This window comes from Frankia sp. KB5, from assembly GCF_002099325.1.
GTDB lineage: Bacteria > Actinomycetota > Actinomycetes > Frankiales > Frankiaceae > Frankia > Frankia casuarinae.
This window is the reverse complement of record NZ_MRUJ01000018.1, coordinates 1-115,343: the sequence shown is the minus strand read 5'-3', so window position 1 is coordinate 115,343 and position 115,343 is coordinate 1. Positions and strand designations below refer to the sequence as shown.

General features: G+C 70.7%; 89 protein-coding genes (1 of these 89 running past the window's edge). 44 read left to right on the top strand and 45 right to left on the bottom strand.

Annotation, left to right across the window (positions count from 1 at the left end; genetic code table 11):
• The 3 genes from KBI5_RS02055 to KBI5_RS02045 all read right to left on the bottom strand — a co-directional run.
• Nucleotides 1–468: the 5' portion of a transcriptional regulator gene (locus KBI5_RS02055; RefSeq protein WP_085014154.1), read on the bottom strand. It extends 36 nt beyond the left edge of the window; only the first 468 of its 504 coding nucleotides appear in the window; the start codon lies at nt 466–468; its stop codon lies off the left edge, out of view.
• Nucleotides 469–969: 501 nt separating this feature from the next.
• Nucleotides 970–2,307, bottom strand: coding sequence for a chromosome partitioning protein (locus KBI5_RS02050; protein ID WP_011435226.1), 1,338 nt, complete (start codon nt 2,305–2,307; stop codon nt 970–972).
• A complete protein-coding gene (locus KBI5_RS02045; protein ID WP_011435225.1) occupies nt 2,304–3,077 on the bottom strand; it encodes an SAF domain-containing protein in 774 nt (257 codons plus the stop codon). Before KBI5_RS02045 ends, KBI5_RS02050 begins: the two co-directional genes overlap by 4 nt.
• A gap of 308 nt (nt 3,078–3,385) precedes the next feature.
• On the opposite strand from KBI5_RS02045, the gene KBI5_RS02040 reads away from it, so the two are divergent.
• Nucleotides 3,386–3,622, top strand: coding sequence for a helix-turn-helix domain-containing protein (locus tag KBI5_RS02040; protein ID WP_011435224.1), 237 nt, complete (start codon nt 3,386–3,388; stop codon nt 3,620–3,622).
• A 20-nt stretch (nt 3,623–3,642) separates the two neighbouring features.
• Here KBI5_RS02040 and KBI5_RS02035 read toward each other — a convergent pair whose 3' ends face one another.
• Nucleotides 3,643–4,212 (bottom strand): hypothetical protein, encoded by a 570-nt coding sequence (locus KBI5_RS02035; RefSeq protein WP_011435223.1) that lies wholly within the window; start codon nt 4,210–4,212, stop codon nt 3,643–3,645.
• Between the two features lie 158 nt (nt 4,213–4,370).
• Here KBI5_RS02035 and KBI5_RS02030 point away from each other — a divergent pair, with 158 nt between their 5' ends.
• Nucleotides 4,371–5,687, top strand: coding sequence for a LysM domain-containing protein (locus KBI5_RS02030; protein ID WP_085014153.1), 1,317 nt, complete (start codon nt 4,371–4,373; stop codon nt 5,685–5,687).
• 81 nt (nt 5,688–5,768) lie between these two features.
• Entirely contained in the window at nt 5,769–6,482 is a 714-nt protein-coding gene (locus KBI5_RS02025; RefSeq protein ID WP_308726848.1) for an Rv3235 family protein, read from the top strand.
• 25 nt (nt 6,483–6,507) lie between these two features.
• On the opposite strand, the gene secA is transcribed toward KBI5_RS02025, so the two are convergent.
• Entirely contained in the window at nt 6,508–9,492 is a 2,985-nt protein-coding gene (gene secA, locus KBI5_RS02020; protein WP_085014152.1) for a preprotein translocase subunit SecA, read from the bottom strand.
• Nucleotides 9,493–9,793: 301 nt separating this feature from the next.
• Between secA and KBI5_RS02015 the strand changes: the two genes are divergently transcribed.
• Nucleotides 9,794–10,351 carry a GNAT family N-acetyltransferase gene (locus KBI5_RS02015; protein ID WP_198537458.1) on the top strand — a complete coding sequence of 186 codons (558 nt, stop codon included), beginning with the start codon at nt 9,794–9,796 and terminating at the stop codon, nt 10,349–10,351.
• A gap of 19 nt (nt 10,352–10,370) precedes the next feature.
• Here KBI5_RS02015 and KBI5_RS02010 read toward each other — a convergent pair whose 3' ends face one another.
• The 3 genes from KBI5_RS02010 to KBI5_RS02000 all read right to left on the bottom strand — a co-directional run bounded on the left by KBI5_RS02010 (nt 10,371) and on the right by KBI5_RS02000 (nt 13,184).
• Nucleotides 10,371–11,084 carry a response regulator transcription factor gene (locus KBI5_RS02010; protein WP_085014150.1) on the bottom strand — a complete coding sequence of 238 codons (714 nt, stop codon included), beginning with the start codon at nt 11,082–11,084 and terminating at the stop codon, nt 10,371–10,373.
• 128 nt (nt 11,085–11,212) lie between these two features.
• Nucleotides 11,213–12,016, bottom strand: a complete 804-nt coding sequence (raiA, locus tag KBI5_RS02005) for a ribosome-associated translation inhibitor RaiA (protein ID WP_085014149.1) — start codon at nt 12,014–12,016, stop codon at nt 11,213–11,215.
• A 331-nt stretch (nt 12,017–12,347) separates the two neighbouring features.
• Entirely contained in the window at nt 12,348–13,184 is an 837-nt protein-coding gene (locus KBI5_RS02000) for a ComF family protein (protein WP_085014148.1), read from the bottom strand.
• A 342-nt stretch (nt 13,185–13,526) separates the two neighbouring features.
• On the opposite strand from KBI5_RS02000, the gene KBI5_RS01995 reads away from it, so the two are divergent.
• From KBI5_RS01995 to KBI5_RS01970, 6 genes are all read left to right on the top strand, one after another.
• Complete coding sequence (locus tag KBI5_RS01995; RefSeq protein WP_241882603.1) at nt 13,527–14,444, top strand: hypothetical protein; 918 nt, start codon at nt 13,527–13,529, stop codon at nt 14,442–14,444.
• Complete coding sequence (locus KBI5_RS01990; RefSeq protein ID WP_043590248.1) at nt 14,441–15,250, top strand: DUF4129 domain-containing protein; 810 nt, start codon at nt 14,441–14,443, stop codon at nt 15,248–15,250. Before KBI5_RS01995 ends, KBI5_RS01990 begins: the two co-directional genes overlap by 4 nt.
• A complete protein-coding gene (locus tag KBI5_RS01985) occupies nt 15,247–16,809 on the top strand; it encodes a DUF4350 domain-containing protein (RefSeq protein WP_023839912.1) in 1,563 nt (520 codons plus the stop codon). The genes KBI5_RS01990 and KBI5_RS01985 overlap by 4 nt, the downstream gene beginning before the upstream one ends.
• Nucleotides 16,810–16,931: 122 nt before the next feature.
• Nucleotides 16,932–17,861: a MoxR family ATPase gene (locus tag KBI5_RS01980; RefSeq protein ID WP_217494699.1), complete on the top strand. Its 930-nt coding sequence runs from the start codon at nt 16,932–16,934 to the stop codon at nt 17,859–17,861.
• Nucleotides 17,862–17,870: 9 nt separating this feature from the next.
• Entirely contained in the window at nt 17,871–19,166 is a 1,296-nt protein-coding gene (locus KBI5_RS01975) for a DUF58 domain-containing protein (RefSeq protein WP_085014146.1), read from the top strand.
• A gap of 311 nt (nt 19,167–19,477) precedes the next feature.
• On the top strand, nt 19,478–20,353 hold the full coding sequence (locus tag KBI5_RS01970; RefSeq protein WP_085014145.1) for an ABC transporter substrate-binding protein: 876 nt from the start codon (nt 19,478–19,480) through the stop codon (nt 20,351–20,353).
• Between the two features lie 30 nt (nt 20,354–20,383).
• On the opposite strand, the gene KBI5_RS01965 is transcribed toward KBI5_RS01970, so the two are convergent.
• Nucleotides 20,384–21,394 carry a stage II sporulation protein M gene (locus KBI5_RS01965; protein WP_085014144.1) on the bottom strand — a complete coding sequence of 337 codons (1,011 nt, stop codon included), beginning with the start codon at nt 21,392–21,394 and terminating at the stop codon, nt 20,384–20,386.
• A 167-nt stretch (nt 21,395–21,561) separates the two neighbouring features.
• Between KBI5_RS01965 and KBI5_RS01960 the strand changes: the two genes are divergently transcribed.
• Both KBI5_RS01960 and KBI5_RS01955 read left to right on the top strand, forming a co-directional pair.
• On the top strand, nt 21,562–22,569 hold the full coding sequence (locus KBI5_RS01960; RefSeq protein ID WP_085014143.1) for an RDD family protein: 1,008 nt from the start codon (nt 21,562–21,564) through the stop codon (nt 22,567–22,569).
• A 736-nt stretch (nt 22,570–23,305) separates the two neighbouring features.
• On the top strand, nt 23,306–25,549 hold the full coding sequence (locus KBI5_RS01955) for a transglycosylase domain-containing protein (protein ID WP_241882606.1): 2,244 nt from the start codon (nt 23,306–23,308) through the stop codon (nt 25,547–25,549).
• Nucleotides 25,550–25,585: 36 nt separating this feature from the next.
• Here KBI5_RS01955 and KBI5_RS01950 read toward each other — a convergent pair whose 3' ends face one another.
• From KBI5_RS01950 to KBI5_RS01935, 4 genes are all read right to left on the bottom strand, one after another.
• Nucleotides 25,586–26,734, bottom strand: coding sequence for an SIS domain-containing protein (locus KBI5_RS01950; RefSeq protein WP_011435206.1), 1,149 nt, complete (start codon nt 26,732–26,734; stop codon nt 25,586–25,588).
• 15 nt (nt 26,735–26,749) lie between these two features.
• Nucleotides 26,750–26,947 carry a Trm112 family protein gene (locus KBI5_RS01945; RefSeq protein ID WP_011435205.1) on the bottom strand — a complete coding sequence of 66 codons (198 nt, stop codon included), beginning with the start codon at nt 26,945–26,947 and terminating at the stop codon, nt 26,750–26,752.
• Nucleotides 26,947–28,305: a phosphomannomutase/phosphoglucomutase gene (locus KBI5_RS01940; protein ID WP_085014142.1), complete on the bottom strand. Its 1,359-nt coding sequence runs from the start codon at nt 28,303–28,305 to the stop codon at nt 26,947–26,949. The genes KBI5_RS01945 and KBI5_RS01940 overlap by 1 nt, the downstream gene beginning before the upstream one ends.
• A gap of 232 nt (nt 28,306–28,537) precedes the next feature.
• Nucleotides 28,538–28,903, bottom strand: a complete 366-nt coding sequence (locus tag KBI5_RS01935) for a DUF3499 domain-containing protein (protein ID WP_035908204.1) — start codon at nt 28,901–28,903, stop codon at nt 28,538–28,540.
• 401 nt (nt 28,904–29,304) lie between these two features.
• On the opposite strand from KBI5_RS01935, the gene KBI5_RS28570 reads away from it, so the two are divergent.
• Nucleotides 29,305–29,697, top strand: a complete 393-nt coding sequence (locus KBI5_RS28570) for a metallopeptidase family protein (RefSeq protein ID WP_035940918.1) — start codon at nt 29,305–29,307, stop codon at nt 29,695–29,697.
• Nucleotides 29,698–29,767: 70 nt separating this feature from the next.
• A complete protein-coding gene (locus KBI5_RS01925) occupies nt 29,768–31,069 on the top strand; it encodes a type I phosphomannose isomerase catalytic subunit (RefSeq protein ID WP_085014141.1) in 1,302 nt (433 codons plus the stop codon).
• Between the two features lie 139 nt (nt 31,070–31,208).
• On the opposite strand, the gene KBI5_RS27500 is transcribed toward KBI5_RS01925, so the two are convergent.
• From KBI5_RS27500 to KBI5_RS01905, 4 genes are all read right to left on the bottom strand, one after another.
• Nucleotides 31,209–36,329: a DUF5719 family protein gene (locus KBI5_RS27500; protein ID WP_241882602.1), complete on the bottom strand. Its 5,121-nt coding sequence runs from the start codon at nt 36,327–36,329 to the stop codon at nt 31,209–31,211.
• 27 nt (nt 36,330–36,356) lie between these two features.
• The gene (locus KBI5_RS28345; RefSeq protein ID WP_023839905.1) at nt 36,357–36,971 is read right to left on the bottom strand and encodes a WhiB family transcriptional regulator; all 615 of its coding nucleotides are present in this window, start codon (nt 36,969–36,971) and stop codon (nt 36,357–36,359) included.
• Between the two features lie 448 nt (nt 36,972–37,419).
• Nucleotides 37,420–40,104: a bifunctional FO biosynthesis protein CofGH gene (locus KBI5_RS01910; RefSeq protein ID WP_085014140.1), complete on the bottom strand. Its 2,685-nt coding sequence runs from the start codon at nt 40,102–40,104 to the stop codon at nt 37,420–37,422.
• A gap of 135 nt (nt 40,105–40,239) precedes the next feature.
• Nucleotides 40,240–40,536, bottom strand: a complete 297-nt coding sequence (locus KBI5_RS01905) for a hypothetical protein (protein ID WP_011435197.1) — start codon at nt 40,534–40,536, stop codon at nt 40,240–40,242.
• Between the two features lie 278 nt (nt 40,537–40,814).
• On the opposite strand from KBI5_RS01905, the gene KBI5_RS01900 reads away from it, so the two are divergent.
• The 4 genes from KBI5_RS01900 to KBI5_RS01885 all read left to right on the top strand — a co-directional run bounded on the left by KBI5_RS01900 (nt 40,815) and on the right by KBI5_RS01885 (nt 44,881).
• Nucleotides 40,815–41,411 carry a TetR/AcrR family transcriptional regulator gene (locus KBI5_RS01900; RefSeq protein WP_085014139.1) on the top strand — a complete coding sequence of 199 codons (597 nt, stop codon included), beginning with the start codon at nt 40,815–40,817 and terminating at the stop codon, nt 41,409–41,411.
• Between the two features lie 162 nt (nt 41,412–41,573).
• The gene (cofD, locus tag KBI5_RS01895) at nt 41,574–42,593 is read left to right on the top strand and encodes a 2-phospho-L-lactate transferase (RefSeq protein WP_023839904.1); all 1,020 of its coding nucleotides are present in this window, start codon (nt 41,574–41,576) and stop codon (nt 42,591–42,593) included.
• Nucleotides 42,586–43,914 carry a coenzyme F420-0:L-glutamate ligase gene (locus KBI5_RS01890; RefSeq protein ID WP_085014138.1) on the top strand — a complete coding sequence of 443 codons (1,329 nt, stop codon included), beginning with the start codon at nt 42,586–42,588 and terminating at the stop codon, nt 43,912–43,914. Before cofD ends, KBI5_RS01890 begins: the two co-directional genes overlap by 8 nt.
• A gap of 160 nt (nt 43,915–44,074) precedes the next feature.
• Entirely contained in the window at nt 44,075–44,881 is an 807-nt protein-coding gene (locus tag KBI5_RS01885; RefSeq protein ID WP_085014169.1) for a DUF3105 domain-containing protein, read from the top strand.
• Nucleotides 44,882–44,979: 98 nt separating this feature from the next.
• Here the strand turns inward: KBI5_RS01885 and KBI5_RS01880 are convergent, their stop codons facing one another.
• The 10 genes from KBI5_RS01880 to KBI5_RS01835 form a co-directional block, all read right to left on the bottom strand.
• Nucleotides 44,980–45,864 carry an alkaline phosphatase family protein gene (locus KBI5_RS01880; protein ID WP_085014137.1) on the bottom strand — a complete coding sequence of 295 codons (885 nt, stop codon included), beginning with the start codon at nt 45,862–45,864 and terminating at the stop codon, nt 44,980–44,982.
• Nucleotides 45,865–46,228: 364 nt separating this feature from the next.
• On the bottom strand, nt 46,229–47,485 hold the full coding sequence (gene dnaN / locus KBI5_RS01875; protein WP_035730754.1) for a DNA polymerase III subunit beta: 1,257 nt from the start codon (nt 47,483–47,485) through the stop codon (nt 46,229–46,231).
• A 175-nt stretch (nt 47,486–47,660) separates the two neighbouring features.
• A complete protein-coding gene (locus KBI5_RS01870; RefSeq protein ID WP_085014136.1) occupies nt 47,661–48,734 on the bottom strand; it encodes an NDP-sugar synthase in 1,074 nt (357 codons plus the stop codon).
• 205 nt (nt 48,735–48,939) lie between these two features.
• On the bottom strand, nt 48,940–49,860 hold the full coding sequence (locus KBI5_RS01865; protein ID WP_198537456.1) for a glycosyltransferase family 2 protein: 921 nt from the start codon (nt 49,858–49,860) through the stop codon (nt 48,940–48,942).
• Nucleotides 49,861–49,996: 136 nt separating this feature from the next.
• A complete protein-coding gene (locus KBI5_RS01860; RefSeq protein WP_011435188.1) occupies nt 49,997–51,127 on the bottom strand; it encodes a glycosyltransferase family 1 protein in 1,131 nt (376 codons plus the stop codon).
• Between the two features lie 82 nt (nt 51,128–51,209).
• On the bottom strand, nt 51,210–52,625 hold the full coding sequence (locus tag KBI5_RS01855; RefSeq protein WP_011435187.1) for a glycosyltransferase family 1 protein: 1,416 nt from the start codon (nt 52,623–52,625) through the stop codon (nt 51,210–51,212).
• 105 nt (nt 52,626–52,730) lie between these two features.
• Nucleotides 52,731–53,006, bottom strand: coding sequence for a hypothetical protein (locus KBI5_RS01850; RefSeq protein ID WP_011435186.1), 276 nt, complete (start codon nt 53,004–53,006; stop codon nt 52,731–52,733).
• Nucleotides 53,007–53,009: 3 nt separating this feature from the next.
• On the bottom strand, nt 53,010–53,723 hold the full coding sequence (locus KBI5_RS01845; protein ID WP_085014135.1) for a class I SAM-dependent methyltransferase: 714 nt from the start codon (nt 53,721–53,723) through the stop codon (nt 53,010–53,012).
• Between the two features lie 151 nt (nt 53,724–53,874).
• Nucleotides 53,875–55,068, bottom strand: coding sequence for a glycosyltransferase (locus KBI5_RS01840; protein ID WP_085014134.1), 1,194 nt, complete (start codon nt 55,066–55,068; stop codon nt 53,875–53,877).
• Between the two features lie 5 nt (nt 55,069–55,073).
• Nucleotides 55,074–56,006, bottom strand: a complete 933-nt coding sequence (locus tag KBI5_RS01835; protein WP_116289822.1) for a glycosyltransferase family 2 protein — start codon at nt 56,004–56,006, stop codon at nt 55,074–55,076.
• 263 nt (nt 56,007–56,269) lie between these two features.
• Here KBI5_RS01835 and KBI5_RS01830 point away from each other — a divergent pair, with 263 nt between their 5' ends.
• The 3 genes from KBI5_RS01830 (at nt 56,270) to KBI5_RS01820 (ending at nt 62,234) form a co-directional block, all read left to right on the top strand.
• Nucleotides 56,270–56,944, top strand: coding sequence for a DapH/DapD/GlmU-related protein (locus KBI5_RS01830; RefSeq protein ID WP_198537454.1), 675 nt, complete (start codon nt 56,270–56,272; stop codon nt 56,942–56,944).
• 511 nt (nt 56,945–57,455) lie between these two features.
• On the top strand, nt 57,456–59,534 hold the full coding sequence (locus tag KBI5_RS01825; protein ID WP_241882601.1) for a DUF2142 domain-containing protein: 2,079 nt from the start codon (nt 57,456–57,458) through the stop codon (nt 59,532–59,534).
• A 366-nt stretch (nt 59,535–59,900) separates the two neighbouring features.
• Complete coding sequence (locus tag KBI5_RS01820; RefSeq protein ID WP_277870075.1) at nt 59,901–62,234, top strand: serine/threonine-protein kinase; 2,334 nt, start codon at nt 59,901–59,903, stop codon at nt 62,232–62,234.
• Here KBI5_RS01820 and KBI5_RS01815 read toward each other — a convergent pair.
• Both KBI5_RS01815 and KBI5_RS01810 read right to left on the bottom strand, forming a co-directional pair.
• Entirely contained in the window at nt 62,216–63,646 is a 1,431-nt protein-coding gene (locus tag KBI5_RS01815; RefSeq protein WP_085014130.1) for a class I SAM-dependent methyltransferase, read from the bottom strand. The two genes, KBI5_RS01820 and KBI5_RS01815, sit on opposite strands and share 19 nt — an antisense overlap.
• Complete coding sequence (locus KBI5_RS01810; protein WP_085014129.1) at nt 63,643–66,231, bottom strand: haloacid dehalogenase; 2,589 nt, start codon at nt 66,229–66,231, stop codon at nt 63,643–63,645. Before KBI5_RS01810 ends, KBI5_RS01815 begins: the two co-directional genes overlap by 4 nt.
• A gap of 514 nt (nt 66,232–66,745) precedes the next feature.
• On the opposite strand from KBI5_RS01810, the gene KBI5_RS01805 reads away from it, so the two are divergent.
• The 5 genes from KBI5_RS01805 (at nt 66,746) to KBI5_RS01785 (ending at nt 73,354) form a co-directional block, all read left to right on the top strand.
• Nucleotides 66,746–67,702, top strand: a complete 957-nt coding sequence (locus KBI5_RS01805) for an ABC transporter permease (RefSeq protein WP_085014128.1) — start codon at nt 66,746–66,748, stop codon at nt 67,700–67,702.
• Nucleotides 67,703–67,821: 119 nt separating this feature from the next.
• A complete protein-coding gene (locus KBI5_RS01800) occupies nt 67,822–69,084 on the top strand; it encodes an ABC transporter ATP-binding protein (RefSeq protein WP_011435176.1) in 1,263 nt (420 codons plus the stop codon).
• Entirely contained in the window at nt 69,081–70,499 is a 1,419-nt protein-coding gene (locus KBI5_RS01795) for a glycosyltransferase family 2 protein (protein WP_085014127.1), read from the top strand. The genes KBI5_RS01800 and KBI5_RS01795 overlap by 4 nt, the downstream gene beginning before the upstream one ends.
• Complete coding sequence (locus tag KBI5_RS01790; RefSeq protein ID WP_085014126.1) at nt 70,496–72,082, top strand: glycosyltransferase; 1,587 nt, start codon at nt 70,496–70,498, stop codon at nt 72,080–72,082. Before KBI5_RS01795 ends, KBI5_RS01790 begins: the two co-directional genes overlap by 4 nt.
• Before the next feature lie 45 nt (nt 72,083–72,127).
• The gene (locus tag KBI5_RS01785) at nt 72,128–73,354 is read left to right on the top strand and encodes a glycosyltransferase family 1 protein (RefSeq protein ID WP_011435173.1); all 1,227 of its coding nucleotides are present in this window, start codon (nt 72,128–72,130) and stop codon (nt 73,352–73,354) included.
• 1,821 nt (nt 73,355–75,175) lie between these two features.
• On the opposite strand, the gene KBI5_RS01780 is transcribed toward KBI5_RS01785, so the two are convergent.
• From KBI5_RS01780 to rfbD, 4 genes are all read right to left on the bottom strand, one after another.
• Complete coding sequence (locus KBI5_RS01780) at nt 75,176–76,588, bottom strand: hypothetical protein (protein WP_011435171.1); 1,413 nt, start codon at nt 76,586–76,588, stop codon at nt 75,176–75,178.
• Nucleotides 76,589–76,686: 98 nt separating this feature from the next.
• The gene (locus KBI5_RS01775) at nt 76,687–78,372 is read right to left on the bottom strand and encodes an MDR family MFS transporter (RefSeq protein ID WP_085014125.1); all 1,686 of its coding nucleotides are present in this window, start codon (nt 78,370–78,372) and stop codon (nt 76,687–76,689) included.
• Between the two features lie 49 nt (nt 78,373–78,421).
• Nucleotides 78,422–79,282: a TetR family transcriptional regulator gene (locus KBI5_RS01770; RefSeq protein WP_085014124.1), complete on the bottom strand. Its 861-nt coding sequence runs from the start codon at nt 79,280–79,282 to the stop codon at nt 78,422–78,424.
• A 297-nt stretch (nt 79,283–79,579) separates the two neighbouring features.
• Complete coding sequence (rfbD, locus tag KBI5_RS01765) at nt 79,580–80,476, bottom strand: dTDP-4-dehydrorhamnose reductase (protein WP_085014166.1); 897 nt, start codon at nt 80,474–80,476, stop codon at nt 79,580–79,582.
• 290 nt (nt 80,477–80,766) lie between these two features.
• Here rfbD and KBI5_RS01760 point away from each other — a divergent pair, with 290 nt between their 5' ends.
• Complete coding sequence (locus KBI5_RS01760) at nt 80,767–82,590, top strand: phospholipid carrier-dependent glycosyltransferase (protein ID WP_085014165.1); 1,824 nt, start codon at nt 80,767–80,769, stop codon at nt 82,588–82,590.
• Here the strand turns inward: KBI5_RS01760 and KBI5_RS01755 are convergent.
• Nucleotides 82,574–83,650: a glucose-1-phosphate thymidylyltransferase gene (locus KBI5_RS01755; RefSeq protein ID WP_011435166.1), complete on the bottom strand. Its 1,077-nt coding sequence runs from the start codon at nt 83,648–83,650 to the stop codon at nt 82,574–82,576. The two genes, KBI5_RS01760 and KBI5_RS01755, sit on opposite strands and share 17 nt — an antisense overlap.
• A gap of 284 nt (nt 83,651–83,934) precedes the next feature.
• On the opposite strand from KBI5_RS01755, the gene KBI5_RS01750 reads away from it, so the two are divergent.
• The 4 genes from KBI5_RS01750 to KBI5_RS01735 all read left to right on the top strand — a co-directional run bounded on the left by KBI5_RS01750 (nt 83,935) and on the right by KBI5_RS01735 (nt 89,836).
• The gene (locus tag KBI5_RS01750; RefSeq protein ID WP_085014123.1) at nt 83,935–85,584 is read left to right on the top strand and encodes an LCP family protein; all 1,650 of its coding nucleotides are present in this window, start codon (nt 83,935–83,937) and stop codon (nt 85,582–85,584) included.
• A gap of 275 nt (nt 85,585–85,859) precedes the next feature.
• Entirely contained in the window at nt 85,860–87,440 is a 1,581-nt protein-coding gene (locus KBI5_RS01745; protein WP_085014164.1) for an LCP family protein, read from the top strand.
• Nucleotides 87,437–88,342 (top strand): TIGR03089 family protein, encoded by a 906-nt coding sequence (locus tag KBI5_RS01740; protein ID WP_011435163.1) that lies wholly within the window; start codon nt 87,437–87,439, stop codon nt 88,340–88,342. Before KBI5_RS01745 ends, KBI5_RS01740 begins: the two co-directional genes overlap by 4 nt.
• Before the next feature lie 159 nt (nt 88,343–88,501).
• Nucleotides 88,502–89,836 carry a UDP-glucose/GDP-mannose dehydrogenase family protein gene (locus KBI5_RS01735; protein ID WP_011435162.1) on the top strand — a complete coding sequence of 445 codons (1,335 nt, stop codon included), beginning with the start codon at nt 88,502–88,504 and terminating at the stop codon, nt 89,834–89,836.
• A 78-nt stretch (nt 89,837–89,914) separates the two neighbouring features.
• On the opposite strand, the gene KBI5_RS01730 is transcribed toward KBI5_RS01735, so the two are convergent.
• On the bottom strand, nt 89,915–90,532 hold the full coding sequence (locus tag KBI5_RS01730; RefSeq protein WP_085014163.1) for a carbonic anhydrase: 618 nt from the start codon (nt 90,530–90,532) through the stop codon (nt 89,915–89,917).
• Nucleotides 90,533–90,931: 399 nt separating this feature from the next.
• On the opposite strand from KBI5_RS01730, the gene KBI5_RS01725 reads away from it, so the two are divergent.
• Together KBI5_RS01725 and KBI5_RS01720 are read left to right on the top strand one after the other, a co-directional pair.
• Nucleotides 90,932–91,441, top strand: a complete 510-nt coding sequence (locus KBI5_RS01725; RefSeq protein ID WP_241882604.1) for a GtrA family protein — start codon at nt 90,932–90,934, stop codon at nt 91,439–91,441.
• A gap of 358 nt (nt 91,442–91,799) precedes the next feature.
• Nucleotides 91,800–92,396 carry a TetR/AcrR family transcriptional regulator gene (locus KBI5_RS01720; RefSeq protein ID WP_085014122.1) on the top strand — a complete coding sequence of 199 codons (597 nt, stop codon included), beginning with the start codon at nt 91,800–91,802 and terminating at the stop codon, nt 92,394–92,396.
• 216 nt (nt 92,397–92,612) lie between these two features.
• Here KBI5_RS01720 and KBI5_RS27495 read toward each other — a convergent pair whose 3' ends face one another.
• Nucleotides 92,613–92,975, bottom strand: coding sequence for a hypothetical protein (locus KBI5_RS27495; RefSeq protein ID WP_133056951.1), 363 nt, complete (start codon nt 92,973–92,975; stop codon nt 92,613–92,615).
• Nucleotides 92,976–93,398: 423 nt separating this feature from the next.
• Between KBI5_RS27495 and KBI5_RS27485 the strand changes: the two genes are divergently transcribed.
• The 3 genes from KBI5_RS27485 (at nt 93,399) to KBI5_RS01705 (ending at nt 96,722) form a co-directional block, all read left to right on the top strand.
• Nucleotides 93,399–93,839, top strand: a complete 441-nt coding sequence (locus tag KBI5_RS27485; protein WP_051868615.1) for a hypothetical protein — start codon at nt 93,399–93,401, stop codon at nt 93,837–93,839.
• An 874-nt stretch (nt 93,840–94,713) separates the two neighbouring features.
• Nucleotides 94,714–95,979, top strand: a complete 1,266-nt coding sequence (locus KBI5_RS01710) for a hypothetical protein (RefSeq protein WP_023839887.1) — start codon at nt 94,714–94,716, stop codon at nt 95,977–95,979.
• A gap of 29 nt (nt 95,980–96,008) precedes the next feature.
• Nucleotides 96,009–96,722, top strand: a complete 714-nt coding sequence (locus tag KBI5_RS01705; RefSeq protein WP_011435156.1) for a hypothetical protein — start codon at nt 96,009–96,011, stop codon at nt 96,720–96,722.
• Between the two features lie 38 nt (nt 96,723–96,760).
• On the opposite strand, the gene KBI5_RS01700 is transcribed toward KBI5_RS01705, so the two are convergent.
• Both KBI5_RS01700 and KBI5_RS01695 read right to left on the bottom strand, forming a co-directional pair.
• The gene (locus tag KBI5_RS01700) at nt 96,761–97,270 is read right to left on the bottom strand and encodes a PH domain-containing protein (RefSeq protein WP_011435155.1); all 510 of its coding nucleotides are present in this window, start codon (nt 97,268–97,270) and stop codon (nt 96,761–96,763) included.
• A 49-nt stretch (nt 97,271–97,319) separates the two neighbouring features.
• On the bottom strand, nt 97,320–98,252 hold the full coding sequence (locus tag KBI5_RS01695; RefSeq protein WP_011435154.1) for a biotin--[acetyl-CoA-carboxylase] ligase: 933 nt from the start codon (nt 98,250–98,252) through the stop codon (nt 97,320–97,322).
• A 201-nt stretch (nt 98,253–98,453) separates the two neighbouring features.
• Here KBI5_RS01695 and KBI5_RS01690 point away from each other — a divergent pair, with 201 nt between their 5' ends.
• The 4 genes from KBI5_RS01690 to KBI5_RS01675 all read left to right on the top strand — a co-directional run bounded on the left by KBI5_RS01690 (nt 98,454) and on the right by KBI5_RS01675 (nt 102,782).
• A complete protein-coding gene (locus tag KBI5_RS01690) occupies nt 98,454–100,049 on the top strand; it encodes an acyl-CoA carboxylase subunit beta (RefSeq protein ID WP_085014121.1) in 1,596 nt (531 codons plus the stop codon).
• A gap of 125 nt (nt 100,050–100,174) precedes the next feature.
• On the top strand, nt 100,175–100,426 hold the full coding sequence (locus KBI5_RS01685; RefSeq protein WP_011435152.1) for an acyl-CoA carboxylase subunit epsilon: 252 nt from the start codon (nt 100,175–100,177) through the stop codon (nt 100,424–100,426).
• Nucleotides 100,427–100,542: 116 nt separating this feature from the next.
• Entirely contained in the window at nt 100,543–102,300 is a 1,758-nt protein-coding gene (locus tag KBI5_RS01680) for a biotin carboxylase N-terminal domain-containing protein (RefSeq protein ID WP_085014160.1), read from the top strand.
• A gap of 71 nt (nt 102,301–102,371) precedes the next feature.
• A complete protein-coding gene (locus KBI5_RS01675; protein WP_085014120.1) occupies nt 102,372–102,782 on the top strand; it encodes a DUF5313 family protein in 411 nt (136 codons plus the stop codon).
• A 190-nt stretch (nt 102,783–102,972) separates the two neighbouring features.
• Here the strand turns inward: KBI5_RS01675 and KBI5_RS01670 are convergent, their stop codons facing one another.
• On the bottom strand, nt 102,973–104,454 hold the full coding sequence (locus KBI5_RS01670) for an NAD(P)H-quinone dehydrogenase (RefSeq protein WP_085014119.1): 1,482 nt from the start codon (nt 104,452–104,454) through the stop codon (nt 102,973–102,975).
• A gap of 193 nt (nt 104,455–104,647) precedes the next feature.
• Here KBI5_RS01670 and KBI5_RS01665 point away from each other — a divergent pair, with 193 nt between their 5' ends.
• Complete coding sequence (locus tag KBI5_RS01665) at nt 104,648–105,088, top strand: gamma-glutamylcyclotransferase (RefSeq protein ID WP_011435148.1); 441 nt, start codon at nt 104,648–104,650, stop codon at nt 105,086–105,088.
• Between the two features lie 106 nt (nt 105,089–105,194).
• Here KBI5_RS01665 and KBI5_RS01660 read toward each other — a convergent pair whose 3' ends face one another.
• The 4 genes from KBI5_RS01660 to KBI5_RS01645 form a co-directional block, all read right to left on the bottom strand.
• Entirely contained in the window at nt 105,195–106,412 is a 1,218-nt protein-coding gene (locus KBI5_RS01660; protein ID WP_023839885.1) for an amidohydrolase, read from the bottom strand.
• Nucleotides 106,413–106,487: 75 nt separating this feature from the next.
• Nucleotides 106,488–107,636, bottom strand: a complete 1,149-nt coding sequence (locus tag KBI5_RS01655; protein ID WP_085014118.1) for a glutamate--cysteine ligase — start codon at nt 107,634–107,636, stop codon at nt 106,488–106,490.
• A gap of 221 nt (nt 107,637–107,857) precedes the next feature.
• Nucleotides 107,858–109,714, bottom strand: coding sequence for an aspartate--tRNA ligase (aspS, locus tag KBI5_RS01650; protein ID WP_051623742.1), 1,857 nt, complete (start codon nt 109,712–109,714; stop codon nt 107,858–107,860).
• A 199-nt stretch (nt 109,715–109,913) separates the two neighbouring features.
• On the bottom strand, nt 109,914–110,300 hold the full coding sequence (locus tag KBI5_RS01645) for a hypothetical protein (protein ID WP_023839883.1): 387 nt from the start codon (nt 110,298–110,300) through the stop codon (nt 109,914–109,916).
• Nucleotides 110,301–110,339: 39 nt separating this feature from the next.
• On the opposite strand from KBI5_RS01645, the gene KBI5_RS01640 reads away from it, so the two are divergent.
• Together KBI5_RS01640 and KBI5_RS01635 are read left to right on the top strand one after the other, a co-directional pair.
• Nucleotides 110,340–111,152: a purine-nucleoside phosphorylase gene (locus KBI5_RS01640; RefSeq protein WP_023839882.1), complete on the top strand. Its 813-nt coding sequence runs from the start codon at nt 110,340–110,342 to the stop codon at nt 111,150–111,152.
• A gap of 18 nt (nt 111,153–111,170) precedes the next feature.
• Nucleotides 111,171–113,219, top strand: coding sequence for a phospho-sugar mutase (locus KBI5_RS01635; protein ID WP_085014117.1), 2,049 nt, complete (start codon nt 111,171–111,173; stop codon nt 113,217–113,219).
• On the opposite strand, the gene upp is transcribed toward KBI5_RS01635, so the two are convergent.
• The gene (gene upp / locus KBI5_RS01630; RefSeq protein WP_011435142.1) at nt 113,165–113,803 is read right to left on the bottom strand and encodes a uracil phosphoribosyltransferase; all 639 of its coding nucleotides are present in this window, start codon (nt 113,801–113,803) and stop codon (nt 113,165–113,167) included. The two genes, KBI5_RS01635 and upp, sit on opposite strands and share 55 nt — an antisense overlap.
• 37 nt (nt 113,804–113,840) lie before the next feature.
• Between upp and deoC the strand changes: the two genes are divergently transcribed.
• Nucleotides 113,841–114,623, top strand: coding sequence for a deoxyribose-phosphate aldolase (gene deoC / locus KBI5_RS01625; RefSeq protein WP_085014116.1), 783 nt, complete (start codon nt 113,841–113,843; stop codon nt 114,621–114,623).
• A 102-nt stretch (nt 114,624–114,725) separates the two neighbouring features.
• On the opposite strand, the gene KBI5_RS01620 is transcribed toward deoC, so the two are convergent.
• A complete protein-coding gene (locus tag KBI5_RS01620) occupies nt 114,726–115,340 on the bottom strand; it encodes a DNA-3-methyladenine glycosylase I (protein WP_085014159.1) in 615 nt (204 codons plus the stop codon).
• Nucleotides 115,341–115,343: the final 3 nt, after the last annotated feature.

Below are 115,343 nucleotides of genomic sequence, written 5' to 3'. Positions count from 1 at the left end.
ACTGGTCTCCAGCACTCCCCAGGTCCGCAGCCGCTCGGCGAACTCCTGGGGGGTCGTGTCGTGGAGCAGGGCGAGCGCACGCACGTCGCCATCCCGGATGGACAGCACGCGGCCGGCGTAGTCGTCCCGTTGGCGCTGGATCTGGGCGACCCACCGACGAACGAGAGCAGAGGAGTCCGGCGGAGCCTCGCTCAGCTTCTCCAGGTTGAGCACCGTACGTGGGCGACGCTCCCGCGGCGGCAGCTGATCCTCGTTGGGCAACAGCGCCGAGACCGGGACTCCGTAGAATCCCGCGAGTTCGGAGAGCTGATGCACGCTGATCATGCGGTCACCGCGCTCATAGGAACCAACGGCAGCGGTCTTCCACCGCCCCCGCGACTTCTGCTCCACTCCCTGCAGCGACAGACCCTGCTGTATCCGAATCGCCCGCAACCGGGCGCCCACGGCCTTCGCGTACTCTCGGCTCACCCGACACACCCCCAGCCGTCTCGAACGAGCATCACGTACCTCTCGTCGCGCCCATAGGAGATCAAGGTACGACTCGTGTGGCGCTGGCGAGGCATGCTCCCACTAACGTAACGTTGCCGAAAGAGACCGCTCACAGATACATATACGATGCTACGTTGCGCGACTTTCTTGTGCGACTTCTCTCRCATCTCAGACTCTATGAATTAAGAAAGTTACTCTATGTAGTAAATCTTATAAGATCGAAAGCTATCAGCAAGATCCCTCTCACGACTTGACCGAAGTCCCTCCACATAGCGATGCCCCTAAATTGCTCGCCGTAACCGCTCCCACTACGCCGGGATGATGGTGCGAATACTTTATGTCACGGTTACGCCAAGGGCGTAACCGTGAGTTGCCGACACCGCGCGAGCGATCAGCCGAACGGCAGCAGGCCCAGCRGCAGGCCCAGCAGGGGATGCGGCTCTGGCTCGTACGTCGGGACGGCCCACCCGCCCACCAAGATCACCGGGCCTGGCGCCGCAGGCTCCCCCGCCGACGGCGGGGAGCCGCCGGGCGGCCAAGCAGCCGGCCAGCCAGCTCCCTGATCGCCAGCCGGGCCGGGGAGGTCGGAGCGATGTCACGCAGGAGCTGTCCGGCCACCTGGGCGGCGTCCAGCCCGGCGAGGTCGTAGGGCACCAGGGCCACCGGCTCGGTCCCGGTGTGGCGCAGAATCGCCCGACTGACCTCGCGGGCCGGGTCCGCGCCCACAACCGAGGCGCGCAGCCGGTTCACCACGACAAGCGGGTCGACGGCGGGGACGGTCTCCCGCAGGTCGGACAGTCCCCGCACGAACCGGACCAGACCGACCGGTTCGGCGGACGCCACCGCCAGCACGACGTCGGCCGCGCCCAGCACGGCTAGCGTCGCTCCGTTACGCCGGGGCGCGGAGGTGTCGAACGACAGTTCCTCGTCCGTCTCCAGGCAGAACCCGCAGTCCACGACGACGAAGGACGCCAGACGCCGGGCCATCGACAGCACGGTCTCAACGGATGCCGGGCGTAGCTCGGGCCACCGCGAGGGGCGGGAGATGCCGGGCAGCACTCGCAGGCCGCCGCCCAGATCCCGGCACAGTACGGCGAGCCGGGGCACGTCCAGCAGCCCCTGGTTGGCCGACCGGGCCGCCGCGGCCAGACCGGGGGCCTCCTCGAGCAGGCCGACGAGCTGCCCGACCGCGCCGCCGTAGGAGTCGGCGTCCACCAGCAGGGTGGAGGTCCCCAGCCCGGCGAGTTCGGCGGCCAGGCACAGCGCGATCGTGGTGCGTCCCGGCGCGCCGGCCGGACCCCATACCGCAATCACCCGGCCCACCCGGCCGTCGCCCGGTTCGATCGGCCCCACACCGTCGGTGACGTCGATGGCCGGGGCGAGCGGCCCGAACCCGACGAGTGGTTCGCTGTACGAACCGGACGCCCAGGTCGCCGGCGCGGCCGCGTTCGTCGCCAGCGCCCGGGATGCCTCGACGACCGCTCCCGCGATGACCTCCGCGGTGGCGTCCGAGGGGATGACCGCGGCCACGCCGAGTTGCCGCAGCCGCCGGTCGCCGTCCTCGTCGCCGGGGGCGGTCAGCCCGACCACCGCGATGCCCGCCATGGCCAGGCGGGTCAGCGCATCCCGGTCGAGCCGGCGCAGGTCCGCGGACAGCAGGGCGGCCCGGGCCGCGCCGGTGGTCGCCGCGGCCAGCAGGTCCGGCAGGTCGACGCAGCGGCGCACCACCGTAACCCCGAGGTCGCGACGATCGAAGGCCGAGACCAGGCCGGCCTCGACCATCGCATCGGTGACAGCGGTGAGGATCGGCAGGCTCACCGGCCGTACCCCGGCACAGTGGTCGGTCCCGTCGAGCCGACCTCACCGCGGGAGTCGCGCTCAAGCTTCACGACGTCGACCCGCTCGCTCTGCGAGGCCGCGACGGCCTGGATGGCGTTGTCCACCGGCACGCGCAGCGTCAGCGAACGGTCCCCGCTGGTCAGCTTCTCGAGGCTGACGAACTCGACGTCGTGCAGGACCAGCGCCTCGGCCCCCGCACCCGCGGGCGCGGCCGGTGTGCTCCGGCCGGCCTGCTGATCGCCCCCGGTAGTGCTCGGCGCTGCGGCGCCGCTCTGGAACACGAAGACGTCCACATGGTCACCCGGTCCGAGGGTCGGCAGCCGCCCGGCCTTCACAATGATCGGCACCAGCCGCGTCGGCTGGGTGTTCTGGCCGGCGAAGTCGGGTCCGCTCACCAGCTCGCCGGTGTCCACCGGCCGCGCCAGGGTGGCGCCGATCAGGTCGTCGAGACGGCTTCCCGGGTAGTAATGACCCGAGGTCCTCTCGTCGAGCCTGGCCGATACCGTGGCGAGATCCCCGGCAACGATGATGTGCCCGGCCGGCAGGTCCACCTTGGCGACCACCCACTGGCGGGTCGCGTCCGCGCTGGCGAACAGCCGCGCCCCGACGACCACCGAGACGAGCACGAGCAACACCCCGACGAGCAGCCGGGAGTCGCGCCACCGTCGGCGGGTCAACCGACGGGCCGGGGGTGATGTCGGTGGCGGGGACGCCTCCGGGCGGGCCGGTGCCGCGGCGAGCTCGGTCACCGGGAGACCTCCCTCTTCTCCTAGCCGGACCATTGGTACATGTTCGCACCTTCCGGTCGCAGAGCGTACGCGGTCGTCGGCCCTGAGCCCAGCCAAACCAGCGAGGAATCGGCTGCGGACCGAACGGGATCCGTCGACATCTGGGCCATGCAGGCGCGGGTGGCGGACCAGTCCAGTACCTGCGAGCACGGGCTTTTGGYGGTATCCGCGTGCACTTATCCACAAGCACACGCATCCGGACGCGATGAGCGGTGGTATCTCTGATACACACATGAGGAGAGACATCCGCCCTCAGAAGGAGGACTTTGATGAACGACCGCTTCCTTCAACTCAGCGATGTGGCGGACATCCTCAACATCTCCTCCAGTCAGACCTACGCGCTTGTCCGCTCGGGCGAGCTCCCCGCCATCAAGATCGGGGGGAGGGGCCAGTGGCGGGTGGAGCGCACCGAGCTGGAGGCGTACATCCAGCGCGCCTATGAACAGACCCGGGCCTTCGTCGCAGCCAATCCGATGAGCCGTAACGAGGCTCCGCCCGAGGACTAGGCACAGTAGGCGCGGCGAGGTCAGTGGATCCGACGAACGTAGGCGATCGCGTCGAGGGGGATGGTCCAGCCGGAGCGGATCTGGCCGCGCCGGGCGAACTCGCCGACGGCGTGTTCGGCCACCTCCAGGAAGTCCGAGCCGACCCGCACCGGCGTCCCGTGCAGGGTCACCCCGTCCACCAGCATGAGCGTGCACGCCGAGCGGTCCCGGACGAGCCCGCGCAGGACGTACCGCAGATCCAGCTTGGCCGCCAGCGGACCCTCATGACCCGGCTGGGCCGAGACCACCGGCAGGTTCTCCACGGCCAGCAGCGACCGCACCGGTACCAGAACCTCCGTCGCGCCGGGCTCGGTGATGAGCAACCAGTCCATCCCGAGGGCCGCCAGGGTGCCGTGCAGGATCTCGGGAGCGCGCTGACCACCCACCACCCGGCAACGTGTCGGGTGTCCGACGACGGGTCGCATCCGATCGATCAACCGCAGGTAGGCAGCCTCCCGCCGGCTGCGGTCCGCGAGCTCGGCGGAGAGCTCGGCGGCCTCGTTCGCCTCCCACTGCAGCTCCAGGTCGGCGAACAGATCCTCCCATCGCATCGATACCCCTTCCCATAAAGGTAGATTTCGCCCACTTCCCCCAGTTGCCCCTCACTCCCTACACAAGCAGGGTTGACAGCGAGATTTCAGGGGTTTACACAAGCAAACATAGGCAAACGAACGAGTTCGACAGCATCCGGCGGACAGGAGCACCCACAATGATCGCGAGGGCGGCTCGACAGACGCTGGCGCGGTTCGCCGGCGCGACCGCGGCCGCAATCACGGCGATCATATTGATCGTTTTCGGCCCCCGGCTGGCCGACCTGCCGGAGAGCGTCGAGGCCGCCCCGGAATGGTTCGCCGCCGCGCCCGAGCAGGCGCTGGCCACGATCATCGGGGGCGTCGCCTGGGTGTGCCTGCTCTGGCTGTGCCTGGGGGTTCTGCTCGGCGCGCTGTCGGCTATCCCCGGCGGAGTCGGCCGGCTCAGCGCGGCGCTGGCCCGCCGGATCGTTCCCCGCACGATCCGGCGGATGCTCGAGATCAGCCTCGGAGTGACACTCGTCACCGGGGTGGCGCCGATCATCGCCGCGGTCCCGGCCTCCGCGGCCACCGGACCTGCGGGGACCGGTGTCAGTGCGGGCGCCACCGCCGCACTGCCCGATCTGGACCGGCCCACCACCGTCGGCCATCCCCCGAACCCGATAGCCGGCTTCCCCGACCTCGATCGCCCCCCGGCCGGCACCCCCGCCGGTCACGCCCCCGCGACACCCCCCGTCTCCTCCACCGGCCCCGTCTCCCCTGCCGGCCCCGTCTCCCCTGCCGGCTCCACGTCCTCTCCCGAACCCGGTGCCGGTGCCGTCCCGGCGACCAGCCCCACCCCAACGATCTCGGTTCCCGGTCTCGGTGAGGCGATCCCCGTCGTGGACCTGCACGAGACCACCTCGGCGGCCGGCTCGCCAACGCCGCCCCCAGCCCCGGTTTCCGCCGCCGGCGGAAACCCGGTGCACACCGCCCCTGACCCCGGCGCCCTCACTCGGCTCACCACGGCTCGCACGACCACAGCCGGCTGGCCGGACCTGGACCGACCCGCCACCACCTCCCCGAGCAGCCCGGCCGCGCCCGGCGCGGCCATCACTCCGACACCGTTCAACCCGACATCGTTCAACCCGACATCGTCCGGACCGACATCGTCCAACCCGACATCGTCCAACCCGACATCGTCCGGACCGGCGGCTCCGATCGCATCGGTACCGGCCCGGGATCCGATCGTGCCGCCGGCCCCTCGTGGAACGGGCAGGCCCATGAGCCTCCCGGGTACCGACCGGACCTCTCCCGGCGTCGAGGCGGCGGAAATCGTCGTCCTCCGCGGCGACAGTCTCTGGTCCATCGCGGCCCGTCATCTCGGCCCGAACGCGACGCAGGAGCAGATCGCGGCCGAGTGGCCACGGTGGTGGGCCGCCAACTCCGACCTGATCGGCCACGACCCGAATCTGATCTTCCCCGGCCAACGCCTGAAACCACCCCCCGGGCCCTGACCCCGCCCACCACTTCCGGAGCCTGCCGTGACCGCCACCTACGCCCTGACCCTGCCCCGGCGTCCAGTTCCGGCCCCCGGAATGCGCCGCCTTCCCATCACCCCCCACGAACCGCCCTATGACGACGAGGCCGGCTCCTCGTCGGCCGGCGCCCCGACCGGCTCGTCGACAAGGCCGCCCCGACCCCGGGTGCGGCCGGCCGGACGCACCACCGCCGATCGTCCAGGCCGGCCCGTGACCGCCCCGGGAGGCGGCGGACGCCGCCGTGGCGGCCCGTCGGGACCCGGCGGGCCGCCACGCGGCCGTGGCGGTGCGGACGGCCAGACCGAGCCCGGTGGCACGACGGTCGATCGGACTCCTCGGCACCTCGCCATGCCCGAGCGCACGGTCACGGGCACAGGCATGGGATCAGCGGCGTCACACGCGGTGCCGGGTCTCGATCCGGTAGCCGGTCCGCGGCCGGGACACCCCGCCGGGAGCCGGACGAACCCACCGCCCCGGGAAACGGCGGTGGTCATCGTCAGAGCGATCGTCGAGACGCTCGGCGGGGTGCGCCCGGCCTCGCATCTCGCCGGATGGACGACGCCCCGCCTGCAGAACGATCTCGAACGCATCGTCGCCCAGACCACGGATCGCAGGCGGGGTCAGGTCCGCAGCGTACGGGTCAGCGAACCGCGCCCCGGAGTCGCCGAGGTCTCGGCGGTCATCAGCCGAGGTGCCCGGGTGGCCGCACTCGCGCTGCGCATGGAGTCGTCCAGCGGACGCTGGCGGGTGACGACCCTGCAGGTGGGTTAGTGCGGCCACCGGTCCCGGAGATGGRTCACTCGGTGTTGCGGCGCGCCGGGTCGCCGTGRCAGCGCTTGTACTTGCGGCCCGACCCACACGGGCAGGGCGCATTGCGAGCGGGACGCGTGCCCGCACCGGGCTGCGCCGTGCCGGCCTCGCCGCGGGCGGCGCTGAGCGCACCGTCTCCAGCCGGGCGGCCCAGTCCCGACCTGCCATCCACCGTCGTGACCGGCCCGGATCCACCGTCGACCGACGGCGCGGTGTAGCGCAGGCCACCGGTCGRCCGCCGCGGCTCGAGCCCCTTGACGAAGACCGGCAGCGGTGCGGACGGAACCGGTGAAGGGGGTGGCGGAGTCTGACGGGCCGCCGCGGGGCGAACGAGCTGCGCGTCCGCGACGGGACCGGCGCCGTCCGGAATCGTCGGCACCGCCGGAGCGGGCAGGGTCGCGGCTGCGGCCGGCGGTGCGGGAGCAGCGGACACGGCCGGCTCGACGCCCACCGACGTGGCGGCCTCCTCCTGCCCCGCAACCTGGACCTCGACGTTGAACAGCAGCCGGACGGACTCCTCCTTGATGCCCTCCATCATCGTCTGGAACATGTCGAAACCCTCACGCTGGTACTCGACCAGCGGGTCCCGCTGTCCCATCGCCCGCAGCCCGATGCCCTCCTGCAGGTAGTCCATCTCGTAGAGGTGCTCGCGCCACTTGCGGTCCAAGACCGCGAGGACGACCCGTCGCTCCAGCTCCCGCATGATCGGTTCGCTGTCGGGGCCGTCGCCGAGGTCGAGTTCCCGCCGGTCGTACGCCTCCTGCGCGTCGACCTGGATGTCCTCGAGCAGGTGATCGGCAGTGAGCCCGTCTCGATCATCGACATCGGGTGCCACCACACCGACCGGGTAGAGCTGCCCGAGCGCCGTCCAGAGCGTGTCGAGATCCCACTCCTCCGGGTACCCGTCGGCGGTGGCGCCGCGCACGTATCCCTCGACGGTGTCGTCAACGAAGTGACGCACCTGCTCGTGGAGATCGGCACCGCCGAGAACCTTGCGGCGCTCCTCATAGATCACGGTGCGCTGCTTGTTCATGACCTCGTCGTACTTGAGGACGTTCTTGYGGATCTCGAAGTTCTGCCCCTCGACCTGGGTCTGGGCCGACCGGATCGCCCGAGTCACGATCTTCGATTCGATCGGGACGTCCTCGGGGATGTTCAGCCGATCCATGATGCCCTCGACCGCGGCCGCGTTGAACAACCGCATGAGATCGTCACCGAGGGAGAGGTAGAAGCGCGACTCACCGCGGTCGCCCTGCCGGCCGGCCCGGCCACGCAGCTGGTTGTCGATGCGCCGGGACTCGTGCCGCTCGGTGCCTAGCACGTACAGGCCGCCGGCGTCGACGACCTCCTCGTGCTCGGCCTTCACCGACTGCCTGGCCTTCTCCAGGGCCTCCTGCCAGGCCGCCTCATAGTCCTCGGGGGTCTCGATCGGCGAGAGGCCGCGCTGGCGCAGCTCGGCCTGGGCAATGAACTCCGGGTTACCGCCGAGCATGATGTCCGTACCACGACCGGCCATGTTCGTCGCCACCGTGACGGCGCCCTTGCGGCCCGCCTCGGCGATGATGGCCGCCTCCCGCTCGTGGTGCTTGGCGTTGAGCACCTCGTGCGGCACACCACGCTTGCGAAGCTGCTTCGAGAGGTACTCGGACTTCTCGACGCTGGTGGTGCCGACCAGGACCGGTTGGCCCTTCTCGTGCCGCTCGGCGATGTCCTCCACCACCGCGTCGAACTTCGCGATCTCGGTCTTGTAGACGACGTCCGGCTGGTCGAGCCGGACCATCGGCTTGTTCGTCGGGATGGGGACGACCCCGAGCGAGTAGATCTGGTGGAACTCGGCCGCCTCGGTCATGGCGGTACCGGTCATGCCGGAGAGCTTGTCGTAGAGCCGGAAGTAGTTCTGCAGCGTGATCGTCGCGAGGGTCTGGTTCTCCTGCTTGATCTCGACCTTTTCCTTGGCCTCGATCGCCTGGTGCATTCCCTCGCTGTAGCGACGACCGTGGAGCACGCGGCCGGTGAACTCGTCGACGATGAGAACCTCACCGTCGGTAACGATGTAGTCCTTGTCCCGCTTGTAGAGCTCCTTGGCCTTCAGCGAATTGTTCAGGTAGCCCACGAGCGGGGTATTCACCGATTCGTAGAGGTTCTCGATGCCGAGCTGGTCCTCGACCTTCTCAACCCCGGACTCGGTGATGGCCACCGTCCGCTTGCCCTCTTCGACCTCGTAATCGACATCGCGTTCGAGCAGCGGGGCGATCCGGGCAAACTCCGTGTACCACCTGGTCGGATGATCCGCTGGACCGCTGATGATCAACGGCGTGCGGGCCTCGTCGATGAGGATGGAGTCCACCTCGTCGACGACCGCGAAGTTGTGGCCACGCTGGACGAGCTCCTCCGAACTCCAGGCCATGTTGTCACGGAGGTAGTCGAACCCGAACTCGTTGTTGGTGCCGTAGGTGATGTCGCAGGCGTACTGGGCCCGCCGGACCGGCGGCGGCATCTGCGGATGGATCACCCCCACGGTGAGGCCGAGGAAACGATGGACCCGGCCCATGTTCTCGGCGTCGCGCTGGGCGAGGTAGTCGTTGACGGTGATGACGTGCACACCCTTACCGGCCAGCGCGTTGAGGTAGGTCGGCAGGGTCGAGACCAGCGTCTTGCCCTCACCGGTCTTCATCTCGGCGATGTTGCCGAGATGAAGGGCCGCGCCCCCCATGATCTGCACATCGAAATGYCGCTGGCCCAGCGTGCGCCGCGCCGCCTCGCGCACGGCGGCGAAGGCCTCGGGCAGCAGGTCGTCGAGGGTCTCCTTCCCGTCCGCGAGCCGCTGGCGGAACTCGTCGGTCATGCCTCGCAGTTCACCGTCGGACAGGYCGGTGAAGTCGTCCTCGATCAGGTTCACCTGCTCGGCGATCGCCTTGAGCTTGCGCAGGATCCGGCCCTCGCCGGCACGCAAGATCTTGTCTAGTACCACGGGCGAAACTCCTCCGGCAGGCGCGTCGGCGAGGTCACCGACCCCACGATGCTAGCCCTTCGACAGCCGCCTACAACATCCATCCGCGCGCGGTTCCTCCGGCTGGGACCGGTGAGGAGCGGGCGACGGGAAGGGGTGCCGGCGAGCGAGGCCAGGGGTCGTACGGACGGGAACGACCAGAACGGGATGACAACACGGCGTGCATGGTCCGCCCATGCCACGCCGCACTGTCCAACGACCGGGAGCGCGGATGGGTGCCCTGGATYGGCGGCAACGGTGGCGGCCGGTGCAAGGTTGGAGCATGGCACCTCTCGAACCGGCGGAGATCACGGCGGGCCGTCTGCATCTGCGCCCCTGGCACCCCCGGGACGCCGACGCCGTACACCTGGCCTGCCAGGACCCGGAGATAAGCCGGTGGACGAGAGTCCCGACGCCGTATCTGTACCAACACGCGGTGGACTTTGTCTCACGCCAGTCGCCGCAGAGCTGGGCCAGCGGGACCGGGGCGCTGTTCGCGGTGGTGGATGCCACGACCGAGCAACTCCTTGCCTCGGTCGGACTGACGGATCTCTCCGGCGACGGCGACGCGAAGATTGGTTACTGGTGCGCGGYGCCGGCGCGCGGGCGGGCAGTGACCTCCCAGGCCGTTGCCGCGCTGACCCGCTGGGGTTTCGGAGCTCTGGGGCTGGCCCGGATCGAGTGGCGGGCCGCGGTGGGYAACCTCGCGTCTCGCCGCGTGGCCGAGAAGGCCGGCTTCACCGTGGAGGGCACCCTGCGCCGGGCCCTGCTGCTGGGCGACGGTAACCGGAGGGACTGCTGGGTGGGATCGCTCCTACCGGACGATCCCGCGCCGCGGTGACGCCCCCCCCGACCGGGCCTCAGGTGATCTCGAGCAGCTTCTCCCGGACCGCGTACACGACCGCCTCCATCCTGGAGTGCAGCTGGAGCTTCTCCAGGATGTTGCGGATGTGGTTCTTGACCGTGTTCTCACTGATGTAGAGCTGCTTGGCGATGTCACGGTTGTTCATGCCCTTGGCGACGAGCCGCAGCACCTCCATCTCCCGGTCGGTCAGCCGGGGGGTAGGGAGCTGCGGACGGTCATCCTTGTTCTTAATCATGGCTGCGAACTCGCTGAGCAGCTTCGACGCCATGGACGGGCTGATGAGGCTCTGCCCCCCGTACACGGCGCGGATGTCCGCGGCGACCTCGTCGATAGAGATCTCCTTCAGCAGGTAGCCCATGGCCCCCGCCTTAATCGCGTCATAGAGGTCGGCCTCCTCGTCGCTGATGGTCAGCATGACGATCTTGGCGCTCGGGACAGCCTCCTTGATGGCGCTCGTGGCGTCGATCCCGCCACGGCGCRGCATCCGCACATCCATGAGCACGATGTCCGGCGCCATCTCCTTAGCCATGGTCACCGCCTCGGCACCGTCCGCGGCCTCCCCGACGACCTCGATGTCAACCTCCTGCCCCAGCACCATCTCCAGCCCACGCCGGAACAGCGCATGGTCGTCAACGATCAGCACCCGGATGGGGTTCGCCTCCGATGGCGTCGGCAGCATCTCCTCAGAGCGCTGCTCCTCCACCGTCATCTGACCTCCCTGGACCACTGCCCGCGGCGCACCGCCCCGCGTGCCTCCACGCGGGGCGGTGCGCCGTGTACTCCGACACCCGAGGCAAATGGTCGCACGTCGGCCGGCGGACGCGGCCTTCAGATCGTCTAAACGGCGGCGGCCGAGCTCACGAAGGCGCCTCGGGTTGGCGACGGCCGCTCGTCCCGCTGATCGGCGCCCGCCGGCCCCGACCTGCCGGCCGCCGCCGAACCGGACAACCGGATGACACCGTAGTCGTAACCGACCCGCCGGTAGACGACGCTGGGGAGGCCAAGATCGACGTCGAGGAAGAGATAGAAATCATGCCCCACCAGTTCCATGTTGGACAGGGCCTCCTCCAGCGACATCGGCTCCGCCTCGTGGGTCTTCTCCCGGACGATCAGCGGAGCCTGCTCGCTCTGCTCGCCCGCACCGATCCTGGCGGTGGATTCGTCGGCCGGGGCGGCGACGACCGGCCTGGATCCGCCGCTGCCGCTCCTTCCGGCGGCACCGGCCTCCTCGGCACCGGTCGGTAGGGCAGCCGCCGGCTTCGTGCCCTCCAACGGCATGAGACTGCCGAGCGGAACCGAGGTGATCCCGGTCGGCTTGGCTCCAGCGTGGTTGGCGTGGTGGCGGACCCGCCGGTCGGYGGCCCGGCGCAGCCGCTCGGCCAGTTTGCCGGCGGCCAGGTCGAGGGCGGCGTAGCAGTCGGCCGCGGCGGCCTCGGCCCGGATCACCGGACCCCGTGAGTACACGGTCAGCTCGACCCGGTCGCAGACGTCGGACAGCCGGGGGTTGCGTTCCTTCGACAGCTCGACATCCACCCGGATGATGTTGGAATTCAGCCGTTCCAACTTGGCGAGCTTGGCCTGGACATGATTGCGGAACCGTTCCGGAACCGCGGTGTGCCTGCCCTTGACCACGATGTCCACGCGATCCACCTCCTGTTCGCCTGTCCGACGCCCACGGCCCTCGCCAAGGCTGCCGACCGTGCGCCGGTGTCTCGGAACTTCCGGAGGGAACCGTCTCCGCGGGGCCGAGACGATCCCCCGGGCGCCCTATCTACGGTTGTCGCACCTTCCCAACGTTCTGCGGCTGGCTGCCCGCATTCGGCTCCCTTCCCTTCAGCGGCGGCGCTACTCCGTCCGCCGGCCCGGTATCCGCACGACGAGTGCACTGCGACCGACAAGCGGTCACTCCCGCTCCGTCGGGCCACTCGGCCGTTGCGCCGACTGCCTGGTCAGGCRGTGCGTACTGGTAGTTTCACCCCGACGGCCCCGTCATTGCGAGCAAGCGGTCCCGTCCGCGCGTCGGGCCCGAAGCGGCCACCACCGCGACGGCGCTCGCCCGCAGGGCGCCGGCTCGTAGGGCCCGTACCGCCTCACCCGCCGTGGCTCCCGTCGTCAGTACGTCGTCGACCACGACGATGCGCGGGTCCGCGGGAGGTCCGTCCGAGAGATCGTCGGCGGCCCGCACCAGCCGGGCCGTGCGGGCAGGACCGACCAGGCCGAAGGCGCCCGTGAGGTTGACGAACCGTGCCGCCGCCCCCAGCCCGGCCTGGTCCGCCGTGTGCCGCACCGGCCGCAGCACGGGAGCGATTCCGACCCGGTGCCCGCGTCGGCGCAGGACCGCGGCCGCCACGGAACACAGCAGCTCGAGGTGGTCGAAACCACGCCGACGCCGCGCGGCGCGGTTCGAAGGCACCGGGACCAGCACCACACCGCGCCCGCGAGGACAGCGACCGGGATGCACGTCGGTGGCACCCACCGCGCCCGACGACACCGCCCGCGCTACCGCGCGGGCGAGCGCACCGCCCAGCGGACCGGCCAGGTCGCGCCGGCCACGCTCCTTGTAGGCGAGAAGGAGCGCCCGGACCCGGTCGGCGTAGCGGGCGGCGGCCAGGCACGGCGGCAGCCCTCGCCGCCACGGGGTGGCCAGGGAGCCCGCGGCGGCGAGGAACACGGGACCACGAAGCTCGGCGACACACGCCGGGCACRCCGACGCCCCCCAGTCGCCGCATCCGGCGCAGGCAAGCGGCATGATCAGATCAGCGAGAATCGCAAGATTCCTGGTGAGCAGGGACAACGTGGCTCGAGGCATGACAGGAAGGATCAGCCGCGGGCCGCGGGCCGACCAGCCCCGAGTGGTGATCTGTGGATACCGCCCCCGRCAGTCGCGAAGCGGCTGTGGACAATCCCGGGCGACGCGGTCGGCCACCGGCCCCGCAGCCGAGGTGGGGCCGGTCTGGCCGGCACGTCCCGGCCGGCACATCCCGGCCAGACCGCGTAATTCCGCCGGCATCGCCAGCATCCATCCTGGCCGAGAGCACAGAATCCTCACAGTGGCCGCGGCATGCCCACCACAAGCACGGCATCCTTACCTCGACACATCGAACCTCGACACCGAACCTCGACACCGACCGCGACGAGTGGAGACACACCGATGGCCGACGGACCCGGTTGGGCCTCGCCCGGCACCCCGCCGCCCGGCGCCCCGCAGGGCCCGTGGGGACAGTGGCGGTGGGGCCCGGCCGTCCCGAAACCGGGCATCATCCCGCTGCGCCCCCTCGCTCTGGGCGAGATCCTGGACGGCACGTTCGCCACGATCCGCACGAATCCCGGCGCGACCGTCGGGGTGACGGTGGCGGCCGCGGCGGTGGTGGAGACGGTGTCCACCACCGTCGCGATCAGCGGCGAGGACGCGTCGCCGGGCGCCAGGGCCGCCATCACCGTCGCGATGCTCGGTCTCGATCTCATCCTCGGGCTCTTTCTTTCCGGGGTGCTCAGCGTCGTGGTGAGCGAGGCGATCCTGGGAAGCCGAATCACCACAATCGACGCGGTCCGACGGGTCGCGCCGCGGCTGCCCGGCCTGCTCGGCCTCACGGTCATCGTGGCGCTGTCGGTGGTACTGGGGCTGATCGCGCTGCTGGTCGGGGCGATCGTCGTCGGGGTCTACCTGGCGCTGGCCACGCCCGCGTACGTCCTCGAGGGCGGCACCGTGCGCGACGCGCTGCGACGGTCGATCGCGATCGTGCGTGGATCATGGTGGCGGACGTTCGGTATTCTGCTGCTCGCCATGCTGGTGGCGGGGTTCCTCGGTGCGATCTTCGCCATCGCCRCCAGCATCGTGATGGCCTCCTCCGAGTCGGTGTTCGGCGACCCGATCAGGGGTGATCTCACCGTCACCGGCTACATCGTCCAGGCGATCGGCAGTCTGCTCGCCACCGCGATCTCCACGCCGATCGTCTCCGGAGCCGTCGTCCTGCTCTACGTCGACCTCAGGATCAGACGCGAGGGTCTGGACGTGACCCTCGCCGAGGCGGCCCGCGCCCGCACCGCCGGCCTGCGGCCCTCCGGATGACGCTCGGCGGTCCTGTCACTCGGGACGGAGCTCGGGAGGAGGCTCGGCGGGAACTTTCCAGGCACCTCTACAGTAGTTCCGAACCCAGCTGGTGGAGCCGGGCGGTCCGGTGGATCGACGACAGGATCGGGGATCTGGTCCACTGGCTGCTCCCCGGCGGAGACGGCCTCGGCGGAGGGTCGGGTGGTCTCGGGGTCCTCGCGCTCGTCCTCGTACTCGTCGTCGTGGCGGTGGCGCTGCGGTGGTGGCTCGGCCCGGTGCGCCGCAGCGCGCGTACCAGGCGGGAGGATAACGACCTGTCCAGTTCGTCAACCGCGGCGCAGCTGCGTGCCGAGGCTGACGGCCACGCCGCCGGCGGAGCCTATGCGGAGGCGGTTCGGTCCCGGCTACGGGCCATCGTGCGGATGCTGGAGGAGAAGGGCGTGCTCGATCCGCGCCCCGGCCGTACGGCCGGTGAACTCGTCGAGGAGGTGGCGAGAATCGCGCCGTCCCCCGACGGCGGGCAACCCCGGGGCGGAACGGACCGGCCGGGCGCGACGACGGGCGCGGCGGGCGATGGACCCGGCACGGCGTTCGAGCCGGCCGCGGCGCTCGCCGCGGCGGTCGAGGTCTTCAGCGAGATCTGGTACGGCGGGCGCCCGGGGTCCGCGGCCGGCTACCGGGTCCTGGTCGAGGCCGACCGCGCCCTGATCCAGCTGCGTCGCGGCGCAGACGGCGCAGACGGCGCAGACGGCACAGACGGCACAGACGGCACCGGCGGCACCGGCGGCACCGGCGGCACCGGCACCCTCGCGGTCCCGGCATGACCATCCCCGGCGCCCCGGCGATCACCGGCGACCATCTCGGTGGCGGCGGGACGGCCGGCGGCCGGTCCGGGCGGGGGTCGCCGAGCGCGTTGCGCAGCGGTCCCAGGCCTCCAGCGGTGCGCCGCGGGATCCTCGTGGTGGCCGTCCTCGGCGTCCTGGTCCTCTGTTACGTGGTCGTCTCGGCGCTGGCCGGGCGGCCCGACGGCCAGGCCTACCTGGACGTGGCCTCCGCCGAGCCCGGAGGAACCCGGGCCCTAGCCGAGATCCTGCGGGCACGCGGGATCATCGTCTCCGCCACGGACAACCCTTCCGGCGGCCGGCAGCAGGGGCCGAACCCCGGTGGTCTGGGCGGCGGGGTCGGTCCAGCCGGGGCGGGCGGTAGGGCGACGCTGGTCGTCGTCCATCCGGGACGGCTCACCCATGACGAGCTGATCGCCCTGCTCGGACGGGTCTGGCAGGGCGCCGACGTCGTCCTCGTGGCGCCGGACGCCACGGTGCTCGGTGCCCTAAATGTCGGGGTGGTCACAGCAGGCTCCGCGCCCAGCGGCGAGCAGAGTGATCCACGGTGCCTCCTGCCCGAGGCGACCACGGCCGGAACAACCTCGATCGGCGCCGACGAGACCTTCACCCGCCAGGGCGACGGAGCCGGTCTCGGCGACATGGCGGTCTCGTTGTGCTACGGCGACCCGCACGGCGAGGCACGCCTCGCCGTGCTGACCCCCACCCGATCGGGCTCACCACGCGCCGGTGGCGGGCGGCTGGTACTGCTCGGCTCGGCGGGGTTCCTCACCAACGAACACCTCGGCCGCACGGGGAACGCGGCGCTGGCCCTCGGCCTGCTCGCCCGGCAACCCGTACTGTCCTGGATCACACCCGACGCGGGTGGGGCCGGCGGGGTCGGCACGAAAAGCATGATGGATCTGCTGCCGTCCGCCTTCTGGTGGACCTTTCTGCACATCGTCGTCGTCCTGGCGCTGCTGGCGCTGTGGCGTGGCCGGCGGCTCGGGCCGCCGGTGCCGGAGCCCCTTCCGGTGGTCGTCCGGGCGGCCGAGACGGTCGAGGGACGCGGGCGACTGTACGCGGCGGCACACGCCCGGGACAGGACCGCCGACGCGCTGCGGGCCGGGACGCGCGTCCGGCTGGCCGAACGGATGGGCCTGCCCCTGATCTGGACCCCCGCCGGTTCCCTGAGCCCCGATCCCGTCGCTCTGGTGACCACTGCCAGCGAGCAGACGGGACGGTCACCCTCGGAGATCGGATCGCTCCTGTACGGTTCGGGCATGCCGCCGCAGACCGCCGGACCGCCCGGTCACCTCGGGCGGGCCAGGGACTGGTACCAGTCAGGCCGCTACCCGGCCGAGAACGGACAGCGGGCGGCATCCGGCGGGGCCGGACGGTATCGCGACGGCGGATCCGAGCGGACCGCCGCGGCGGGCGTTCCCCGGGCCGGCGTTCCCCGGGCCGGCGTCGGCGCCCCTCGACGCGATACGCAGGACGCGGCGCTGCTGGCGCTGGCCCACGCGCTCGACGAGCTCGATCGACAGGTAGGCATACGGTGACATCCCCGCGCATCGACGCGCCGACGACAGCCCCCCCGCCCTCGACCGCATCGTCGTCCGCCGCGGCGCCGGGTCCGGGAGAGCAGCCGGCACCACCGGACGCGCAGACGGCCCGCCGGTCCCTGATCGCGCTGCGCGGTGAGGTGGCCAAGGCGGTGATCGGTCAGGACGCGGCGGTCAGCGGGCTCGTCATCGCCCTGCTGTGCCGGGGACACGCACTGCTCGAGGGGGTGCCCGGCGTCGCGAAGACGCTGCTGGTCCGCACGCTCGCGACCGCGTTGGCACTGGACACCAAGCGCCTGCAGTTCACCCCGGACCTCATGCCCGGCGACGTCACCGGCTCGCTGGTGTACGACAACCGCAGTTCCGAGTTCACCTTCCGGGAGGGCCCGGTCTTCACCAACCTCCTGCTGGCCGACGAGATCAACCGGACTCCGCCGAAGACGCAGGCCGCCCTGCTGGAGGTGATGGAGGAGCGTCAGGTCAGTGTGGCGGGCGTCCCGCGGCCGCTGCCGGCCCCCTTCGCAGTCCTCGCCACCCAGAACCCGATCGAACACGAGGGCACCTATCCGCTTCCCGAGGCGCAACTCGACCGCTTCCTGGTGAAGGTGACGCTGCCACTGCCGCCCCGCGACGACGAGGTCCGTGTCCTCGCCCACCATGCGGACGGGTTCGACCCCTCCGACCTGCCCGCCGCGGGGGTCCACCCGGTCGCGGGACCAGCGGACCTCGCGGCGGCCCGCGCCGCGGTGCTCACCGTCGCAGTCCACCCGGAGGTGCTGGCCTACATCGTCGATCTGGCCCGGGCGACCCGCGCGGCACCGTCGGTACAGCTCGGGGTGTCCCCCCGCGGCGCCACCGCGCTGCTGGCGACGGCCCGGGCCTGGGCGTGGCTGTCGGGACGCGGCTATGCGACCCCCGACGATGTCAAGGCGCTGGCCCGGGCAACCCTGCGGCACCGGATCAGCCTCCGTCCGGAGGCCGAACTGGACGGCGTGACGGCCGATGTCGTGCTCGAACAGGTACTCGCCACCGTTCCGGTGCCCCGGTAGGCGGAAACGGTGGCGATCACCGGCCGTACCGTCGCACTGGCCCTGTTCGGGGCGCTGGTCGTCGTCCTGTCCCCCGCCCCGGGCCTGACCCTCGTGCTGGTCGACCTGGTGGTGGTGGGCTTGGTCGCCCTCGACCTCGCCCTGGCGGGTGGGGTCCGCACGCTGGAGTTCAGCCGCTCCGGACCGACCGCCGGGCGGCTGGGTCAGCCCGTTCCGCTGGTGCTCGGCGTCACGAACGGCGGCACCCGCACGGTGCGTGCCCACATCCGCGACGCCTGGCCGCCGTCCTCGGGGTCCCGGCCGCGGGAGCACCGGGTCACCGTTCCGGCGGGGGAGCGGCGCTTCCTGGAGACGACGCTGCATCCGACCCGGCGCGGCGACCGGGAGCCGTTCCGCATCACGATCCGTTCGCTGGGGCCACTCGGCCTCGCCGGCCGGCAGGGACGGCATCACTGCGCATGGCGGGTCCGAGTGCTGCCGCCGTTCACGTCACGCCGCCATCTGCCGGCCGCTCTCGCGCGGCTGCGGGAGGTCGAGGGCGAGGTCGCCATCCGCGGCGCGGGCGCCGGCTGCGAGTTCGACAGCCTGCGGGACTATGTGATCGGCGACGACGTTCGGCTGATCGACTGGCGGGGTACCGCCCGGCGCGGGACCGTCGTCGTCCGTACCTTCCGACCGGAGCGTGACCGCAGGGTCGTCTGCGTACTCGACACGGGTCGGACCTCGGCCGGGCGAATCGGCGATACCCCCCGACTGGACCACGCGCTCGACGCCGCGCTGCTGCTCACCGCGGTGGCGCTACGCGCGGGTGACCAGGTGGGTCTCGTGGCGCACGACAGCGTTCCTCGGATCACCCTGCCAGGCGGGCACGATCACGGGTTGCTCGCCCGGATGAGCGACGCGATGGCCACCCTGGAACCGGCCCTGATCGAGGCCGATCATGGCGGAATCGTGTCGACGGTGCTGCGCGGGACTTCGCGGCGGTCCCTGGTCGTCCTATTCACCGACCTGGTACCGGCGGTGATCGAGGAGGGGCTGCTCCCGGCTCTGCCGACGCTGGYCGCGCGGCACACTGTCGTGGTCGCGGCGCTGCGCGACCCGCGCGTGGACGAGATGACGACCGGCCGAGGTGACGTCCGTGAGGTGTACGCGGCCGCGGCGGCCGAACAGACTCTGCTGCGGCGACGGGAGCTCACCGAGACGCTGCGCCGCCGCGGGGTCGAGGTGGTGGACGCACCGCCGAGCGGCTACGCGGCGGCCGTCACCGACACCTACCTCACCCTGAAATCCCTCGGCCGGCTCTAGACGACTATCTCAGCGAAATCATCGAAGGTGATTTCGCGAGGTGCCGGCCGGGCCGGCCGGTGTCCCCGGATGGTTCCGTGGCGGTAGACGGTACTCTGACCAGCATGGTCCGGGGATGGCCGCTGCCAAGGCGGCGTCACGGGACATCGCACCGACCGCGTCGCGCCCTTGTCCAGGAGGCCGGTTTCCGCGGTTCTTGGCCGGCCGAGGCACACCATGCCCCTCCCACCGCCCGGCCCGAGGCCGGCGCGACCCGAGAGTCCGCGCTCCGGCGCCCATCCGCGAGGGTGGGGCATCTCAGGAGGTCTTCCATGCAACGCCCACGGCGGCCTGCCGCTCTCGCGCTGGTGGTCGCGGCGGTACTGGCACTCGCGTCCTGCGCGTCGTCGGGTGGTTCGACCCCGGGCTCGTCGGGCACCACCGGGTCGGCCTCCCTTCACCTGGTCAAGCCCGGCCAGCTGACCATCGCCACCGGCTCACCGGCATATGAGCCGTGGTTCGCCGACGGCAGACCGGAGAGCGGCCAGGGATTCGAGAGCGCAGTCGCCTACGCCGTCGCCGCGAAACTCGGTTTCACCGCGGCGCAGGTGCACTGGATGAACGTGCCGTTCAACAGTTCGTTCGCACCCGGCGCGAAGAACTTCGACTTCGACATCAACGAGATCTCGATCACGCCGGAACGGCGGCAGGCAGTCGACTTCAGCAGMGGCTACTACGACGTCGCGCAGGCCGTCGTGGCGCTCAGATCCTCACGTATCGCGCACGTGACGACTCTCGCCGGGCTGAAGAACGCCAAGCTCGGCGCCGCGATCGGCACGACGAGTCTGACCGCCATCAACAAGCAGGTGAAACCGGCAGCGCAGCCGGCCGTCTTCAACGACACCAACGAGGCCGAGACCGCGTTGGAGAACGGCCCGATCGACGGGATCGTCGTCGACCTGCCCACCGCGTTCAAACTGACCGCCACCGAGATCGAGAATTCCGTCATCATCGGTCAGTTTCCCTCGACCGGCGAGCCCGAGCAGTTCGGCCTGCTGTTCGAGAAGGGTAATCCGCTGGTGCGCAACGTCAACGCCGCGCTGGCGGAACTGACCGCCAGCGGCGAGCTCAGGAGGATCACCGAGCAGTGGCTTTCAACCACGGCCGGAGCCCCCGTTCTGAAAACCGATGGTGCTCGCCACCCATGAGATGGTGCCGGGTAGTCGGTGTACCCGCGCTCAGGCCACCGGGAGCAGGTCGGCGCCGCCGCGTCCGGTGTCGATGTCACCGGTCTCTCCGGCCGCGGCCGCCCGGCCGCCATACAGCCGGACGTAGGCGATGAAGCCGCCGAACGCTACCGCGCCGATCCCGATCCGGATCGCCGTGGGCAACCCCGACGGGGTCACGAACGCCTCGATCAGCCCGGAGGCGGCCAGCACGAGCGCCATCCCCATCGTGATGGCCACCGCCGCGCGCCCCTCGGCGGCCAAGGCCTCCACCCGCCTGCGCGGACCCGGCGCAATGATCGTCCAACCGAGACGCAGCCCGACCCCGCCCGCGACGAACACGACCGTGAGCTCCAGCAGGCCGTGCGGGAGGATCAGGCCGAAGAACTGCCCGCTCTCCCCACAGCTGGACATGTATCCGCCGACGACGCCGAGATTCAGCGCGTTCAGCAACATGACCAGCAGGGTCGGGAGACCCAGCAGCACCCCGGAGACCACCGCCTGCGCGGCCACCCAGGCGTTGTTCGTCCACACCTGGCTGGCGAAGGACGAGGCCGGATTCTCGGTGTAGTAGGACGCGAAGTCGTGGCGGCACAGATCCGCGACCGCGTCCGGCGCACGCAGGTTCGCCTGCACCTCGGCGTCGTGCACGACCCACAGACCGACGGCCAGCGCGACGAGCAGGGAACCGAGCGCCGTCGCGACAGCCCACCATCGGCGTTCGTACACGGCCACCGGAAACGTCACCGCGAAGAAACGGCCGACGACATGCCAGYCGGGGTCGGGTGCGCCGCCCACCGCCGCCCGGCCTCGCGCCACCAGGTTCGTCAGATCGTCGACCAGGGTCGTGTCGTACGACCGGCTGCGGATGACCGAGAGGTGGGTAGCCGTGCGCTGGTACAACTCGACCRGTTCGTCGAGCTCGTCCGGTGCCATCCGCCGCGGCCGGCCGGCCTTGTCGACGAGCCGACCAAGCCGGACCCATTCCGGACGGTGCACGGCGACGTACGCATCGAGATCCATGGCGGTCTCATCCTCCCAGCCCGTCGAGATCCTCCCAGACCTCGAGCCGCACGCGTCCGAACCGTCCTCACCGCCGTCGGCGGCACCACCCGGCGAGGAGGATCGAACCGGGCGGCGTAAGCCATAAGGTGATGTCCGGATACCCATCGAGGTCCCGGGGGGCCCAGATGAACCAGGTCGTCACGGGAAAGGGATCCGCCGGTCTCGCCGGCACGGGTGTCCTCACGGGTGAGGCGATCGTCACAGGTGAAGCGATCACCATCGAACTGCGGGTGGCTCGGCTGGGCTCCCGTCTGATCGCCGGCCTGCTCGACCTGCTCATCCAGCTCTACATCCTCTACGCGGTCGGCGCCGCGGCCCTGCTGATCGTGCGGCCCGACAACGACGCCCTGATCGCCGCGGTATTCCTGCTGGTCTACGTCGGCGTCGTGCTCGGGTATCCGGTCACCTGCGAGACRCTGACGCGCGGGCGGACCCTCGGCAAGATGGCCATGGGGCTGCGTGTCGTCCGCGACGACGGAGGTCCCATCCACTTCCGGCACGCGTTCGCCCGGGGTCTGGTCGGGGCGGTCGTCGAACGTCCCGGACTGCTACTGGGCCTGCCCGCGGTGATCAGCATGCTGGTGTCGAAACACGCGAAGCGGCTGGGGGACGTCTTCGCCGGCACGGTCGTCCTGCAGGCCAGCGTGCCGCGCCCTGGCGGAGCGCCGCCGTCCGTCCCGCCCCAGCTCGTCGGCTGGGCCGCCACCCTCGACCTCACCGGGTTGGATGATGCTCTGGCCCTGCGTGCCCGCCAGTTCCTCGGCCGGGCGCACGAGCTGTCCCCGCAAGCCCTCGAACGCCTCGGCAGCGGGCTGGTCCGGCAGGTGCGGGCCGTCGTGACACCACCGCCGCCGCCCGGCACGCCGGGCTGGGCCTACCTGTCCGCCGTGTTGGCCGAGCGAACCCGGCGTGCCTACCATCGGCTGACGGCGAACCGGCCGAGATCGATACCCTCTCCCGTCTTCTCCCCGTACCCGACGGCCCAGTACCCGACGGCCCAGTACCCGACGGCCCAGTACCCGACGGCCCAGTACCCGACGGCCCAGTACCCGACGGCCCAGTACCCGACGGCCCAAGACCAATCCCCGCCACCCCCCTACCCCACGGCCCCGCAACCCCCGCCGGGCCGGTAACCCCCGCCGCCCTCACCGGTCCCCGGCAGGCAGCCAGCCCATCATCCGGCCGCACCCGCCCGGACCAGCCGGGACACGCACCATCAGATCCACACTTCCTTAACGTCTGCTAAACAATGTGGGGCGTACCGCACACACCGGACGTGGCGGCTGGTCCGCCGGTGAAACGCTCGTCTAGCGTTACCTAGGAATCAGACCGTCCGCACCAACCGCCTCGAACCCGGCGCGCACCCGCTGCCACGTCGCACCGGGTTCGAGGCGGTGATGCCGGTGAGCGACCAAGTGCCGGCTCACGCATGCTGGACAGGTCCCAGGAAGACTCCGGCCCTTGCGCCGGTCCACGGAGGGGGTGACGTTGACGTCTGTCGGACGGGAGTCGAGCACTCCATCTCAAGCCACCCCGCCCCCGCGCGCGAGCAAGCCGGCCGACCCGAGCAAGCCGGCCCGGCCGGGTGTCCCGTCGCGCGCCGTCGCGCCGGAACGTGCCCCCGCCCCGCCCCGATCCGCCGCATCGCCCCGATCCGCCGCATCGCCCCGATCCGCCAGGCCGTCCCGATCCGCCAGGCCGGGCAACGTGGCGAGCGGCGTCACCTATGCGGACGACGGCGCTTCCGCGCGTCGCTCCCCCGGCGGCACGGGCGACGGTCCGGCCGCAGCCGGCGCGGCCGGGGCCGGTGGAGCGGGTAGGCCRCTCAACCCCCGTCCGCCCGTGAACCGGCGTCGGGTCCTGAAGAAGATGGGGCTGACGGCGATCGTTCTGGGGCTGGTCGTCGCGTTGTTGTCCCTGCCGTTCGTCGGTGCGGTCGGCCTGTTCGCCAAGGAAAGCGCGGACCACTTCCTCGGGCTGCCCGGCGAGCTCGTCACGCCTCCGTTGCCGCAGAGTTCGACGATTCTGGCCGCCGACGGATCAGTGATTGCCACGTTGCGCGGCGCCGAGAACCGCATCGTCGTGCCCGGCAACGAGATCCCGAAGATCATGCGCGAGGCGATCGTCTCGATCGAGGACGCCCGCTTCTACAAGCACGGCGGCGTCGACCCACAGGGCGTCTTCCGCGCCGCGCTGCGCAACAGCGAGGCCGGCGGAGTCGCTCAGGGCGGTTCGACGCTGACTCAGCAGTACGTCAAGAACGTGCTGCTGCAGAACGCCCGCACCACGCGGGAGYGAGAGGTCGTRGYCGGAGACTCCCTGGACCGCAAGATCCAGGAACTCCGGTACGCCCTGGACATCGAGAAGCGGTTCTCCAAGGACGAAATCCTGGAGCGCTACCTCAACATCGCGTATTTCGGTGACGGCGCGTACGGGATCGGCACCGCCGCCGAGCACTACTTCGGGGTGCCCATCTCCCAGGTCACCCTCGAACAGGCGGCGCTGCTAGCCGGGCTCGTGCAGAGTCCGTCCCGGTACAACCCCGCAGCTCACCCGGAGGCCGCGCTGGCCCGGCGCAACACCGTGCTGGACAAGATGGCCGCCGAGGGGTATGTCTCTACCACCCAGGCGGAGGCGGCGAAGCAGCTGCCGCTGAACGTCGTGAAAGCCCCGCCGCCAGCCGCGGACTCCTGCGAGACGTCGTCGGCGCCGTTCTTCTGCGACTACGTGCGCTCCCAGCTGCGGGYGAGCCCGGCGCTCGGTTCCACCCTGGAGGAACGCAACCGACGCATCTACGAGGGCGRCCTGGTCATCAGGACCACTCTCGACCCACTGGTGCAGCAGGCGGCGCAGGACGCCGTCAACTCGACCATATCGCCGAGCAACCGGGTGTCGGCGACCGAGGTCGTCATCCAGCCCGGTACCGGCAACATCCTCGCCATGGCAGTGAACCGGGTGTACGGCTCGAACACAGCAGCCAACCAGACGGTGGTGCCGCTGCCGACCAACGCCACCTTCCAGCCCGGGTCGACGTTCAAGACCTTCGTGCTCGCCGCCGCGCTCGAACAGGGCTACGGCACCTCGACGGCCTTCTACTCCCCGGCCTGCTACGAGAGCAAGAAGTTCCCGTTGGACCGCGGTGAGGGCGACTGCCCCAGGGGTTTCTCGAACTCCGATCCCGCCGAGGCCGGCATCTACGACATCCCCAAGGGCACCTGGGACTCGGTGAACACCTTCTACGTGCAGCTCGCGGAGAAGACCGGCATCCCGGCGGTCCTGGAGATGGCCAAACGCCTGGGCGTCACACCGCCGAAGGCGGACAAGATCGGCTCCACCGACGGGGCCACCGCCATCGGTGGCGGCCAGTACATGTACGTTTCCCCGTTGCAGATGGCCGACGCCTACGCGACGATCGCCGGCGGCGGGGTGCGCTGCACGCCCCGCTTCGCCACCGGGGCCGTCGACTCCAGCCACGACCCGATCGACATCGCCCAGCCGCCGCAGTGCGAACAGGTACTCGCCAAGGGTGTCGCCGACACCGTGACCAGCGTGCTCGCCGGCGTCCCGCTCCACGGGACCGGGACCAAGGCGGCCATCGACCGCCCCTCGGCGGGCAAGACCGGCACCACCGACGAGTTCTCGGCCGCCTGGTATGTCGGCTTTACCCCGCAGATCACCGCAGCGGTAGCCGTCGGCGATCCCATGGGAGCGGAGAGCCACCCGCTGCGGGGCGTCGTCGCCGACGGCCGGACCTGGCCCCGTGTCTTCGGCGGCGACCTGCCCGCGATCATCTGGAGCAAGTCGATGCGGGCCGCCCTAGCCAACCAGCCGGTAGTCCCGTTGCCCGGTGCCGATCCGACCGTCGCGCGCGGCATCAAGGGAGGTCTGCAGAACACCCCGCCAGCGCCGGCACCCGGTCAGGGCCTCGGCGACCTGTTGCAGAACCTGGGTCAGCAGATCTTCCCTGGCACGGGCGGGCAGCCGCAGGGAGGCGGCACCCCGCTCGGCCAGCCCGGCACGGACCAGAGCGGGCAGAACCAGGGACAGCCGCAGCAACCCCAGAACGGCGCCGAACCGGGATCCGGCAGAGGGGATCAGCCTGCCGCCCACTAGCCCGCCTTCCGGCGGTCTGTCAGCGCCTGAGGTCTGTCAGCGCCTGAGGTCGTGGGCGGCGGGTACCTGCACGGGATCGACCCCGAGCGCCAAGGCGAGATAAACGGCCGTGTAGTCGAACAGGCCGATGAGTGAGGCGAGCCGTTCCAACGGCCCGCCGCCGTCGGCGCGCAGTTCGGTGACGCCGACGCCTCGCTCGGCCGCCACCGCCACCGCCGCCTCGGCCTGCCGGGCGACATCCGGACGTTCGACGTCGGGATCGCGCAGCAGGACCAGGCGGAGCCGGATCGACTCGTCCTCCTCGGCGCGGTCGCGGAAGAAGTCGTCGAGGTCGTCGCGCGCCGGGTCGCCAGCCGCCGCGAGACCCGCCCCGAAGGCACCGTCGAACAGCGCGACCTGGTGGCGGGCGGGATGCGGCAGCGCCCCGGCGATGGCCGGATACTTCGCGCTCGTCGCGAGCTGGGTGACGGCACGTTCGGCCACCACGTTCGTCACCGGTGAGGTTCCCCAGATGAGCGGCAACGTACCGGCCAGCTCGAGCGCGAGCGTCTTCGCCGGATTGACGAACGACTCGCTGGACGAACGGCAACGGGTCGCGACGTCCTCGAGGCGGACGGCGGCCGCCTCGATCGCCTCGTCCGCCACCCGCGCGATACCCAGGGCCCGGGCGACGATGATCAGTGGCAGCGACAACGACCACAGGACGGCACGAGCGGGCCGCTCCGCCGAAGTCACGACGAGGGGCGCACCGGCCACCCCGGCCAGGTAGGCCAGGGGGGTGTCGGCAGGGGCGACCACGGCCACCCGCGCGCCGCGCCGGTTCGCCTCCTCCACCGCCGAACAGGTCTCCGCGGAGGCACCGGACGCCGACACCGCGAGGACGATGTCGGCCACCCCCACCCAGCCCGGAAGGCCGTAGGTGTGGTGACCGATGACGGGCACCGGGCTGGCCGGCCCGGCGACGGCGGCGAGCACCTCGGCGGCCAGCGCCGCGCCGCCCACACCCACCACGACGACCGCCCGGGGCCGTCCGTCGGCGGCGAGGCGACCGACCCCGGCCTCCTGGGCGAGGGTGGCACCGCGACGGACCTGGCGGGCGGCGGAGGCGATGTGCGGCAGGAGACCGCCGGCGTGACCGGCGTCGATCCGGGCGGTGTCGTCGAGGATCGCCTCGTCGAGATACACGTCGAGGCCGCGGCGTCAGTTCGACGCCGACGCGCCGGAGAACGGGATCGCCTCGTCGAGCAGCATCACCGGGATGTCGTCCCGCACCGGGAACGCCAGGTCGCAGGCGAGGCACACCAGCACGGGGGCGCCGCTCAGCTCGTCGGGCCGCAGCTCACCGTGCTTGCTGCACGGGCAGACAAGGATCTCCAACAGCAGCGGGTCGAGACTCATCAGGCTTCCCTTCCGCTCCGGATCCGAGCGAGGATCTCGTCGCGCAGCCGGTGCATCGTGGCGTCGTCGGGCCCCTCCACATTGAGCCGCAACAGCGGCTCGGTGTTGGACGGGCGGAGGTTGAACCAGGATCCGTCCGAGAAGGAGATCGTCAACCCGTCCAGGTGGTCCACGTCGGCAGCGTCCGGCGCGTACGCCTTCTCGATCACGTTCATCGCCRCCGCGGCGTCCGCGATCTCGGAATTGATCTCACCGGAYGCGCTGTAACGGGCGTACCCCCCGAGCAGCTCGGACAGCGGCCGGTCCTGGCTGCCCAACGCGGCGAGCACATGGAGCGCGGCGAGCATGCCGGAGTCCGCTCGCCAGAAGTCGCGGAAGTAGAAGTGACCGGAATGCTCGCCACCGAAAACCGCGCCGGTACGGGCCATCTCGGCCTTGATGAACGAGTGGCCCACGCGGGTCCGGACCGGGACCCCCCCGCGCTCGGTGACCAGCTCGGGGACCGCCCGGCTGACGATGACGTTGTGGATGATCGTGCCCCCCGGCTCCCGGGCCAGCTCGCGATCGGCCACCAGGGCGGTGATGGTCGACGGAGAGACGATCTCCCCCCGCTCGTCGACGACGAAGCAGCGGTCGGCGTCGCCGTCGAAGGCCAGGCCGATGTCGGCTCCGGAGCTGCGGACGGCGGCCTGCAGGTCCCGCAGGTTCGCCGGCTCGATCGGGTTCGCCTCGTGGTTCGGGAAGGAGCCGTCCAGCTCGAAGTAGAGCGGGATCACTGTCAGCGGCAGCCCGGTGAAGGTGGCCGGGACGGTCAGCCCGCCCATGCCGTTGCCCGCGTCCACGGCGACCGTCAGCGGCCGGATCTGCGCCAAGTCGACCAAGGTGCGCAGATGACGCACGTAGGAGTCCAGCAGGTCCCGCCGAGCCACGGTGCCGCGACGACCGGGACCGGCGGGAATGCCCGCCTCGATCATCGCGCGGATGTCGGCGAGCCCGGTCTCCTGGCCGATGGGTGCCGCGCCGGCCCGGCAGAGCTTCATGCCGTTGTACTTCGCCGGGTTGTGCGACGCGGTGAACATCGCACCCGGAATGTTCAGCGAACCGGCGGCGAAGTAGAGCAGATCGGTGGATCCCAGCCCGGCGGCGATCACGTCCGCGCCCTGGCTGGCCGCCCCTTCCGCGAAGGCCTCGGCGAGCGGGACCGACGACTCCCGCATGTCGTGCGCGGTCACGATCCGCGGGGCGCCGAGCAGCCGCACGAAGGCGGCTCCGGTGGCTCGGGCGACGTCGGCGTCGAACTCCGCCGGCACCACGCCACGCACGTCGTACGCCTTGAAGATCCGCGAGAGGTCACGCATCCCTTCCAACCCTTCTCCCTGGTGTCCCCCGGCACCGGGTGAATGGTGCCTCCCGGCCGCGCGGCCACTACTGCGACCGGCTCGGTTGACCTTATCCGCCGGGTCCGACACCGCTGGAACCGCGTCCGGGCGAACTCGCGCCGAACCACTCGCCGAACCACCGGTACCAGGACAAACGGAAGATCGGGACGACCACCTGACCGGGACGGCCAAGAGGTGGGAGCGCTCCGGATCAGGACGGGCTGGGAACGGCCCGCAGGTGACCCCGCCGGCCACCCGGGGGTGGGGCCTGCGGACCCTGCGGGGGCTCCGGCCCTCCCCGCCGGGACGCCTCACGCACGGCGTCCGCGAGGGCCTCCAGATCGTCCCCGGCCACCTCACGACCCCCCTCACGGGGTGCCTCGGCCTCGAGCCGGACCACAGCCCAGCCAAGCGGCACGGTGAGCCGATCCGCGTGGGTGCCGCACAGATCGTAGGAGTGTGGTTCGACGTACGGGGAGAGCGGGCCCAATACCGCCGTGGATTCCGCGTAGGCGTACGTGAGCGTGGCGACCGCGGCTGCGGAACAGGCCGAGCGGGAGCAGCGCCGAGGCTTCACGTTCCGGACGGTAGCCCCCGGAACGGACGACGGCCACCRCCTCGGGTCGTGTCGCGTGGCGCGACGACTAATCGTCACGCGGCGTCGACCATGCCATCGCGGCCCGCATACAATATCCCTCGTTCAGCACGTATCCAGAGCGATTTTGAGATCATGGACCGTCCTCGAGCTGGTAGCGATGGGGGATGGAGCGCAGGGATGTGACCGGAACCGTCGTTGCCGCGCCCACGGATCGGCGCACCACTCCGAGCGATGCCGGAAGCGGCGCGGAGTTCACCGCGATCGACGGACGACCGTCCATCCTTGAACGCTACGCTGACAGGGTGACCGAGCCCGAGCGGTTCCCGGCAGTCGCCCGGCCGATCCCGCCACGGCGCCGGCGCGACCGGCGCGGCCGTGGCATCCGGGGCACTCTCCTTCCGCCGGACGTGCCCGCCTACGCCACCCGCGGCGACCGCTTCGACGATCTCGTCTTGGACGCCGTCGAGCATCTCGACCACCGGTGGTCCACTGAGCTCGCGGACGTCGAGTTCGCCGTCGAGGACGTACCGCCGGTGGCGGTGACCGATGACGAGATCCCGCTCGCCCATTACCAGCCGGCCGGCGGCAAGGGTCGGTCGGGAACCCCGCGACGCATCGTCGTCTACCGCCGCCCGATCGAGGCGCGGGCCGTCGACAGCGAGGACCTGGCCGAGCTCGTCCTCGATGCGATCATCCACGAGATGGCTGAGATGATGGGGGTCGACCCCGCCGTGATCGACCCGGAGGGCCACGGCTGGGGCGACGAGGAATAGCGAGCAACAGCGAGGAACAGCCGAGCCGCGGTGGCTGGCCGGCCGCAGGACACCCACCACGAGGGAGACCGTGACCACCAGGAACGAGCCCGCTCGGGCGACGGCATCCGGCGCCCGGGTCCTGCCACTGCACGGTCAGGCGCAGTCGTACGCCTGGGGGTCCCCAACCGCGATTCCGAACCTGCTCGGGGCGGCCGCGACCGGTGAGCCGGTCGCGGAGCTGTGGCTCGGCACCCATCCGGTGGCGACGGCCCTCGCCGAGGACGACGGCATCCGCCGTCCGGCCACCGACCTCGTCGGTCAGCTGCCGTTTCTGCTCAAGGTGCTGGCCGCCGAGAAGGCGCTGTCGCTGCAGGTGCACCCGGACCTGGCGCAGGCCCGGGCCGGCTTCGACGCGGACGACGCGGCCGGTCTCGGCTTGGGCGATCCACGTCGACGTTACCGTGACCGGAATCACAAGCCCGAACTGATCGTCGCGCTGTCCCCGTTTCGGGCTCTCGCCGGCATGCGTGATCCCGGCCGGACCCTCGCCATCGTCGCCCGGCTGGGCTCACCGGCCCTCACCGCCGCCTTCCGACCACTGGCCGACGATCCCTCGGGCGGCGCCGCACAGGTGCTCCGCTCCCTGCTGACCATGCCGCGCGAACCCGCCCGTGACCTCGTTCGCGGCCTCGTAGCGACGGCCCGCCGGCTCGCCGCCGGCCCGTACGGCGCGGCAGCGCCGACGGCGCCGGGGCCGCCCAGCGCCGAAACGGACGACACGGCGACGGACGGGGCCGCGGTGGACGGCGCCGAAGCCGATGACGTCGCGCGGGCGGCCGATCTGATCGGTCTGCTCGCGGCCGCGCACCCGGGCGACGTCGGGATCGCGGCCGCCCTGTTGCTGAACGACGTCACCCTGCGCCCCGGGGAGGGGCTCTTCCAGCCCGCGCGGCTGCTCCACGCCTACGTCTCCGGCCTGGGTATCGAGATCATGGCGGCCTCGGACAACGTGCTGCGCGGCGGGCTCACCCCCAAGCACATCGATGTCGACGAGCTCCTACGCATCCTCGATCCCACTCCGAGCGCGGCACCGATCCTCATGCCCCGTACCCTCGCGGTCTCCTCCGGTGGTCTGCTCCGCGGCTGGGATGTCCCCGTCGGGGACTTCGCCCTCACCGAGGCGATCTGCACCGGGGGTGCCCTGGACGTGGGACGGCCCATGCTGCTGCTGGCCATCGAGGGTGCGGTCCGGGTGACCGGCACCGCCGACGACGKGACGACCGTCGCCCCGGTGGAGTTGCGCGGGGGCCGGTCCGCCCTGCTGGCCGGATCCGCCGCGTTGACCCTCACCGGCACCGGTCGGGTCTTTCTCGCCGCTTCCGGCCGCTGACGGGCGACGCCACCGACAGGGCGGGGTGCTGACGGCCCGGAAGACCGGAAACGTCACGAACCTCCCGCACGTCCTGGGAGGACGCCGACCGGTGCCCGGCCCGCCACGAGGCGAAGGTCGAAGGTCGGCGGACACAGGCCTAGCCGCGCTGATACAGGACGGTGGGATCCTCGATGGAGACCGGAGCGTCGAGGAGCCTCGACGCCCCCCACAACGGAACGACGGTGGAGATGCTCCGCGGCATCACGGGCTTGGGCATCCCGAAGGTCGACGACGCGGCGGTCGACGACGCGGAGCCGGTGGAGCCGGAGGAACCGGAGGGGGTAGGCCCACGGGGCGGATCCCCGGATACCCGGCCCTCCCCCGGCGTACCGGGGGGAGGGCCGATCACGGCGGTGGCCTCCAGCGGGCCGCCGACCGCGACAAGCCGTCCACCGGCCCGTCCGATCGGCATGCGGGCAGTCGCGACGGTGCCCGGCCGTACCCGTACCAGCTCGCCGTCGATCCACGCCGTGACCGCTCCCGCCGGAGCTGCGAGCACGACGACGCCGGTCGCGCCGGGCGGCACCGGTGGGAGGGAGACGACCGCGTCCGGCGCGGATCCCGCCCCGGCGGCCAGCCCCGTCGGCCCGGAGAGGCCGACCGCCTGGCCGTACGCGTCGAGCCCGCGCGGGTCGAGCGGAGGATCAAGGCTGGTGGCGCCGACCCAGGTGGATCCGCCGGCCGAGCCGGTCGACCGCTCTCCCGCCCGGCCCGACGGTGCGGCCAGTCCGGCGAGCACCGGTGCGTCATCGGCCGATTCGACCAGGACCGCCGAGGCGGCGCCCGCCGGCAGCGGCACGGGCGTGGTGATCGCACCCGTGGCGGGCACGACGACGGCCTCCAGGCCGATCGGCGTGTGCCGACCCGTACCCGTGAGGACCGTGATGCGCACCGTGGCCTCCCGCAACGGTGCGGCGAGCACCAGGTGCGCCGTCGAGGACGCTGACCCCGCCGGGACGACGACCCCGCCAAGCAGGAGACGCCGGGCCGGGGCGGAGGTGCTCGGGACAAGGYTCACCGGATCCGCACGCCCCGCCCGGTCCGTCCCCGGCACCGAGTCCGTACGCCCCGCGCTGGGCCGGTCCGCGACCCAGGTGAGAACCCGGCCGGAGCGCACCTGGACGTCGAGCGCGGTCGCGGTGGCCTCCGGTGCGAGGGAGGCGAGTCGCCGGATCACCGCGTGCTCCGGGGGCACGGTGATGTCCTGCGGCGACGTCGCCGGTCCGTCGGAAARCACCCGCACGTTGATCCGGGCCGGTTCATCTGCCAGATTCGACCAGATCACCACCGGATCCCGACCGGCCACGGTCGATGGTCCGGTGAACCAGACCCGGGCCCGGGACGGCTCGCAACGCGCCTGAATCGGCCCGACGCCGTCCATTGACCCGACGCCGTCTTTGTCCCGGGYCGTCACGGTGGCCGACAGTCCCCCGGCGGACGCACCCTGGGCGGTCACCAGGATCGATCCGCGGCTGCCCGCCACGCCGGTGACGGCGCTGCTCTCCGAGGGCCGCGGAAGGTCCAGGTGACGTCGACCACGGGCGTCCATCCGTAGTCCAAGCCCTTTGGTTGGAACCTCGGACCCCACCGTGGACACCCGCACCCGGCCCGTCGGTCCACCGCCGGCGGCCACGTCCAGGCCGAGCGAACGGGCCCGCCCGCCCGGCCCGTCCGGATCGGGTGCCACCAGCGTCAGGTCCGGGCAGGCCAGCATGGCGCCTGACAGCGGCCAGATCCGTCCCTTCCCGGCACCGGTGCTGGTGCTGGTGCTGGTGCCGGTGCCGGTGCCGGCGAGGAACGCCCCGGTCAGCCCGAGCAGTCCGAGGACCGCCAGCGGCAGCACCGTCCGCGAAACGACCGTCCGCGAAACGACCACGACGTGACACGACGGCCGCTGGTATGACGGCCGTTCGACCTTCCCGACCCGCCCCGGCTGCGTCGCAGCCGGGGGAGCCATCCGCCGCGACCGCATGACCGGGATTCCCAGCATGACCGGGATTCCCAGCAGGACGAGCGCGGCGAGTGCCGCAGCCTGGCCCACCACTGCCCGGTGGGGTGAAGTCCGGTCGTGGTCGATGCGGAGCCGACCGCCGTCGGGCGGCAGTTGGAATCCGGCTGCCCAGCCCCACGCCCGGAACGGAGCCAGCGGCCGGCCTTCCAGCCACGCGTGCCATCCGGCATCCGCCGGCACGGCGAGCACCAGGCAGCGTGCCGGGCCGGACCGGGCTGCGAGGGCGGGCAACCGCTCGCCGGAGGCCAACCGACGTACCGAGGAGGGCGCTGGCGGCAGCGGCGCCGAGAGGAGGGGAGGAACACCCGGCGCCGTACCGATCGGGCGGGTTGTCGGCCTCGTCGCCGCGGGAGCGGAGTGCCGCGCCACCGGCTCACGACGATCGGCCCGATCGGACTCCATCACCCAGGCCAGGGGTCCGCCCGCCCACCCGGATGCGTCCGGTCGCGGCGCGCCGGCCCCACCGGGCTCTCCCAAGGCCGTCGCACCACGGGCCGCAACGGCGGGGCGCCAGAGGATCGCCCCCGGGCGGGGACGATCCCGGATCAAGGACGGCGTCGCGTCCAGGCGGGCGACGAGCTGAGAGGCCGAGTCGACCGTAGGTACAGCGACCGATGTCACGCCCAGAAGCGGGAGCCAGCCGGCTGCCCGGCCACCGTTGGTGGCGAGGTCCGCGACCATGTCGGCGAGGAACCGGCCGGACCGCCGCGGGGTGCGGGCGCCGGCCTCGGGAAACGTCGGCCCGGACGCGGAGGCCAGGGTGTACCGGATCGTTCTGGCCGAGGCCGGTTGGTGCAGGACGAGGACGCGGGCACCCGGCCCGGCGGCGCGGGTCACGGCCGCGACCGCGTGGGCGAGGGCGGACCCCTCGACGCCGGCCGGGTTCGCCCCTGTGGTGTCGCCGGGCCGGGCCACGTCCACGGCCAGGAAGCGGGCGGCAAGGATCAGCGGCCCGACGAGGAGGAGCAGCGTCACGGGAAGGACCACCAGCACGGCCGTGCGCCGCCGGCGGCCCCGCTCCCGGCCCGCGAGGCGGCCGAACAACCAGCAGGCCAGACATCCACCGACGAAGCCGGCCACATCGGCCCTGGGTCCGCTGTCCGCACCGGCCAGCAGGGCCAGGGAGTACTGGGGCAACCGGGCCAGGGTGATCGCCGATTCGGTGAGGACAGCGACGGGATCCACCCGCAGGTCCGGAAGCACCGGTATGATCGTCGCGAGCAGAGCGACGATCATACCGGGCAGCCTGGACCGCGCGGTCAGGAACGCGACGACGACCAGGCCCGCCCAGGCGATGGCCAGCGTCGACGGGGCGCAGGCGATGAACCCGACCAGACAGATCGCGAGCGTCCACACCGGCCGGCCCGGCGCCCCACCGACGCCAAAGCCGGAGCCGTCCCGCCGGTCCCGCAGGACCGCGTCGGCGGCGGCGAGCACCAGGGGAAGGCCGATCACCGCGCCCACGGTGTCGGTGCGGCCGGCGAGGACCGACCCGGTCATCACCGGGTTCAACCCGTAGCCGGCGGCGAGCCCGAACCGGGCGATCGGATGTGGTCCCAGCCGGGCGAGGGCCCGGTAGACGCTCAGGCCCGCGAGCGCCGGGCCGGCCGCCAGCAGGATCCAAGCGGCCGGCGCCGGCCTCCCCCCCAGCAGAGTGGCTGCCGCGGCGAGCAGCGCGGTGAAAGGGGGTGCCGGCCCAGGACCACTCAGAGGTCCATCGGGCGCCCCCGCCCATCCAGACCACACGGCCGACCACAGGTTCCGGCTGCCTGCCGGGAGCGGCAGGCCCCCGCCGAGCATGTCCGCCGGCATCCCCCGCATGGCCAGGAGCCCGACGGCACCCAGCAGGGCCGCCAGGGTCGTCGGCGGCCAGGCCGGCCGGCGCGGGTGCACATCCGGTCTGGGCCCGGTGACCATCAAGGTGGTGTCGGCGACGTCTTCGGCGGCTCCGGCCCGATCAAGGAGATCATCGGCGCCGGCTCCGCGCCGCCACGGCAGGCGGGCCGGGAACAACGGGCGGACGGCCCGATGCGGCACCGCCCACGTGCGGGCGGCGCGCCGACGCATCCGGCGCAGCTGCCATGGCCGCCCCAGCACGGTACCGGCGAGCGTGAGCTCGGCGAGCGCCGCCCGGCGTCGGCCGCGCAGGAGCAGGCCGAGGGTGCGCACGACCGTTCCGACGAGCAGGGCGACCACCATCGCCGGAAACAGCACCGTCGCCGTGTTCGCCAGCCGGACCCGTAGAACCCCCGCGCGGTCGGCCGATGCCCTGGGGAAGGCCGGCCCCCCGGAAAAGGCTGAGGCCGAGGTCACGGTCACCGTGGCCGACGGGACGACGACGACCCGTAGGCCGGCACGGGCCACCCGCCAGCCGAGATCGATGTCATGACCACCATCGAGCTCGGGGTCGAGTCCACCCAGCAGTCGCCAGACCACCGCCCGCACGAGCATGCCCGAACACGCGACGGCGAGGACGTCACGTACCCCGTCACACTGTCCATGATCATCATAGTCCGGGCGAATTCCGGGATGCCGTCGCCCGGCCCGGTCGACGCTCACCCCGGCTTCAACCACCCGGGGTCTCGTCACCGGCCGGGACCGCGCACCTGCCGGTCCAGCGGAACCGCCCGCTCCGGCGGGTGGGACGAATTCGGCGGGTGGGGCGGATTCCGGAGCGCGGGCGAGCAGTTTGGGGCCGAGGACGGCGGCGCCCCGGTCCAGCCGGGCGTAGGCCAGCAGGGTGTGCAACGCGCCCGGGGTGGGGATCGCGGTGTCGTCGAGGAGCCAGACGAATCCGTGCTCCGGTGGGTTCCCCAGCCGAGCCAGCCCCACGGCTACGGCGGCGCCGAACGGTGTGGCGGACGGCACCTCTACGACGAGGGGCTCGGCGACCGGGTCACCGGCCTGAGCATCCGCRCCGTCGGTGCCCGGGTCGACGGGATGGTCGGCGGACGGGAGGCGACCCTCCCCGTCCAGGGGAGACGCGCGTTGCCGGGGAACGCATCCCCCGCCACCGAGCCGCACCTCGACGACCCGGTCCGGCGGTCTGGTCTGGGCACGCAGGGCGGCCCGGACCTGGGCGGCAACGTCGGGTCCACCACCCCCTCGACCGAGCACGCAGACCGCGACGACCGGCGGCCCCGCGTCATCGGCCACGGTCACCGCGGCGACCGTGGCCGCCTGTGACCTGCCCGGATCGCCCGTCATGCGCCGACCGCCGGTCACCGGTCGGGATCAGACCGCTCGGCGTCGCTGCTTGCGCCTCTCCCGCTCGGACATGCCGCCCCAGATCCCGAACCGCTCGTCGTTCTCCAGCGCGTACTCCAGGCACTCGGCCCGGACCTCACAGCCCGAGCAGATGCGCTTGGCCTCGCGGGTCGAGCCGCCCTTCTCCGGGAAGAACGCCTCGGGATCGGTCTGCGCGCACAGCGCGCGTTCCTGCCACTCCATCGCCTCGCCGAGAAGGTCCCCCATCCCCAGATCGATCACCTGGGCGAGGGCGGACCTCCCGGCCGATCCACCAAGATCCTCCAAGTCCTCGGTCTCGGCCTCGTCAGCCTCGTCAGCCTCGTCAGCCTCGTCGACATCGTCGACATCGTCGATGTCCTCRACGGAATCGTCCTGGATGTCCTCGACGAGGTCGGTGCCCTCGGCGACGGACCGACCGGTCAACTCGGGGAGGGCGGGAGCGGCCGTGGCCGGCACCCGCGCCCGCGGGACCGTTTCGGATGTGGCCCGGGTGTGCCGTTCGGTGAGCACCCGCTCAGGGTGATCAGCGAAYGGGTCATGCTCAGCGGGACGCTCRACGTCCGCGAGGACAGTGTGGACGCCCGCGTCGGCGTGCTCCATGTGGACTCCTCCAGACCCGTCGCGGTGCGGTCGGCCACCCCTGGGCGCCGGCGCGCAGGTGACTAGTTTCCACACCGGTCAGGCGACGCACTACCGCACGAACCCCGCCAGCGGGGGGAATGACACGCCGGTAATTACACGCTCCAGACTCGATCGCGTCAACCCCACCGTCGCAACATCTTCTACAACCAGCGATGAGACCATAGCTCACAGTCACTACAGCCTGTCGCCGAGGGTCCACGCAACCCTCCCTTCCGTCACTCTGCGCGATCAGACGGGTCGCGGCAACGRCATTATCCCGCCCAGATCTAAAGGGCATAAACCCCTAAAAGGGCAGGTCTGAGCTCGGGCAACCGCCGCAGGCGCATACCGATCAGCCGCCAGACCCGGCAACCCCAGCCCATTCGACTACGGAGAGTAGTTTTTGGTGATCAGAACTTGGCGGGTGTCAGGACACCACCGGCAGCATGGCCCGGACGGTGCGGCCCCGGGCAGCGCGAAAGCGCTCGTCAGGGATCCGGCCATACGTGGTGGTGCGTTGCCGAGCGGGACGACCCGCCCCCGCGGYCACCTCCTCGAGTTCGGCCACGGAGCGCCGCGAGCCGTGCTGCGAGCCGGCCATCCGACTGATCGTCTCCTCCATCAGCGTGCCGCCGATGTCGTTCGCCCCACCGGTGAGCACGGCCCGACAGCCCTCCACCCCGAGCTTGACCCAGGAGCACTGGATGTTGTCGATCGAGCCGTGCAGCAGAATGCGCGCCATCGCGTGCACAGCCCGGTTCTCCTGGCGGGTGGGRCCGGGACGAGCGACACCGGCCAGGTAGATCGGCGAGCTGTGATGGACGAAGGGGAGGGCCACGAACTCGGTGAAGCCGCCGGTGGAGTCCTGGATGCGCCGTAGCAGGCGCAGATGGGCCACCCAGTGTGCGGGGGTGTCCACGTGCCCGTACATCATCGTGGCCGAGGAGCGCAGGCCGACCCGGTGCGCGGTGGTCRCCACCTCGACCCAGCTCGCCGCGGGCAGCTTGCCCTTCGTCAGCACCCAACGGACATCGTCGTCGAGGATCTCCGCCGCGGTGCCGGGGATCGTGTCGACGCCGGCCTCACGGGCCGCGGTGAGCCAGTCGCCGATCGACAGGCCGGTGCGGGTGACGCCGTTGAGAACCTCCATCGGCGAGTAGGCGTGCAGATGCAACCCCGGCGCCTGCCGCTTGATCTCACGGGCAAGATCGAAGTACGCGGCGCCCGGTAGATCGGGATGGATCCCGCCCTGGACGCAGACCTCGGTCGCGCCGACCGCCCAGGCCTGCGCCGCCCGGCTGCCCACCTCGTCCAAGGACAGCGTGTAGGCGTCGGCGTCCCCACGGCGTTGCGCGAACGCGCAGAACCGGCATCCGGTGTAGCAGACGTTGGTGAAGTTGATGTTGCGGTTGACGACGTAGGTGACGTCCTCGCCCACGACGTCGCGGCGCAATCCGTCCGCGAGCGCGCAGAGCTCCTCCAGGGCGGCGCCGTCCGCGCCGAACAGGGTCAGCGCCTCGGCGTCGGTGATCCCGGCCGGATCGGACCCGGCGTGGCGCAGGGCGGCGAGCATGTCGGGGTCGATCCGCCGCATGGCACCGGCACCGGCAGCCGCGCCGGCCCGGCTCGCGATGGCCCGGCTGCCCGTGCCGACGACTCCGTCAACCCCCGTCCCGGCCGCGCTGACCTGTGCCCGAAGCGACTCCCAGTCACCGTAGACCGTGTCGAAGTCCGCCCGTTTCTCGCTGCGGCGCCCGACCGTGTCGACCGCGGCGTGCAGATCGGTGCGGCCGGTGTCAGCGAGTCCGCCGTCGGGCTCCTGCCAGGGGCGGCCGACCGGGAGCACGCCGTCGGCGAGCAGGCCGTCCACGCCGGCCAACGCCCCGACGTGTCCGGCCAGGCGCGGGTCGATCCACGGTTCACCGAGATGGGAGGGGTAGACGGTGAGCCGGGGCCGCAGCGTGAACCCGGCCTGCGCCGTCACGGCCGCCAGGACGTCCAGGTCCGGCCAGGGCCGCTCGGGGTTGACGTGGTCGGGGGTGACCGGGGAGACGCCGCCCCAGTCGTCGATGCCGGCCGAAAGCAGCAGGGCGCACTCCACGGTGTCAACGAGGTTCGGCGGAGCCTGCACCCGCATCGTGGGGCCCAGCACCAGCCGGGTGACCGCGACGGCCGCGGCCAACTCCTCGGCACCGACGTCGGGCGCGGAGCGCATCGCGGTGTCGTCCTTGGCGCGGAAATTCTGGACGATCACCTCCTGGATCGACCCATAGCGGCGGGCCAGACCTCGAAGCTCGAAGATCGTCTCGGCCCGCTCCGTCCGGGTCTCCCCGATGCCGAGCAGCAGGCCGGTCGTGAACGGGATCGACAACCGCCCGGCGTCGGTGAGGACCCGCAGGMGGACGGCCGGGTCCTTGTCGGGTGATCCGTAGTGCGCCCCGCCCGGCTCCGACCACAGGCGGGTCGCGGTCGTCTCCAGCATCATCCCCATCGACGGGGCCACCGGCTTGAGCCGGGCGAGTTCCACCCAGCTCAGTACACCCGGGTTGAGGTGCGGAAGCAGACCGGTCTCCTCCAGCACGGCGATCGCGACGGCACGCAGGTAACCCAGCGTCGAGTCGTAGCCGTGGGCGTCGAGCCATTCCCGGGCCGCCGGCCACCGATCCTCGGGACGATCACCAAGCGTGAACAGCGCCTCGGCGCAGCCCGCCGCGGCGCCCGCCCGGGCGATGCCGAGCACCTCGTCCACCGTGAGGTAGGGGGCGGGCAACCGGTGCGGCACGGTGGCGAAGGTGCAGTAGTGGCAGCGGTCCCGGCACAACCGGGTCAACGGGATGAACACCTTCGGCGAGTAGGTGACGACACCCGGCCGCCCGATCGACGCCAGACCCGCGTCGCGGACCCCGGCCGCCGAGCGGCACAGGTCCGCGAGGTCATCGCCGCGCGCGGCCAGCAGAATGGTGGCCTCTACCACGTCGAGCGTGGCGCCGTCCCGGGCCCGGCGCAGCGCCCGGCGCAGCGCCGACGGGGACGGTGGGGAACTGGATTCGGCACCGCTGGATTCGGCACCGCTGGATTCGGCACCGCTGGATGTCGCCGCCGTACTCATCATGAATTCCTCTGATTCTCCGGCGGCGCCCCCGGCGCCCGGCAGGTGAACCGGTCCGGTCGGTGGCCATCGGGATCGAAGGGATGCGGTGTCGAAACGGTACTGAGCGGTTCGGGAGGAAACCCGGTCGGCCCGGAGTCAGGGGGTCACGCGGCCGGCCGCACGCCACCCGGTGGCGGGTCTGCGCAGCCGGTCGAGCGTGCCGATCAACATATTCGTCCGCCGGCGCGAGGCCAGCGTCTCGACCAGAGCCTGYGTCCGGTCGGCTCGCCGGCCGGCGCCGGCGACGTCGGACCCGTCCGGCGTCGTACCGGTGGTCTGTCGCATCTGGGCCCGGCGGGCGGCCACGACCTGGGGGGCGCGGACCCCAGCAAGCGCGCGATTAAGGGAGGCAGACAGGGCTTCGAGGCTCTTGGTGGTTCTGATATCGGACATGACGGTCCTTCCAGCAACGTAGAGAGCTGGGATTCACTCTCACAGCTCTCTCTAATCGGAATCAAGAGAAAGACGGTGAGCAGGACACATCCGCCCGAGACGTCCACCGGACCCCGCTACCCGAGCCCGGCCGGAGTGCACCCACCGACACCGGGACACGATTCCGATCATGCCGGCGTCGGGACGGCGCCGGCGTGCGCCGGCGTACCGCACGGGGGCTACCACTACTGGGCATCGATTTTCTCCTGCCCCACCATGGGAGTCGTTACGCTGATCAGGTGCCACGCAACCGCCAGGAGGTTCCCCGCGAGGAACGGATCGATGCGTTGCTCACCGTCGCCGAGGAGCAGTTCCTGGCCCGCGGGTTCGCCGGGAYGTCCATCGCGGAGATCGCCCGTTCCGCCGGCATCGAACCGGGCTCCGTCTACTGGTATTTTCGGTCGAAGGACCACGCCTTCGCGGCGGTGCTGAACCGACTGCTCGACGTTGAGGTCGACCGGATCGCCGCGTTACCCGGAGACCCGGCGGCGAAGCTCTTCCTTGCCCTGGACTCGGTCGAGCGGCGCCGCACGCTGCATCCCTGTGTCGCCGAACGCGCCCCGCACGCCGCGCCGGTCATGGAGTACCACGAGCGGCTGCACGGGCTCGCGCTCGCCGCGGTGCACGACTTCGTGCCCGAACCCGATCGGGAGCTCGCGGCGGACGCGGTGGTCGCCACCATCGAGGGCGGGCTCGCCAACCCTGCACCCTCCCGGCCGACCAGCCATCTCGTGCACTTTCTGCTCTCGGCCTTCTGCACGGACACGCCGATACCGGCGAAGCCGGAGTTCCACGGATGGATGACGCCGTTGTTCGCCCGACCGAGGCTCGGTTAGGAACCCCGACCGAGGCTCGGTCAGGAACACGACCGGCGCGCCCGCCCCGGTCCGGAGAAATCCGTCCGTGGCCCGGCGGTGGCCGCTATCACCCCGGCCGGGAGATCCACCACCGCCCACCGGTGCCCCATCCGTCGGGGCGCGGTGCCAGGATTGGTCGGTGTGAGAGTTACAGCCCTGGCTGGCGGGATCGGTGGCGCCCGGTTCCTGCGCGGCGTGCTCGCGGCGCTGCCGGAGGCCGACGTGACGGTAATCGGCAACACCGGCGACGACATCACGTTGCACGGACTGCGCATCTGCCCCGATCTCGACACCGTCATGTACACCCTGGGCGGCGGGATCTCGGCCGAACGGGGCTGGGGGCGCGAGGGCGAGTCGTTCGTCGTGGCCGAGGAACTCGCCGCCTACGGCGTCGGGCCGGCCTGGTTCGGACTCGGCGACCGCGACCTCGCCACCCACCTGGTGCGCACCCGGATGCTCGACGCCGGCTACTCCCTCTCGGACGTGGTCCGGGCGCTGTGTGAGCGGTGGAAGCCGGGGGTACGGCTGCTGCCGATGTCGGACGAGCGGGTCGAGACCCACGTGGTGATCTCGGACGCCGACGGCCAGCGCGCGGTGCACTTCCAGGAATGGTGGCTGCGGCTGCGTGCCGCCGTGCCGGCACAGGCGATCATCCCGGTAAACGCGGAAAAGGCCAGGCCCGCGCCCGGCGTCCTGGCCGCCATCGCCGACGCGGACGTCGTACTGCTCCCCCCGTCGAATCCGGTCGTCTCGATCGGCACCATCCTCGCCGTTCCCGGGATCCGCTCGGCCGTGCACGAGACCGCGGCGCCGGTGGTCGGGGTGTCGCCGATCATCGGCGGCGCGGCCGTGCGCGGGATGGCGGACGCCTGCCTGGCCGCCATCGGCGTCGAGACCTCCGCCCAGGCGGTAGGCGTGCATTACGGCGGCCGGGGGCGCACCGCCGAGCCGGCCACCGCGCCCGCCACGACCGGGCACGGGACGGCCCCGCGCCCGGGAGACGGGACGGCGGACGGCCTGCTCGACGGCTGGCTCGTCGACACCGCCGACGCCGGCGCGACCGTTCCCGGCGCGACCGTGGCCGCGACACCCCTGTTGATGACCGATCTGAAGGCCACGGTGGCGATCGTCCGGGCGGCTCTGGAGCTCGCCGGTGTCTGAGCGCAGCGCGGAACGGGCGCTGCGCGTGTTCCCGCTCACCGGCATCGGCGAGGTCCGTCCCGGCGACGATCTCGCCGTCCTGGTGGCCTCGGCCGTCCGGACGCACGGCCCGACACTCGCCGACGGCGATGTCGTCGCGGTCACCTCAAAGATTGTTTCGAAGGCCGAGGGACGGCTCGTCACGGTGTCCGGCGACCGCGAGGAAGCCAGACAGGCCATGATCGACAGTGAATCGGTACGCGAGGTCGCCCGGCGCGGCCCGACCCGGATCGTCGAGACGCACCACGGTTTCGTCCTCGCCAGCGCGGGGGTCGACGCGTCGAACATCGCCAAGGACTCCCTCGCCCTGCTCCCGGTGGATCCGGACGCCAGCGCCAGGCGGCTGCGGTCGGGCCTGGCCACCGTGCTCGGCGTGGATGTCGCCGTCATCGTCACCGATACCGCCGGACGGCCGTGGCGGCGCGGCCTGACCGACATGGCCGTCGGGGTGGCCGGCATGGCGGCGCTGCGCAGCCACGTCGGCGACCTCGACGGCTACGGCAACGAGCTGGGGATGACCGAGGTGGCCGAGGCCGACGAGCTCGCCGCGGCCGCCGACCTCGTCAAGGGCAAGCTGGGCGCCACACCGGTGGCAGTCGTCCGCGGCTACGGCCGGCTGCCCGACGACGGCGCCGGCGGGCGGGCACTGCTGCGTCCCGCTGGTGAGGACATGTTCCGCCTCGGCACCCTCGAGGCGCGCCGGGCGGCGCTGCGCGACCGGCGCACCGTGCGGGACTTCTCCGACGCCCCGGTCGACCCGGCCGCGGTCGACCGGGCGATCGCGGCCGCACTCACCGCCCCGGCCCCGCACCACACCACACCATGGCGTTTCGTGATCGTGACCGAGCGGCACGCCGCGCTGCTCGACGCGATGGCCGAAGCCTGGGCGGACGATCTACGACGCGACGGGTTCGACGAGGCGGCCGTCGAGCGTCGGCTTCGGCGCGGCGAGGTGCTGCGGCGTGCCCCGCTGCTGATCGTTCCGATCATGGTCCTCGACGGCGCGCATCCCTATCCGGACGCCCGCCGCGCCGCCGCCGAGGAGCGGATGTTCACCGTCTCCGTCGGGGCCGGGGTGCAGAACCTGCTCGTCGCCCTGGCCACGGAGGGTCTGGGGTCGTGCTGGGTGTCGTCGACGCTGTTCTGCCCGGAGGTGGTCACCCGGGTGCTCGACCTGCCGGCCGATTGGACACCGATGGGCGCGGTCGGGGTCGGGCACGCCGCCGCGCCCGCACCCGCCCGACCGGACCGCGATACCGCGGCGTTCGTCCTCCACCRCTGACCTCGTGGCCGACCTCTTCCGGGTGGCCCGGCTCCGGGATGATCCGGGACGCCACGGTCACGGTGCGGCGTGGCGGAACAGGGCGTGTCCGGTGGTGTTCGGCGGGTCGGATCCATCCTGCCCGGACGACGTGGTTCAACACTTCGTAGGATCAGTTGCCGTGGGTAAGAAGAGCGTCGAACGCAACACCCGGCTCGAGCAGTTGCGCCGTGAACAGAAGCGCAGGGAACGCCGCCGCGCGCTGCTCATCTACGGGACGTCGGGGCTCGTCGCCGTCGCGCTCCTCGTCGGCATCATCATCTACAGCGTCGCGGACAGCAGATCGAAGAACGAGGCCCGCAAGGTCGGCTACGTCGCGCCGGCCTCGGCGGCCGCCACCGCGGCCGGGTGCACCGGCACGGCGAACGACCCGTTCCGCGGCTCGACGCACGTCAGCACGGCGGTCACGTACGAGGCRTCACCGCCATCCTCGGGTAACCACAACCCCGACCCCCTGCCCGACGGCATTCCCTTCTACAACCCGAACTCGGGCATCTCGGTGGAACGGGCCGTACACAACCTCGAACACGGCTTCGTGATCGGCTGGTACGACAAGAGCCTGCCGACGGATCAGGTCGACAAGCTGCGCAAGCTCGCGGCGGACGCCGGGCCGCGGTTCATCGGTGTGCCCTGGCCCCGGAGCACCTTCGTCGACAACAAGCACTTCGTCCTGACCGCCTGGGACCGCACCCAGCGCTGCTCGACGGTCTCCGCGGACGYAATCAAGGATTTCGTCACCAAGCATGYGAACCCGGACGCCGCCGGGGCCACCTGGGACTCACCGACCGCGCCGGAGTCCGGCGCGGCGGGCGGCACCCTGAACGTGACGGCGGACGGCCCCCTGGTGGATCCGGGCGCGGCCGCCTCCCCGATCCCCGGCGCGGGCACCATGTCACTGTCGCCCACCACCCCGGCCCCGGCACCCTAACCCTCTCGGCCGGGGCGGAGATGTCGGTGACGAGGCGGGCCGCCCAGGACGAGCACCGTCCCGGGCACGGCCCGCCCGGCTAGCTCCAGATACCGGTGCTAGCTCCAGATACCGGTGATGTCCGATGCGCTTCCGGCGTTACCCGCGTGGGTGGTCAGTCCACTCAGGTCCTCCAGGGTACGTAGCACGTTGTAGTGGTTGTAGGTCGTCGACGAGCTGCTTCCGGGGGTGACGTGCGCTCCGTAGAGCACCGTGGTGATGTGATTGCCGCTGGAGCCGTTGTCCTCGTCGAAGGTCACGATGAGCAGACTGTTGTGGGTCTGGGCCCAGGTCGCGTAGGCGCTGAGATTGCTCTTCAGCCACGTGTCACCGGTGGAGACCGAGCAGTCGTGCATGTCGTTGCACAGGTTCGGGATGACGAACGAGACCTTGGGCAGCGTGGAGTAGTTGCTCGGGAACTGGGCGAAGGTGTGGGCGGTGTTCAGCGGCACGTTACTGAAGGCGAACCATGGATTGTGYTTGCGCRCATACTTGGTGCTGCTGTTGGTRCACACCGTCGAGCCCTCGGCGGGCAGGCCCTCGTTGTAGCTTCCCCAGGTGCGACCGGCGGCGATCAGCTCGGAKCCGAGATTGGCGGCGCTACTGAACCCCGGCGTGTAGCAGTTGTCGTTGGTGATGCCCTGGGTACCTCCGGAGAAGAGGGCGAGATAGTTGGGCTGGCTCGGGTGGGTCAGGCCGTACGACGCGGTGAGGTTGGCGCCACCACTTTTCAGTGTATTGTTGATGTAAGGGGCGCTGGAACTACCGATGATCTGCGAGTAGGAATGGTTCTCGAACACCACCACGACGACATGGTCAGGGCTGGGCAGCGCCGCCGCCCGCGCGGGCGCGATATTCCAGGATACGAGCACGGCGACGATCAGACCGACGGCAAACGCGGTCAACACGAGACGTGAACGCCGGACACCGGCGAGAACGGACACGGCAGGCCTCCCGAGGAACCAGAAAAGTAACAACGAGTTCTTACCGTGGAGCCAGATCAGGTTAGAGCCTCCACCGGACATCGTCAGTGCACCAGAGGTAAGAACCGGGGAAACAGGAGGGGCCGGATCCCGAACGGGAGATGTCGGGTTCTCTCCGCATCGGTAACCCGAGCGGGGTCGCGCGGAGGCCGCKGGACGAATTTCCCACGGTGTTTCTTCGGCGTATCTGTGGCCTGTCTCCGGCTATCCGGGTACAAGGCTGTCCGGTCCTCGTCAGGGCCGCRGCCGGGCCGGCTCATCACCCCGGATCCATACCCTGGACCGCCGAACCAGACGATCAGGAGGAACGGTCCTGGCCCTCGGCTCAGCCCCCGCCGTGGCGGATCGGCATCAGTAGGTAGCGGTAGGCGCCCTCGTCGACAGCGCCGCGGCCGCTGTCCTTGCCGGTGAGCACCGCGGGTTTCGCGGCGGCCTCGACCGGATCGTCGTCAACGAACCCGATCGTCGCCTGATCGTCCTCGACGGCACCGAGCCCGTCCAGCAGGTAGGACGGATTGAACAGCACCGAGAGCTCGGGACCTGCGTACTCGACCGGAATCGTCTCGCTGGCCTGTGCGCCACCACCGTCCCCGGCCTCGGCGACGACCTGGTTGTGGGTGAAAGTGAACCGCAGCGGCCCGGTGCGGGTGGCGACGACGGCCACCCGACGGACCGCCGCGGCGAGCGCCGCGGTCTGCGCGGTGACGACGAGCGCGGCCGCCTCGGGCAGGAGCTTGCGGTAGTTGGGAAACGTCCCTTCGATGAGCCGGACGATGGTCTGCCGGCCGCCGGCGGCGAGGCCGAGCCGGGCGCCGGACGGATCGTCGAGGTCCAGACCAATCACGATGCGGGAGGCCGACGTCGGCGTGCGGGCCACCTCGGCGAGAACCTTGGCAGGCACGTGCGCGAGCGCCCACGGATCGTCGACTGTCGGCTGCCAGGGTATGCCGCGTACCGCGAGCCGGTACCGGTCGGTGGCGACGAGGGCCAGCCCACGCCCGGAGATCTCCATCCGGACCGCGGTGAGCACGGGCATGGTCTCGTCCCGGCCGGCCGCCGGGGCGACCTGACCGACCGCGGACGCGAACCCAAGCGTGTCCACCTCGCCGATCGGTCCGGGAAAGCTAGGGAGCTGCGGGTACTCACCCGGGTCCATCAGCGGCACGGTGAAACGGACGCTGCCGCAGCGCAGGACCAGCCGGTCACCGTCGACCACGACGTCGACCGTCGTCGCGGGCAGGCTGCGCACGATGTCCGTGAGGAGCCGGCCGGGCACCAGCACCCGCCCCGGTTCGTCCACCGAGGCCGCGACCGGAGCCCGCACCGCCACCTCCGTGTCGTACGCGCAGATCGTCAGGACCGAGGCCGTGGCCGCCCCCAGGGGCGCCGCGGAACCGGGAGACGCCGCGGAGCCCGACGGCAGGGGAACCGCCGCGGAACCGGGAGACGCCGGGGAGCCATGGCCCGCGGCGAGCAGGATGCCGGTCAGGACGTTCCGGGCCGGGCCCGGCCGGTTGGGCAGATGCCGAGCGGCCCAGCCGGTCGCGTCGGCGAACGCGTCGCGTTCCACGCTGAACCTCATGAGTGCGATTGTCCTCGGCCACGGCGCGGAATCGCCGCATTCAGCGGACGGTTTTTGTTCCCCGTCCGTGGATGTCCGCGAGATCTCCGCACGGACGGACCGCAGCCGCCGCGTCGTGAGGAAACGCGGCGGCGCTACCAGTGGTCCGCCGCCACCCGCAACCGGTCGGCTGCGCTCAGGTGCGGTCCGAGCTGAATCGCACAGCGCCCGCCGAGAGGACGACTCCGGGGAACACGCGCGCCCCGGACCGTAGTTCGTTGCCTCGCTCGATCCGTACCCCGTCGCCGATGACCACCCCGTCGAGCGCGACACCGGAGCCGATCACCGCGTCCCGACCGATCACGCTGTCCCGCACGACCGCCCCGGCCTCGACAACCGCACCGTCGAACAGCACCGCACCGTCGATCGCGGCACCCGCGCCGACCCACGCGCYGGCCCCGACGGTCGCCCCGCCACCGATCTTGGCGTCGGCGGCCACGACGGCACCGGGCAGCACCAGGCAGTCCCCGACCGGCCCCGGCAGCGCCGGCGACGCCATCCGGCCGGTCACCAGGTCGCGACTGCCCTGCACGAACGCCGCGGGAGTTCCGAGGTCGAGCCAGTAGGTGTCATCCGGGTAACCCATGACCGCCGTGCCGGCGGCCAGCAGTCCCGGGAAGGTCTCCCGCTCGACCGAGACCGGTCGTCCCGTCGGGATCGTGTCGATGACGGACCGCCGGAACACGTAGCACCCGGCGTTGATCAGATTGGTGGGCGGGTCCGGGGTCTTCTCCAGGAAGGCGGTGACGCGACCATCGTCGTCGACGGGCACGACCCCGAAGGCACGCGGGTCCACCACCCGGGTCAGATGCAGGGTGACCGCCGCGCCGGTCCCCGTGTGCCGCGCGACGAGGGCCTGGATGTCCAGACCGGCGAGGATGTCACCGTTGAAGATCACGACCGGATCGCCCGGTCCCCCGTGGAGCCGCTCGGCCACGTTGCGGATCGCACCGCCCGTGCCCATCGGCTCGGTCTCGGTGACGTACTCCAGCTGGAGTCCGTGCGCCGAGCCGTCCCCGAAGTACTCCTCGAAGACCTCCGCCCGGTACGAGGTGGCGAGCACCACCCGGTCGATTCCCGCGTCTCGCGCGCGAGCCAGCATGTGCGCGGTGACCGGCACCCCCGCGACCGGCAACATCGGCTTCGGCGCCGACATCGTGAGCGGTCGCAGGCGGGTCCCCTGACCGCCGACAAGCATCACTGCGTCCATGGGGCGTCAGTGTCGCAGAACACGCGGTGGACGCTGAAAACGGATCGGGGTCAGGACCATACGACGAACGGCATGCCATGGTTTCGACACGTTGTGTCGGACCGGGGTTCACCAAGCCGCCCGGATATTCCAAATATCTCGGACATCCAGGACATCCATGACTACCAGCAACTCGCCTGCCGGCCATCGGCCGGCCGCGGTCCGCTCAGGCGCCCCGCGCGGCACCACCCCGGGGAAGCAGATCCGCAGAACGGGTCGCCTTCGCCCCCGCGCTGTCCCGGGCGAAGATCAGCGCGAGCAGCAGCCGAACCACGAGACCGACCCCGAGCAGCAGCCGCAGCGGCGCGCGCGCGTTGCCGGGGTACTGCCAGGACAGGTAGCGGAACATGCTGCGGTGATGAGCCAGCACCATCCGCCGTGACGACCGCTTCGTCGAGTGTCCGCCGAGATGCTCGACCACCGCGGACGGCACGTACACCGACTGCCAGGACGCCTCGCCGATGCGGCGGCCGAGGTCGACATCCTCCATGAACATGAAGTAGGACTCGTCGAACCCGCCGACCGCCTCGAACGCCTCCCGGCGCAGCAGCTGGCAGGAACCGGACAACCAGCCGGCGGTCATCTCCTGGGGGAGACCCCGCTCCCGCCGATAGGAGGCCGTCCACGGGTTCGTCGGCCAACACCAGCCGAACAAGGCGTGCCCCACCCCGCGGCCGAGCGAGGGCAGGTCCCGGGCCGAGGGGTAGAGCRCCCCGTCCGGATTGATGATCCCCGGGCCGAAGGCCCCGCCCCCCGGCCAGCGGTCGGCCGCGGCAAGCAGTTCGTCGACCGCACCGGGCGCGAAGGAGATGTCGGCATTGGAGATCACCAGCCAGGGCCCGCGGGCTCCGGCGGCACCACGGTTGACCGCGGTGCCGTAGCCGAGGTTGCGACCCGGGCGCACCAAGCGCACCTCGGCCCGCTCGGCGGCCGCCGCCGTGCCCTCGTCGAGGTGCGGCGAGTTGTCCACCACGACGACCTCGTAGGGCCGCGTGGTCGCCTTCGCCAGCGAGTCGAGGAAGGCTCCGATCACCTCCCCGGACCGGAAGGTCACGACGACGACCCGGATCTCCGGATCCACACCCATGTCTCGCCCGCCCGTTCTCGCCCACCACCGGTCGCCCGACACATTCCCGTGACGACGCACGGCACCTTGTGCACCGAGGAGACCGTAGCGCGCCCTTTGCGGCGGTCCTTGCCCCGGGGCCGGGCCGACGGGCGCCTCAGTGCTCGGCGACCGCCCGCGCGTAGCTCGCGAGATGCGCCTCGGCGCTGGCCGCCCAGGTGAACTCCCGGGCCCGGGCGAGACCGGCCTCACCGAGTTGCCTGCGCCGCTCGGCGTCATCGAGCAGGGCGCCCATCTCCCGGGCGATCGAGCCGGCGTCCGGCTGAGTGTAGGCGACGGCGTCGCCGCCGACTTCCGGCAGCGACAGACGCGGCGTGGTGAGAACCGGGGCGCCGCAGGCCATCGCCTCCAGCACCGGCAGCCCGAAGCCCTCACCGTGCGAGGGATACGCCACCAGTGACGAACCTCCCAGATAGCCCGGCAGGTCGGAGAAGCGCAGATAACCCGGCCGGATCACCCGCAGGTGGCTCGGCACCGAGGCGACGGCGGCATCGACGTCGTCGTCCCAGCCGGAGCCGCCGGCCAGGACGAGCGCGGGCGGCTCGTCCCGCCAGTGCACCGCCTCGGCCCAGCCCCGGATGAGGTTCGGCACGTTCTTGCGCGGCTCCAGCATCCCGAGGAACGCGACGTAGCGCGAGTCGCCGAGCCCGAGCCGGCGGCGCACCCGCCGCTTGTCCTCCTCGGTCGGCGGATGGAAGGTCGACGTGTCGACGCCGTGGTAGGCGACGTCGGTGGTCGTCGACTCCCCGTCGAGCACCCGCACCAACTCGTCCCGGGTGGCCTTCGAGGGGACGATGATCCGGGCCGCCCGGCGCACCGCGGTGCGCATCGCGGACCGGAAGAACGTGCCCTTCACCGCGGTGTGCATGTCGGGCTCGGTGAAGAAGGTGACATCGTGAATCGTCACGCACACGGGCTGGTGCGCCCGCAACGGCATCGTGTAGTGCGGTGAATGGATGACATCGGCATTCACCTGTTCGGCGACCAGTGGCAGCCCGGTCTGTTCCCAGGCCAACCGCGCGGGCCGGTGGGCGATGGCCGCCGGCCCGGACAGAACGGTGGCGTGTGGGGCCATCCGGCTGTAGCGTTCCTCATCCGACCGTTGGCAGACGAGCGCCATGTCCGCGCCGGTCGCGCCCAGCGCCGCGACCAACCCGTCGACATAACGCCCTACGCCACCACGGTCGGCCGGGACCGAAGTGGCGTCGACGAGCACCCGGGGTCCCACGGCGCTCCCTCCCTGACGCGCCACCCGCGACGGGGTGGTCGCTTGCTTCACGGTGACCGCTTGCTTCTCAACGGGGGCAACACTACGCCCGCCCGTCGTCGGCGACGGACACGGCGGGGGAACCGCTGACTCGACGGTAGAGCGCCCACGTCGCCAGTGCTGCCCCTTTCCAGGTAAATGACCGGGCACGGAGACGTCCAGACTCCGACAGCCGCCCCCGCAGGTCCGGATCGCCCATGACCTTCGCCACCGCGGCGCCCAGCGCGGCCGGGTCGTCCACCCCGACCACCACGGCGGCGTCCCCGCCGACCTCGACCAGCGCGGGGGCATCCGAGACGATGACCGGCACACCGTGCGCCATCGCCTCGACGACCGGCAGCCCGAAGCCCTCCGACCGGCTCGGCGCGAGCAATACGCCCGCACGGGACAGGACCACGGCGAGATCCTCGTCACTGAGCCGCCCAAGGGTGCGCACCCGGTCCGCGCCCAGACCGTGCCTGGCCGCCGCCGCGCGCACGTCCAGCCCACCCCAGCCGGTCGCGCCGACGTGGACCAACGGCAGGCCCGGATCGTCCGGTCGTCGCAGCGCCGCGAGCGCGGTGTCGAGGCCCTTACGGGGTTCGAGCGTGGCGAGGGTGAGTAGATAACGCCCCGGAGGGGGTAGCCCCATCCGCGCGGCGCGGGCGTCGGCATCGGGCGGAACCCGGACCACCGCGTCGGCGACTCCCTCCCCGATCGCGTGCAGGCGATCTTCGGGGATCGGCAGATGCCGGGCGATCTCGGCCGCCACCGCGAGCGTCGGCACGACGATCGCGTCGGCGTGGCGTGCGGCCCGTTCGCCCATCAGCCGGTGCCACCGGACCCCGTGCGGGGTCAGGGTCTCGGGATGCGTCCAGGGAACGGCGTCGTGGATCGTCACGACGAGCTTCGGGCGCGGCCGGCGCCGGTCCAGGGCATCGCCCAGGGCCGGCGCGACGGTTCCGGAGGCCCAGGAAGCCAGCGACGGACGGGGCGGCGCGCCGGAAAGTCCGGAAGGTGGATATGAGTCCACATAACCAGGGGAGCACCGATAACCAGGAGAACGCCGATAACCAGGAGAACGCCGGGAGCCACCGGACCGTTGCCCGCGCCGGGACCCGGTCCGGTCGTCGAGGCCGCGCAGGGCGTCCGCCACCGAACCGGTCACGAACCCCCGGGTGCCACCCGCGGGTGGCACCAGCAGGGTCGGAGCGTGAATGACGTCTACCCCCGTCGGAGCCGGACCCACGCCACGCGCCCAGGCCACGGCGAGTGCGCGGCGAGGCAGACCGAGCCGGAACGGACCGAGGACGCCGGGCAGCACGGCCGGACCGACCTCTCGGCGCCCGGCACACCACCCGGTCACCCGATCCTCGGGAGCGGCGGTGCGGGCGAGCGCCGCCGCGAGTTCGGCGGAGTAGCGCCCGGTCCCGCCGGGAACCGGCGCGAGCAGCTGCTCGACAAGGAAACCCACACGCACGGGTCACAGTCTGCCCCTGCCTCCTCCGTCCCCGGACAGCCGGCCCGGTCCCCGGACAGCCGGGGCCGGCGGGTCAGCGGGCCGGCGGGTCAGCGGGTCAGCGGGTCAGCGGCCGCGGGCGCGCAGAGCCGCGAGTACCATCACGACGCAGGAGATCCCGCCGACCAGGTATCCCCAGCCCCGATGGCCGAAGAGCGCGAACCCGGCACCCGTCCCGGCCACGATCAGCCCGAACAGCAGCACTGTCAGGACGGCGGCGAGGATGCGCTGGTTGCGCAGGGAGGTGGGGGGCGCCGGCGGGCCCGTCCGCGGGTCGTGCTCCGGCTGCCGGCGCGGTTCACGGCCGGGGCCCGGGCCTGCCGACCGGCCGGCGGGCGCCATCGTTCAGCCCTCCCGTCTGCGGGCGTGGGTGAGTACGACGCTGCCCGCGGTGTCGGGAGCCCGCCGGTCCGACAGGGYGACGGCCGGCGAGAGCACGGCCGCGGCGTTCCATCCCGTCCTGCCGCCCTTGGCGGACAAAGTCAGGTAGAGCCGCTCGGCGCGTTCGCTGCGGAACATGTACGTCTGCCGGATGACCTCAAGCCCGACATCATCGAGCAGCTTGGCGAGATGGTCGCCGGAATAGGTGTGCCTGACGTGGTAGCGCTCGCGGTGCCGGTCGAACAGGTCCGGCCAGGACGCCGCCCGGGTGAGGGCGTCGGCGGACATCACCAGGTCGCCACCCGGACGCAGCACCCGCGCCATCTCGGCAAGCGCGGCCGGACCATCGTCGAAGTGCTCGATGGCGCAGACCGACATGACGACGTCGAACGTGGCCGCGGCGAACGGCAGCGCCAAGGCGTCCCCCTCGACGAGCCCGGGATGCCCGCGCAGCCGGCGACCGAACTGCAGCTTGTGCCGGGCGAGGTCGAGGCACACCGCCCGAGCCCCGCGACGGACGGCCTGGCCGGCCCAGTAGCCGTCACCGCCGGCCACATCGAGCAGGGTGCGCCCGGCCAGTTCTCCCGCCCACGACAGCAGGGTGCCGACCTCCCGGCGGCGCATGACATGTACCTGATGGCCCACGAAGGCGAGGGCGTCGTCCCGCACCGGGCTCACAGGTCGGCCCCGCCCGTCCAGTCAGCCCCGCCGATCCGGTCCGCCTTGCTCATTCCACTCCGCCTTCCGAGTCCACGATTCACCCGTGGGCCGTGACCCATGGATGGGCCGTGACCCATGGATGGGCCGTGACTCGCGTATGYGCCACGGCTCATGTGCGCCCAAGCGCGCCCAACGTCACATCAAGGTAACGCTCCCACGCCCCGTCAACGTCCGGCGGTATGACCTTCGAGCGCAAACCGGYGAGCACGYCGGGCTCGTAGAGCCGCCGCAGCGCCACCGCCAGCGCCTCCGCGTCGTCGGGCGGCACGAGTAGACCGTCCACCCCATCGCGGACCGTGGTGGCGAGCGTTCCCACCGTGGTCGCCACGACCGGCACGCCGTGCAGGTGCGCGAGACCGACGTTCTGCGACGCCGTTCCGGCCCGGTAGGGAAGCACCAGGGCGTCGGCACCAGCGAACAGCGCGGGCACCTCCGCCGCGTCGACATAGCCCGACCGCAGGTCCACCCGGGTGGCCAGGCCGAGCTCCTCGACCAGCCGGGCGATCTCCCCCGTCCCGCCCCAGAACTCGCCGGCGACGGTGAGACGGACGTCCGCCGGCCCGCGGGCCAACGCCCGCAGCAGGACGTCCAGTCCCTTGTACGGCCGCACCAGCCCGAAGAACAGCAGGTTGCGCCGGGTGACGTCGGCGGATGGCCCACCGCGGCCGGCCACCGGCCCGGGCGGCGAGGACGACAGAGCCGAGGACCACAGGTGCGTGGCCATCTCGGCCACCAGGACCGGAGCAGGGGTGAGGCGCGCGGCGAGCTCCGCCTGGGCCGGCGTGTGGACGAGAACAGCCGACGACCGGCGCAGCACCGCACTGGTCAGCGGTTCGTCCACGGCCCGGCGCTCGTGTGGCAGGACGTTGTGGCAGAGCGCGACGACCGTGGGACCCGCACCCCCGGGGTCCGCACCCCCGGAACCCGCTCGCCCGGAAGCCGTGCCCCGGCCGCGCGGCCCCCGGGCCCGCAGTGYGCCGAGGACGCCCAGGTACGCCGGGGCCTGCACGGGAGTGACGACGACCAGGATCACCGCGTCGGCCTGCCGCCGCAGGCGCYTGCCGAGCCGGATCCATCCGTCCGGCCGGCGCCACGACAACGGGTAGCGGGTGACCTCGAACGGCTCCATCTCGGGCTCGGTGACGCGCTGCACGCCGGGATAGAGCCGCGCGGGGTACTGCGCCGACCAGGACTCGACCGCCACCTCGTGGCCCCGCGCCGACAGCCGGTGCGCGAGCTCGGTGGTGTGCTGCGCGATCCCCCCCTTGTAGGGATGGGTCGGACCGACGATCGCGATGCGCACGCCGGTCAGGTGTCGCTGCGCGAGCGGGCCACCAGATCGCCGATCAACGCCAGCACGACGATCTGGAAGCCGACCAGAATCGCCAGCAGCGTTGACGTCGCCACATGGAAGTCGTAGCGGATCAGGTCCACGATCAGCTTGACGAAACCCAAGCCCATGATCCACAGGGCGACCGGCATGAGAACCTTGATCGGATCGAAGTACATCACCATCCRCAGCACCTGAAGGATGTAACGCCGCGCGTCCCGGAAGGGATGGAACTTCGACGTTCCGGACCGTTTTGCGTAATCGATCGGGATGTAATCCACCGGATGCTGGTTCGACAGGAAGGACATCGTGATCGTGGTGACGCAGGAGAAACCGGGGGGCAGCAGCCGCAGATAGGGCAGGGAGACGTCCCGGYGGAAGGCGCGAAGCCCGGAGTTGAGGTCGGGAATCTTCATGCCGGACAGCCGCTGGGCGATCATCCGGATGAACCATTTCGCCGGCACCCGGGCCCACTTGTGAGTGCCCTCCTCGGTGCGGCGCGCCCCGACGACCTGGTCGACGTCGAGGTTGTCGTCCAGGTAACGGACGAACTCCGGGATGCGCTCGTTCGGGTACGTCATGTCCGCGTCGGTCCAGACGACGATCTTGCCGCGGGCCTCCTGGGTCCCGATCCGGCGGGCCGTGCCGGAACCACCGTTGCGGCGGAACGGCATCACCCGCATGCGCGGAAACCGCGGGGCCACCTCGCGCAGCACCGCGAGCGTGTTGTCGGTCGACTTGTCGTCGATCGCCAGGACCTCGTAGGAGTAACCGCTCGCGTCCATCGCGGCGGTGATGCGCTCGAGTTCGAGCAGCACATGGTCCTGCTCGTTGTAGCAGGGCAGCACGATGGTCACGTAGGGGGCGTCCGGACCGACGGCGGCGACGCCGTCCCCGGAAGCCGCCTGCACTGGGGTGCCGGCCTGCGGATGTTCAGGTCGGTGGATGGCGCTGACACTCACGTCGGTGTGGCTCCCGGTCGTCGTTCCGGCCCAGCGGCGTCCCGGGCCGGCGTCCTGGCGGTCCGACGTCGTCGTTCCCGCTCCGATCGCCGGTCCGTGGCGGTGGTGCACGCTCCGTCGAGGGCTCGCGCACGACTCTAGGGTGGCACGCCCGACCCGGCGAGCCGACAGCCGGGCGGTCCGGCCACCTGGGCAGCGCCTACTGTTGCTCCGTGGGTGCGTTCAAAAGTGATCTGCGGGAGTATGTGCGGCACGTTCGTTCGCTGYGGGCGGCGCAGGAGACCTCGGCCCGCTCGTTCGTGGCCGGGCTGCGTTACCCGCTCGCATACAGGCAACCGATCTGGACCGGTTCCCCCACCGTGATCGAAGGCCGGGAGCGCATCGAGTTCGCCGAGGGCGCGGCGCTGCGGGTGGGGCTCGGCGCGTTCGGGCTGTCGACCCGACGCGATACCTCGATCATCCGGGTGCATCCCGAGGGCCGCCTGCGCTGCGAAGGTGTCGTGTCGCTGCAGCGGGGCGTGCGGATCGTCGTCGACTCGGGCGTGCTGGAACTCGGCCCCGGGGCGAACATCAACGGGTTCGCCAAGATCCTCGTGCGCGAACGCGTCTCGATCGGCGCCTGCTGCAACGTCTCGTGGGACACCCAGCTACTCGACAACGACTTTCACCCGATGGTCGTCGACGGCGTGGAGCAGCCGATGAGCGGACCGATCGTGCTGGAGGACCGGGCCTGGATCGGCGCGGGGGCCATCGTGCTCAAGGGCGTGACGATCGGCGAGAGCGCCGTCGTCGCCGCGGKCTCGGTGGTGACCCGGGACGTGCCGCCCAAAGCCGTCGCCGCCGGATCCCCCGCGAAGATCGTCGGCCACATCGACTCCTGGCGCTGATCCGGCGTCCGGATCACGCGCTCCGGACGCCGGACCTCGGACCTCGGACCTCGGACGCCAGGGTGGGAAGCCGGACGTCGGGGGCAGTCGGACGTCAAAGGCGGCCTCGGCTGTCCGCGTGCCACGCGGACACCTCCGCGGCCACGCCTAAACCGGAATCTTCGCCTCGCCGAAATCCGACAGATCCTGCTATCCGACAGGTCCTGCTATCCGGCGGACTTCGCAGCCGGATAGCCGAGGACATCCGTATCGACCTCCCGATTCAATGACGGTGAACCGGCCCTCGGGCGGTCAGGATGATGGTTGCGGGCTGCGACGTTGATGGTCCGGGAACACTGACGGTCCRGGAACACCGCGACAACGGTCTGGACACCCGCCCGGGAGCACCCTCACCACCGTGCGCGACCAGGGCTGACGGGAGAAGGGCACCCATGATGTCGACGGGGAATCGGGGGTCCGTAGCATGACTCCACCTTCGTCCGATGGGACTCTGCCACTCGTGGGTGACTCTGTGGATTCGACCGCAACGGCCCGCGCCGACGCCGAGGCCGGCGGAGACGTGTTCCCGATGGGGACGCGCTTCCGGCCGTGGGGGATTCTCCGCACCATCCCCGCGGCCATCTGGGTGATCACCCTGCTCTTCACCGCGCTGCTGGCCGGCTGGTCGGTGATGATGCCGCAATACCATGCGCCCGACGAACCAAACCACGTGGACGCTGTGATGCGGCTCGTCGAGGGCAAGGGCTGGCCGCATCCGGGCCATGCGATCGTGACGCAGGGCGGCGTGGGGGCGATCATGGCTGCCCCCTACGGATCCGAGGAGCGGCCCCGCGACCTGTCCGCCGGCCCGTTCACCGCGGCCGACGCCGTCCCCCGCCACGATCGTCCCAGCTGGGAGGAGTTGGACCGGACGCCGGCGCCGGAGGGTAGCATCCAGCAGCTCGTGCAGCATCCCCCGCTGTACTACTGGGTTGACGCCATGATTCTCAAGGCCGTCCCCGGCGGTGGCGACCACCTGCGCTGGGACGAGATCATCGGGATCCTGCGCCTGATCAGCGTGGCAATGGTCGCGCCGTTGCCGTTGCTCGCCTGGGCCGGGGCGAACCGGCTCAGCGGTGGCAGCCGGGTGGCGGGGATCTGTGCCGCCCTGGTACCGCTCGGGATCCCCCAGCTCACCCACATCGGATCCAGCGTCAACAACGACAACCTGCTGGTTCTGACCAGCGGCCTGGCCACGGTCTCGATCGTCTACGTGCTGCGCGGGGACACCTCCCTGCGCACCGCGACCTGGACGGGGGTCTTCGTCGGCCTCGCCCTGATGACGAAGTCACTGGCGATCACGCTGGTTCCCATGGCGGCGCTGGCCTACCTCGTCGCCTGGGGCCGGGCCCGACGCGACGCCCGGGCTGCGTGGGCGCGGGGACCAGCGGTCGCCGTGGCAGTAACCGGACCAGYCGCCATCGCCCCTTACCCGGCCACCCCTTACCCCGCCGGCCCCCGCACAACCGGCCCCCGCACAACGGGCCCTCACCCCACCGGGACGGAGCCCTTCCTGCTCGCCGAGGCCGGACCCGCGGGACCACCCGCCTCCGCGCTTCGCGTGCCCTGGCGCCAGCTGCTGCTTGGCGGCGCGCTGGCGATCGCSCTCGGCGGCTGGTGGTGGATCGTCAACATCGTCCGCTACGGCACCTTCCAACCGGAGACGCCGGGATTCCCGCTCGGCCAGTATCTGGGCGACGACTGGGGTGCCTACACCGAGCTGCTGATCAACGGGACGATCCTGCGCTGGTGGGGATCCTTCGGATGGTTCGAGGTCAACCTGACGACGGTCCCGGTGCGCACGGGCACCGCCGTCGTCATCGTCTTCTTCGCCCTCGCCCTCATCCGGGCCCGGACCGGACGCATCCGGGTGGACCTGCTGTTCCTGCTCTGGCCCACCTGGGCGCTGTTCGGCCTGATGACCYTGCAGTCCGCGAAGAACTTCGACAGGTACTTCCACGTCAGCGGGATCTCCGGCCGCTACCTGTACGCGGGCCTGGCGTCGCTGGCGATCGGGGTCGGGATGGGTGCGGCGGCGACCGGCCGTTATCTCTCCCGGATCATGCCGCTGCTCTTCCTGGCCGGCGCGACCACCCTGCAGGCCTGGGCGATCTCGATGGTGTTTCCGCACTTCTGGCGACCCACGGGCGGCGACCTCAGCGACGCGTGGGACGCGATGGTGGCGTGGGCCCCATGGCCGCAGGGCGCCCTGACGTGGCTTGCCGGCGCGGTGTGCGTCCTCGCCGTGGCAGCCCTGGCCTGCTGCATCGGGGTCCTTGTCACCGGCGGTCCGGCCACCCGCTCCGCCGGCGGGGCCCCCGCTCAGCCTCCGTCCTCGTCCAGGGGACGGTCGCCATCGACGGGACAGCGGCCGGCTCCACCCCTCGCGCCGTATCCGTCGCACCTGCCGCCGAAACGGCCGCGGACCGCCGGCGCGCCGGATGCCACCACCGGCTCGAAGGCGGTCACCGGCTCGGGCCCGGCGGCCGGCACGAGTCCGGAGCCCACCGGCCAGGGCCCCTCCGCCGCGGGGCATCCGCGCTCCCCCTGATCCGGCATCGCCGACAAGGAACCGGAAACCATCCGACCATCGTGCGCGTTCTCTCACGGAGAGTAACACTGAATCCTGGGCCTCGGACAAGGCGCAACCGGCCACGGCGGCGCTGCGCATCGGGGCTCGGGGGCCTCGGATGGTGATTCCGAGGCGCATAGGATCCGCGATGTCAACCATCTCGGTTCGGGAGGGGTCTTGCGCCGCAAGCGGGAGACGGGCAACGCGGGGACGGTGGCGYCCCCGTCCGCATCGCCCGCTCGACCCGACCCCGCCTCCGAAGCGAACCCCGTGGGACCCGAGACGCCCTCCGGACCCGCCGCTCGGTCGGGACGGGGGACGTCCTCGGCGCCGGGCTTCGGCCCGGTGGGCGGCAGCGGTCTGACGGGGCCGTCCATCGAGCCCCTCGACAGCGGCGACCCGACCGAACTGGGCCAGTTCACGCTGCTGGGACGCCTCGGTGAGGGCGGGATGGGGACCGTCTTCCTCGGGCGGGGCAGGCCGGACGTCGCCGAGCACGCCGGCCGGCTCGTCGCGGTCAAGGTCATTCGGCCCGACCTGGCCCGGGTGCCCGAGTTCCGGGCCCGGTTCCGCCGGGAGGCCGACATCGCGCGCCGGGTCGCCCGCTTCTGCACCGCCGAGGTACTCGGCGTCGTCGATCCGCCGGACGGGCGGCCCTACCTCGTCACCGAGTACATCGACGGCCTCACCCTCGCCCAGACGGTGGCCGCGGACGGCCCGCTGCGGTCGGCCGACCTGGAGCGCGTCGCGGTCAGCGTGGCCGCGGCGCTGACCGCCATCCACGGCGCCGGCCTCGTACACCGTGATCTCAAACCGTCCAACGTGCTGCTCTCAGCCTTGGGTCCCCGCGTCATCGACTTCGGCATCGCCCGGGCGCTGGACGCCCCGACGATGCTCAGCCAGGAGATCCAGCGGATCGGTACACCGGCGTTCATGGCCCCGGAGCAGGCCAACGGCGAGCCGGTGACGGCGGCGGCGGACGTCTTCGCGTGGGGTGGCCTGGTGACCTATGCGGGCACCGGTTCCTTCCCCTTCGGGGACGGGCCGACGCCGGTGCAGCTCTACCGCGTCGTACACCGCGAACCACTGCTCGACGGTCTCGCTCCAGCCCTGCGGCCGATCGTCGAAGAGGCCATGCGCAAGGACCCGGCCACCCGGCCGAGTGCCCAGGAGCTGTTCCTGCGTCTGGTCGGAATGGGTCCGACCACGCATCCCGACCCGGAGGTGACCCGCGTCATCCGTGCCGGGGTGTCGATGCCCGCGCCCCCGCAGCGGACCGACCCGGACCGCTGCGCGCCCGGACAGATGTCTGCCCCGGGCGGGTCTGCCTCAAGCGGGTCGGTCGGCGCCGGGCCGCCCGTCGACCTGTCGGCACGGGACCGCGGCCGGTGGAACTGGCGCCGCGTCGCGCTGCTGGCCGCCCCGCTCCTCGCGGTCCTGCTCATCGCGGCCCTCATACCATTCGCGCTCACCACCGGCAGTGACCGGCGGCCGAGCCGGGAGGAGACGGCCGCTCGCGTCGCTCTGGCCGCCGAGGCCGTCCGCAACTCCGATGCGAACCTGGCCGCCCGGCTGTCCCTGGCGGCCTACCGCATCAGCCCGGTGCGGGAGGCCCGCGCCGCCCTGCGCACCTCCTTCGCCGCCGCGACGGCGACGGTGCTCGACGGGCACACGCAGTCGGCGCTCGGTGTGGACATCAGCCGGGACGGGCGCCTGCTGGCCTCGACCGGTGCCGACAACCTCGTCCAGCTGTGGGACATCTCCGCGCGTTCCCATCCGGTGAAGCTCGCCACCCTGGCCAGGCACACCTCGTGGACGCTCGACGCGGCGTTMAGCCCGGACGGACGGCTGCTCGCCACGGTCAGCTACGACCGGTCGGTGATCCTGTGGGACCTCGGCGATCCGCGCCACCCCGTCGAACTCTCCGTCATCCTCGGACACAACGGCTGGGTACTCGACGCCGCGTTCAGCCCGGACGGGAAGGTCCTCGCCACCTCGGGCTATGACAACACGGCCCGGCTGTGGGACGTCACCGATCCGCGCCGCCCCAGTCAACTGTCCGTGCTCGACCGCCACACCAGTTGGGTGAACGAGGTCGCGTTCAGCCCGAATGGTCACCTGTTGGCGACCGCCAGCGCCGACCGGACGGCCCGGCTGTGGGACGTCACCGATCCGCGCCGGCCGCGACCGCTCGCGGCCATCACCGCGCACACCGACTACGTGTGGGCGGTCGCCTTCAGCCCGGACGGCCGGCGCCTCGCCACGGGCGCCTATGACGGTACGGCCCGAATCTGGGACATCACCAATCCGTCTCGGCCGGCGGCCACCRCTTCCTTCCCGGCCGACGAGAAATGGGTGTTCGACGTGGCGTTCAGCCCGGACGGCAGGACCCTGGCCACCGCGGGCTGGGACACCACGGTGCACCTGTGGGATGTCACCGAACCGGGCCGGCCGCCGGCGATCGGCACCATCACCGGGCACGGGGACTGGGTGCAGGCCCTGGCGTGGACACCGGACAGCCACAGCATCGCCACGGCAAGCGACGACTACACCGTGCGCATCAGCCGGATCGGTGACGCCGACCTGATCGCCGCCGCGTGCGCCGACCCGTCGAAGCAGATCACCGATGCCGAATGGCAGCGCCACATCTCAGACGTGCCCTACCAACCGGTCTGCTGACCATCCGAGGTCCGCTCCGAGGGCGGTCGCCGCATGCCCGGCGGCGCCGCTGCCGGCGGGGGTGGCACCGGGGTGGCCGAGCGACGGCGCAGCGCGGGCAGGGCGCCGCGACCCGCGCCGGCATCGGCGATCCGCGTCTGTACCCTCGCCAGGCGGTCCTGTCCGGTGGTGCTCAGCCGGGACCGCAGCACCGAGTTCGCGATCCGCGCGACCTGCATCAGCTTGGGCTCGTCGACGTCCGCGGCCGCCCAGTGGCTCTGGGCCCACCGCTCCTCGCGTTCCTGCTCGCGCCGGCGGAGCTCGGCGACCTCCTGCTCAAGCTGGGCGATACGGTGCAGGTGCTCGAGCTCGATGGCCGCGAGCCGGCTGCGCTCGTCGTCCAGGCGCGCCCACTCCCGCTGCCGCGCCCGGGCGACCGCCGCCGCGGTGTCCTGCAACCGCAGGACGTGCAGGTAGAGGTCGATGCGGTTGCGCTCCAGGCGGGAAAGTAACCGGTTGGACACCCACGGAATGAGCAGGTCGGCGACGCGACGCGCCCAGGGAGCCCGCCGGTCGATCACCACGCCCAACCCGAAGATCGGTGCCACGGTGAAGAAACGCAGGTCAGGGTGGTCTGCGACGAAGTCCTCGACGGCCGTGCGCACCCCGTTACGCGGACCGCCCTCGGTCAGCGCCCAGGCGAAGGCTCCCATGCCCCGAAATCCCCCGGGAACCGTCTCCCTGTTGTCGATCTCGACACCGACGTCCCACGAGTGCGGCTGCCGGGCGCCCTCGGGAATGCGGTCGGGGTTGTAATACTGGTCGCGCCGGCCTGCCGGCCAGCCGACGTCGTGCAGGATCACCAGGGGAAAGTAGGACCGGCCGAACAAGGTGACCGCTCGGTCGATCTCGGTGAGCTCGCCGTGCACGGTGGCGTAGTTGTGGTCCCCGTCGATGAGGTAGGCGTCGGTCGGCGCGTGGCCGTCGAGCGCCTGCGGGCTGTGCCCCCGGATCACGTGCACATCGAGGCCCCCGCCGGAGGCCGGCGACACCCCGGGCTCGGGATCGATGACCACTAACCGCCCGCCACCGCCACGGCGCAGCAGGTCGACGAGGAGCGAGGTGGTGACCCCGCTCTCGGAACCGATCTCCGCGATGCTGCGCGCCCCGGACGTCTCCAGCAGCGGCACCCAGATCTCGCGCAGATCGGACAGGGAGTGCAGGAGCAGGGGCGCCAGCGTGGGTTCGGCGGCGTCCCCGACCTCGACGGCATGATCGCCCTGCCAGGTGGGCGCCGTGCCTGGTCCGGTGCCCGGTCCGGTGCCTGGTCGGGCCTCGAGGTCCGTTCCGGYGTCCATCCCGGCGGCGACGGCGGCGAGCTCGGCGAAACTGTCCCGAACCTCGCTGCGCTCTGAGTCCGGGTGGTCCGTCACCGCGATCCCCCGAGCTCGCGCCGGATCTTGCGGGCCGCCCGCAGCGGCAGACCGTCGCGGGCGGGCTCCGCCGCGGGCAGGGCCAGCGGATCACCCCGGATGCCCATCCAGCCGAACGCCAGCTCGACGTCGAGGGCGTAGACCCCGGCGAGCTGCGGCTGTGTGGCGAGGTCGATCGTGTAGACGAACTGTGGGTCGTCCCCGGTGATCTCTACCAGGTTCGGCTGGAGCAGCCGGCAGCCGAGGAGGGCGAGCTGCTGGGCGGGATCGTCCAGCGAGGTGATGGTTATCTTGTCCGGCTCTGGGGTGTTGTTGATATGAAAGGACAGCGTCAGCCAGTCCAGGCGGAGCAGACCGCGCCGACCCGCCGGGTCGATGCGGATCCGGCGTACCCCGACCGCCTCCAGGCTGAGCCGGACGATCGACAGGCCGTCGCGGGCCGACCGGGTGACCGCCGTCTCCTTCGGACCGTTGACGAAGTCCCCGCCCGTGTCGATGTAGACCTCCACGGGCCCCGCCGCGGCCTCGGGCGAGACCTCCTCCGGCGGGATGCCCGCGGCGGCGGCCAGCCCGCTGATCACGGCCAGCGGCCGGTTCGCGACCCCGGCCACCCCGGCGGGCCAGTAAAGCTCGCGCATGGAGATCCGGTCGATGTCGGCCGGGGTGAGATACGGCATCCGGCGGACCAGCTCCGGCGGCAGCAGGCCCTCGGTGGCGTCGGAGCCGAAGTTGTCGTCGTGCGCCCAGGCACCGAAGGCCGCGGCCTCCACCGCGGTCGGCCGGGCGACGAAGCGGGTCAGCGTCCGCAGCCCCGCCTGGCGCGCCCCGGCGCAGGCCAGCGACGGCATCGGGGTCTCCGAGCGCCGGTAACGCAGCCATTCCCGCTGGAAGGCCAGGACGCCGTCCTGGACGGCGGCTCGCTGGGCGACCTGCGTCCGCGAGGTCCGGTCGATGCTGAGCACCGGATTACCCATCTCGTCGAAGGAGACCAGTGACCCGACGTCGGGCATGCAAAGCTGCTCGAGTACCTCGGGGCTACGCATGAGCTGGTTCGCCAGGGTCTCGGGCTGACCGCTTGTCGCAACATATCCCTCCAGCTCCAGACCGGCCAACCGGTGCGTCATCGCCGCCTGGTTCGTAGCCAGGTACAGGCCGAGGATGTCCAGCCCGCKGCCGGTGGAGGCGAGCAGCCGGGTGAGCAGCGCCTGGATCGTCCCGCCCCAGCCCAGGTCGAGGAAGACGACCCGGCCGCTCTCGGGTAGCTGGCTGTCGAGGTAGCGCACGTAACGCTCACGCAGGCGGGACGCGGTCAGCACGATCTCGCTGCGGATCCGCTCATCGGAACAGAGCGCCTCGAGGGTGTCGTCGAGCAGGCCGGGCACGTCGAGGCGGCGGTCGGCCAGCGCCGAGATGCCGGCGACGTTCTCCAGCCGGACCCCGAGCTGGCGCAGCAACTGCCCCACACTCGGCGCGTGCCGACGGACCAGGAAGCTCCTGAGCTCCTCGGGGTTGCCCTCGAAGACGTTGGCCAGCGCGCACACCTGCCGCGACGCCCACAGCGTCGAAATGGTGACCCCGACATCCTCGCCGGGACCGACGAGCAGGCGGGAAAGGAAGTCGCCCTCCCGCATCAGGCAGTGGATGTGGTCGGCGCCGAAGTCACGGGCCCGTTCCACAGCCCACTCCGCGAAACCGGTGAAGACCGGCCCGAAGACCGTCGCGCCGGCCTCCCAGTACCGGCGCAGCCCCGCGGGGACCGCGAGGGCGTCGGCACGGTGCAGTGACCGGGCTCGCAACGCGGTCATCCCGTAGTCGCCGTCTACCGGGTCGATCGGGAGGTCGTCGCTCGGCGCCTTACGCAGACCCTCGAGCTCAAGGGTCTGCTCCAGCGCCCCGGAGTACTTCGGGTAATGGATGGCGACAAGCCCGTGCTCGCGGGCGCCCTCGACGTCGGCGACGGGGTGGTCGCCAAGGTGCACGACCCGGGACGGCCGCAGGTTCGACGCTGCGAGCATGTGCTGGAACAGCCCGTCACTCTTCGACGTCCCTGCGTCGGAGGAGGTGAAGATGTGGGTGAAGGGCACGCCGGCCAGCTCCGGCCGGTTCAGCAGCCGTTCGAGCTGGCCGGCCGAGAAGTACGTGTCGGACAGCAGGTAGACCGGCAGGCCGAGCTTCGTCATGGCGAGCTCGGCGAGCTCCACCACGGCGAGGTCGGCGCGGCAGAGCTCGCGTTCGACCGCGACCTCTGCGTCCAGGAGGTCCTGGACGCCGGGGGCACCGGGTAGCGCAGGCAGCAGCAGCTGCCAGATCTCGTCCAGCCGCACCTCATGGGTACCGCGGGTGGCCTCGGCGTGCAGGCGGGCCAGCTGCTCGGCGTGGACCCGCAGCCGGGCAAACTCGCCCGGGGAGACGCTGGCGGGCAGGTGGCCCGCGTCCGCGAGCCGCCGGCCCAACAGCACGAAGGCATGGGCGGGCTCTGGCACCATGCGCCACAGGAGGGTGTCGAAGACATCCAGAGTCAGGGCCTGTGCCCCGCCCGACTCCAGGTGCGACCACACTTCGCGTAGCCGGACGTCGGTGAACACGACCGTCCTCTCCGTGCGGCCGGTTACGACCGCTCCATGCGGCCGGTTACGACCGCCTCCGCCGGGTCAGCCACGACGGCCGGCGTGCGTCGGGATTCTCCCCCGCGGCCTCGGCCGGCCGAAGCCAGATGGACGGATCAATACTATGAACCGTGCTCTGGCCGTCGGCCACCGGAGTGGGTGGCGTCGCCCGCCCGGCGATGGCACGGTACCGTCCGATTCTGACGAGAAGCGGGCCAGTTCGACCCTGGACACCATTGACTATTCTTCCGCAAGCAGGGCGATACTCTCGGTAGCCGGAAAAGACGGCCGGTCGAGTCGCGGAACCCGCTTGGACGTGGGACGAACCAGGGGCGCCTCGGTCTCGGTAGTGTTCAAGTCCCCGAAGCGTCGAGCCAGAGTGTCGAGCCGAAGTGTCGAGCCGAAGTGTCGAGGAGGAGCGGACAGGTGCAGCTCCAGTCGCGCCATGGCGGCGAGCGGTACCCGCGCGTTCGGGAGACGGGGAGGGCGGGCCGTGTCACATCTGGCTGACGCCGCGCTGCCGCCGGTGGCTCCGTCCGCCCCGGAGCCGCAGACCGGTYCGCCAGGGCCGCCCGGGCCGGAGCACCATCACGCGCTGGACGTGAGCCGGCTGGCCCGTCGCAGCCGGGCCCAGACGAGGGTGCGCTGGGAACTGCTGCGCAATCTCATCCGCAAGGATCTCAAGGTCAAGTACAAGGGGTCGACGCTGGGATTCGCCTGGTCACTGGCGAACCCGATGCTCCTTCTCGTCGTGTATACCTTCGTGTTCCAGATCGTGCTGAAATCAGGAATCCCCCGCTTCGGTATTTACCTGATGTCCGGGCTGCTCGTCTGGAACGCCTTCTCGGGCAGCGTGTCCGCGTCCTGCGGCAGCGTCGTGGYGAACGCGAACCTCGTCAAGAAGGTCCGCTTTCCCCTCGCCGTGCTCCCCCTGTCGGCGGTCGGCTTCGCCGCGGTGCACTTCCTGCTGCAACTGCTGGTCCTGTTCGTGGTGATCCTCGCGCTCGGCTACAGCCTGCTCGGCCCCGAGCTGCTGCTGCTCGTCCCGGCCGGAGCCGTCGCCCTCACCTTCACCGTGGCACTGTCCCTGCTGGTCAGCGCGCTCAACGTGCGTTACCGCGACACCGCCCATCTGCTCGACGTGGCGCTGCTCRCCTGGTTCTGGCTGAATCCCATGGTGTACGCCTTCGGCCTCATCCAGAACAGGTTGGCCGACCTGACCTGGGTGTATCTGCTCAACCCGATGGCCGTCGTGGTCATCACGTTCCAGCGGGCGATCTACGATCCACCCCCGGGTAACTCGACGGGCTCCGCCCCCATCCTGGCGAACCCCGGTTACACGTTCTACCTGGAACATCTCGCCGTCGCCGGGGTGATCTCCCTCGCCCTGCTGTGGCTGGGGCTGCACGTGTTCCGCGCCCTGCAGGCGGACTTCGCCGAGGATCTGTAGTCGGCCCGTGGCGGACCGGCCCTGTCCTCGTCGCCCGCCGAAGGCCCCGGGAGCCAGCACGCCGACCGCGGTGCGATCATGATGGGACGTCCGCAGGCGGCCAGCAAGGAGTAGCAGTAGTGGCCCGATACTCGTCCGCGTACCCGCCGAGCCCCGCCGCCCCGCCCGAGGGCAGGGAGGCCGCCGCGTCACCCGACCCGGCGCGCGAGGCGCCCGTGGTGATCGAGGCCGCCGGAGTGAGCAAGAAATTCGTCTCGTACCACAACCGGGCGACCAGTCTGAAGGAACGGTTCGTCCGTCGGGGCGGCCCCGCCGGGGACGACTTCTGGGCACTGCGCGACATCGACGTGACGATCGGACGAGGCCAGACGGTCGGTCTCGCCGGTGCGAACGGCTCGGGCAAGTCGACGCTGCTCAAGGTGCTCGCCGGGATCCTGCGCCCGACAGACGGACGGGTCTCGGTACACGGTCGGATCGCCTCGCTGCTCGAACTCGGTGCCGGGTTCAACGGCGAGCTCTCCGGCCGGGACAACGTCTACCTCAACGCGTCCCTGCTCGGACTGTCCAAACGGGAGATCGATCAGCTCTTCGACTCCATCGTCGACTTCTCCGAGCTGCGCCACAAGATCGACGATGACGTCAAGCACTACTCGTCGGGCCAGTACGTCCGCCTCGGCTTCGCCGTCGCCGTGCACGTCGACCCGGACGTGCTGCTCGTCGACGAGGTCCTGGCCGTCGGGGACGAGGCGTTCCAGCGCAAGTGCCTGGCCAAGATCGCCGAATTCCGGGCCCAGGGCCGCACGATCCTGTTCGTGACGCACTCCCTCGACCTCATCGAGAACATGTGCGATCGCATCCTGGTCTTGGAGTCCGGGTCGCTGTTCTTCGACGGCCCGCCGGCCGTGGGTACCAAACTGCTGCGGCAGAAGCTGGGCAGCCTGCCCGCGGGGGAACCGGTCTCCTACCAGTACGCCACGGTCAGGCCGGAGTCGGTCACCTTCAGCCACGAGCCGGGCGGGCCGCCCACCGTGCAGTACGGCCCCGGCGAGTCCCTCACCGTCAGCGTCGAGTTCGACGTCACCGAGGGTGCCCCCGAGCACGTGTACCTGCACACCTACATCGTCGGCCAGAACGAGGTGCCGATCTGGATGATGGAGACGCCACTCGGCGGGCTCGCCATCGGGCCAGGCCGCCACATCGTCGACTTCTCGGTACCACGCCTGCCCGAGCTGCTCGGCGCCTTCGCGGTGAAGGTGCACGTCTCGGACGCCGCCACCGGCGTCCCGGTCACCACCCGCCGGTTCGAGGAGCTGTTCGGCGTCGGTGGTGCGCAGGCGGACGGACTGCTCAAGGTCGACTACGATGCGAGGTTGCGCGGATGAGCGAGGAACGCCCGACCCGGCCGGAGGCGGGATCGGCCGTCGAGTCGAAGACCGTCGAGCCGCTGGCGACCATCGTGATCGTCAACTGGAACGGCGCGCATCTCCTCCCGGCCTGCCTGGACGGCATCGCCAAGCAGGAGGCGGATTTCGCCTACCAGACCTGGGTGGTCGACAACGCCTCGTCCGACGGCTCGCGGGAGCTGCTCGCCGAGCGCTACCCCTGGGTACGCGTGGTGCCCGCGGAATGCAACCTCGGTTTCGCCGGCGGCAACAACCTGGCGCTGCGCCAGGTCACGACGCCGTTCGCGGTCCTGGTGAACAACGACGCGATCCCCGAGCCCACCTGGCTCGCGGCGCTGCTGGCGCCGTTCGACGAGCCCGGCGGCCGGCATCTCGGCGCCACCACCGGCAAGGTCGTCTTCCTCCCCCGGTTCCTGCGGATCAGGCTGCACACGCCTACCTTCGTCCCGGGTCCGCACGACTCCCGCGAGCTGGGGGTGCGGGTGTCCTCGGTGACGGTGGACGGGCGCGAGGCGTTGCGCGAGGTGCTCTGGGAGAACCTCACCTATGGTGCCGAGGGACCGAGCGGCTCGCCGTACTTCTGGACCCGAGGGGACGGCGAACTGTGCGTGCCGATCCCCGACGGCGGCCCGGTCACCCTCGGGTTCACCTGGGCGGCGGAATCGCGCAAACAGGTCACCCTGAGCTGGGACGGCCCGACCGGCACGTCGGCCGGAGGGCGAGCGGACCTCGCGGTGGGCCCCGAGTCGACGACGGTGTCGCTGACCGTCGGCGGTGAGGCGCCGCGGGTGGACGTCATCAACAACGTCGGCGRCATCGTCCTGACCGACGGTTACGGTGCCGACCGTGGTTACCAGCAGGTCGACGTCGGCCAGTTCGACCAGCCGGAGGACGTGTTCACCGCCTGCGGGAACGGGATGGCGATCCGTTCGTCGCTCGGCCACGAGCTCGGCTGGTTCGACGACGCGTTCTTCCTCTACTACGAGGACACCGACCTGTCCTGGCGGATCCGGGCCCGCGGGTACGGCATCCGCTACGTCCCGGGGGCGGTGCTGCGTCACATCCACTCGGCGTCGAGCGTCGAATGGTCACCGCTGTTCGTCTTCCACACCGACCGCAACCGGCTGCTGATGCTCACCAAGGACGCGACCGCGCCGATGGCGCTGGCCGCCGTGATCCGCTACCCGCTGACCACCGTCTCGATCGCGGTGCGCACGCTGCGCCAGGCCTGGCGCGCGCGCAGCCAGCCCGCGATCCGACCGACCCTGCTGCGGCTGCGGGTGTATGGCTCCTACCTGCGGCTGCTGCCCGACATGCTGCGGGCCCGGCGCGAGATCGGGCGCAGCGCCGCGCAACGGCGGGCGAGCCTGCAGAGCTGGCTGGTGTCCCGATGAACGATCCCGCGAGAGCCGGCCAACCGGCCGACGGGGTGCGGGCGGCGGTCTACAACCGGTTCTGGCACTCCATGGGCGGCGGGGAACGCCACAACGGCATGATCGCCCAGGTACTGGCCGCCGAGGGCGCCGTGGTCGATCTCCTCGGGCACTCCGAGGTCGACCTCGCGGCGCTCGGCGAGCATCTCGGGCTGGATCTCGCCGACTGCCGGTACGTGCGGTTGCCGGACCGGGGCGAGGAGGCCATCGCCGTCCTCTCCAGACGCTACGACCTGTTCGTAAACGGTTCGTACATGAGCCGGATCATGCCGAAGGCCCGCCACTCGGCGTACCTGTGCTTCTTCCCGACGCCGTTCGACCACGACATGGCGGCCTGGCGCAAGGCCGCGGTCCGCACGGCCGGGCCGCTGCTGCGCGGGGTTCGCCCAGCGGTGAGCTTCGGCCAGGGCTGGTACCCGCCGGAGGGYGGCCGCCGCCGGCAGTGGACCTGGACGAACGGGGCGGGCATCCTCGCCGTCAGCCCGGGCAAGCGGCGCACCCTGCGCGCCGATATCGGCCGGCCCGGCGCGCCCGTCGGTACGGCGTTGCGCCTCCTCGACGCCGACGGCGGCGTGCTGGCCAAGCTGCGGATCGGCACCGACTTCACCCCGTTCGAGGTATCGCTGCCGCCGTCGGCGAACGGTACCGAGCTCACCCTGGTCAGTGACGCGTTCTCGCCAGGCGCGGCGGACGTGCGCGAACTCGGCGTGGCGGTGAGCCGCCCCCGGGTCACCGATGGTGGCGAGGGGCCGATCGCCCGGCTCCCGCTGCGTTTCCCCTGGCTGCTGCGGGACCCGGCCGACCTCGGCTACCTCGACGGCTACGACGTGGTCATGGCCAACTCGCGGTTCACCCGCGGCTGGATCCGCCGGTTGTGGAAGCGCGACGCCGACCTGCTGTTCCCCCCCATCCAGGTGGAACGGTTGCATCCGGCGCCGCGGCGGGAGAAGGCCGTCGTCACCGTCGGCCGGTTCTTCGCCCCCGGCCTCGGCCACGCCAAGCGACAGCTGGAGATGGTGCAGTGGTTCGGCGACCTGTACCGTGCGGGCAACCTGCCCGACTGGACGATGCACGTCGTCGGCGGCTGTGAGGACTCTCAACTGCCCTACCTGGAACAGGTCCGGGCGGCCGGCGCGGGGCTGCCGGTGGAGATCCATCCCAATGCCCCGCGCGCCGAGGTCGAACGGCTGCTCTCGACCAGCTCGGTGTTCTGGTCGGCCACCGGGTACGGCGAGGACGATGACCGGCGTCCCTGGACGGCGGAGCACTTCGGGATGACCACCGTCGAGGCGATGGCCGGGGGCTGCGTTCCCGTCGTCATCGACCGGGCCGGCCAGCGAGAGATCGTCCGGCACGGAATCGACGGCTACCGATGGACCGGCCCGGAGCAGGTTGCCTCCTTCACTCGCCGGCTCGCCGCCGAGGACGGTCTACGCGGTCGGCTCGCCGCCGCGGCGATCGAACGCGCCCAGACCTTCTCCGATGCGGCGTTCGCGCGGCAATGGCGGGAGATCGCCATCCGGCACGGGTTGTACGAGCGGTGAACCGGCGGGGCGTGGCACTCCCGGAAAGGAGGGGATGATTCCGGCATGAGGGTCGTGCTGGACGGCACGCCGTTGCTCGGGCAACGCACCGGGGTCGGCCGCTACACCGAGCATCTGCTGACCGGGCTCGCCCGGCTCGCCACCGAGCCCGGGCGGGAAGCCGGGGCCGGGTGGGAACTCGCGGCGACGGCGTTCACCTGGCGCGGGCTGGACGAGCTGCCGGGCGCGCTGCCGGCCGGGGTGCGAACGGCGGCCCGGCGGGCACCGGCCCGGCTGTTGCAGGATGCCTGGGCCCGCTCGGAGTACCCGCCCGTCGAGTGGCTCACCGGCCCCGCCGACGTCGTGCACGCGACGAACTTCGTCCTTCCACCGCTGCGCCGGGCCCGCGGTGTGCTGACCATCCATGACCTGTCCTACCTGCGTACCCCGGACACGGTGACGGCGGCGTCCGCCCGCTACAGCGATCTGGTCCCCCGCGGCCTGCGCCGGGCGTCCGCCGTGCTGACGCCCAGCCGCGCGGTGGCCGACGAGGTGGTGACGGCCTACCGGCTCGACCCCGCGCTGGTGACCCCGACGCCGCTCGGCGTCGACGACGCCTGGTTCACCACGGCGAAGCCGAGCCTCGCCTGGCGCAGGGCCCGTGGCCTGCCCGAGCGGTACCTGCTGTTCGTCGGTTCGGTGGAGCCCCGCAAGAACCTCCCGGCGCTGCTGGAGGCGGTCCGCCGGCTGCACGCGGCGAAAATCGACGCTCCGCCGTTGGTGCTCGTCGGGCCTCCGGGGTGGGGACCGGCACTGGACCTGGCGAACCTGCCGTCCGACGCCGTCGTCGTCGCCGGTTATCTCGACAGCGAGGCACTGCGGATGACCGTCGCCGGAGCGAGCGTGCTGTGCTTCCCGTCCCGGTACGAGGGCTTCGGGCTACCCCCCCTGGAGGCGCTCGCCGCCGGGACTCCGGTGGTCGCCGCCGACATCCCGACCGTGCGGGAGGTCACCGCCGCTCTCGTCGACGTCGCCGCCCCCGCCTGCCGGTCCCCTGAGCAGACCCCTGGCCAGGCCCCCGGGCTGACCATCACCCGCTCCACCAGTCCGGTGCGGCTCGTTCGGCAGACCGACCGCGACTCGTTCGCCGACGACCTCGCCGAAGCGATCCTGGAGCTGCTCGACTCCCCCGGCGACACCGACGCCGGCCGGGCGCACGCCCGCACGTTCACCTGGCGGCGCACCGCGCAGCTCACCGCGGCCGTCTACCGCCGGGTCAGCGAGCTTCCATAACGCGACGACGAGCAGGACACCGCCGAGAACGGCCCATCCCGCCAGGCACGACAGCCCGAGGTCGGGCGGGCCCGGGGCCGTCTGGTCCCAGGCGGTCCGCAGCCGGTCCAGGTTCGCCAGCGGGGCGAGCGCGGGCCGCTTGAATGCCAGGTCACGGATGAGCATGACCACGGTGAGCGCCGCCAGCGCGGCGACGACCGCGACCGTCGGCAGGCCGCGACGGCCCAGCGGCAGCGATCCGCAGCAGGCCGCGACGACAAGGGCGAGGATCGGCAGTATCGGCAGCAGGTACCGGGTGAACGGCGCGCCTCCGACGGCGACGTAGCCCACCAGGGTGGCGACGACGAGCAGGCAGTGCAGGGTGAGCAGAAGGCCGATGACGACGCTGCCGGCCAGCCGACCTCCCGGTGGATCCGCCTCGGGATGCCCGTCGTCCGCCCCGTCGTCCGCCGGCCGGGTATCGGTGGTATCCGCGATCCGAGTGCCCGGCCGCGCAACGGTCCGCAGCCGGGCGCCCAGGACCCGAATCCCCGCCGCGACCAGACCCGCACCGGTCACGACCGCGACCCCGACGGCGATCGTCCGGGCGTGACCGGTCAGCAGGACGGAACGTCCGAAGAACCCGCGGTAGATGTGCCACCAGAAGTCGCTGTCGCGTGACACCTGCCAGGCCGACGTCCGCCCATCGCGGATCGGGAACATCTCGGCGACCCGGCCCGAGGCGGTGGGATCGCCGTACCGGCGCACGTTACGCAGGTAGAACCAGCCGGTCGCGGCGAAGGTCAGCGCGACGAGCACGACCGCGGCCGTCAGGCCACGCCCGGCTCGCCGCAGCGCGCCACCGGACGTCCACATCGAGACGGCGACAGCGAGAGCCGGGACGACCACCGCGACGGCCAGCGCGCCGCTGGCCCGGCTCGCCGCCGCCGCCGGGCCGAGCACCGCCAGTGCCGCCAAGGTCCGCGGCCCCGGTCCCCGGCGGATGATCGCAACGGTCACCGCGAGCAGGCCGGTGATGGTCGCCACCGCCAGGGTGTCGTTGTAGACCTGGCCGGAGATGAGGACGAACATGCCGACCACGCCGACAATCGCCGCCGCGCCGACCGCGACACCGGGCCGCCCCGGCAGCACACCGCGGACCAGCGCCGCAGTCGCGATCACCGCGGTAATCCCAAACGCCACGTTGAGAAGGCGGGCGGCCCGGAAACCGGCCAGCGGATGATCCAGCGCGACGCCCGTCCGGAGCGGGACGGCCTCGACCGCGTAGAACAGTGGTGGATGGTTCGCGGTGTAGGTGAGGTCGACGTTCGCCAGTGGTCGGCCGAGGCGCACCCCACAGAGCCGATCGACGTGGGAGGCCACCGCGGCCCGCGCCTGCGGCGGCGGCACCACGCAGTCGGCGGGCAGTCCCGGCATGCTCGGGATGCGGGAGTGCACGGGCGAGTCGAGCACGGGCAACGAGCCGTCGGCGACGTCGAACGCGTAGGCGGTGTGCTGTGCCTCGTCGGCCGAGGTGAAGGGAGGCACGACCGCGGCGACGAGCACGCCGAGCGCGGAGAAAACCATGCCGGCCGCGACCACCCCGATCACAAGCCAGCGCCGCCCCGGATCCGCCACCCGCCAAGCCTCCGGCGCCGCACCGGTCCCAGGCACCCGCATGGAGGTCTCGACCRCCTGCCACGCATCCCCGCCAGGCACGTCGGCAACCCTCTCCGCCTCGGCCGGGTAGTGTCGCCCCGACTACCACGCCGCAACGCCGGTCAGCCCATCGAACATCAGCGACGATCGTTTGGCGGATACGACGGTATCGTCCGCTTGGCGTCAGCTGTCCGGCGGGCTGTTATCCGGCGGTCGGCGCTGTCCGGCGGTCCGGCTTTGGAGCGCGGCAACTAAGCCGGCCGCGCCCAGGACCGCGGCCGATCCGATCGGCCCGATGACCGCGGCGAGGTAGCGGTAGTCGAATCCGGAGGTCAGCGCGGACAGCACGAGGGTCGACAGGCCGGCCCCGGCGGCCAGCCAGAACAGCCGCCCGAGCCCCGGCCACGCCGCCGTCACCCCACTCCTGCGTACCCGGCGAACGGCCTCGAGCAGTACTGCCGCGAGACCCGCCAGCAGACCCAGGCCGACAAGCGGCATCGGAGCGTAGGCCAGGCGAGAGTAGCCGGCCAGCCAGCCCGCCGTGGGGTTGTGCACCTCGGTCGCGACGAAATAGCCGTCGTCGGCATGCGGATCGTCCGGGGTCAGCACGTTGGTCACGCCGGACGGCAGTTCCCAGGTGTCCGCCCGCGAGGTCTTCGTCGTCTCATGCCGGACCGGGGAGAGATAGCCGACGAGGTACCGGGCCGACGTCGTCACCAGCATCCACGGCTGGTGACGCACGACCTCGTCCGCGAACTCGGCCGCGAGGTCCTCCCGCCCCGGTGGGATGTGCCGGTGCCCCTGACGCAGAGGGGAGCCGGCCGGCCACAGGTAGCGAACCGGCGAACCACGCTCGTCGACCGGCCGTGGGTCGCACAGGGTGCGCAGGTCCGCTCGTGACAGCGCGGAACAATCCGCGAACGGCGCCACCCGCCCGTACAGGAAGAACCCGGAGTGCGCGGAGACGGCGAAGCCCCCTCCCGCCGAGGCGCTCCACCCGGAGTAGGCCAGGATCGGCGCGGCGGCGGCCAGCACGAAGGCGAGGACGGGTCGGGCCGCCCGAGGAGCGGCAACCGACCCGGCCCGGGAAGTCGCGCGCCGCCGGTCGGCCACCACGGTGCCGAGCAGGACGACCAGGCCGACCGCCAGCGGGCCGTAGCCCACTGTCCGCACGCACAGGCCTGCGCCGAGCAGCAGGCCGGCGGCGGCGCAGGCAACGGGCCGAGGGCGTCCCGGTAACGCGAGCAACGCCACGCCGACCGAGACGAGCACCCCGAACAGGCTGTCGGCGAGGACGAACTGGCCGAGGTCCAGCACCCACGGGGAGAGCAGCGCGGGGGTGGCGGCGAGGGCGGCGAGCCACGGCCGGCGGACGACCCGCAGCGCCACCGCATAGAGCGCCACCGCCGCGCCCAGCGTGAGCAGGTGCTGGACGACGACGACCCGCGTCAGGTGGGCCTGGCCGTCGAGGATCCGCAGGAACATCGGGTAGCCCGACGGCCGCCAGTCGCCCGGCCAAATGTCCCGCCACGCCTGGTCGAGGTAGGCCGCCGAATCCCCGAGGTACATCAGCGCGGGCGGGTAGGTGACGATCACCAGGACCCGAGCGGCGATCCCGGCGGCGACCAGCAGCAGAAAGACCGCGTGCCGACGGGGCGTCCCGCGCAGACGCCGACGCGCGGTCGAAATCGCGGCTACTTGAGGACCTCCGCGGTCTCATCCGCCTTCGCCGAGCCCGGCGCCGCGGGCCGCGGGCCGCCGACGGTGTTTCCCAGGCGGATCTCGGGCAGCAACCAGGCCAGCGCGAAGGCGCACAGACCGATCGGCACCGCCACCAGGAAGACGGTCTGCATCGCGTCCGAGAACGCCTGGACGAATCCGTCCCGGATCGTCGGGGGCAGCCTGTGGAGCACCTGGGGGCTGAGGTTGGAACCGGAGGCGGACAGACCGGATGGCAACGGGATGCCCGCAAACCGCTCGGCGAGGTTACCCCTGAGCTGGTTCGCGAAGATCGCGCCGAACACGGCGGTACCGAACGACCCGCCGATGGACCGGAAGAAGGTCGCACCCGAGGTGGCCACGCCCATCTGCCGGTAGTCGACGGCATTCTGCACGGCCATGACCAGGACCTGCAGGACCGCGCCGATCCCGACCCCGAGGACGAACATGGACAACGTGAGCTGCAGCGTGGAGATGTCGGGACTGATGAACGACAGCAGGAACAGGCCGATCGACATCATCGCGGTACCGACGACCGGGAAGATCTTGTAACGGCCCCACCGGCTGATGAGCCGGCCGGAGATGATCGAGCTGAGCAGCAGCCCACCCATCACCGGCAGCATCTGCAGGCCGGAGTCCGTCGGGTCGACTCCCTTCACCACCTGGAGGAACAGCGGCAGGAAGACGATCGCGCCGAACATCGCGAAGCCGACGACGAAGCCGACCGCGCCGGCCACCGAGAACACCCGGACCCGGAACAGCGTCAGCGGCAGCACGGGTTCGACCGCCACTCGTTCGACGAACACGAACCCGACGAGGAGCACGACTCCCGCGACGCCCATCCCGATGATCTCCGGTGATCCCCAGGCGTAGGTGGTGCCGCCCAGGCTGGTCAGCAACACGAGGCTGGTCGTTGCCATGGCCAGGAGCACGGTGCCGAGGTAGTCGATGACGTGCCTGATGCGGTTCCTCGTCGCCGGGAGCRCCAACGCCGTCACCACCAGGGCGACCGCGYCCACCGGCAGGTTCACGTAGAAGACCCAGCGCCAGGAGAGATGGTCGACGAACAGGCCGCCGAGCAGCGGACCGACCACCGACGACACACCGAACGTCGCGCCGAACAGCCCCTGGTAACGGCCTCGATCGCGCGGCGGAACGAGATCACTAATGATCGTCATCGCACTGATGATCAACCCGCCGCCGCCGAGCCCTTGGATGGCACGGAAGGCGATCAGCTGCCCCATCGACGTACTGGCACCGGCGATCATCGAGCCCACCAGGAAGATGACGATCGCCACCTGGAACAGGATCTTGCGGCCGTACAGATCACCGAGCTTGCCCCAGACCGGTGTGGACACCGTGGAGGCCAGCAGGTAGGCAGTCACCACCCAGGAGAGATGGGTGGCGCCGCCGAGATCCCCGACGATCGTCGGCAGTGCCGTCGACACGATCGTCTGATCCAGCGARGCCAGCAGGATTCCGAGGAGCAGCGCTCCCATGATCAGCCAGAGYCGGCGCTGGTCGGAGACCGGCGAGGGGATCACGGCGCCGCCGCGGGGCGCCGGAGACGTGCCGGCGCCGGTTCTGGCGGACTCGACGGAGTCCACGGAGTCCACGGAGTCCACGGGCTCGGCGGACTCCGCTGATCGAGCCTGCGTCATGACCGGCTCCCTTCATGGTCGTCGCTGACGTCGACGTGCTCGGTCGATCTCATTCGGGTCGCTGTCCTCGTTGTTCTCGTTCCCGGTGCTCCCGGTGCTCCCGGTGCTCCCGGTGGGACGACATGATCGGCGCGTTCGGGGTGCCCACCACGTCGAATCCGTCCGACCCGCCGGACTCGGGTGGGGCGCCGGACCCGCCCAAGGTGCCCAAGGTGCCGGAGGGGCCGGAGGGGCCGGAGGGGCCGGGCGGAGCCAGGCCGCGGGCCAGGATGTCGAAGGCGCGGCCGAGAGTGTCGGGCAACGAAGCGTCATCCGGGGACTCCTGCCACCGCACGGTCAGGGTCCGCACGACGGCCAACGTCGTCGCGACCAGCACGACGGGGTAGGGGTCACGATCGGGATCGAGCCCGCAACGCCGGCCGATCGCCTCGGCGAGAGCACGTTCGTAGGAACTCCAACTGGCCGCGTAGGCCATGGTCAGATGAGGATGGGCACGGATGATCGCAAGCCGGACGCGCCACAGCTCGACCTGATCGGGTGCGACGAGGGCGGCCCGGTCCARCATGACCGCCCGCAACGCCGCCAGCGGCTCCTCCTCGGGAGGACGCTCCGCCAGCGCCGTGCTGATCTCGGTGATGTCCTCGGGATCGATGCCGGCGATCGCGTCGTCCTTCGTCGGGAAGTAGTTGAAGAACGTCCGGGTGGAAACCTCGGCCGCGGCGGCGATCTCGTCGACCGAAACGTTCTCCAGACCACGCTCCGCGACAAGCCGGATGGCCGCGGCCCGCAGGGCCCGGCGGGTCTGCCGCTTCTTGCGCTCCCGCAGCCCCGGCCCGGACGACCTCCCGGGCTCGCCAGCCCGACCCGGGACGGTCGCCGCAGGTGCCGCCGTCGGATCCTTCCCCGTCACCGCTTCCCCGATCTCGATCCRCTCCCTCGATATCCTCTTTCTCGATAACTTTGCAGCACGCGCACTTATTCTCATCGTGCAAAATTCTACTGTGACAGTCAACACGATCGGCGCCCACCGGGAACCGTCGCCGAAGGGCCAGGTAGATCGGGCCAGGTAGATCGGGAAGACGGGGCCGGGCGGGGACCGGACATCAGGCGAGAGTCAGGCGCGCCCCCGCCCACGGCCGGGGTGCGGTGGGTCGACGCTGGCCGGTCGCGCAACGATCGACAGAAAGATCGGTACCCGGCAGAACGATCAGCCGCGCAGCGCGTCGCCCGCCGCGGCGAAGGCCGCGGACAGCGCGGCGTCCCAGGCCCGCGGAGGAGTGAGTCCCGCGTCCACCCATGACCGCCCGGAGAGCACCGCGTAGGCCGGGCGCCGGRCCGGACGGGGAAATGCCTCCGTCGTCGTCGGCGTCACCTTGGCCGGGTCCTGGCCCAGAGCGGCGACAATCTCGCGGGCGAAGCCGAACCACGTGGTCTCGCCGGCGTTCGTGCAGTGGTAGACGCCGGTCGGTGCCGTCGAGGAAGCGAGTTCGAGCAGCCCCGACGCGAGATCGGCCGACCAGGTCGGCGAGCCCACCTGATCGTCCACAACGGACAGCGTGTCCCGCTCACGGGCCAGGCGYGAGATCGTCTTCACGAAGTTGCTGCCGGTCCGGCCATAGACCCATGCGGTGCGCACCACATACGAGGCATCGGGCAGCAGGGCTCGGACAGCCTCCTCCCCGGCCAGTTTCGTCCGGCCGTACGCCGAGACGGGACCGGTAGGATCGTTGACCTCGTAGGGCTTGGCGGCCCGCCCGTCGAAGACGTAGTCAGTCGAAATATGGATCAGGGTCGCGCCGACCTCGGCGCAGGCCGCGGCGAGGTGCGCCGGCCCCGTGGCGTTGACCGCATAGGCGCCGGCCTCGTCCGACTCCGCCGCGTCGACGTTTGTCCAGGCCGCCGTGTTGAAGACGACCAGCCCACCCTGGATCTTCGCAGGACGCGCCTGGTCGCGCAGGACGGCGCGCACCCGGGCCGGATCGGTGATGTCGAATTCCGCCCGAGTCAGACCGGCCCAGCCGGACACCGGGGAGCCCGGTTCCGCGGCTCGGGCCTCGAGCAGCCGGCAGAGGTCGGCCCCGAGCTGACCGGCGGCACCGGTCACGAGAAAACGCACCTTCCGAGTGTCGCAGACACCGTGACCCGCCCGGTTCAGGATCCGCCCAGGATCAGCCCGTGTCGAGAAGAGTGCGACAGACAGGCAACGGTTACCCCACGCCGAGCTCGTCCAACCTCTCACATCGGTCGTCTACGCTGGCGTCAACCATGGATGCCCCAGAGCCGTCGATCATCGACTGCATCTACACCACCGGTTCCACGCCCGATCCCGCGGCGGAGACCAGGCCGGCAGGGACGAGGCCGGCAGGGACGAGGCCAGCCGCCGAGGCGGTGTCGATGCCCGGTCCGCGGCGCGTGCCGGTGTTATTGCTCCTCATCACGGCGGTTCACCTMGGCCTGCTGCTCAGCTACGCGTTCGTGTATCCGACCTGGACGGGATACGACGAGGCTCAGCACGTGGACATGGTCTACGGCCTGCAGCACGGAGTCGGCTGGCCCGCACCAGGCAAAAAGATCATCTCGACGGGTGTAGCCGCGACCTCTGACGACTTCGACCGCGGCCGCTTCCAGGACATGTTCCAGGCCGGTGGGAAACGGCGGGGCTCCCCGTCCTTCGCCGAGATCGATCCGACGCCACGCGGCCAGCGCCAGTCGTTCGACGCCCTCGGCRGGGTTGCCCCCGTCGGCGACGGCCGTCTCTCCAACCAGATGGTGCAGCATCCACCGTTGATCTACGTGGTCGGCGCCAGGCTGCTCGACGCCCTGCCGGGCTCCAAGCACTGGGCCTATGACCAGCAGGTCTTCGTCCTGCGTCTGTTGAACATCCTGGTGGTCGCGCCGCTGCCCCTGCTGGCATGGCTGGYGGCACGCCGCTTCGGACTGGATCAACCATCGGCCCTCGCCGCGGCGACCCTGCCACTCGCCGTGCCCGGGTTCACCAGGGTCGGTGCCACCTTCAACAATGACGGCCTCCTGATGCTCGCCACCGGCGGGCTGACCGTCACTCTCGTGGGTGTGCTGCGCGGCGACATGCGTCGCCGCACCGCCGCCCGGGCCGGGATCTGGTTGGGAATCGCCCTGCTGACCAAGGCGTTCGCGCTGGCCCTGCCGGCCATGATCGTCGCCGCCTATCTGGTCGGCTGGTGGCGCCTGCGGCGTGCGGGGCGGCAGGCACCGGAACGGTCCGCGTATCCGGCCGGCCGGCTTTTCGCGTCGCGTCGCGCGATCGGCTCCCTGCCATGGACGCCGGCCACGCTGGCGGTCGGCCTCGGGCTCGCCCTGGGAGGTTGGTGGTGGATCAGGAACTACGTCCTGTACGACTCCGTCCAGCCGAACGGGTGGGCGACGAACCCGCCGCGGCGGGAACCACTGCTGCTTCCGGACTCCTTCCTCACCTGGTTCTGGTACTTCTTCCGGACTATGATCAGCCGCTTCTGGGGCGGGCTTGGCCTGTTCGAGCCGCCCCAGCTCTCCCCGGTCGCCATCGTCGTGGCGACCGGGGCGGTTGTCGGACTGTGCGCGRCCGCGCTGGCCGCCGGACCCCGCCGCGCCGCGCGGCCGGACCGGCTGGCGAGTACCGCCGGGCCGGCGGTACTGCTGCTCCCGGTCGCCTTCGCCTATCTGATGGTCGGGCAGCGCAGCTGGGCGGAGTACCAGCAGTACACCCGCGGCATCGCCGTCCAGGGCCGGTATCTCTACCTGGGGCTGGTCGGTCTGGGGGTGGTGTTCGCTCTGGGCCTGCGCGCGGCGCTGCGCGGCCGGGAGCGACTGGCACCCGCCGTCACGCTGGTCGGCGCGCTGCTGATGCAGGGTCTGGGGCTGCTGGCGGTCTGTTCGTACTACTGGTTGCCGCGCCAGGTGTCCTTCACCCCGACCCGCGTTCCCGAGATCGTCGCGGGGGCCGGCCGCTGGGCGCCGTTCCCGATCGGCGTCACGATCACGGTCTTCGCGCTGTCGGCGGTGCTCGTCGTTCTCTGCCTCGCCGTCGCGGTGCGGGCGGGCGGAGCCAGGGGCACGCGGGAGGCCGCGATCACGGGTCCGGGATCGGGTCCGGGATCGGGATCGGGATCGGGCGGTCACCGGCCGACGCCCGCCCCACGAAGTCCGTCACGGATGCGCAAGGGACATCCGCTCCGGGCAGGCCTCAGGTCCCCGTCGTAGCCACCGAGACGCGGGAGTGGTCGCCCAGCATGAGCCGATGCGCCCTGGGCAGGGCCGCGGAGGGGACGACCTCGACATCCCGGCCGATCAGCGAGTCCTCGATCCGCCCGATCCCACGGATCGTCGCCCGCTCCAGCACAATCGAGTACTCGATCTCGGTCCGTTCGATGACGCAGGAGTGAAAGATCGAGGTGAACGGGCCGACATAGGTATCGACGAGGGTGGTGTCCCGGCCGATGATGGCCGGCCCGCGCACGGTGGACCGGACCAGCGAGGCGCCCTCCTCGATCACCACACGGCCAACGATCGTGCTGTGCTCGTCAACGCTGCCACGGATCGCCGGCTCGATCGACTCGAGGAGATGGCGGTTCGTCTCGAGCATGTCGTCGAGTCGGCCGGTGTCCTTCCAGTAACCCTCGACCAGGTGGGAGGCGACCTCGTATCCGCCGTCGACGAGCCACTGGATCGCCTCGGTGATCTCCAGCTCGCCGCGGGCCGACGGTTTGATCGCCCCCACGGCGTCGTGGATGGGGGTGCCGAACATGTAGACGCCGACGAGCGCCAGGTCACTCGGCGGAACGAGCGGCTTCTCGACCAGTCGAATGATCTGCCGATCCGCACCGAGCTCGGCGACACCGAAGGCGGAGGGGTTGTCGACCCTGGTCAGCAGGATCAGGGCGTCCGGAGTGGTCCGTCGGAATTCCTCGACCAGGCTGGAGATCCCACCGATAATCAGGTTGTCGCCGAGGTACATGACGAACGGTTCATCGACGAGGAAGTCGCGGGCGATGAGCACGGCATGTGCCAGTCCGAGCGGCGCGTCCTGGCGGATGTAGGTGACCTGGATCCCGAATGCCGAGCCGTCACCTACCGCCGCCTGGATCTCGCCGGCCGTCTCCCCCACGATGATCCCGACATCGGTGATACCGGCGTCACGGATGGCCTCCAGGCCGTAGAAAAGCACCGGCTTGTTCGCCACTGGAACAAGCTGTTTGGCCGAGGTGTGGGTGATCGGCCGCAGACGGGTTCCCGAACCACCAGCAAGGACGAGGGCCTTCATGATCCGAAACCCTATCGTGCCGCTTTGAGCTGACAGAAAGTAACCGCCGATGTGATTCCTATCACATGACGGCTCGATCCATCTTTGCCCGCCCGTCACCGTGAACACCCACATGTGCAACGGGYATTTCCAGGCGCACCGGGCCGGCGACAGGCACACCCCGCMCAATACGGGTACGTTGGGTAGTCGCAGGGTTCGGGGCGGCCAGTCGGCGGGAAACCTTACCGCGCATCTGATCGTTCCAGACTCAGCAGACATCTCGGGCCGCCTGGGAGGGGGACACGGTGACCGACGCGCCGCCGCGTCTGTCCGCGGGGTCCCAGGGCCCGCCCCCGCGGCGACGAAATCGTCTGAATCCGACCGCCCGTGCGTATCGAGGCCCGTCTCCGACCCGGGACGACCACCAGGCACGCGACGACCACCAGGCACGCGACGACCACCAGGCACGCGACGACGAACACGACACTCGCCGGAAGCGGTCTCTGACGTCCCGCCTGCTCACGGTAGTCGCAGCGATGCTCGCCGCCGTGGTACTCCTTGCCGCGGTGGGCGGCTGGACCGCCTACGAGTATTTTGACGCCCAGATCAACCGGATCCGCCTCGGGCTCGGCGGGGACCGGCCGGCGGAGGCCGCGGAGGGCACCCGGAACTTCCTGCTGGTCGGATCGGACAGCAGGGCGGGYACCGGCGGCGAGTACGAGAGCCAGGGAGCGGTGACCGACGAACGGTCGGACACGACGATGCTGGCCCACCTCGACGTGGACGGGACCACGACGATGGTCTCCTTTCCGAGGGACACCCTCGTGCGCATTCCGGGGCACGGCCTCGGCAAGCTGAACTCGGCGATCACCCTCGGCGGTCCCAGTCTCCTGATCAGAACGATCGAGAATCTCACCGACATCAAGATCGACCACTACGTCTCGGTCGATCTGGCCGGTTTCAAGGAGATGACCGACGCCATCGGCGGTGTCACCGTCTGCGTAAAACCGCTACCAAACGGCGGAAAGTCCAATCTGTACGATCCGTGGTCACAGTGGCGGGGCACGGTAGGCAAGAATTATCTCAACGGAGAGCAGGCACTCGCCTTCGTCCGCCAACGCCACGGCCTACCCGACAACGATTTTGATCGCATCCGCCGTCAGCAGCAGTTCATCGGCGCCGTCTTCACCCAGGCAACCACGACCGGGGTGCTCGCCAACCYGGTCAGGCTGGAGAACCTGCTCCAGGCCGCGACCAGGGCGCTCACCGTCGATGACGGCACCAGCATGAACGACATGCGCGCGCTCGCGACACGGCTGCGCGGGATGTCCGCCGATCAGATCCGGTTCGAGACGATCCCCGTACACACCCCGACGCCGGCCGAGGGCGGCAACGCCGTGGGGGAGCTGCCGAGGTTCGGCTCCGTGCAGCTTTACGACCCCGAGACGCTGGAGAAGTTCCTCGCTCCGCTGCGCGGGCGGGCCCGTGACACGCGGGAGTCCTCCGTTACCCCGGCACCGACTCCGACGGTCGACCCGGCGCAGGTGCTGATCGACGTCTACAACGGCGCCGGAGTGGGGGGCCTCGCCGCCAAGGCCGCCGGGGCGCTGCGGCAGGCCGGTTTCCGGGTCGGCCCGCCGCAGACGTGGCAGGCCGGCGTGGTGGAGACGACGCAGGTGCGCTACCGCCCAAGCGAACAGGCCGCCGCCCATGCCGTGCAGGCCGACGTGCCCGGCAGCCGGTTGCGCGCGGACGCCTCCGTCCCCGCCGGCCACATCGCCCTCGTCCTGGGCACGTCCTACAACGGGGTGAACCCGAGTCCAGCGGCCGGGGGCGCCGGATCGACCGGTGGTACCGGCACAGCCGCCGGGGCGACCGGCGGGTCCGCTACGGCGGACCCGCCTCCCGCCTCACCGTCAACGGCCGCGGATCTCACCTCGGGGTGCACGTACTAACCGCTCGCCGTCTGACTCACCGCCGGCTGACTGATCGTTCACCCGACCGTCCGATCACATTCCGCGCCGTCCGCACTACGGCCGGAGACGAGATCAACCCCGCCGCGAACATCCGTGCTTGTCATGGCAACGTCTTGGCCGTCCGGAACGTCCAGTTAGACGGACACGGCTGCCACATCACGACCACGACGGCCGCGGCATGCGTTCCGGCGGGGGTTCTCCCGCCCCGGCCGCCTGAACGAGGAGGGCTTTCGACTCAGGTGAGCCCCGATACCATGCGCCCGCCGGCCCTGCCGTCCGCGTTGGACCCACGTGGGCCCCGTCGCCACCGCTCCCCGCTGCGACGGCTGTCCGTTGGAGCCGTCGCTCTGCTGTCCGTGCTGGTTCTCGGTCTGAGCACCATCGGGTGGGCCGCCTACCGACAGTTCGACAAGGCCGTCACGCGCGTCGACTGGGACATCGAGGGTGCCCGCCCGGCGAGCGCGGACGGCGAGGAGAACGTCCTGCTGCTCGGCGACGACAGCCGGGAGGGCACCGGGGGTGAGTACGGCGTGGTGGACGGCGTCCGGTCCGACACCACCATCATCGCCCACTTCGRCAAGGACGGCTCGGCCACGTTACTGTCCTTCCCCCGGGACATGCTCGTCCCGGTGGTGCCGCGGGAGAAGGCCACCGCCCACGACGGCCGGTCGAAGCTCACCGAGGTGCTCGGGCTGGCGGACGTCCCCGGTCTCGTCACCACGCTGGAGTCCCTGACCGGCCTGAAGATCGACCATACCATCTCGATCAATCTCGCCGGTTTCAAGACGATGACCGACGCGGTGGGAGGCGTGAGCGTGTGCGTGACGCCCCTACCGAACGGCAGCACCCGCAACCTGCACGACTCGATGTCGGGATGGAGCGGACGGCTCGGCGAGAACCGTCTCAACGGTGATCAGGCGCTGGCCTTCGTCCGGACCCGTTACGCGCTCGGGGACGAACGCCTTCGCATTCTGCGCCAGCAGCAGTTCCTCTCCAAGCTGCTGGCGACAGCGACCAGCAGCGGAGTGCTCACCAACCCAGCCAAGATCACTTCACTGATCGGTGCGGTCGGCAGCGCGCTGCGGATCGACCAGGGTCTCGACCAGACCGCGATGCTCAAGCTCGCGAAGCGGGTCAGCGAGCTGGGTCCGGGAAGAATTCACTTCGTGACAGTCCCTACGCACATCGCGCTGCGCTCCGATGGCGCGGTTGACGACCTGGGTTCGATTCCCCMGCACGGGGCCGTACTCATCGTCGATCAGGCCGGCCTCGACCAGGTCCTCGCTCCGCTGCTGCCCGCGGGCACCAAGCCTCCCGCACAGCGAACTCTCGACCCCGCCCAGGTCTCGATCGCCGCCGTCCGCAACGCCTCGGGACGTGCCGGACTCGCCACCGGCACGGTCGACGGACTGYGGGCACGCGGCTTCACTGGGCCGATGACCGCCGCGACATCGACCCGCCAGACTCTGACCGAGGTACGCCATCCCCCGGGCCAGGAGGCTGCGGCACGCACCCTGGCGGCGACGATCCCCGGCAGCCGGATCGTCGCGGACGCCGGCCGCTCCGGGGCCGGCCTCGTCCTCGTCCTCGGATCCACCTTCACCGGCCTGCCCAGCTCCGGCCTGCCCAGCGGTGGGCTGCCGGGCGCGGCGGCAACCGTCGGCACGAGGATCTCGACGACCTCGACCGCCGCCGGTGGTGACACCCGGGCGACCACGATCGGCGGCACCGCGACGCCGACCCCGGCGGCCGGCGGGGCCGGCGTCGGCGGCACCACAGGCACCGCGGCCGCTCCGGTCGGTCCCGTTCCCTCCGACCCCTCGTGCACGCCATGAGCGCCTCCGTGCCGCGGCTGGTCGCCGCACGGACGCTGCTTGGCCCGGCCGCGGACGCCGACGCCGCACCCGCGGCGGGGGTTCGCGGCATCGCGTCCGTCCTCGCGCACCGGCTGGCCACCGATCCCGCCCGCCCGCTGGTCACCTTCTACGACGACGCGACCGGCGAACGCGTGGAATTCTCGGCGACCACCTTCGACAACTGGGTGGCGAAGACCGCGAACATGCTGGTCGACACGCTCGGCCTCGGCATCGGTGACCGGGTCGGCGTCCACCTGCCGACGCACTGGCTCAGTTCGGTCATCCTGCTCGCCACCTGGTCGGCCGGGATGGACGCGGTCCTCGTCCGGGACGCAGCCGGCGAGCAGGACGGCGGGGACGCCGAGAAGGCCGGCGGGGAGCTCCCGGTCGCGACCCCCCTCGACGCGCTGTTCGTGGCCGAGGACCGGCTCGACGAGGCATTCGGCCTGATGGTGGACGAGATCGTGGCCCTGTCACTGCGCCCGCTGGGTGGTCGGATGCGCAGGCCCGTCGCCGGGGTTCTCGACTACGCCGCGGAGGTGCCCCCGCACGGCGATCGGTTCGCCGCCCCGGCAGCGCCGCCTGGGCAGGCCGCGCTGCTGCGCGCGGGTACCGCGATCGCGGGGGCGTGGGGCCTGGGACCCGCGGACCGGGTGCTGTTCACCGCGCCGCTCGCCACGACCGAGGGCCTGGTCGGTTCGCTGCTTGCTCCCCTGGTCGCAGGCTCGTCGATCGTGCTGTGCCGGCATCTCGACAGCGCCGCGCTCCCGCGGCGCATCGAGACGGAGAAAATCACCGCCGTCGGCCGGTCAGTCCTGCGGCACGCGCCCAGCCCACTGCCCGCGGGGGTCCGGTCGCTGCCGCTCCCCCGCCTCGGGTGAAACCCGTACGACCCCCGTATCGGGCCGCGGCCGGGGAATGACCATACCCGACATCCGGGCGGCTCACAGACGGCGTGACCATCGAACGGCGCGACGGCCAACGAGAATTGGGGCAGCGCGGCAGCCGTCTTTACCACGTGCAGCGGAGGTCACTCAGACGTGAGCACGTCACCGGTTCTTCACCTCAGCGTCATCGGCACCGGCTATCTGGGCGCGACACATGCCGTGTGCATGGCGGAACTGGGTTTCGAGGTCATCGGTGTCGATATCGACGCGACCAGGACGCAGCGGCTCGCCGCGGGTGAGGTGCCCTTCTTCGAGCCCGGTCTGGAAGGGCTACTCCGCAAGAACCTGGAGGCGGGACGGCTGACCTTCTCGAGTTCGCTCGCCGAGGCGGTTGACCGGGCCGAGGTGCATTTCATCTGCGTGGGAACACCGCAACGGCCCGATTCCGGCGCGACGGACCTGCGCCACGTCGAGGCGGCGACGAATGGTCTGATCGCGGCCGGGCTGCGGCCCGGGACGCTGGTGGTGGGCAAGTCGACGGTTCCCACGGGCACCGCGGCCCGGCTGGCCGGACGACTTGCCGCCGGCGCCCCGGGCGCGGAACTTGCGTGGAATCCCGAGTTCCTCCGGGAGGGGTCCGCCGTCGACGACACCCTGCGGCCGGACCGCCTGGTCTTCGGGGTCGTCCCGGGTGGCACCGCCGAGGCACGGCTGCGGACGGTCTACGCCAGAACGATCAAAGAAGGCACACCCGTCATCGTCACCGACTTCGTCACGGCCGAAATCGTGAAGGTCGCCGCGAACGCCTTCCTCGCGACGAAAATCTCCTTCATCAACGCGATGGCCGAGATCTGCGACATGACCGGGGGGGACGTGACCGAACTCGCCGCCGCCCTGGCCCACGACCCCAGGATCGGGCCCCGGTTCCTCCAGGCCGGCATCGGCTTCGGCGGCGGCTGCCTACCCAAGGACATCCGTGCCTTCCAGGCCCGTGCGGACGAGCTGGGAGTCGGCTCCGCGCTGGCCTTCCTCACCGAGGTCGACGCCGTCAACACGCGGGCCCGGACGCGGACGGTGGCGCTGGCCACCAAGGCGCTGGGGGGCTCGCCGACGGGCCGGATGGTGGCGGTCCTCGGTGCCGCCTTCAAACCGAATTCCGATGACATCCGCGACTCGCCCGCCCTCGACGTGGCCACCGCGCTGCACCGCGCCGGCGGCCACGTGTCCGTCTACGACCCCGCGGCGATCCCGAACGCCCGCATTCACTATCCGTACCTGCACTACACCGACTCGGTGATACGGGCCGTGGCAGGCGCGGAGATCGTCCTGGTCCTGACGGAATGGAGTGAGTTCCGCGAGATCGACCCGGCCGCCCTACGGCCGCACGTCAGCAGACCCATCGTCATCGACGGACGGCACGTCCTGGATCCCGCGGTCTGGCGGGATGCCGGCTGGATCTACCACGCGCTCGGACGGCCACTCGCGTGACCCACCGACCGGACCGAGCAAGCTTGGTCCGACGACGATCCGACAATGCGGCCTATCCCCACGCCGCCGTGGACCGCTCTACGGCAGAACCTCGACCAGTGCCCCGGTCTCCACCTGGTAGACGAACCCGCGTACCGAGGTGGTGGACTGCAGGAACGGCGACGAACGCAGCACCCTGACGGACTTGCGCACGTCCTCCTCGACATCGGGAAAGGAATACACGGCCCATTCGGGACGAACGCCCGTCTTGCACTCCAACTGGTCCCGGAACCCGTCGTCGGTGATCCTTTCGAGACCACACCCGGTGTGATGCAAAAGAATGATCTCCGTCGTTCCCAGCACGTGCTGGCTCACGGCGAGCGAGCGGACCACATCCGGGGTGATGACACCACCGGCGTTGCGCAGGATGTGGGCGTCACCTTCGACAAGACCGAGCAAGGCCTCCACCTGGATCCGCACGTCCATACACGCAACCACCGCGACGCCCAGGCGCGGCCGCGCGCCGGGCAGGGCAGGTAGCCCGGCCTCCCGCCGCCGGGCGGGGTGACCTGCAGCGTAGCTCAGCAGGAGTTCGGTCRCCGTGGCAGCGCCGCTCACCGGGCTCACCGTATCCGCGGGGCGCACGGTGTCCGCATGGACATCGTCTGCATGGACATCGGCAACGGGGTCGACAGCGGTGTGGTCATCGGTGTCCACGTGGTCATCGGTCCTTGACGTCGGCATCAACGGCTCGGCCAACGACTCGAGCGGATCATGATGATGCGTCCTTCCGATCAATGGTCCCCACTCTCCCAACTGCCAGGATGCCGTCCATGGGCCCAGCTTCGCCAACGTTCCCGAGTTTTTGCCGAAGTTGTGCCACTCACGTTGCCCGCCGCACCGGATTGGTGGCATCACCTAGCGTAGAGATGGGAACAGCTACCCGGTGACTCCACCACGCGCCGGCGCGTTCACCGCTACGTCCGGCATCATGTCCGGTGAGCCGGCCTCGCCGCGGATGTCCACCACGCCACCGTCGACGGGGGTGGCACGGTGGGCGGCCGGGAGCAGCCGGTACTCTCTCTGGGTGGTAAATATCGATCGGGGTCGCCCGTGGTGAGACACCGACAGACCCGCTCACCGGTGCAGGTACTCGTCCACGAGATGGGCAAGTTCGGGCTGGTCGGCGGTGCGTGTTACGCCATCGACTYTCTCGTCTCCAACCTGTGCCACACGCTTCTCGGAATGGGTCCGCTCAGCGCGAAGACCGTCTCCACGGTGGTCGCCGCCACCTTTTCCTACATCGGGAACCGGCAATGGTCGTTCAACCATCGCGCCCGAACCGGTCTACGTCGCGAGTACACACTCTTCGTGATCCTGAATACGGTCGGGTTGCTGATCGCGCTCGGCTGCCTCGGGTTCGCACGCTATGTACTCGATCTCAAGGGCGTACTTGCGTTCAACCTGTTCGGTAACATCATCGGCACCGGGCTGGGCACCGTATTCCGGTTCTGGGCCTACAAGAAGTGGGTCTTCCTCCACCCGGACCACCCCAAGGCCGCCACGAGCTGCGGAGCCCGTCAGGACGGTCGTCGGCACATCCCGGAGCATGCGGGCCGGATCTGACCGCACCAGCGGCCACCGGCCCGACACCCCGGCCCGGCGCGCATTCCGCCACCTGCTCCGGCACCGGACCGGCCGTTTCAGGCGCACCGCGCATCGCCGCCACCCCGGACGCCCAACACGCCCGCCGACACGGCACGACAGCGGAACAGGACGTTCCGCCCTCTCACCGTCCCCGGCGGACAAGTCGGGAACAACCCAGTTCCGATACCGAACGGTTCCCGAACCTTCGCCGGTGGGCTACGCTCGGCGGGCCAGGCTGGCGCCGCGCGCCCACAGCCCTCCATCCAGCGAGACACATCGGCTACCGGGAACGCCGCGTGGAGCGCCGTCCAGTCCGCAGCAACCTGGAGGGTGTGTCGTGACCCCGTTCTCGCTCGCGTCGTCGCACCCCGGCGGCCGACCTCGCGACGAGAGCCGGGACCAGGCGATCCGCACCGCCACCCTGGACCTTCTGGCCGAGGTCGGATACGACGGTGTGACGATGGACCGGGTGGCCACCCGGGCGCGAGCCGGCAAGGCCACCATCTACCGGCGCTGGCCGTCAAAGCTCGCCCTGGTGATGGACGCGGTCAACGCCTTCACCGAGCAGCGGATGCCGGCACCCGACAACGGCTCCCTCCGCCTGGACATCCTTGAGTTCCTGACCTCGTTCCATGACGCGATCCGCGGCGATCGGGGACGGATCCTCGCGGAACTGATCTCGGAGATGCCGCGCAATCCCGGTCTGCRCGACGCCCTGCGCCGCGGCCTCTGGATGCAACGCCAGGCGAGCTCGGAAGCCATCATCGAACGCGGGATCGCCCGCGGCGAGGTCCGCCCGGACRTCGACCGCACGGTACTCATAGAACTCGGAACCGCCGTCATCCTCCAACGGGTGCTGCTGACCGGAGACCCGGTCGATCAGACGTTCCTGGAGATGATCGTCGACGACATCGTGATCCGTTACGCGGCCTGATCCGACACCTTGTCTCCAAGACGACCCGGGATCCCCCTCCGAACACAAAGCTCCTAACATCGAGCATCGAGCCCGACCTGGGCCGAACGGGGCGATCCGTCCCGCTCTAACACAGATGGACGGTTGCGAGAACCGCCCGGCACCACGGCGGGATCAGCAAGATCACGAGTGCGGGCAGGGGCCGCTCTTCGCGCAGCGCAGGAGGACGTCATGCAGTCACCGGGCCCAGGCCCCCAGGACCCGGACGCCCAGACCCAAGGGGTTGACGGCAACGCTGGTGGTTCCTATTCCGCCTCGCCGTACTCCGCGGGCTCGGCACCGTTCGGCGACGAAGACGAGACCCACCTGATCGGCGACAGCGCACCCGGCGTCAACCAGCCCGGCGGCTACCCGCCCACGGCACAGTACTCCCAGCACCAGAACCCCCAGCACCAGTACGCACAGAATCCGTACGCACAGCACCAGCACCCCCAGCACCAGCACCCCCAGCACCAGCACCCCCAGCACCAGCACCCCCAGCACCAGTACGCACAGAATCCGTACCGCGGCACCGATCAGTACCCCCCGACGGCGGTCCACCCACCCAGTGGGGGCTACCCACCCGGGGAGGGCTACGGCCAGGATTATCCCGTCGGCGGCTATCCCACGGAGAGTTATCCGCAACAGGCATATCAGCAGAACTATCAGCCGGGTTACCAACAGGGCTATCAGCAGCAGGGCTACCCCGCGGCRGACGGTTACGGAGGCTATCCGCCGCCGGGGGCGCCCCCCCGGCCCGGCGGCTCTCAACGTCGGCGTAACACCATCATCGCTGCCGCGGTGGCGGCGACACTCCTCCTGATCGTTGTTTCGGTTGCGCTCCTCTCCGGAGGTTCCGACAACCCGGGCACGGTGGCCGCGTCCGAAAGCCCCAGCGCCTCGCCGACCTCGACAAGCCCATCGTCATCGCCCTCGCCAAGTCCAAGTCCGAGTCCGAGTCCGAGTCCGAGTGTGAGTCCGAGTGTGAGTCCCTCGGCGCAGTTCACCTCGGCGCAGCACGCCCTGCTGGCCAAGCTCGACTCGTCCGTGATGATGGACTGCGAGCCCAACAGCGAAGCCGAGGGCGGCCACATCAAGGCGTCGTTGTTCTGCAACTCGGATGATGGGAAGGTGGTAGCCGCCTACTCCTACGCGACCACCAGTGATCTGAACAGCGACGTCGAGGTGCGCAAGTCCCTGGTCACCACCACCGGAGGCAAATGCGAGCAGGGCGGCGACGAGGTCTTTACCTGGAACTTCCACGAGGGTGCGACCCAGGGCACGGCCGTCTGCAACGTACGTGACGGTGATCATTTCATCTTCTGGTCCTACAACTCCACGTTGGTCTCCTTCATGGCGACCGGCCCCGACGGGGCGGCCCTGTACGAATGGTGGAGTAATTTCGATCCGGTGCCCAAGGCCTGACGTCGCGGTGGACGCCRCCGGGACGCGGCCACGTCCACACGGCGGGGCGCCGTTTGCTGTGAATTCGATCTTGCCTGCTTGCCTTCGGCCGGGCGGGTGGTGATAGAGCAGTATTTGTGACGCAGTAGCCTGACATCGCCCATATCCGGGTGGTGAGGGGCCTACGCTGGGGTCGCACCTGTCACCCATCTCGGGAGGAACCGTGCCCAGCCCCGGCCAAGGCGACAACGAAGCGTCGCAGGTGTCCGAGCCACCGCCGGACTTGCCGCGGCCAGGGAGYGGCCCCGATGCAGACCCGGACGGGCCTGACCGGACCATCCTGTATCCACTGCACCGGGGACCAGGGGTGGAGCCGGGGCATGCCTTGTCGCCTCCGCCATACACGAATCCGGTCCCACCGCCGTCGGCCCTGGGCTCGGGACCGCCGCCGGGTTCCATACCGCAAGGCCCGGTTCTGCCACCGGGCCCGCCGGTTCCCGCGGTTCCCACGGTTCCCCCCCGCTTCGGGGGACTGCCCGGTCCGGGTGGCCTGCCGGGGCCGCCCGCGCCCTCCACTCCGTCATGGCCTCCCGCTCCCCCCGGGCCACCCGAATCTCTCGCCCCGCCCGGCTCCGCCCCGCCCACCGGCCCCCCCGCCTGGTCCGCCCGGGCGGACCAGCCTGGTCCGGGCGGGCAGGGACCGCCTGGCCTGCCGGCTCGGTCGGGGACGCAGGGACCTCCCGGCCCCCCGGGCCCCCCCGGGCCACCCACAGGCATGGCCGGCCCGCCCGGTCCGCTCTACTACGGCTCGCCAACCAGATCCGGCAGCTCTGACTCCCCGGTGGCCTTCGGCCCCCCCCTGCCTTCGGGACCTCAGACGTCCTCCGGAGTGTCGATGTCCCCACACCACACCCCATCGTCACCGTGGCCGGACGACGGCGACCTCACCTATCGCCTGACCCCGCCCACCGGACGGCCCGGCATCCAGGGCGGCGACCCTAACCAGCCCGGAACCCTCGCGAACCAGCCCGGAACCCTCGCGGCCGAAACCGGCACCGGGCTCGGCACGAACGGTGACACGGCCTTCCTCGGAGCCTTCGAGGCCCGGGGCAGGTCCACGAACGGCGTTGACGCGCAGGCCGAGCCGTCCGCACCGCCCATCGGTTATCCGGCGCCAACTCCCGGAGCGACAATCGGTGTCAACCCGCCGAACGGATTCCCTTCGGTGAGCGGAACTCCGGTCACATCCGGCGCATCTCCGCTTCCCGTATCACCCGCCGACCACCCGTTGACGGGCGGGACGCCTGTCCCGACCGGCGGCTTTCCAGCGTCGGCGCCCGTCAATCTCCTCGGCACGTCCGCCCCCTCGGTCGACACGGCCACCGCCGTGCGGCTCGGCGCGCCTGCGGATTCCAGACGGCCCTCGTCGTTACCGGGGCTGTTGCCGGGACTTCCGCCGGAGCCGCCCGTCCACCCGACGGGAATCCCCGCCGGCGCGGCCGGACCCGGGCTCACCGAGCGCGCCGTGGCCCCCCTGGCCCCCATGGCCAAGCGCGGCACGGCCTCCCGGCACGAGGTCAGCGTGGATCGACGCCTGCTGTTCGCGGGCGGCGGTCTCCTCCTGACCCTGGTGATCCTGCTCGGAGTCGTCGTCTTCACCGGCGGGGACGGCGCCGACACGACGAGCGGACAATCCGTCGCCAGAACATCGACCATCGAAGCGTCGGGGAGCGGTGGACAGCCGGCCGGCAATCCACAGGAGATCCTCCGCTCACTACTGAACCCGGTCGTCATGACGGGATGCGCCGTCCCCGCACACCGTGACAGCGCCTACGCCGACGCCGCCCTCGTCTGCAAGGATTCCAGCGGCATCGAGGTCACCGCCTTCCACTTCCCGAGTCAGTCCGCCATGGACCGGCAGATCGGCGCCCGTGAAACGTACTACTATGACGAGGGGAACTGCGACGATGGYCAGCAGAGCTCGGAGCAGTGGAGCTCGCCGGCCGAGTCGACCGGTGGCACCCGGCTGTGCTACTTCTTCGCGAAGCGTTTCTACGAGTTCTGGACCTACGACGACTATCGAATCGCGTTCTCCGCGGATGATCAAGATCCGGGTAACCTCAACAGATGGTGGAAGTCGTTCGATCCACTCCGCCATTGAGCTGACCTTCCTCGGGAGGCCGGATACCTGTGAACGGTTCCGAAGACGGATTCCCGCGGAATCCGGCCGACGGTGACGAGGATCCATCCGGTGGAACCGGCTCGTGGTGGCGTCGTGGACCCCTCACCGCGATCGTCCTGATCATCGCGGCTCTGATCGCGAGTGGCATCACCATCGGACTCGCCGTGACCCACGATCCGAGCGACAGCCCCGCCGGTCGCCACCCGTCGGCGTCCGGCACGACGGGCACCGCAGGCACCGTGGCCTCCGGAGGGCCCGGCGTCGGACCGTCGCCGGGCCCGACGCTCGACGCCGCCGAGGCCCGGCTGCGGTCCTCGCTCAAGCCGTTCGCGGTCGACGAGTGCACGAGTGCGCCGCCCAGCGAGGGACAGGCGGTACCCGATGGCGTGGAGGCGGCCCTCAGCTGCGTCCCCGGGGTGGCGACCGACGCTCCAGCCCCCGCTCGAATCCTCGTCCTGCGTTACCGGGACGCCTCGGCCCTGACCCGCGACATCGCCCGCCGGTCCGCAGCCCTCGCCGACGTCGGCGACTGTTATCAGGGACAGACCGGCATCGAACGCTGGGCACGCGGCTCCCGACGCCGTGGCACCTTCCTGTGCGATGCAAGACCCGGCCGGTTCTCGGTGTTCTGGACGGTTGACGACGAGCGTCTCGGCTTCGCCACGGAGGACCCGCAGGCCGACAAATTGCTCGCATGGTGGCGGGAGTTCGATCCGGTGTGACGGATCTGCCGTGCTTACCGCCTCCGGCCGTCCCGGCGTCAGGCCCCCGGATAGCCCCGTGACTGGTAGGGCGCGGAGAGATCGGCGAGGGTTTCCTGCACCCGCTCGGCGTGCGGCATACACGACAGGCTGACCCGGCCCCGCTGCCCCACCGCCTCAATGATCAGCTCACCCGAGCCCAGAAGCCGGTCGATGACGTTCTGCTGCACCGTCGCGCCAACCAACCAGGCGAGCGGGACGTCACGCCCGACCCGCGTGACGACCCCTTCGCGGATCACCAGTCGATGGTTCGTCACGACGTAATGGGTCGTCATCCGACGTAACCATGGCATCACACTCAGGTAACCGATCGCACCGAAGGCGACCAGAAGCACGAGATACTGGATGGGCTTCTGCAACACCCCTCCGGGTGCGAAGAAAACCCCCARCACGGCGAAAAGGAGGGCGGCAACCGTCCAGAACGCCGGGACTACCAGGCTGACCCAGTGCGGGTGCACATGAAGGACAACCTCTTCGTCCTGGGTGAGGATATCGTCGGGAAACGCCACGGCAACGATCGTCGCATCTCGGGCGGACAGATCACTGCCGGGTCCCTCGTCACCGCAGGTGAACGATGTCGGCGGCGCTGTAGGGTCGCCCGTTGACGACGAGCCGGCCGTCGGGGTCAACGTCGGTGGCGGTCCCGAGCACCGCCGAACCGTCCGGCAGCTCGACGCGCACCCGCCTGCCGATCGTCGCGCACACCCGTAGGTACTCCGCGCGAGCCGCTTGCGGGTCGGCCTCCCAGCCAGTGATCGCCCCGACGAGATCCGCGAGTACCACCCCGAGCAGCTCGGTCCGGTCCAGAGCCGCCGGAAGCGCGCCGCTGAGCAGCAGGCTTGTCGACCGCTCCGGGAGCTCGTCACGCTCCGCCATGACATTCAACCCAAAACCGATAATCACCGAGGGTGACGATAGTGGGACCTGGACGACCTCGACCAGGATGCCGGCGAGCTTCGCATCGTCAACGAGAACGTCATTGGGCCATTTCAGGACTGCGGGAACCGCCGCCACCTCGCGTAGCGTCGCCAGAAGCGAGGTTCCGACCACCATGGGCAGCCAGCCGAACAGTGACATCGGTAGCCGGGGTTGCAGCAGCAGCGAGACCGTCAACCCGGCACCAGGGCGAGACTCCCATGATCGGTCGAGCCGACCACGACCCGCCGTCTGCCGTTCGGCGACGAGAACCCGTCCCCGGCCGCGGGCGGTGTCTTCGCCCCGGGCGGTGTCTTCGCCCCGGGCGATGCGCGCCAGCGCGGCGTTGGTCGAGTCGGTCTCCTCTACCACCGTCAGGTCGAGACCGACCGCGGCGGCACGGGCCGCGAGGCGTGCGGCGTCCAGCGGTTCACGTGTTCCGACGGACGAGAATCGCCCCTCTCCGGCAGGGCGGGCCCGAGGGGACGCCGGCGAGGGCTTGCCGGACGGGAGCTTGCCGGACGCGGGCTGCTCGGGAGAGGGTCCCGCGGGTGCGGGCTCCTTCGAGGGTGGCACCGGTCCACCCTGCCAGACCGTCCGGTCACCCGTCGGCGACTCGGACGATCGGCGGACGATCGGCGGACGATCGGCGGACGATCGGCGAGCTGATCCGGGATACGGTCAACTCGCCGGAGGCCCACGAATCTCGCCTATCCGGTGAGATCCGCTGCACATCAATCACACGCGTGGACCCACGGGGGTCGTACGCTGCCGGTTATGGCTCTTCCCGCGTCCGCAGAGGATTCCGCTCCCGACCCGCACACCACCGCAGGCCGACTCGCCCACCTGCGGCGCGTGAACGATGATGCCGTCCACGCCGGGTCCCAGCGAGCGGTCGACGCGCAGCATGCCAAGGGCAAGATGACAGCCCGCGAACGGGTCGAGGCCTTCCTCGACCCCGGGTCGTTCGTCGAGACCGACGCCTTCGCCCGCCATCGCGCGCACGACTTCGGCGTCCAGGCCAACCGGCCGTACGGCGACGGCGTGGTGACCGGGTACGGGACTGTCGACGGCCGGCAGGTCTGCGTGTTCAGCCAGGACTTCACCGTTTTCGGTGGCAGCCTGGGTGAGGTCTTCGGTGAGAAGATCGTCAAAATCATGGATCTTGCGTTGAAGACGGGCTGCCCCGTCGTGGGCATCAACGACTCCGGCGGAGCGCGTATCCAGGAGGGTGTCGTCTCCCTCGGTCTGTACGGCGAAATCTTCTACCGCAACGTGATGGCCTCCGGCGTCGTCCCACAGCTCTCACTGATCATGGGGCCATGCGCCGGTGGCGCCGTGTACTCCCCGGCGATCACCGACTTTACCCTGATGGTCGACCAGACCAGCCACATGTTCATCACCGGCCCCGACGTGATCAAGGAGGTCACCGGCGAGGACGTGGGCATGGAGGAACTGGGTGGCGCACACACCCACAACTCCCGCAGCGGTGTCGCGCACTTCCAGTCGGCCGACGAGACGGAGTGCCTCGAACTCGCCCGTGCGCTGCTGTCGTTCCTTCCGTCGAACAATCTCGACGACGCCCCGAGCTACGACGCCGTGGACGATCTGGACGCCGAGATCGACCCGGATCTCGACACGTTCATCCCCGACTCCCCGAACACTCCGTACGACATGCACCAGATCATCGAGCGGGTCCTCGACGAGGGTGACTTTCTCGAGGTCCACGCTCAGTTCGCCCAGAACATGATCGTCGGATTCGGCCGGGTGGATGGACGTTCTATCGGGGTGGTCGCCAACCAGCCGATGCAGTTCGCCGGCACCCTCGACATCGACGCCAGCGAGAAGGCCGCCCGGTTCGTCCGGACCTGCGACGCATTCAACATCCCGGTGCTGACTCTGGTCGACGTCCCCGGCTTCCTTCCCGGCACCTCCCAGGAGTGGAACGGCATCATTCGCCGTGGCGCCAAGCTGATCTACGCCTACGCAGAGGCCACCGTACCGAAAGTGACGGTGATCACTCGGAAGGCCTACGGCGGTGCCTACGACGTCATGGGGTCCAAGCACCTGCGGGCGGACATCAACCTTGCCTGGCCAACCGCCGAGATCGCGGTGATGGGCGCCCGGGGTGCCGTCAACATCATCTATCRACGGGATCTAGCCAGGTCCGAGTCACCGGAGACTCGTCGGGCCGAGCTGATCCAAGACTACACCGATCACTTCGCGACCCCTTACATCGCGGCGGAACGGGGCTATCTCGACGCGGTCATCAGCCCGTCGGAAACGCGGCGCGAGCTCATTCGAGCACTGCGTCTGCTGCGTACCAAGCGTGAATCCCTGCCACCGAAGAAGCACGGCAACATCCCGCTATAGGCGGGATCTGCCGTCGCCGGCTCGCCGGAAGGGGAATCCGCCCGCGGCGGAGATCTCCCGGGCCGCGGGCCCACGGACGGCATACGTACGACGCACCAGCTACTCGAGGTACCGAGGAGAAAAACGTGGTTCAGGACGATGACAGGCGGGCGAGTCAGCCTCGGCTGCAGCTGATCCGCGGTGAGGCGACGCCGGAGGAGATCGCCGCCGTGGTGGCGCTCCTGACGGCTCGCGCCGTTCCCTCGTCGGCACCGGCCACCCGCCGTTCGTCCTGGGCCAGCCCGACGCTGGCGCTCCGTGGCAGTCTCACCACCGGACCGGGGGCGTGGCAAAGGTCCGGGATGACGCCGGGTGCGCGCACTCGAGCCGACTGGTGATCAACCGATAGACATGACGTCGGGATGTCTGCAGCATCACATCTGGGTACAATGACAGCAAAATGTGCGGCCCGACTCACCTACACGCAGGCAGGCCGGACGAGGACGGGAGCGACGTGCGTAAGATCCTCATCGCCAATCGGGGAGAAATCGCGGTTCGAGTGGCCCGCGCCTGCCGCGACGCCGGATACACCAGCGTCGCAGTCTACGCGGAACCAGATATCAATGCCCTGCACGTACGCGTTGCTGACGAGGCATTTGCGTTGGGAGGCGCGACCCCTGGTGATTCGTACCTGCGCATCGACAAAATTCTCGATGCCTGCGAGTCCTCCGGGGCCGACGCCGTCCACCCGGGATACGGTTTTCTCTCGGAGAATGCGGACTTCGCGGAGGCCGTGATCTCCGCAGGCCTCACCTGGATCGGCCCGCCGCCGGAGGCCATCCGCCGTCTCGGAGACAAGACCGCGGCCCGGCATATTGCACTAGCGGTCGGCGCGCCGCTCGCGCCCGGCACCGCAGACCCCGTGGCCGGCGTCGATGAGGTTGTCACCTTCGCCGGGCAGTACGGCCTTCCGGTTGCCATCAAGGCCGCTTTTGGTGGCGGAGGGCGCGGACTGAAGGTCGCTTGGACCGCGGAGGAGCTCCCCGAACTGTTTGACAGTGCCGTCCGGGAGGCGGTCGCGGCGTTCGGTCGCGGGGAATGCTTCGTCGAGCGGTATCTGGACCAGCCGCGCCACGTCGAGACCCAGATCCTGGCGGATACGCACGGCAACGTCGTCGTGGTCGGTACCCGCGACTGCTCACTCCAGCGCCGTTACCAGAAGCTCGTGGAGGAGGCGCCGGCACCGTTTCTCTCGGAGGCTCAGCTCCACTCGCTGTACGACGCCTCGAGGGCGATCTGCAAGAAAGCCGGCTATGTCGGGGCCGGGACCGTCGAGTTCCTCGTCGCCCGCGATGGCATGATCAGCTTCCTTGAAGTCAACACCCGCCTCCAGGTCGAGCATCCGGTGACCGAAGAGGTCTCCGGAGTGGACCTGGTTCGTGCCCAGTTCCGTATCGCCGAGGGTGAGGCACTCGACTTCACCGATCCGGCTCCTCGCGGTCACTCCATCGAATTCCGCATCAACGGTGAGGATCCCGGCCGTAACTTCCTTCCCGCACCCGGCACGGTCACCAAGCTGATCGCGCCGGCCGGCCCCGGCGTCCGGCTCGATACCGGCATCGAAAGCGGCAGCGTCATCGGCGGCGCCTTCGACTCCCTGCTCGCAAAGCTCATCATCACCGGAGCAACCCGGCAGGAAGCTCTGCAGYGGGCTCGGCGTGCCCTCGATGAGATGGTCATCGAGGGAATGGCGACGGCGCTGCCGTTCCACCGCGCGGTCGTACGGGATCCCGCCTTCGCCCCGGAGGACGCCGCAGAGCCTTTCCGTATCCACAACCGCTGGATCGAAACCGAGTTCGACAACACCATCCCGGCCTTCGCGGGAGGGACTGAGGCCGACACCACCCCCGAGCCGCGGGAGACCGTGGTTGTCGAGGTGAGCGGCAAACGCCTCGAAGTCGTGCTACCCGCCGGATTCGGTTCTGCCCCCGTCGCCRCTTCCCGGGGAGCGGCGCCCAAGCGGCGCGCTCGCGGCACGGCGGCGGCCAGGGTCACGGGCGACGCCCTGGCCAGTCCCATGCAGGGCACCATCGTGAAGGTCGCGGTCAACGACGGCGACACCGTTTCCGCGGGTGATCTGATCATTGTTCTGGAAGCGATGAAGATGGAACAGCCGATCAACGCGCATCGGGATGGCACGGTCACCGGACTGGCTGCGACCGTCGGCGCCGTTGTCACCAGCGGCACCGTGCTCTGTGAGATCAAAGACTAGAGCACACTGAAGCTCGACCTGCCCACCGTCGACTGCCACCTCTCCACCGCAGACTTCATAGGCTGCGAGGTATGGACGGTAACGACAGCCCGACGGTGAGCGGCCAGGACCGGAAGCTGGCGGTGGCCCGCCCGGTCGTTCAGCGACCACCGCTGACCGGGCGAGTGCACTACCTGCTTGGGGGGACCCTTCCTCCGGCCTACAACGACTGGGTCTCGCATGACCTCACCGGCCCCGGCTGGAGGCTGCGCCAGGCGACACGGCCCTTCCTGCTGATGTTGCCCTTCGCGCTGATCTTTGCCCTGCTGCCCGGTGAGCTCGAAGTCCGAGCCATCGTCGTCGCGTTTCTTCTGATTTCTGGGATCGGGCTCGGCTTCGCCACCAGCGGGTTCTTCCGGAACCGCCGGCTGGAACAGCATGGCTTTCCTCCAATTTTCCCCACGAGCGACGATGAGGACGAGGGAGWCGGGGACAACTCGTAGCCTTCTCCACAGGCAGGCGTCGGCAGTACTCGCCGCGCCGACCTTCGTCATGAGAGTCGGGACGGGTCGGTGCCCGCGCCACTCGTCTGCGTCTGCGGGCAGCGCCCGGCAGCGGCGACTGCCGTCCGCGGCCCAACACGGCAGCYCAAGATGGCAGGAGGTGCCGCGCGCGGCCCTGCCGGGCCCCTGCTCACTCTGGGTTGTCGAATCCCGCGAAGAAGTCGCGCGTACGCAGGACGCGAGCCGCCTCGGTGATCGATCCGGAGAGCGACGGGTAGATCGAGAACGTATGTGCGATTTGRTCGACGGTCAGACCGTGTTCGACCGCGAGCGAGATAGAGAGGATGAGTTCGGATGCACGCGGCGCGACAATGACACCGCCAAGCACACTTCCACTCCCCGGACGGCAGAACAGTTTCACGAAGCCGTCCTCAATACCCATCATCTTCGCCCGCGGATTCCGCGAGAGTGGAACTGTGGTCACCTCGGCTGCGACTGCCCCGGTGTCCTTCATCACCTGCGTGACTCCGACGGTGGCGATTTCCGGCTCGGTGAAGATGTTGGACGACACCGTCCCGAGCCGCAAGGGTGTGACGGCCTCGCCGAGGGCGTGCCACATGGCGATACGCCCCTGCATCGCGGCGACCGATGYGAGCGGGAGGACTCCGGTGCAGTCACCGGCCGCGTAGACACCCGGCACCGAGGTCCGCGACATCCGGTCCACGTTCACATGCCCACCAGGCCCAAGCCGTACCCCCACGTCAGTCAGTCCCAGGCCCTTGGTGCGTGGTACCGAACCAACCGCCATCAGAGCGTGGCTTCCCGTAACGGTCCGGCCGTCGGTCAGCTCGACGATCACACCGTCCCCGATGCGCCGTACCGACGCCGCCCTCGATCGGTTGAGCACCTCGATCCCACGCCGCACGAACACATCCTCGATGACCCGGGCGGCATCCGGGTCCTCCCCCGGCAGCACGCGTTCGCGCGAGGAAACCAGCGTGACCTCGGCGCCAAGCGCCCGATACGCGCTGGCGAACTCGGCTCCGGTGACGCCGGAACCGACGACGACCAGATGTTCGGGTATCTCCTTGAGGTCGTAGAGGTGGCGCCAGGTGAGAATCCGCTCACCATCTGGCCGGGCCGTGGGGAGGTCGCGTGGTGAGGCGCCGGTCGCGATCAAAATCACATCACCGACGAAGGTTTCACCGGTGCTGGTCTCGACTGCGTGCGGCCCGACGAGGCGCCCAGAGGCGTGCACGACATCGACCTTCTCGCGCTCGAGCCGGCGCTCGATGTCCAGGGACTGGGCCTTGGCTAGATCACGGACCCGTTCGTACACCTGCTCCGCATCCACATTGACGACCTCCGGGGGCGTGAGCGGCCGGGTGCCCGAGTCCGTGCCGGTACTGATCCCCCAGGCCACGGGGGGCAACGCCGGTTCCGGCCCAGAGCCAAGACTATGCGGGCGGACACCCAGGCCGGGAGCTAGAGCGAGGTTCGTCATGGTCTCCGAAGTTGCGATCAAGGTTTTGGAGGGAACGCAGTCGGTGAGCACACAGGCACCACCGACCCCCTCCGAGTCGATGACGGTGACCGTCGCGCCGAGTGAGGCGCCGACGAGAGCCGCCTCGTAGCCTCCGGGCCCTCCACCAAGAATGACGATGCGAGTCACGTGCCCTCCCGATCCGGTATCGCTTCCTTATCATCTTGCCCCGCCGCCGCGGCCGCTCTCCTGCCGGTGCGGGAGGCTCCGTAGGATCGCAGACGGAGTCCGACATCGGCGATGTCAGGTAGGGCCATCTTCCTCCTTTCATGAGCGGAAATTACAGTTACAATCACGCACCGTAACCCTCCGAGAGATCACAATGACCTTGTACGCGGCTTACGCCGGCAACCTCGACCCGGCGCAGATGAAGGAGCGGGCCCCGCACTCGCCCGTGACCGGCACTGGATGGATCAATGGCTGGCGTCTCACGTTCGGCGGTGAAAACGTCGGTTGGGATGGAGCCTTGCCGACCATCGTCGAGGCTCCGGGTGCTCACGCGTACGTCCTTCTGTACGACCTCGACCGTTACGACCTGGAACGGCTCGACGTCTGGGAGGGCGCGGACACCGGCCTGTACACCCGCATCCGGGTGCGGGTCTCCACCCTTGATGGGGAGGCCCTCGCCTGGACCTATGTTCTCGACGCCTACGAGGGAGGACTCCCGTCGCGCCGGTACCTCGAGATGATCGCCGATTCCGCGGAGAAGGCCGGGGCACCCGCCGATTACGTGGCCGAACTCCGTTCGCGACCGACCGCATGACGCATCACGGCAGCGTGACGCATCACGGCAGCGTGACGCATCACGGCAGCGTGACGCATCACACCATGAGGCGCGGCCGCGGATCCGGACAGAGGCGGACGTAGCGTCACGGCGCCGGGGGCGTATGGGTCAGCAGATCGAGAGCCGCGCCGGCAAGCAGCTTCACGCCCACACCGATCGCCCTCTCGTCCACGTCGAAGCTGCCCTGGTGAAGGTCGTAGGTGTGGCCGCCGGGTGTCCGAGTGCCCAATCGGGCCAAGGCCCCCGGCACGTGGTTCAGATACCAACCGAAGTCCTCGCCACCAAGCGATTGCGCCACCATGGTGGAGGCCCCATGACCAAACACGCGGTCGACGACGGTCCGAAGGACCTCGACGACATCCACGCTGTTCACCACGGGCGGCACGCCACGGCGGTAGTCGACCACGATCTGTGCTCCGTACGGTGCGACGAGCTGCTCGGCAACCTGAGTGACCAGCGCCGGCACGCTCTCCCAGGTCTCCCGGGACAGGGTGCGGACCGTGCCTCGAAGCTGACCGGTACGAGGGATGGCGTTGGCAACGGTTCCCGCCTGCACCTGACCCCAGACCAGGGAGAGCGCCGACCTGGGATCGACCAGTCGCCCCAACGCGGCAGGGAGATCGGCCGCAAGGCGGACGAGCGCGTACACCAGGTCGACTGTGTTCTGTGGCCGGGAGGTGTGACCGCCGGGCCCGGCCAGCGTGATTTCGACGGCATCGGCGGCAGAGGTGATCGGACCCGTCCGCAGACCGATCATGCCCAGGTCGAGCGCCGGATCGCAGTGCAGCGCGATCGCCGTGGTCACCGGCTTCAGCACGCCCGCGTCGATGATGTCCAACGCGCCGCCCGGCATGAGCTCCTCCGCGGGCTGGAACACCAGGCGCACGGTCCCGGGCAGCGTGGACACGCGTGCGACCTCGGCAAGCGCGAGTCCGGCGCCGAGCGCCACGGTCGTGTGTACGTCATGTCCGCAGGCGTGAGCCACACCCGGAACGGTGGAGCGGTACGGCACGTCCTTGATATCCGAGAGCGGAAGAGCGTCCATGTCGGCCCGCAGCATGATCACGGGAGCGCCTGGATCATGATCGACGCCGGCACCGATGTCACACCACAGGCCAGGAAGGTCCGGCAGGCGCTGCGGCGACAGTCCCGCGGCCCGAAGCCGCGCCTCGACCTGCTCGGCGGTGCGGTGCTCCTGCCGGCCGAGCTCCGGGTGAGCGTGGAGATCGCGACGCAACGCGATCAGCTCGGATTCGTGCGCGGCCACCCACCCGGCGACCGCCGCGGTCTCGTCAACCTTCATCTGCCGGCCGGGCTCCTCCCTGCACACGCCACGCGGGCCCTGAACGCAGGCGGTTCGGGGTATTCGCCGGCGTGTCTAGCCGTCGACTACCGGACGGCCGGTGTTCATCTCTTCGAGAASGGTATCGACGACCCGGGTGAGATCTCCACCGGCCCGCCGGGCGGCGTCCCGCTGCCGGATATAGCTCGCGCCCGTCCGCAGGATGGTCAGCGTGTCGGAGAGCTCGGATGAACAACCGAGACGGTGGGCGACCGGAAGCAGATCCTCCACGAGATCGGTGATGTCATCCCGGACCGGCCGGATACCGCCCCGACCATCGACGATGATCTGCGCGTCCAGACCGTACCGGGCCGCCCGCCACTTGTTCTCCTGCACGAGCCATCGTTGCGGGGTCGGGAGACGATACCCACGATCGATCTGGGTGTTCATGCGGTCAACCAGGCACTGCGCGAGAGCCGCAACCGCCCCCACCTCCATCAGGGACGGCAGACCATCGCAGACCCGCAGTTCCACGGTGCCGAAGTTGGGATGTGGACGGATGTCCCACCAGACCTCGCGGATCGTCTCGATGGTGCCGGAGACAATCAGTGTCTCCATGAACGACTCGAAACCCGGCCAGTCCTCCAACGGGTACGGCAGCCCCGCGGTGGGCAGGCTCGCGAAGACCTGTGATCGCGATGAGGCCAGCCCGGTGTCTCCGCCCAGCCAGTAGGGCGACGACGCCGACAAGGCGAGAAAATGTGGGACATAGGCCATCAGAGCGTTCACGATCGGCATGGCCTTGTCCGCAGACCGCACTCCGACATGTACGTGGACGCCGAAGATGAGCAGCCGCCGGGCCAACCACTGCATCTGGCTGACCAACCGGAAATAGCGATGATCCTCGGTGATGCGCTGTCCCATATAGTCACTGGCTGGGTGCGTGCCGCTGCACATCAGCCCGATCCCGCGCCGTTCCGCCAGATCGCGCAGCAGCGAGACGGTTCCAGACAGGTCCGCGGTCGCTTCCTCCACCGAGTCGCAGACCCCGGTGATGACCTCGATGGTCGACTCGAACAGCTCGTGCTTGGCCTTGGCCGCCTCGCACTCCCCGACCTTCGCCCGCAGCTCGTGAAGAATCCCGCTGGCCTCGCCGCGAAGTTCGCGCGATTGCTGGTCGACGAGCTGCAGCTCCCATTCGATGCCGAGACTGGTGCTCGACGACGACGAGAAAGGGATCTGCACCTGGCCTCCTGGGGTCGGGTCTCGGGGTCGGTAACAGCTCGGGGTCGGTAACAGCACCAGACAGCCGTCACCCACCGGCTCGGCTCACGGGCAGCAGAAGGTGACTACCCCATTCGGCCCGTTCCTACCCCACCACCCCACCGGGGAAGCTGGCCAAAGGCCTGGTCGCGGCAATGCCCGGCCCCGACCACCGCACCGCTCATCGGCCAGGCCCGACGCACTCAGACGGCTACCGGGCCCTGCCCCTGTCCCGGTGCCGGTGCCGGTGCCGGTGCCGTGACCACCCGCACCCCCAGCTCACGCAGCTGACGATCGGTCACGGGCGTCGGGGCGCCCGTCAACGGGTCGAGTCCCGACTGGGTCTTGGGAAAGGCGATGACCTCCCGGATGTTCTCCTCACCGGCGAGGATCGCCACCAACCGGTCGATCCCCACCGCGAATCCGCCGTGCGGTGGTGCCCCGTAGCCAAAAGGGGTGAGGAAGAAGCCGAATCGAGCCTTCGCCTCCGCCGGCGAGATTCCGAGGATCCCGAAGATGCGCTGCTGGAGACCGCTCTCATGGATCCGGATCGAACCGGATCCGAGTTCCCAGCCGTTGAGCACCAGATCGTACGCCCGGCTACGCACCGCGAGCGGATCGGTCTCCAGCTTGTCCACATCGTCGGGGTGCGGACGGGTGAAGGGGTGATGCCCCGGCTTCGGCCGTCCGGTGCCAGGGTCCACCCCGACGAACAGCGGGAAGTCGACGACCCACACGAACCGCAACGGACCTTCGCCGGCCGGTGGGCGGCCCAGATCGTTGCGAAGCTGGCCGAGTACCTCGCAGGTGGTCGCCCACTCGTCGGCGACCAGGAGAAGAAGGTCTCCCGCCACCGCCGCGGTTGCCGCGACGATGCCGGCGAGTTCCTCGGCGGAGAGAAACTTCGCCACCGGGGACTCCAGTTCACCGCCGGGACCGACCCGCATCCAGACCAGGCCCTTCGCGCCCAGTCCCTTCGCCCGCGCGGTGAGATCGTCGAGCTTGCGCCGGTTGTGCGAGGCCGATCCGCCGGGTACGCGGATTCCCTTGACGGCCTCGGCCCCGGCGAACGCCTTGAAACCGCTACCCGCGAAGACCGCGGTCAGCTCTACGAGTTCCATGCCGAACCGCAGGTCCGGCTTGTCGACCCCGAAGCGGTTCATCGCCTCGTGCCAGGACATCCGCTCGATCGGCGGCACGGGGCCGCCGGTCACCGCCCGGGCCGCGGCCAAAACCGCCGCCGACGTCACGTCGAGCACGTCGTCCTGGTCCACGAAGCTCATCTCGAGGTCGAGCTGGGTGAACTCGTACTGCCGGTCGGCCCGTAGGTCCTCGTCGCGCAGGCACCGGGCGAACTGGAAATAGCGATCCGTCCCACCCACCATGAGCAGCTGCTTGAAAAGCTGGGGTGACTGCGGGAGGGCGTAAAAACTGCCTGGGAACTGGCGCGACGGAACGATGAACTCCCGTGCTCCCTCCGGGGTCGAGGGCATCAGCAGCGGCGTCTCGACCTCGACGAAGTCCAGCGGGGCAAGCGCCGAGCGCATCGCCGCAAGAACCGCCGAGCGGATCCGCAGGTTGCGCTGCATCCGGTCACGGCGCAGATCGAGATAGCGGTAGGCGAGACGAGTGGCCTCATCGACGGAGTCGGCTCGATCGTCCAGCGGGAACGGCGGCGGTGTCGCGACCGAGAGCACCTGCACCTCGCAGTCGCGTAGTTCGACCTCGCCCGTGGCCAGGGCGGGGTTCGCGGTCCCCTCCGGGCGGACGGCGACGGTACCGGTGATCCGCAATACGTACTCGGTCCGGACGTCGACCGAGCCGTCGACGACCGCCTGAATGATCCCGGAATGGTCACGCAGGTCGACGAAGGTCAGCGACTGGCCATGCTGACGGCGATGCGCCACCCAGCCACACACCGTCACGGTCTGGTCAACGTGATCCGATCGCAGATCACCGCACATATGTGTGCGCATGGCCGTGCGCTGCCGCCCGCCCGAGGTGGCGGCCCCCGCCACCGGGATCGGTAGCTCGCCGGTGGTCGACTGGGTCGTAGTCATCGATCCGTTGTTCCCATCGCAGTCTGGTCCGGCCCGCCGGGTACTTTTCTCGCCAGATGTGTGGCGATGTCACCGCGCCCGTCGCGGGATCCAGTCCTGACCCTATCGGCCGGTAACCGCGAGACCGCCGCTCCCGGCGGCCGCACGGGCCACACAGGCCGCACAGGCCGCACAGGCCGCACGGCGAGATCGTTCACTGTTAGCGCAGCGCGCGGATGAAACGGCTCGCCTCCCCGCGTAGCCGGGCCGGGATGCGCAGAACCTGACGGCCGCGGGGAGTGGTGAGCTCGACGGTGATCACATCTCCGTGCTTGACGCCTCGGGACGCCGTCACCTCACGACGGTCGAAGACGACGTCGAACCAGTCGCCCTCCCGCGGGAAGGGGGCGAGGACCAGCAGCCGCCGATCGGTCAGCACGATCCAGCGCGAGGCCCCGAACCGGTGTCCGACGAAGGATTCGACCTTCGCCGTGAACCGTCCGGGTCCGCTCGGGTCGGTGAGCCGACCGCGCAGCACGACCTCGGTGAACTCGCCGGACTCCAGGGGCACTGCCGGGAGACGACGGTGGGACGGTATCAGGGGCACGGGCGTCAGTGTCCTCCACACACCCCGTACAGTCGCCGGGTGAGGGCACAGGCGGACGAACCGAATGCGGCGGCCTCGGCCGCCACCCTGGCCGAGCTGACCGGAGCCGACCGGCACGACATCGCGATTGTGCTGGGATCGGGCTGGCCCCCGGCCGCCGATGTACTGTCCCGGCAGGCGACCGACGTCACCGAGGTCACGTTTACCCAACTCGGCGGCTTCCCCTCCAACACCGACGTTCCCGGGCACAAGCCGACCGCACGCTCCGTCCAGCTCGGCGACCGTCGCCTGTTGATCTATCTGGGTCGCGTGCATCCGTACGAGGGCCATGACCTGTCCCGGGTGGTCCACGCGGTCCGCCTGGCCTGTGCGGCCGGCGCGTCGACCGTCATACTGACGAACGCCGCCGGCGGTCTGCGCGCGGACATGTACGTCGGCCAGCCCGTCCTCGTCGCTGACCATCTGAACCTGACCGGCCGCTCGCCCCTGGTCGGCCCGGCGTTCACCGACCTGACCGACGCCTATTCCCCCCGGCTACGGACGCTTGCCCGCGAGGTCGATCCCACCCTGACCGAAGGGGTGTATGCGGGACTGCCCGGTCCGCACTTCGAGACACCCGCGGAGATCCGCATGCTGCGGCTCCTGGGAGCCGACCTGGTCGGCATGTCGACCGTGCACGAGACGATCGCGGCGCGGGCCGCCGGAGCGGAGGTGCTGGCCCTGTCCCTGGTCACCAACCTCGCGGCGGGGATGAGCGGCAAGCCGCTGGATCATCTCGAGGTGCTGACCGCGGGAGCCGCCGCCGCGGAACGCCTGGGTATCCTGCTCGCCGACATCGTCACCCGGCTGTAGGACCGCGGCGGAATCGCGATGCCGTCCGCGTCCCGACCCGGCCCGACGTCCCTGCCCGGCCCGACGTCCCTGCCCAGCCCGACGTCCCTGCCCAGCCCGACGTCCCTGCCCAGCCCGCTCGCCGAGCAGGTCGAGGCCTGGCTGAACGATGATCCGGATCCCGCCGACCGGGCCGAACTGGCCCGGCTGCGCGACGGCGCGGGTCACGATGCCACGCTGCTCGCGGAACTGACCACACGTTTCCACGGACCGCTGCGGTTCGGCACAGCCGGGTTGCGCGGGCCACTGCGCGCCGGTCCAGCCGGCATGAACACTGCCGTGGTGCGCCGCGCCGCCGCCGGACTCGCCACCTGGCTCACGAGCAGGGCACCACCAGCACCGGCACCACCAGCACCGGCGGCACCGAAGCCGGATCCGGCCACGGCCGGGAGCTCCATGAACGCCGCACCGGGCTCGGCCGCGGCCCCGAATTCCTCGACGGCGACCGTCGTCGTCGGCTACGACGCCCGGCATCGCAGCGAGGCGTTCGCCCTCGACAGCGCCCGGGTGTTCGCCGGTGCCGGATTGCGGGCGCTGGTACTCCCCGGGCCGCTACCCACTCCGGTGCTGGCCTTCGCCGTGCGCAGGCTGGGCGCGGACGCCGGCGTGATGGTCACGGCCAGCCACAATCCGGCCACCGACAACGGCTACAAGGTCTACCTGGGTGATGCTTCCTCTGACGCCGCGAGGGGAGCGCAGCTCGTGGCTCCGGCGGACCGTGAGATCGAAGGAATGATCGCGGCTGCCGGCCCCGCCCGGGCGATCCCACTCGCCGAGACCTGGCGGAGGCTCGATGCGGATGTCGTCGACGACTACATACACGCGGCGGCCACGGCCGGCCGGGCAGCCACCGCCACCGCCACAGCCACAGCCACAGCCACAGCCACCGACCTACGCACAGACGTGACCACAGACCCGACGGCCCTGACCGTTGCGTACACCCCGTTGCACGGTGTCGGCGCAGGCGTTCTCGGCGCCGTGTTCACCGCCGCGGGTCTCGCCGCACCCAGGGTCGTCCACGAGCAGGCCGAACCCGATCCGGAGTTTCCGACAGTCCAGTGGCCGAACCCCGAGGAGGCGGGGGCGATGGACCGGGTTCTGGCGCTCGGCGAGCGCATCGACGCCGATCTGGTACTCGCCAACGATCCCGACGCCGACCGGTGCGCCGTCGCCGTCGGAGGGCGGGTACTCAGCGGCGACGAGGTCGGTCTGCTTCTCGCCGATCATGTCCTGCACTCCTGCCCCGGTCCGGTGGCGACCACCATCGTCAGCTCCTCCGGTCTGCGTGCGCTGGCCGCCGAGGTCGGCGTTCCTTACGCCGAGACGCTGACCGGATTCAAGTGGATCATGCGTGCGGACGCGCGGCTGGTCTTCGGCTACGAGGAGGCACTCGGCTACGCCGTCGCCCCGGAGCTGGTCCGCGACAAGGACGGCATCACCGCCGCCCTCGCCATCGCCCTGGTCGCCGCGCGGGCGAAGCAACGAGGCCGGACCTTGCCAGACCTGCTCGACGAGTTGTCCGCACGACTCGGTGTCCATCTCACGGGGCAACGCTCGGCGCGCTTCGACGACGTCACCCAGATCGACGAGACGATGCACCGCCTGCGGGCCCAGCCGCCGACCAGCCTCGCCGGGCGTCCCGTCACCGCGGTCCGTGACCTGCTGGCCGGTCCGCGGGACGGGGACGCACCGGCGGGAGGCATTCCCCCTCGACCCGCACGCCCCGTGGACCGCGCCGACGCGGCGCATCCGGTTCTGCCACCCGCCGACGTGCTCATGCTGTTCCTCGACGAGGACCGGGTGATCTTCCGCCCGAGCGGGACCGAACCCAAACTGAAGGTGTACCTCGAGACCGTGGAGCCGGTGCCGGGGCATGCCGTTGACGCGGTGCCCGCGGCTCGGGACCAGGCCGCGGCACGCCTGCTCCACCTGCATACGGCCGCGGGCAATCTGCTCGACGGACGCGACGGAGATCACATCTCGCCGAAGATCCGATCACCCGCGTCGCCGAGCCCGGGCACAATATAGGCCGTCTCGTTCAATCTCTCGTCGACCACGGCGGTCACAACGGTCAGGTCCGCCGTGCCGACCGCAGGGCCACCGGATTCCAGCGCCGCAAGGCCCTCCGGTGCTGCCACCACGGAGACCACGGTGACGCCCCGCGCCCCGCGGTCGGCGAGCAGCCGCAGACAGTGCAGGGCCGAACCGCCGGTGGCGAGCATCGGGTCGAGCAGCAGCACCGGGCGGCCGGCCAGATCGCTGGGCACCGCCTCCAGGTAGACCGTGGGTTCGAAGGTCGTCTCGTCGCGGGAGAGCCCGATGAACGCGGTGTGGGCGTCGGGAAGCAGGTTGAGCGCCGCCGGCAGCATGCCGAGCCCGGCCCGCAGCACCGGGACGACGACCGGCTCCGCGGCCAGCCGCACCCCGGAGGTCGTGGCCAGCGGAGTCGTGACGGCGACCGGCATCGTCGGCAGCGTACGGGTCGCCTCGTACACGAGCATCATCGCCAGGTCGTACAGGACGGGCCGGAACCGGGACCGGGGCGTGCGCTCGTCCCGCAGGACGGTCAGCGACGAGGCCGCGAGGGGATGGTCGACGATGTGCAGCTGCACGGAARGACTCCTCGTACGCGAAGCCGGGCGATCGGCAATGATGCAACGTATGACAACGGCTCCGGCAGGATCGGACCGTCCCGGYGAGGAACCCGAGAAGTCCCCCTCCCGACCGGCCGCCGGCGCTCGCCCCACCCTGCGGCGCGCCGAGGTGGCCCGGATGGTCGACCACACACTGCTACAGCCGTCCGCCACCGGCGAGGAGATACTCGCGCTGTGCGGGGAGGCTGCCAAGCTGGGTGTCGGTRCCGTCTGTGTGGCGCCGACCCATGTCTACCTGGCCGCCGCGAGTACCCGACGGGACCGCGGTGAGGTCAGGCCGGCCTTCGGCGTCGCCTCTGTCATCGGCTTTCCGCACGRCACGCACCTGACCGTCATCAAGGCCGAGGAGGCGCGGCGGGCGGTCGCGGACGGCGCCACGGAGATCGACATGGTCATCGACATCGCCAACGCGATGGACGAGAACTGGCGAGCGATCGAGACCGAAATCACCGAGGTCCGGCTGTCGGTGCCGCCGGACGTCGTGCTCAAGGTCATCCTGGAGACGGCCCTGCTGCCGGACGAGAGCATCGGCGCCGCCTGCCGGGCAGCGGAGGCCGGCGGCGCCGAGTTCGTCAAGACCTCCACCGGTTTCCACCCGGCCGGCGGGGCCAGCGTGCGCGCAGTGCGGGCGATGACGGCGGCCGTGGGTGGCCGGCTCGGCATCAAAGCCTCGGGCGGCATCCGCACCACCGAGAAGGCGATCGAGATGATCGAGGCCGGCGCGACCCGGCTCGGGCTGTCCGCCTCCGCGGATGTGCTCGCCGGCTTTCCCAGGTGACCGGCTTCCCCGGATGATCCGCCGGAGCTCCACCCAGCCCATCCGGCCGGTTCACGGCCACGGACTGAACCGCCGCCGACGGCCACAGCCGAGATCTGACGGCTAGCCCACGCCCCCCGCCACCCAGCAGCCAGACAGATGATCATCAACGAGCCCGCAGGCCTGCATCAGAGCATAGGCGGTGGTCGGACCGACGAAGACGAACCCGGCCGCGCGCAGCCCCTTGGCGAGCGCCACCGACTCGGGGGTCTTCGCCGGCACGTCGGCGAGGGTGGCCGGCGCCGCCCGCCCCGTCGGCTCCGGCTGGAACGACCAGATCAGCTCCTCCAGAGGATGGTCGAGCGTAAGGACGGCGCGGGCGTTGACGATCGTCGCCTCGATCTTGCGACGGTTTCGGACGATGCCGGCGTCGGCGAGCAACCGGTCGACATCCGCGGAACCGAACGCGGCCACGGCTGCCGGGTCGAATCCGGCGAACGCCGCCCGGAACGCCGACCGCTTGCGCAGGATCGTCAACCACGACAGGCCGGACTGGAACGCCTCCAGGGTCAGCCGCTCGAACAGACCGACCGTGTCCCTGACCGGACGCCCCCACTCGTAGTCGTGGTAGGCGACGTACTCCGGCGTGGACAGACCCCACGGGCATCGCGGGCAACCATCGGCTCCCACCACGACATCCGAGGCGGGCCTCACCGGGACATCCGAGGCGGGCCTCACCGG

Excerpts from the sequence above, each read along its gene's own strand:
- KBI5_RS01635 (WP_085014117.1), top strand. The coding sequence starts at position 111,171 with ATGCCGTCCGCGTCCCGACCCGGCCCGACGTCCCTGCCCGGCCCGACG.
- KBI5_RS01990 (WP_043590248.1), top strand. The coding sequence starts at position 14,441 with ATGACGCTCGGCGGTCCTGTCACTCGGGACGGAGCTCGGGAGGAGGCT.
- KBI5_RS01850 (WP_011435186.1), bottom strand. The coding sequence starts at position 53,006 with ATGGCGCCCGCCGGCCGGTCGGCAGGCCCGGGCCCCGGCCGTGAACCG.
- KBI5_RS02030 (WP_085014153.1), top strand. The coding sequence starts at position 4,371 with ATGATCGCGAGGGCGGCTCGACAGACGCTGGCGCGGTTCGCCGGCGCG.
- KBI5_RS02040 (WP_011435224.1), top strand. The coding sequence starts at position 3,386 with ATGAACGACCGCTTCCTTCAACTCAGCGATGTGGCGGACATCCTCAAC.
- aspS (WP_051623742.1), bottom strand. The coding sequence starts at position 109,714 with ATGACTACGACCCAGTCGACCACCGGCGAGCTACCGATCCCGGTGGCG.
- KBI5_RS01785 (WP_011435173.1), top strand. The coding sequence starts at position 72,128 with ATGAGGGTCGTGCTGGACGGCACGCCGTTGCTCGGGCAACGCACCGGG.
- KBI5_RS01755 (WP_011435166.1), bottom strand. The coding sequence starts at position 83,650 with ATGAAGGCCCTCGTCCTTGCTGGTGGTTCGGGAACCCGTCTGCGGCCG.
- KBI5_RS01985 (WP_023839912.1), top strand. The coding sequence starts at position 15,247 with ATGACCATCCCCGGCGCCCCGGCGATCACCGGCGACCATCTCGGTGGC.
- KBI5_RS01660 (WP_023839885.1), bottom strand. The coding sequence starts at position 106,412 with ATGAAGGTTGACGAGACCGCGGCGGTCGCCGGGTGGGTGGCCGCGCAC.
- KBI5_RS02035 (WP_011435223.1), bottom strand. The coding sequence starts at position 4,212 with ATGCGATGGGAGGATCTGTTCGCCGACCTGGAGCTGCAGTGGGAGGCG.
- KBI5_RS01665 (WP_011435148.1), top strand. The coding sequence starts at position 104,648 with ATGACCTTGTACGCGGCTTACGCCGGCAACCTCGACCCGGCGCAGATG.
- KBI5_RS01945 (WP_011435205.1), bottom strand. The coding sequence starts at position 26,947 with ATGAGTCTCGACCCGCTGCTGTTGGAGATCCTTGTCTGCCCGTGCAGC.
- KBI5_RS02025 (WP_308726848.1), top strand. The coding sequence starts at position 5,769 with ATGCGCCGCCTTCCCATCACCCCCCACGAACCGCCCTATGACGACGAG.
- dnaN (WP_035730754.1), bottom strand. The coding sequence starts at position 47,485 with ATGAGGTTCAGCGTGGAACGCGACGCGTTCGCCGACGCGACCGGCTGG.
- KBI5_RS01740 (WP_011435163.1), top strand. The coding sequence starts at position 87,437 with ATGAGCGCCTCCGTGCCGCGGCTGGTCGCCGCACGGACGCTGCTTGGC.